Source organism: Rhodanobacter sp. sgz306013 (assembly GCF_057031145.1).
The window spans coordinates 910410-1023939 of sequence record NZ_JBXCIJ010000002.1; the positions used below are offsets into that span (position 1 = coordinate 910410).

General features: G+C 69.4%; 95 protein-coding genes and 1 pseudogene (1 of these 96 running past the window's edge). 30 read left to right on the top strand and 66 right to left on the bottom strand.

Annotated features, from left to right (window positions below; translation table 11 throughout):
• Positions 1 to 615, top strand: partial view of an AI-2E family transporter gene (locus AC2EWF_RS08975; protein ID WP_483639012.1) — the 3' portion only. The gene continues 543 nt to the left of window position 1, outside the view; 615 of the gene's 1158 nt are visible here — the last part of the coding sequence; its start codon lies off the left edge, out of view; it ends in the stop codon at positions 613 to 615.
• 40 nt (positions 616 to 655) lie between these two features.
• Here AC2EWF_RS08975 and AC2EWF_RS08980 read toward each other — a convergent pair whose 3' ends face one another.
• The 16 genes from AC2EWF_RS08980 to AC2EWF_RS09055 form a co-directional block, all read right to left on the bottom strand.
• Positions 656 to 1345, bottom strand: a complete 690-nt coding sequence (locus AC2EWF_RS08980; RefSeq protein ID WP_483639013.1) for an aquaporin — start codon at positions 1343 to 1345, stop codon at positions 656 to 658.
• Positions 1345 to 1728: an arsenate reductase ArsC gene (locus tag AC2EWF_RS08985; protein WP_483639014.1), complete on the bottom strand. Its 384-nt coding sequence runs from the start codon at positions 1726 to 1728 to the stop codon at positions 1345 to 1347. Before AC2EWF_RS08985 ends, AC2EWF_RS08980 begins: the two co-directional genes overlap by 1 nt.
• Positions 1729 to 1801: 73 nt before the next feature.
• Positions 1802 to 2290: an ArsI/CadI family heavy metal resistance metalloenzyme gene (locus tag AC2EWF_RS08990; protein WP_483639015.1), complete on the bottom strand. Its 489-nt coding sequence runs from the start codon at positions 2288 to 2290 to the stop codon at positions 1802 to 1804.
• Positions 2287 to 2628, bottom strand: coding sequence for an ArsR/SmtB family transcription factor (locus AC2EWF_RS08995; protein WP_483639016.1), 342 nt, complete (start codon positions 2626 to 2628; stop codon positions 2287 to 2289). Before AC2EWF_RS08995 ends, AC2EWF_RS08990 begins: the two co-directional genes overlap by 4 nt.
• An 81-nt stretch (positions 2629 to 2709) precedes the next feature.
• Positions 2710 to 3615 carry a TolB-like translocation protein gene (locus AC2EWF_RS09000; RefSeq protein WP_483639017.1) on the bottom strand — a complete coding sequence of 302 codons (906 nt, stop codon included), beginning with the start codon at positions 3613 to 3615 and terminating at the stop codon, positions 2710 to 2712.
• Positions 3612 to 4394, bottom strand: coding sequence for a hypothetical protein (locus AC2EWF_RS09005; RefSeq protein ID WP_483639018.1), 783 nt, complete (start codon positions 4392 to 4394; stop codon positions 3612 to 3614). Before AC2EWF_RS09005 ends, AC2EWF_RS09000 begins: the two co-directional genes overlap by 4 nt.
• 17 nt (positions 4395 to 4411) lie before the next feature.
• A complete protein-coding gene (locus tag AC2EWF_RS09010; RefSeq protein ID WP_483639019.1) occupies positions 4412 to 5389 on the bottom strand; it encodes a hypothetical protein in 978 nt (325 codons plus the stop codon).
• 37 nt (positions 5390 to 5426) lie between these two features.
• Entirely contained in the window at positions 5427 to 6386 is a 960-nt protein-coding gene (locus tag AC2EWF_RS09015; RefSeq protein ID WP_483639020.1) for a TolB family protein, read from the bottom strand.
• A 767-nt stretch (positions 6387 to 7153) separates the two neighbouring features.
• Positions 7154 to 7576, bottom strand: a complete 423-nt coding sequence (locus AC2EWF_RS09020; protein ID WP_483639021.1) for a VOC family protein — start codon at positions 7574 to 7576, stop codon at positions 7154 to 7156.
• 325 nt (positions 7577 to 7901) lie between these two features.
• Entirely contained in the window at positions 7902 to 8189 is a 288-nt protein-coding gene (locus AC2EWF_RS09025; RefSeq protein WP_483639022.1) for an NUDIX domain-containing protein, read from the bottom strand.
• 211 nt (positions 8190 to 8400) lie between these two features.
• Positions 8401 to 8808 (bottom strand): MAPEG family protein, encoded by a 408-nt coding sequence (locus AC2EWF_RS09030; protein ID WP_483639023.1) that lies wholly within the window; start codon positions 8806 to 8808, stop codon positions 8401 to 8403.
• 209 nt (positions 8809 to 9017) lie between these two features.
• The gene (locus AC2EWF_RS09035; protein ID WP_483639024.1) at positions 9018 to 9761 is read right to left on the bottom strand and encodes a LytR/AlgR family response regulator transcription factor; all 744 of its coding nucleotides are present in this window, start codon (positions 9759 to 9761) and stop codon (positions 9018 to 9020) included.
• On the bottom strand, positions 9758 to 10846 hold the full coding sequence (locus AC2EWF_RS09040) for a sensor histidine kinase (RefSeq protein WP_483639025.1): 1089 nt from the start codon (positions 10844 to 10846) through the stop codon (positions 9758 to 9760). Before AC2EWF_RS09040 ends, AC2EWF_RS09035 begins: the two co-directional genes overlap by 4 nt.
• 138 nt (positions 10847 to 10984) lie before the next feature.
• A complete protein-coding gene (locus AC2EWF_RS09045) occupies positions 10985 to 11881 on the bottom strand; it encodes a TolB family protein (RefSeq protein WP_483639026.1) in 897 nt (298 codons plus the stop codon).
• Between the two features lie 68 nt (positions 11882 to 11949).
• Complete coding sequence (locus AC2EWF_RS09050) at positions 11950 to 12894, bottom strand: TolB-like translocation protein (protein WP_483639027.1); 945 nt, start codon at positions 12892 to 12894, stop codon at positions 11950 to 11952.
• Positions 12895 to 12956: 62 nt separating this feature from the next.
• A complete protein-coding gene (locus AC2EWF_RS09055; RefSeq protein ID WP_483639028.1) occupies positions 12957 to 13469 on the bottom strand; it encodes a hypothetical protein in 513 nt (170 codons plus the stop codon).
• A 273-nt stretch (positions 13470 to 13742) separates the two neighbouring features.
• Between AC2EWF_RS09055 and AC2EWF_RS09060 the strand changes: the two genes are divergently transcribed.
• Positions 13743 to 14213, top strand: coding sequence for a nuclear transport factor 2 family protein (locus AC2EWF_RS09060; protein ID WP_483639029.1), 471 nt, complete (start codon positions 13743 to 13745; stop codon positions 14211 to 14213).
• A 54-nt stretch (positions 14214 to 14267) separates the two neighbouring features.
• Here AC2EWF_RS09060 and AC2EWF_RS09065 read toward each other — a convergent pair whose 3' ends face one another.
• The 7 genes from AC2EWF_RS09065 to AC2EWF_RS09095 all read right to left on the bottom strand — a co-directional run bounded on the left by AC2EWF_RS09065 (position 14268) and on the right by AC2EWF_RS09095 (position 23521).
• Positions 14268 to 15179, bottom strand: a complete 912-nt coding sequence (locus tag AC2EWF_RS09065; RefSeq protein WP_483639030.1) for a sigma-70 family RNA polymerase sigma factor — start codon at positions 15177 to 15179, stop codon at positions 14268 to 14270.
• Positions 15179 to 15940 carry an SDR family NAD(P)-dependent oxidoreductase gene (locus AC2EWF_RS09070; RefSeq protein WP_483639031.1) on the bottom strand — a complete coding sequence of 254 codons (762 nt, stop codon included), beginning with the start codon at positions 15938 to 15940 and terminating at the stop codon, positions 15179 to 15181. Before AC2EWF_RS09070 ends, AC2EWF_RS09065 begins: the two co-directional genes overlap by 1 nt.
• A 124-nt stretch (positions 15941 to 16064) precedes the next feature.
• Positions 16065 to 16478, bottom strand: a complete 414-nt coding sequence (locus AC2EWF_RS09075; RefSeq protein ID WP_483639032.1) for a VOC family protein — start codon at positions 16476 to 16478, stop codon at positions 16065 to 16067.
• 190 nt (positions 16479 to 16668) lie between these two features.
• Positions 16669 to 17409 (bottom strand): SDR family NAD(P)-dependent oxidoreductase, encoded by a 741-nt coding sequence (locus AC2EWF_RS09080; protein ID WP_483639033.1) that lies wholly within the window; start codon positions 17407 to 17409, stop codon positions 16669 to 16671.
• A complete protein-coding gene (locus AC2EWF_RS09085; RefSeq protein ID WP_483639034.1) occupies positions 17406 to 18854 on the bottom strand; it encodes an efflux transporter outer membrane subunit in 1449 nt (482 codons plus the stop codon). Before AC2EWF_RS09085 ends, AC2EWF_RS09080 begins: the two co-directional genes overlap by 4 nt.
• Before the next feature lies 1 nt (position 18855).
• A complete protein-coding gene (locus AC2EWF_RS09090) occupies positions 18856 to 22041 on the bottom strand; it encodes an efflux RND transporter permease subunit (protein ID WP_483639035.1) in 3186 nt (1061 codons plus the stop codon).
• Between the two features lie 238 nt (positions 22042 to 22279).
• Positions 22280 to 23521 (bottom strand): efflux RND transporter periplasmic adaptor subunit, encoded by a 1242-nt coding sequence (locus AC2EWF_RS09095; RefSeq protein WP_483639036.1) that lies wholly within the window; start codon positions 23519 to 23521, stop codon positions 22280 to 22282.
• Between the two features lie 143 nt (positions 23522 to 23664).
• On the opposite strand from AC2EWF_RS09095, the gene AC2EWF_RS09100 reads away from it, so the two are divergent.
• Positions 23665 to 24657, top strand: coding sequence for a LysR family transcriptional regulator (locus AC2EWF_RS09100; protein ID WP_483639037.1), 993 nt, complete (start codon positions 23665 to 23667; stop codon positions 24655 to 24657).
• Here AC2EWF_RS09100 and AC2EWF_RS09105 read toward each other — a convergent pair.
• Positions 24606 to 25397: an undecaprenyl-diphosphate phosphatase gene (locus tag AC2EWF_RS09105; RefSeq protein WP_483639038.1), complete on the bottom strand. Its 792-nt coding sequence runs from the start codon at positions 25395 to 25397 to the stop codon at positions 24606 to 24608. The genes AC2EWF_RS09100 and AC2EWF_RS09105 overlap by 52 nt on opposite strands.
• Before the next feature lie 673 nt (positions 25398 to 26070).
• On the opposite strand from AC2EWF_RS09105, the gene glnA reads away from it, so the two are divergent.
• Both glnA and ygiD read left to right on the top strand, forming a co-directional pair.
• The gene (gene glnA, locus AC2EWF_RS09110) at positions 26071 to 27480 is read left to right on the top strand and encodes a type I glutamate--ammonia ligase (RefSeq protein WP_483639039.1); all 1410 of its coding nucleotides are present in this window, start codon (positions 26071 to 26073) and stop codon (positions 27478 to 27480) included.
• Between the two features lie 318 nt (positions 27481 to 27798).
• On the top strand, positions 27799 to 28581 hold the full coding sequence (gene ygiD, locus AC2EWF_RS09115) for a 4,5-DOPA-extradiol-dioxygenase (protein ID WP_483639040.1): 783 nt from the start codon (positions 27799 to 27801) through the stop codon (positions 28579 to 28581).
• On the opposite strand, the gene AC2EWF_RS09120 is transcribed toward ygiD, so the two are convergent.
• The 5 genes from AC2EWF_RS09120 to AC2EWF_RS09140 all read right to left on the bottom strand — a co-directional run bounded on the left by AC2EWF_RS09120 (position 28467) and on the right by AC2EWF_RS09140 (position 31617).
• Positions 28467 to 28742, bottom strand: a complete 276-nt coding sequence (locus tag AC2EWF_RS09120; RefSeq protein ID WP_483639041.1) for a TRIC cation channel family protein — start codon at positions 28740 to 28742, stop codon at positions 28467 to 28469. The genes ygiD and AC2EWF_RS09120 overlap by 115 nt on opposite strands.
• A gap of 3 nt (positions 28743 to 28745) precedes the next feature.
• The gene (locus AC2EWF_RS09125; protein WP_483639042.1) at positions 28746 to 30020 is read right to left on the bottom strand and encodes a M20 family metallopeptidase; all 1275 of its coding nucleotides are present in this window, start codon (positions 30018 to 30020) and stop codon (positions 28746 to 28748) included.
• Between the two features lie 108 nt (positions 30021 to 30128).
• Positions 30129 to 30677, bottom strand: a complete 549-nt coding sequence (locus tag AC2EWF_RS09130) for a DsbA family protein (RefSeq protein WP_483639043.1) — start codon at positions 30675 to 30677, stop codon at positions 30129 to 30131.
• Entirely contained in the window at positions 30674 to 31192 is a 519-nt protein-coding gene (locus AC2EWF_RS09135) for a redoxin domain-containing protein (RefSeq protein WP_483639044.1), read from the bottom strand. The genes AC2EWF_RS09130 and AC2EWF_RS09135 overlap by 4 nt, the downstream gene beginning before the upstream one ends.
• A gap of 41 nt (positions 31193 to 31233) precedes the next feature.
• Complete coding sequence (locus AC2EWF_RS09140) at positions 31234 to 31617, bottom strand: TraR/DksA family transcriptional regulator (protein ID WP_483639045.1); 384 nt, start codon at positions 31615 to 31617, stop codon at positions 31234 to 31236.
• A 593-nt stretch (positions 31618 to 32210) separates the two neighbouring features.
• Here AC2EWF_RS09140 and AC2EWF_RS09145 point away from each other — a divergent pair.
• Positions 32211 to 33221, top strand: coding sequence for a two-component system sensor histidine kinase NtrB (locus tag AC2EWF_RS09145; RefSeq protein ID WP_483639046.1), 1011 nt, complete (start codon positions 32211 to 32213; stop codon positions 33219 to 33221).
• Entirely contained in the window at positions 33214 to 34593 is a 1380-nt protein-coding gene (gene ntrC, locus AC2EWF_RS09150; RefSeq protein WP_483639047.1) for a nitrogen regulation protein NR(I), read from the top strand. The genes AC2EWF_RS09145 and ntrC overlap by 8 nt, the downstream gene beginning before the upstream one ends.
• A 161-nt stretch (positions 34594 to 34754) precedes the next feature.
• Here the strand turns inward: ntrC and AC2EWF_RS09155 are convergent, their stop codons facing one another.
• From AC2EWF_RS09155 to AC2EWF_RS09170, 4 genes are all read right to left on the bottom strand, one after another.
• A complete protein-coding gene (locus tag AC2EWF_RS09155) occupies positions 34755 to 35075 on the bottom strand; it encodes a hypothetical protein (RefSeq protein ID WP_483639048.1) in 321 nt (106 codons plus the stop codon).
• Entirely contained in the window at positions 35072 to 36799 is a 1728-nt protein-coding gene (locus tag AC2EWF_RS09160) for an ArnT family glycosyltransferase (protein ID WP_483639049.1), read from the bottom strand. Before AC2EWF_RS09160 ends, AC2EWF_RS09155 begins: the two co-directional genes overlap by 4 nt.
• Before the next feature lie 123 nt (positions 36800 to 36922).
• Complete coding sequence (locus AC2EWF_RS09165; protein ID WP_483639050.1) at positions 36923 to 37957, bottom strand: CDP-glycerol glycerophosphotransferase family protein; 1035 nt, start codon at positions 37955 to 37957, stop codon at positions 36923 to 36925.
• Positions 37958 to 38072: 115 nt separating this feature from the next.
• Positions 38073 to 38888, bottom strand: coding sequence for a glycosyltransferase family 2 protein (locus AC2EWF_RS09170; RefSeq protein WP_483639051.1), 816 nt, complete (start codon positions 38886 to 38888; stop codon positions 38073 to 38075).
• A gap of 236 nt (positions 38889 to 39124) precedes the next feature.
• Here AC2EWF_RS09170 and AC2EWF_RS09175 point away from each other — a divergent pair, with 236 nt between their 5' ends.
• Genes AC2EWF_RS09175 through AC2EWF_RS09190 form a run of 4 tightly spaced genes read left to right on the top strand, consistent with a single transcriptional unit; the run spans position 39125 to position 43107 of the window.
• Positions 39125 to 40390, top strand: coding sequence for an O-antigen ligase family protein (locus AC2EWF_RS09175; protein ID WP_483639052.1), 1266 nt, complete (start codon positions 39125 to 39127; stop codon positions 40388 to 40390).
• Between the two features lie 27 nt (positions 40391 to 40417).
• Positions 40418 to 41356: a UDP-glucuronic acid decarboxylase family protein gene (locus tag AC2EWF_RS09180; protein ID WP_483639053.1), complete on the top strand. Its 939-nt coding sequence runs from the start codon at positions 40418 to 40420 to the stop codon at positions 41354 to 41356.
• 1 nt (position 41357) lies between these two features.
• Complete coding sequence (locus AC2EWF_RS09185) at positions 41358 to 42272, top strand: glycosyltransferase family 2 protein (RefSeq protein ID WP_483639054.1); 915 nt, start codon at positions 41358 to 41360, stop codon at positions 42270 to 42272.
• Between the two features lie 7 nt (positions 42273 to 42279).
• Positions 42280 to 43107 carry a glycosyltransferase family 2 protein gene (locus AC2EWF_RS09190; protein ID WP_483639055.1) on the top strand — a complete coding sequence of 276 codons (828 nt, stop codon included), beginning with the start codon at positions 42280 to 42282 and terminating at the stop codon, positions 43105 to 43107.
• Between the two features lie 7 nt (positions 43108 to 43114).
• Here AC2EWF_RS09190 and AC2EWF_RS09195 read toward each other — a convergent pair whose 3' ends face one another.
• The 5 genes from AC2EWF_RS09195 to def form a co-directional block, all read right to left on the bottom strand.
• Positions 43115 to 44101: a glycosyltransferase gene (locus AC2EWF_RS09195; RefSeq protein WP_483639056.1), complete on the bottom strand. Its 987-nt coding sequence runs from the start codon at positions 44099 to 44101 to the stop codon at positions 43115 to 43117.
• Between the two features lie 27 nt (positions 44102 to 44128).
• The gene (locus AC2EWF_RS09200) at positions 44129 to 45880 is read right to left on the bottom strand and encodes an ArnT family glycosyltransferase (protein ID WP_483639057.1); all 1752 of its coding nucleotides are present in this window, start codon (positions 45878 to 45880) and stop codon (positions 44129 to 44131) included.
• A gap of 33 nt (positions 45881 to 45913) precedes the next feature.
• Positions 45914 to 47209, bottom strand: coding sequence for a 16S rRNA (cytosine(967)-C(5))-methyltransferase RsmB (gene rsmB, locus AC2EWF_RS09205; RefSeq protein ID WP_483639058.1), 1296 nt, complete (start codon positions 47207 to 47209; stop codon positions 45914 to 45916).
• 783 nt (positions 47210 to 47992) lie between these two features.
• Positions 47993 to 48952 carry a methionyl-tRNA formyltransferase gene (gene fmt, locus AC2EWF_RS09210; RefSeq protein WP_483639059.1) on the bottom strand — a complete coding sequence of 320 codons (960 nt, stop codon included), beginning with the start codon at positions 48950 to 48952 and terminating at the stop codon, positions 47993 to 47995.
• Complete coding sequence (gene def / locus AC2EWF_RS09215; protein WP_483639060.1) at positions 48949 to 49458, bottom strand: peptide deformylase; 510 nt, start codon at positions 49456 to 49458, stop codon at positions 48949 to 48951. The genes fmt and def overlap by 4 nt, the downstream gene beginning before the upstream one ends.
• 143 nt (positions 49459 to 49601) lie before the next feature.
• On the opposite strand from def, the gene AC2EWF_RS09220 reads away from it, so the two are divergent.
• The 5 genes from AC2EWF_RS09220 (at position 49602) to AC2EWF_RS09240 (ending at position 56800) form a co-directional block, all read left to right on the top strand.
• Positions 49602 to 50726, top strand: coding sequence for a LysM peptidoglycan-binding domain-containing protein (locus AC2EWF_RS09220; RefSeq protein ID WP_483639061.1), 1125 nt, complete (start codon positions 49602 to 49604; stop codon positions 50724 to 50726).
• Between the two features lie 71 nt (positions 50727 to 50797).
• Positions 50798 to 51928 (top strand): DNA-processing protein DprA, encoded by a 1131-nt coding sequence (gene dprA, locus AC2EWF_RS09225; protein ID WP_483639062.1) that lies wholly within the window; start codon positions 50798 to 50800, stop codon positions 51926 to 51928.
• Between the two features lie 136 nt (positions 51929 to 52064).
• A complete protein-coding gene (locus AC2EWF_RS09230; RefSeq protein WP_483639063.1) occupies positions 52065 to 54554 on the top strand; it encodes a DNA topoisomerase I in 2490 nt (829 codons plus the stop codon).
• Between the two features lie 164 nt (positions 54555 to 54718).
• Positions 54719 to 55291 carry an L-threonylcarbamoyladenylate synthase type 1 TsaC gene (tsaC, locus tag AC2EWF_RS09235; RefSeq protein ID WP_483639064.1) on the top strand — a complete coding sequence of 191 codons (573 nt, stop codon included), beginning with the start codon at positions 54719 to 54721 and terminating at the stop codon, positions 55289 to 55291.
• Positions 55292 to 55435: 144 nt separating this feature from the next.
• Positions 55436 to 56800, top strand: coding sequence for an AMP-binding protein (locus AC2EWF_RS09240; protein WP_483639065.1), 1365 nt, complete (start codon positions 55436 to 55438; stop codon positions 56798 to 56800).
• A gap of 109 nt (positions 56801 to 56909) precedes the next feature.
• Here AC2EWF_RS09240 and AC2EWF_RS09245 read toward each other — a convergent pair whose 3' ends face one another.
• Both AC2EWF_RS09245 and AC2EWF_RS09250 read right to left on the bottom strand, forming a co-directional pair.
• The gene (locus AC2EWF_RS09245) at positions 56910 to 58211 is read right to left on the bottom strand and encodes an acyltransferase family protein (RefSeq protein WP_483639066.1); all 1302 of its coding nucleotides are present in this window, start codon (positions 58209 to 58211) and stop codon (positions 56910 to 56912) included.
• A gap of 114 nt (positions 58212 to 58325) precedes the next feature.
• Positions 58326 to 60893 (bottom strand): putative bifunctional diguanylate cyclase/phosphodiesterase, encoded by a 2568-nt coding sequence (locus AC2EWF_RS09250; RefSeq protein ID WP_483639067.1) that lies wholly within the window; start codon positions 60891 to 60893, stop codon positions 58326 to 58328.
• A gap of 223 nt (positions 60894 to 61116) precedes the next feature.
• Between AC2EWF_RS09250 and purD the strand changes: the two genes are divergently transcribed.
• Positions 61117 to 62397 (top strand): phosphoribosylamine--glycine ligase, encoded by a 1281-nt coding sequence (gene purD, locus AC2EWF_RS09255; RefSeq protein WP_483639068.1) that lies wholly within the window; start codon positions 61117 to 61119, stop codon positions 62395 to 62397.
• A 105-nt stretch (positions 62398 to 62502) separates the two neighbouring features.
• Here the strand turns inward: purD and pgm are convergent, their stop codons facing one another.
• From pgm to AC2EWF_RS09305, 10 genes are all read right to left on the bottom strand, one after another.
• Positions 62503 to 64155, bottom strand: a complete 1653-nt coding sequence (gene pgm, locus AC2EWF_RS09260) for a phosphoglucomutase (alpha-D-glucose-1,6-bisphosphate-dependent) (protein WP_483639069.1) — start codon at positions 64153 to 64155, stop codon at positions 62503 to 62505.
• A gap of 123 nt (positions 64156 to 64278) precedes the next feature.
• On the bottom strand, positions 64279 to 65943 hold the full coding sequence (gene pgi, locus AC2EWF_RS09265; protein ID WP_483639070.1) for a glucose-6-phosphate isomerase: 1665 nt from the start codon (positions 65941 to 65943) through the stop codon (positions 64279 to 64281).
• Positions 65940 to 67043: a transaldolase gene (tal, locus tag AC2EWF_RS09270; RefSeq protein ID WP_483639071.1), complete on the bottom strand. Its 1104-nt coding sequence runs from the start codon at positions 67041 to 67043 to the stop codon at positions 65940 to 65942. Before tal ends, pgi begins: the two co-directional genes overlap by 4 nt.
• Before the next feature lie 34 nt (positions 67044 to 67077).
• The gene (locus AC2EWF_RS09275) at positions 67078 to 67785 is read right to left on the bottom strand and encodes an HAD family hydrolase (protein ID WP_483639072.1); all 708 of its coding nucleotides are present in this window, start codon (positions 67783 to 67785) and stop codon (positions 67078 to 67080) included.
• Positions 67779 to 69182, bottom strand: coding sequence for a glucose-6-phosphate dehydrogenase (gene zwf / locus AC2EWF_RS09280; protein WP_483639073.1), 1404 nt, complete (start codon positions 69180 to 69182; stop codon positions 67779 to 67781). Before zwf ends, AC2EWF_RS09275 begins: the two co-directional genes overlap by 7 nt.
• A 195-nt stretch (positions 69183 to 69377) precedes the next feature.
• Positions 69378 to 69611 (bottom strand): hypothetical protein, encoded by a 234-nt coding sequence (locus tag AC2EWF_RS09285; RefSeq protein WP_483639074.1) that lies wholly within the window; start codon positions 69609 to 69611, stop codon positions 69378 to 69380.
• Between the two features lie 186 nt (positions 69612 to 69797).
• Positions 69798 to 70184: a DUF1304 domain-containing protein gene (locus tag AC2EWF_RS09290; RefSeq protein ID WP_483639075.1), complete on the bottom strand. Its 387-nt coding sequence runs from the start codon at positions 70182 to 70184 to the stop codon at positions 69798 to 69800.
• Positions 70185 to 70291: 107 nt separating this feature from the next.
• Positions 70292 to 70660 carry a VOC family protein gene (locus tag AC2EWF_RS09295; protein ID WP_483639076.1) on the bottom strand — a complete coding sequence of 123 codons (369 nt, stop codon included), beginning with the start codon at positions 70658 to 70660 and terminating at the stop codon, positions 70292 to 70294.
• Positions 70661 to 71722: 1062 nt separating this feature from the next.
• On the bottom strand, positions 71723 to 72106 hold the full coding sequence (locus tag AC2EWF_RS09300) for a hypothetical protein (protein ID WP_483639077.1): 384 nt from the start codon (positions 72104 to 72106) through the stop codon (positions 71723 to 71725).
• A 139-nt stretch (positions 72107 to 72245) separates the two neighbouring features.
• On the bottom strand, positions 72246 to 72551 hold the full coding sequence (locus AC2EWF_RS09305; RefSeq protein ID WP_483639078.1) for a hypothetical protein: 306 nt from the start codon (positions 72549 to 72551) through the stop codon (positions 72246 to 72248).
• A gap of 223 nt (positions 72552 to 72774) precedes the next feature.
• Between AC2EWF_RS09305 and AC2EWF_RS09310 the strand changes: the two are divergent.
• Together AC2EWF_RS09310 and AC2EWF_RS09315 are read left to right on the top strand one after the other, a co-directional pair.
• Positions 72775 to 73389 (top strand): annotated as a pseudogene (locus AC2EWF_RS09310) (integron integrase); the annotation flags it as partial.
• 82 nt (positions 73390 to 73471) lie between these two features.
• Entirely contained in the window at positions 73472 to 73726 is a 255-nt protein-coding gene (locus AC2EWF_RS09315) for a tyrosine-type recombinase/integrase (protein WP_483639136.1), read from the top strand.
• A gap of 22 nt (positions 73727 to 73748) precedes the next feature.
• On the opposite strand, the gene AC2EWF_RS09320 is transcribed toward AC2EWF_RS09315, so the two are convergent.
• Entirely contained in the window at positions 73749 to 82352 is an 8604-nt protein-coding gene (locus AC2EWF_RS09320; RefSeq protein WP_483639079.1) for a GH36-type glycosyl hydrolase domain-containing protein, read from the bottom strand.
• 164 nt (positions 82353 to 82516) lie between these two features.
• On the opposite strand from AC2EWF_RS09320, the gene AC2EWF_RS09325 reads away from it, so the two are divergent.
• Complete coding sequence (locus tag AC2EWF_RS09325) at positions 82517 to 82966, top strand: N-acetyltransferase family protein (RefSeq protein ID WP_483639080.1); 450 nt, start codon at positions 82517 to 82519, stop codon at positions 82964 to 82966.
• Between the two features lie 206 nt (positions 82967 to 83172).
• Here AC2EWF_RS09325 and AC2EWF_RS09330 read toward each other — a convergent pair whose 3' ends face one another.
• On the bottom strand, positions 83173 to 85584 hold the full coding sequence (locus AC2EWF_RS09330; RefSeq protein ID WP_483639081.1) for a sensor domain-containing protein: 2412 nt from the start codon (positions 85582 to 85584) through the stop codon (positions 83173 to 83175).
• 318 nt (positions 85585 to 85902) lie between these two features.
• A complete protein-coding gene (locus tag AC2EWF_RS09335; RefSeq protein ID WP_483639082.1) occupies positions 85903 to 87036 on the bottom strand; it encodes a hypothetical protein in 1134 nt (377 codons plus the stop codon).
• A gap of 283 nt (positions 87037 to 87319) precedes the next feature.
• On the opposite strand from AC2EWF_RS09335, the gene AC2EWF_RS09340 reads away from it, so the two are divergent.
• Together AC2EWF_RS09340 and AC2EWF_RS09345 are read left to right on the top strand one after the other, a co-directional pair.
• Positions 87320 to 88603: an acetyl-CoA C-acetyltransferase gene (locus tag AC2EWF_RS09340; RefSeq protein WP_483639083.1), complete on the top strand. Its 1284-nt coding sequence runs from the start codon at positions 87320 to 87322 to the stop codon at positions 88601 to 88603.
• A 71-nt stretch (positions 88604 to 88674) separates the two neighbouring features.
• Entirely contained in the window at positions 88675 to 89238 is a 564-nt protein-coding gene (locus AC2EWF_RS09345; protein WP_483639084.1) for an energy transducer TonB family protein, read from the top strand.
• A gap of 121 nt (positions 89239 to 89359) precedes the next feature.
• Here AC2EWF_RS09345 and AC2EWF_RS09350 read toward each other — a convergent pair whose 3' ends face one another.
• The 5 genes from AC2EWF_RS09350 to AC2EWF_RS09370 all read right to left on the bottom strand — a co-directional run bounded on the left by AC2EWF_RS09350 (position 89360) and on the right by AC2EWF_RS09370 (position 97357).
• Positions 89360 to 92428, bottom strand: a complete 3069-nt coding sequence (locus AC2EWF_RS09350; protein WP_483639085.1) for a TonB-dependent receptor — start codon at positions 92426 to 92428, stop codon at positions 89360 to 89362.
• Between the two features lie 628 nt (positions 92429 to 93056).
• A complete protein-coding gene (locus AC2EWF_RS09355) occupies positions 93057 to 94946 on the bottom strand; it encodes a phospholipase D-like domain-containing protein (protein WP_483639086.1) in 1890 nt (629 codons plus the stop codon).
• Positions 94947 to 95119: 173 nt separating this feature from the next.
• A complete protein-coding gene (locus AC2EWF_RS09360) occupies positions 95120 to 95599 on the bottom strand; it encodes a SixA phosphatase family protein (protein WP_483639087.1) in 480 nt (159 codons plus the stop codon).
• A gap of 34 nt (positions 95600 to 95633) precedes the next feature.
• On the bottom strand, positions 95634 to 96269 hold the full coding sequence (locus AC2EWF_RS09365) for a nucleotide-binding protein (RefSeq protein WP_483639088.1): 636 nt from the start codon (positions 96267 to 96269) through the stop codon (positions 95634 to 95636).
• Between the two features lie 50 nt (positions 96270 to 96319).
• Positions 96320 to 97357, bottom strand: a complete 1038-nt coding sequence (locus AC2EWF_RS09370) for a hypothetical protein (protein WP_483639089.1) — start codon at positions 97355 to 97357, stop codon at positions 96320 to 96322.
• 175 nt (positions 97358 to 97532) lie between these two features.
• Between AC2EWF_RS09370 and AC2EWF_RS09375 the strand changes: the two genes are divergently transcribed.
• Positions 97533 to 97727, top strand: a complete 195-nt coding sequence (locus tag AC2EWF_RS09375) for an antitermination protein NusB (RefSeq protein ID WP_483639090.1) — start codon at positions 97533 to 97535, stop codon at positions 97725 to 97727.
• A 101-nt stretch (positions 97728 to 97828) separates the two neighbouring features.
• Here the strand turns inward: AC2EWF_RS09375 and speE are convergent, their stop codons facing one another.
• The gene (speE, locus tag AC2EWF_RS09380) at positions 97829 to 98683 is read right to left on the bottom strand and encodes a polyamine aminopropyltransferase (RefSeq protein ID WP_483639091.1); all 855 of its coding nucleotides are present in this window, start codon (positions 98681 to 98683) and stop codon (positions 97829 to 97831) included.
• Positions 98684 to 98911: 228 nt separating this feature from the next.
• Here speE and speA point away from each other — a divergent pair, with 228 nt between their 5' ends.
• From speA to AC2EWF_RS09395, 3 genes are all read left to right on the top strand, one after another.
• Positions 98912 to 100798 carry an arginine decarboxylase gene (gene speA / locus AC2EWF_RS09385; protein WP_483639092.1) on the top strand — a complete coding sequence of 629 codons (1887 nt, stop codon included), beginning with the start codon at positions 98912 to 98914 and terminating at the stop codon, positions 100796 to 100798.
• Positions 100799 to 100974: 176 nt separating this feature from the next.
• Complete coding sequence (locus AC2EWF_RS09390; protein WP_483639093.1) at positions 100975 to 101760, top strand: 3-hydroxybutyrate dehydrogenase; 786 nt, start codon at positions 100975 to 100977, stop codon at positions 101758 to 101760.
• A gap of 4 nt (positions 101761 to 101764) precedes the next feature.
• Positions 101765 to 102937, top strand: a complete 1173-nt coding sequence (locus AC2EWF_RS09395) for a DUF3734 domain-containing protein (RefSeq protein WP_483639094.1) — start codon at positions 101765 to 101767, stop codon at positions 102935 to 102937.
• A 25-nt stretch (positions 102938 to 102962) separates the two neighbouring features.
• Here the strand turns inward: AC2EWF_RS09395 and AC2EWF_RS09400 are convergent, their stop codons facing one another.
• A complete protein-coding gene (locus AC2EWF_RS09400; protein ID WP_483639095.1) occupies positions 102963 to 103433 on the bottom strand; it encodes a group II truncated hemoglobin in 471 nt (156 codons plus the stop codon).
• Complete coding sequence (locus AC2EWF_RS09405) at positions 103430 to 103741, bottom strand: antibiotic biosynthesis monooxygenase family protein (RefSeq protein ID WP_483639096.1); 312 nt, start codon at positions 103739 to 103741, stop codon at positions 103430 to 103432. The genes AC2EWF_RS09400 and AC2EWF_RS09405 overlap by 4 nt, the downstream gene beginning before the upstream one ends.
• A gap of 104 nt (positions 103742 to 103845) precedes the next feature.
• On the opposite strand from AC2EWF_RS09405, the gene AC2EWF_RS09410 reads away from it, so the two are divergent.
• Positions 103846 to 104205 carry a winged helix-turn-helix transcriptional regulator gene (locus AC2EWF_RS09410; RefSeq protein WP_483639097.1) on the top strand — a complete coding sequence of 120 codons (360 nt, stop codon included), beginning with the start codon at positions 103846 to 103848 and terminating at the stop codon, positions 104203 to 104205.
• 18 nt (positions 104206 to 104223) lie between these two features.
• Here the strand turns inward: AC2EWF_RS09410 and AC2EWF_RS09415 are convergent, their stop codons facing one another.
• The 4 genes from AC2EWF_RS09415 to radC form a co-directional block, all read right to left on the bottom strand.
• Positions 104224 to 104976, bottom strand: coding sequence for an SDR family NAD(P)-dependent oxidoreductase (locus AC2EWF_RS09415; RefSeq protein ID WP_483639098.1), 753 nt, complete (start codon positions 104974 to 104976; stop codon positions 104224 to 104226).
• A gap of 25 nt (positions 104977 to 105001) precedes the next feature.
• Positions 105002 to 105709: an SPOR domain-containing protein gene (locus AC2EWF_RS09420; protein WP_483639099.1), complete on the bottom strand. Its 708-nt coding sequence runs from the start codon at positions 105707 to 105709 to the stop codon at positions 105002 to 105004.
• Positions 105709 to 107397, bottom strand: a complete 1689-nt coding sequence (gene argS / locus AC2EWF_RS09425; RefSeq protein WP_483639100.1) for an arginine--tRNA ligase — start codon at positions 107395 to 107397, stop codon at positions 105709 to 105711. The genes AC2EWF_RS09420 and argS overlap by 1 nt, the downstream gene beginning before the upstream one ends.
• Positions 107398 to 107937: 540 nt before the next feature.
• Positions 107938 to 108609: a RadC family protein gene (radC, locus tag AC2EWF_RS09430; protein ID WP_483639137.1), complete on the bottom strand. Its 672-nt coding sequence runs from the start codon at positions 108607 to 108609 to the stop codon at positions 107938 to 107940.
• A 97-nt stretch (positions 108610 to 108706) separates the two neighbouring features.
• Between radC and coaBC the strand changes: the two genes are divergently transcribed.
• From coaBC to AC2EWF_RS09445, 3 genes are read left to right on the top strand one after another with little or no spacing between them, the layout of a single operon-like run.
• A complete protein-coding gene (gene coaBC, locus AC2EWF_RS09435) occupies positions 108707 to 109912 on the top strand; it encodes a bifunctional phosphopantothenoylcysteine decarboxylase/phosphopantothenate--cysteine ligase CoaBC (RefSeq protein WP_483639101.1) in 1206 nt (401 codons plus the stop codon).
• 8 nt (positions 109913 to 109920) lie between these two features.
• Entirely contained in the window at positions 109921 to 110376 is a 456-nt protein-coding gene (gene dut, locus AC2EWF_RS09440) for a dUTP diphosphatase (RefSeq protein WP_483639102.1), read from the top strand.
• 53 nt (positions 110377 to 110429) lie between these two features.
• The gene (locus tag AC2EWF_RS09445) at positions 110430 to 112781 is read left to right on the top strand and encodes a phosphomannomutase/phosphoglucomutase (protein WP_483639103.1); all 2352 of its coding nucleotides are present in this window, start codon (positions 110430 to 110432) and stop codon (positions 112779 to 112781) included.
• 92 nt (positions 112782 to 112873) lie between these two features.
• Here the strand turns inward: AC2EWF_RS09445 and AC2EWF_RS09450 are convergent, their stop codons facing one another.
• Positions 112874 to 113521 (bottom strand): DUF4124 domain-containing protein, encoded by a 648-nt coding sequence (locus AC2EWF_RS09450; protein ID WP_483639104.1) that lies wholly within the window; start codon positions 113519 to 113521, stop codon positions 112874 to 112876.
• Positions 113522 to 113530: the final 9 nt, after the last annotated feature.

Consider the following 113530-nt stretch of genomic DNA (forward strand, 5'->3'; position numbering starts at 1 on the left):
ATGTCGGCGGCGCCGAAGGTGCTGGCGGCGGTGCTCACCGTGGTGTTGCTGGTGTTCTTCTTCCTGGTCTACGGCGACCTGCTGCTGCGGCGGCTGGTCGAGATCGGGCCGGACTTCCGCTACAAGCGCCAGGCGGTTTCGGTGGTGCGCGGCATCCAGCACGAGGTGTCGCGCTACATCCTCACCACCTTGCTGATCAACTTCGCGCTGGGCGCGCTCACGGCGGGCATCCTGTGGCGGCTGCGCATGCCCGATCCGCTGCTGTGGGGCGCGGTGGCCATGTTCGCGAACTTCATTCCCTACGTCGGCGCGATCTTCACCACCAGCGTGCTGCTGCTGGTGGGGCTGGCGCACTTCGACGAGGTCGGCCACGCCCTGCTGCCCGCGCTGTGCTTCGCCGGGCTCACCGTATTCGAGGGCAACCTGGTGACGCCGCTGATCCTGGGCCGGCGCATGCGCCTGTCGCCGATCGCGATCCTGGTCTGGCTGCTGGTCTGGGGCTGGCTGTGGGGCATCCCCGGCGCGCTGCTCGCGGTGCCCATGCTCACCAGCGTCAAGCTGATCGCCGAGCACGTGCGCGGCTGGGCGTGGTTCGGGCACATGGTGCAGCGCTAGCGCAATGCGGGCGGCGGCGTTCGGCCGCCGGCCTCAATCCTCAATCCCAGGGCGGCGATGTGCGGCCCGCCGCCGCGGGCCGGTCGTGCAGCAGCTGCGCCACGAGCACGGCGACCGCCGTCCCGACGAGCTGGGCCAGCACGAAGCCCGGCACGTCGACGGGCCGGATGCCGGCGAACGTACGGGTCAGCGCGCGCGCCACGGTGACCGCGGGATTCGCGAACGAGGTGCTGGCGGTGAACCAGTACGCGGCGAAGATGTAGCTCGCGACCAGCGCCGGCATCGCCGCGGGGCGGGCGCGCGCACCGAGCAGGATGGTGAGCAGCAGGCCGGCGGTGGCCACGCCCTCGCTCAGCCATTGCGCGGCGCCAGTGCGGGCGTGCGTACCGGGTTGCAGCAACGGCTGGCCGAACATGGCATGGGCCAGCAGCACGCCGCAGGTCGCGGCGATCAGCTGCACTACGACATAGGCGAGGGTTTCGCCGGTGCCGAGTTCGCCGCGCATGCGCAGCGCCAGGCTCACCGCGGGATTGAAGTGCGCGCCGGAAATCGGGCCGAGCACGGCGATCAGCACGTACAGGATGCCGGCGGTCGCCGCCGCGTTCGCCAGCAGTGCGATGCCGTCGTTGCCGCCCGACATCGCCACGCCCATGATCCCGGAGCCCACCACCGTGGCCAGCAGCGCTCCCGTACCGATGAATTCGGCGGCCAGCCTTCGCGAGAGCGACATTACAGCCCGGCCAGCAAGTGCTTCACGCGCGCGGCGATGTCGTCGCGCACCGCGCGATAGCCGGCATCGTCCATGTCCCGCGGGTCCGGCAGATTCCAGTCCTCGCGCCGTTTCGCAGGCACCCAGGGGCAGCTGTCGCCGCAGCCCATGGTGACGACGGCGTCGAACTCGCCGTCGATCTCGTCCAGCGACTTCGATGCATGCGTACCCAGGTCGTAGCCGAGCTCGGCCATGAAGCGCAGCGCCTTCGGATTGATCCGCCCCGATGGCGCCGAGCCTGCGCTCAAGGCTTCGACCCCGCTCCCGCCGTAGATGTGCGCGAAGGCCTCGGCCATCTGGCTGCGGTTGGCGTTTTCCACGCAGACGAACAGGACGCGTTTCATCGGATCGGGCTCATGGCATCGGACGTTGGAATGACAAAGCGCGCATGACTGCGCGCGATCAATAGGCAGCCGCTCAGCAGCAGCCGGAATCCGGCGCGCAGCAGGCGGTACCCTTGTCGACCTTGGGTTTGGCCGCGCGCGTACCCGGTGCGCAGGCCGCACCGTCGGCCGAACAGGCCGCGTCGGCGGCGTAGTAGGTGGTGGCCTCGCCGACGGTGTGGAAGGTTTCCCAGCGCGTGCCCTGCGGGTCTTCGGTCCACAGCTTGTCCGAGCGCGCGTAGCAGCAGGTGGCGCCGCCTTCCGGCACCACGGCACCGCCGGCGGCGTCCAGGCGCGGGCCGAGCGCGGCAAGCTCGGCCGCGGAGTCGACCTGCAGGCCGAGATGGTCGACTCCCGGCGCACGGCCGGTGCTGGAGATCGCGAAATTGACCCGCGGGTCTTCCAGCATCCATTTGGCGTAATCGTGCTTGACCACGCTGGGTTCCGCGGCGAACAGCTGCGTGTAAAAGCGGATGCTGCCGGCGAGGTCGGCGACGTTGAGGTGCACGTGGAATCGGTTCATGGCTTGGCTCCGGATTTGCGCGGTTTGCAGGCGGAGACCGGGCCGCAATCGGCGGCGCCGGCGCAGCAGTTCTCGGTGAGATAGGCCAGCAGTGCGTTCATCTGCCGGTAGTTGGCGCGGACACGGATCACCCGCCCCTCGCGCTGGTCCTCGACCAGTCCGGCGGCGCGCAGCACGTTGAGGTGCGCGCTCAGCGTGGCGGGCGGCAGGTCGAGCTGCTCGCGCAGCTCGCCGACCGGCAAGCCTTCCGGGCCAACCTGCACCAGCCGGCGGAACGCGGCGAGGCGGGAGTCGTGGCTGAGCGCGCCGAGGGCGGCGAGGGCGTCTGGCGTTTCCATGATTCTATATTTCCAGAATAATGGAATTATTGCAACAGGTGGCGGTTCCTTGTGCCGCCGGGTCCCGCGATGGTTCCTGGGCTAGCGCGCTGTCGCGAGCGTCGCGTGCTGCCGCAGCCACGGCTGCAGATCGAGCTTCCAGAGGCCGGATTGCCCGGTAAAGTAGACGCTGTGGCCATCCGGCGCGATGTGCGAGCCCCAGGGGATGTCCTTGTTCACCTGCGGGCCTAGGTCGATCGGCTTGCCCCAGTGGTCGCCTTCGCGGAAGGCGATGCACAGCCGGCCCAGGCCGCCCTTGGTCTTGCCGTAGTCGAACACGATGAAGGACTGGTCCGGCGCCACCGCGGGGTCGTGGGTGGAGACGGCGGGGTCACCCAGGTTCACACGCACGGCTGGCAGGTACTCACCGTGGCGCAGGGCCGCATGCCAGGTGTGCATGATCCGCGCCTGCTTGTCCCAGCGGATGAAGTACAGGCTGCCGTCGGCGGTGATGCTGGCGAAGTCGACGAACACGTCGTTGTTGACGATCGGCCCCAGCCAGACCGGTTTGCCCCAGCCCTTGCCCTCGCGGTCCACGCGCCAGATGTTGGAGCCGGGGCCGCTGCCGCCGACGAAGTAGTCCTGCGTCAGTGGCTTGCCGCCGGGCGTCGTCGGTCGGCTCGAATCGAACAGCAGGTAGCTGCCGTCGGGCGCCATCACCGGATCCTGGTCGAACCAGCGCCCGGAGAAGCCCGCGACCGCGGGTTGCGACCAGCGTCCATCGACCTTGTGCGAAACCATGATGGTCTTGCGCTGGCCCTCGCTGCGATCGAAGAACACCGTGTTGCCGTCGGGGGTGAAGGCCAGCGTGTCGTCGCTGTCGGGATGGAGGATGCCGCCTAGCGTGACGGGCTGCGGCGCGGCGGCCGGCGTGGTGGCGGCGTGTGTTCCGGCCGTGGCGAGCAGCAGGCCGACGCCGAACAGGAAGCAAAGGATCGTCGGTTTCATGGTGCAGCCTCCACCGGCATCGCGTTGAGCAGGATGTACTGGCGTTCGCTGGCCTCGATGCGGCCCAGCCCGGCGGCAGTCAGCGTCACCGGTCGCGTGCTGACCAGTTCGTCGCTGAGCACGATGCCGTCGCGGAAGGTGGTCCAGCCGCGCCAGTGCGTGCGGCCGGGCTGCCGCGCCACGATGTACGAACGGCCGCCGCGTGTCAGCGTGAGCTGCGGCTTTTCGTCCAGCCACGCACCGTCGCCACTGCCTTCGCGCTCCAGCGTGACGGTGTGGCTGGAGGGATCGAGCGCCACCACGGTCACTGTCTGCCGTCCCGCCGGGCCGAGTTCCCAGGGCGTGGCGATGTCCACCGTCCAGCGCTGGCCGAGCTTCAGCGTGGCCGGTGCCGGGCCCCACAGGCGCGGGTTGTAGGCCAGCCCGCTGGCGTCGGTGTTGGGCGTGCACTTGCCGTCGTAGCAGTTGGTGGCGCCGGCGTCGGGCAGTGTCACCGCACCGCTGCCGGCGGGCCGGCCGTCGTAGCGGTAATCGATGTGCAGCTGTGCCGGTGCGGCGTCGGCGTCGGTCACGCGGTAGGTCGCGGTGCCGCTGACGCGGCGCACGGCCTCGTTGAAACCAGGCGCCCGGAGCGCGATGGTGCGCGAGAACACGTTGCCGAAACTGGCGCCGGCGCGAAAGGCGGGCGTCAGCGCCGGCGCCGTGGCGGGAGCAGCGCCCGCGGAAGCGAACAACCACAGTGCGGCCGGCAGGAACGACAGCGTGCGGGCGTTGGGCATGGTGCCTCCGTGCCGGATCAGTGGTCGATGCCGTGTGCACGCAGCACGCCGGCGATGTCGAAACGCCACAGGTTGCGCGAACCGTTCAGCGGCTGCTGCAGGCGCTGCTGCAAGGTGGCGGCGCTGTCGCGCGGCTTGGGGAAAGCCACCTCGTCGCGACGGTTGCTGGAAACGTACAGCTCGCCGAAGCGCGGCCCCAGCGAGGGTGCGTTCTCCAGCGACGGGCTGTTGACGTCGCCCGGCAGGTGCAGCGGCTTGCCCCAGCGGCCGTCCGGCTGGCGGAACGCGATGTAGAGGTCGGCGCTGCCCAGCGAATCGCCCTCGTTGCCGGCGTACACCAGGTAGCGCTGCTGCGGGTCGATCGCCGGATCCATGCGGTTGCGCGCGACGTCGCCGAGGTCGACCCGCTGCGGCGCCGCGTAGCCCCGCGCGGTGCGGCGCGCCACGTAGATCTGGTAGGCGGCGCCCGAGTCCGGCCGGTGCGCGGAGAAGTAGATGTCGCCGTTGGCGGCCACCGAGGGGTTGTAGATCATCGCGCCGTCGTTGAGCGCGCCGTCCACGTGCACCGGCACGCCCCAGCGGCCGTCGGCCTGCTGCTGCACGAACCAGAGGTTGGTGCCGGCGAAGCGGTGGCCGCCCATTTCCGTTGTCAGCGGCGCGCCGCCCGGCTGCAGCGGCCGGTTGGAGACGAAGTACAGCCGCCGCCCGTCCGGCGACAGCGTTGGCTCGGAGTCGTGCCACTCCCCGGAGAAGGCGGCCACCTGCGGCGCGCCCCAGTGTCCGCCTACGCGGTGCGAGACCAGGATGGTGTCGTCGCGCTCGGCGAAGTCCGAACGCATGAAGTACAGCGTGCCGCCGTCCGGCGTGAGCGCGGCCGAGGTTTCCTGCAGGCCGGCGGAGATCGTGCCGGGGCCGACCAGTTCGCCGCGCGTTTGCGCGTGGGCGGCGAACGAGGCGAGGACGCAGGCGGCGAGGACGAAGTAGCGTGGGGACATGCTTGCTCCTGAGAGAGCCGCGAAGGCCGCGGCGAAGTCAGCTGGCGTGATGCGCCGCCAGCCACGGCGCCAGCGACAGGCGCCAGATGTGGTTGTTGCCGTTGTCCCACGCGCGCATGCGCGCCAGGTCGGCACGTGCCTGCGCGGGCGTGCGCGGGTAGTGCACCGGCCGGGCGGCGTTGCTGGTGAAATACAAGGTGCGTCCGTCCGGCCCCAGGTGCGAACCCCAGGGCTGGAAGCGGTCCACCGCGTCGCCGAGGTCCACCGGCGCACTCCAGCCGTCGCCATCGCGGAAGGCGATATACAGGTGATCGGGCTGCCCCTTGCCGGCGTAGTCGGCGTCGAACACGAGGAAGGATCCGTCCGGCGCGACCGCCGGGTCCTGCTGTTCGGCCGACGGATCGCCCAGCGCCAACCGCTGCGGTGGCTGGTAGCGGCCGTCCCGCCAGCCGCTGCGGTAGAGATGGAAGCGGTGCTCGGGCTCGTCCATCCGCTGGTAATACAGGTCGCCGTTCGCGGCCACGCTGGGCGCGTAGATCTGTGTGGCGTCGTTCACCGCATCGGGCAGCCGCACCGGCGTGCCCCAACCCTTGCCGTGGCGGTCGACCCGCCACAGATGGCCGCCATGCAGCGGCACGCCGCCGGGCGCGTCGGGGCGGTTGGAGGTGAACACCAGGTAGGAGCCGTCCGGCGCCATCGCCGGGTCGTGGTCCAGCCACTGCCCGGAGAACGGCGCGATCCGCGGCGTGGACCAGCCGCCGCCCACGCGATGCGCTTCCATGATGAAACCGCTGGCGCCCGCCTGCTGGTCGAAGTACACGGTGGCGCCGTCGGGAGTGAACGTAAGGCAGTCCACGCCCGCAGGGCCGGAGAGCGTGCCGGGCTCGAAGATCTGCGGCTGCGGCGGAGGCACTTCGGCAGCGCGCAGGCCGACGGCGGCGAACGAGGCGATCAGGGCTAGCGCACCGGCAAGCAGCGCAAGCAGGCGATGGACCACGCGGATTCCTCGGCAGCATGACGATGCCGTGGAATCTGCGCCGTGGCGGCGTCGCGCCGCCGCCGTTCTGTGACGAGCGGGGGCGGCTCGTGACCAGCGGTCGTCGAGGCGTGACGATCGGTTCGTCTTCGCGGGTGATCGGGCACTTGAGGCTGAGGCGTTGCGCGTTGCCAGCAACGCCCCGTAGGAGCGCACCCTGCGCGCGATGCCTTTGCCTGTTCTATCGATCTGGCGCGCAAATACGATGCACGCACCGTTCGCCCTGAGCGTAGCGAAGCGGAGTCGAAGGACGTGGGATGGAATTATTTTCGGCCACTGAATTGATGGTGCCTGGCACGCCAAGCTTTCAGGGCAAGGGCCTTCGTCTGCCTGCGGCAGCCGAGTTACCTATCTCTTGCGTGGCCAAGAAATAAGTAACCAACAGAGAAGGCCACCCCGCTTGGCGCTTGCCGCCCATCCGTGGGCGGCAAGTCCGTGAGCCGGGGTCGGGCTTTTCGACAGCACATCCGTGTACTGTCGAAAAGGAACCGACATCCTGTCGGTTCCCGCTGCGCGGCCTGTCGACCCCGCCTCACCGCCGCACAGGGGCCCCGGGTAGAGCAGCGGGCCATCCTGGCCCGCACTCGGTGCGCAACCGCGTAGCGGCTGCGAGGGGCAGCGGGCTTGGCGTCGGGGGCGTTGTGTGTGATGGGGTCTTCTATCGGCCAGGAGCGGACAGTCAGCGCTTGAGTTGAGCGGCGGCGCAGCCGTCCGTCTCGAATGAGATGTTAGACCGCTGCCGACGCATATGGCGTGCTGGCGTTGTATTGCAACAGATCCCAGCGGTTGCCATAGAGATCCTCGAACACTGCCACGGTGCCATAGGTTGCCTCACTTGGAGGCCGCACGAACGTGACACCTGCCGCAACCATTCGATGGTAGTCGCGCCAGAAATCGTCGGTTTGCAGAAAGAGGAATACGCGACCACCAGCCTGATTGCCAACAAATGCCTCCTGACCCGGCGCGGAAGCCCGGGCCAAAAGCAACGACGCGCCTGATGAACCCGGCGGTGAAACAACTACCCAGCGTTTGTTCTGCTCCGGTTGATACGTGTCTTCCACGACGCGAAAGCCAAGCCTGCTGACGTAGAAATCGAGTGCTTCGTCATAGTCACGGACCACGAGCGCGATGTGTGCGATTGATTGCTGCATGGAGTTGAGACTTCTTGAGGGCTTAAGATTTGGGATAAGGGGCAGCGCCAGGCTTACCAGATGACGCCTTCGCAGTTGAAGGATTAGAGGTCAGTTTCGCAATAAACCGACCCATGTGCGGATCGGTGCGCCCAAGAGGCACCTGGGCAAACGGATACCAGCGAACACCTGAAAATTCGCTTTTGTCGAACTTGAGAGGTTGCTTTTGGCTCGCGAGAACGACATACCAAAGGGAAACATCAATGTGCCCAGCAGTGAGACCGACAGTAGGTGTGCATGTGACCATGACGGGTGCTTGAACTGGATGCGGGCATGAGAAGCCAAGTTATTCTTCTAGCTCGCGCATCACTGTTGTCCGTGGGTGTTCTTGAGGTTCGACATGGCCGCCGGTTGGCAGCCAAAGTTGCGCATTCTTGTGGTCGACGAGAAGAATGGTTTGCCCATCAATTACAGCAAAGTAGGACACGAGGTGCTTGGGCGGCGTGGCTGGTTTCGCAAGCCTGAACAACTCTGCACCTGAATCGAACCGCTTGAATGCGTCAGTCTGGTGTTTACGTTCGATCTCATCGAACGGTTTTATGAGCTTAATCTCGGCGCGTATCTGATCGTGCATTTGAGGTCTAACTATTGAATATTTGGACGCGCTCGTTCGGTTATACATCCCGGGTGGCGCAACGAGATCCCTGCACAAATCATTGTTCTTGCTGAAGCTTATCTCTGCCACGTCCGGCTAACAACAGAACGCAAAGCCGGACAGAGAGGCTCGGTCTTGGAACGGCGGCTTTGGGTCGGAAGCGGCCATTTCGCGCATGCGGGTGCACGAACTATCGTGCAAGCAGAGCCCACGTCCAGTAGGCCGCGATAGCCAGCTGCACGACAAAGAAGGAAAAGCGAACGTTGATGGCGAAAACGCTCAAGGACATGAGATGAGTGATTGATTGGGTGATGCGGGCAAGTAGAAGCCACGGAGCCAGCGTATCGGTGAGCCCAGTACGGGCAGTCGCGATGGCTACAAGAAGAAGGCCGCCCATGACAGGAAGGCTCTCGATGCAGTTGGCATGCGCACGCGCCAGCCGTTGCAAAAATGGTGAGAGGTTCGCGTTGTCCGGCTTGAACTCATTGGAGTTGGCCTGTCCCGTGACGACCAGGTAAGCGCGGATGCTCTCCATGAGAACGAGCAAGAAGAGCGCCCATGCAATGAAAAGCGTCAGTACCAAGGCAGATGTGCTCATCAATAAGCTCTCCTGGGTGTTTTGCGGATGGAGATGCCTCACCAAATTGCAGAAAGGCCTCCGTTCGAATGATCAGAGAAGCATGTCCGCTATGGGTCGAAAGCGGGAATCCCCCAACTTTCGGAAACCTGATCATATTCCCCAATGTGCCCGATCAGCGTAGATCGTCTGACTGGTCCCTCCGCATCAACGAATCGGCACCTGACCCATCAAGGCAACCCCAGCACCGCTCGTGCGCCGGCCCGGAACCGCCGGCTCAAATCCAGCCGCGTCCCATCGCGCAGCACGATCTCGGCGTTGCCGTTGAACAGGGGGTGCACTTCGCGGATGCGGTCCACGTTGACGATCACGCCGCGGTGGATGCGCAGGAAGCGGGCGGGGTCGAGCGTGGCGAGCAGGTGGCTCAGGGTTTCGCGGTGCAGGTAGCGGCTGCCGTCGGCGTGGATCTGCACGTAGTTGCCGTCGGCGCGGATCCAGTCGATGGCGTCGACCGCGACCACCCGGATGTGCTCGCCCACGCGCACGCTGATGCGCTGCAGGTAGGCGGCGTGCGCTGACGTCGCCGCGGGCGACTGCAGGCCGTACCAGTGCCGGCGTACGCGCTCCAGCGCCTGGTCGAAGCGGGCCTGGTCGATGGGCTTGAGCACGTAGTCCAGCGCGCCGGCGTCGAAGGCGCGCAGCGCGTGCTGGCCGTAGGCGGTGGTGAACACCACCATCGGCAACGACTGCGGCTGGAGCTGGTGCAGCAGCTTGAAGCCATCCATGCCCGGCATGCGGATGTCGAGGAACAGCAGCTCGGGCGCCAGCGCCTGGATCGCCTGCTGCGCCTCGGCGGCGTTGCCGCATTCGCCGACGATGTCCACATCGGGGTGCGCGGCCAGCGCCTGGCGCAGCGCGAGGCGCGCCAGCACCTCGTCGTCCACCAGCAGGGCGCGGATGGATGGCGCGCTCATGCGGCGAGCTCGCGGAAGGGCAGGCGCAGTTCCACCCGCGTGCCGCCGCCGTCGCGGGGTAGCAGCTCCATGCGGGCGTCGGCGCCGAACAGCATCGCCAGCCGGGCGCGGGTGTTGGTCAGGCCGATGCCTTCGCTGGCGCCGTCGGACGGCAGGCCGAGGCCGTCGTCGTCCACGCGCAGCACCAGCTCGTCGCCGTCGCGCTGGCCGATCACCTGCAGGCTGCCGGGTTCGGCCTTGGCCAGCAGCCCGTGGCGCAGAGCGTTCTCCACCAGCGGCTGCAGGATCAGGTTCGGCACGGCGGCGCGCAGCGCGTCGTCGGCCACCTCCAGCCGCGTGCTGAGCCGGTCCTGGAAGCGCACCTGCTGGATGTCGAGGTAGCAGCGCAGGAATTCCAGCTCGCGCGCCAGCGGCACCTGCGGCGCGTGGCGTTCCTCCAGCGTGAGGCGCAGGAAGTCGCTGAGGCGGGCGATCATCAGCCGCGCCTGCAGCGGATCGGCCAGCGCCAGCGCGGAGATCGCATTGAGCGTGTTGAACAGGAAGTGCGGCTGCAGCTGCATGCGCAGCGCCTGCAGCTGCGCCTGCGCCAGCTGCGATTCCAGCAGGGCGCTGCGCAACTGCTCGTCGCGCAGCCGGCGGCGAGACTCCAGCCCGCGCAGTGCCGCCAGCACGATCCAGTAGGTGAGCACCGCCAGGTGGTAGCTGTAGGCGAATTCCATGCGCAGGTACTGGCCCAGCGTGTGCACCGGCATGCGGCCGGGGCCGCACAGGAACCAGAACAGCACGAGGTGCGCGAGCATCTGCGCCAGCCCCACTGCCAGCGAGGCCGGTATGTGCACGGCGCAGAAGCGCCGCCAGCCGCGCCCCGCGGTCCGGCGCCCCAGCCGGCCCAGCAGCGGCACCAGCGCCATCCACAGCCAGAAATTGCCGAGGTTCCAGGCCAGGTTGCGCAGCCAGTTCGGCGGATCGCCCTCGCTGATCGAGGACAGCGCCCCGCTGAGCGCATAGGACAGCGCCAGCAGCGTCCAGAACCCGAACGCCAGGGCCAGCGTCTTCAGGCGTTGGGAACGGGCTTGGTCGGTCACGCGCTCCTCCCGGTCATCGGCCGCCGATGAACCGGCGGGCCACCACCGCAGTGTGCGGTGGCGACGGAGCGCTGAACAGTGCTGGAGGACAGGTGTGCGCCGGTGCCGGACGCGGGCGGGCGACGCGTCCATGGGGCCTCAGCGTGACGCCGTGTGCTGCCGCAGCCAGGGCGCGAGCGACAGGCGGTGGACGCGGTGGTCCGGTCCGCTGAAATACAGCGTGCGCAGGTCCGGATCGAGGCGTGCTTCGATGCCTTCCGTGGCGAGCGGCACCGGCGTGCCCCAGCCGCCGCCGGCGGCGAACGCCACAAACAGGCCGCTGCTGCCCGCCGGTGTCGGCGCGCGGTCCGAACTGAACACGATGAAGGACTGGTCGGGCGCCACCGCCGGGTCGTAGTCGCCCGTCACGCCGTCGCTGAACGACAGCGGCTCGGGCGGCTGGAATCGGCCGCCAGTGCGGCGGCTGACGTAGAGCCGTGTATGACGGGTTTGCGGATCGGGGTGGGTGAAGTAGACGCTGCCGTCCGCGGCCACCGCGGGCGAATACGTCGCCGTGCTGACGTTGACGGGATCGGGCAGGCGCACCGGCACGCCCCACCTGCCGTCCTTGAAATCCACGCGCCACAGGTTGCCGCCGCGGCCCGGGTGCGGTTTCCCGCCCCAATAGCCGTCCAGCGGCTTGCCGCCTGGCGCGGCGGGGCGGTTGGAGATGAAGATCAGGTACGAGCCGTCCGGCGCCATCGTCGGTTCGAAATCCATCCATGCGCCCGAAAACGGCGCGCGCCGCGCGGTCGACCAGGCGCCATCGTGCCAATGGGCGACATAGAGGCGCCGCGTCGATCCGCTTCCGTGCGCGAACACAACGGTGCGCCGGTCGGGAGTGAACGTGGGGTCGGCGTCGCCCAGCGCACCCCATGGCGTGGCGGCGGATGCGTCCTTTGGCGGGGCCGTGGCCGCGTGGGCGGGCGTGGCGGGAGTGGTCGCCCACAGGGCGAGCGCGAGGGACAAGGCCGGCATCAGGTTTGCGGATCGCATGCGTGGCTTCCAGCGATGGAGTGAATGCGCCGCGTGGCAGGCCAACGGGCGCCGCGGGTGTTGGGCACTCAGGGGTCGATGTGCCGGTGCGCGTCCAGCCACGGCGCCAGCGACACCTGCCAGATGTGGTCGTGGCCGCTGCTCCACGACGCGCCCGCCGCCGCGCCGGCGGCACGGCGGTCGCTGTAGAAGTACAGCGTGCGATGGTCGGGGCCGAGCTGGGCACCCATGTTCTCCGTGCCGCCGTTGACCGTGTCGCCGAGATCCTGCGGTGCGCTCCAGCCGTCGGGCGTGCGGAACGCGATGGCGAGGCGGTAGGGCTGCTGCGCGGCGTGCTTGATGCTGACCACGATGAACGAGCCGTCGGGCGCGACGGCGGGATCGCGGATCGTCGCGCCCGCATCGCCCAGCGCCACCGCACGGGGCGTCGCGTAGTGGCCGTCGCGATACGTCGCATGCAGCAGGGTGAAGTCGCCCTGGGGCCCGTTGCAGCCGATGAAGTAGAGGCTGCCGTCGGCGGCGATGCTCGGGGCGCCGACCAGGGAGCAGAGGTTGACGGTATCGGGCAACCGCACAGGAGCGCTCCAATGGTCGCCCTGCCGCTCCACCCGCCACAGGTTCATGCCGTGTCCGACGTAGCGCTTGCCGGCATGCAGCCCGTCGAGTGCTGCACCGCCCGGCGTGGACGGGCGGTTGGAGGCGAACAGCAGGTAGGAACCGTCCGGCGCCATCGCCGGGTCGAGGTCGCGCCAGCGCCCGGAGAAAGGCGCCGGCGTCGGCGCCGACCAGCCGCCATCGCGGCGATGCGATTCCATCAGCGTCGAACCGTCGCGGCTGCCGCGCATGAAGTAGACGGTGTTGCCGTCCGGCGTGAAGGCGGCGGCGCCGTCGTCGGCGGCGCCGGGGATGGCCTGCGGCGCGAAGATCGCGGCGGCGGCCGCGGCAGGTGCGCCTTGGCTGCCTGCGGGGGTGGCCAAGGCCAGCCACAAGGTGAGGGTCATCGGAAAAGACATGGCGGATCACTCCTGCGTCAGGGTCGTGCAAAGGCGGGACGGGCGTGGCACGGCATCCTTCCTCAGTGGCGATGCGTCGCCCGTGTGCAGCGCGCGCTGTCGCCCAACCGCCACGCGGCGTTGCCGTTCCGGTAGGTGTAGGTCACGCGGTAGGCGTCGTCGCCGAGGCGCTGGAACGCGAACCGGTCGAGATAGCCGCTCGTTGCGATGTTCTCCAGCGTGAGCGCGTCGCCGACCCAGCCGGACGAGGTGTAGCGCCGCGCGCCGCCGAAGTTGTCGAACACGGTCACGCTGAAACGCTTTGCGGCCTTGTCGTAGCCCCACCACGAATCCGCGAGGTAGCGGTTCGGCGGGGCGTCCGCGTGCCGCATGCGCAGCCACTGGCCGCCGAGTTCGACGCTGAAGCTCTCGCGGGAGCGGACCGGCTTGCCGTTGGCGAACTGGCCGGCGCACTGCCAGTCGCCGGCGAAGTACGCCAGCGGCGCCAGCGCATCGGCGCCCGCCGTCTTTGTCGGCAGCGCGGCGATGGCCGGCGTGGCGGCGGCGAACAGCGTGAACAGCATCGGCAAGGGCATGGCGGGTTCCGGGGATGGCGGGCGGTATCCGGCATCGCATGCTCGTGCGGTTGCGATGCCGCGTCGCCGCGGCGATGACGGGCGGCGCCTGCGCGTGACGAGCGGCGGTTCCGCGAGGATGGGCGGCGCCGGCGCCATCCCGCGCATCGTCGCGACCGCTTGCCGCCGCGCGGCGACCGCCCGTCACCCGCGCGCCGCCATCCGTCATCGCGTGGCTGCGGGCCGGCGGCGCCGGGTGCAACGTGCCGGCGTCAATCCCGACCGGAGCAAGTCATGCGCAAACTGCATATCCCGCTGCTGCTGGCCGCCTGCGCGGTGGCCCTGGGCACGAACGCCGCCGACCGCGGCGTGGACGAAACCGCGCACACCGCCGCCGCGGTGAAGGCCGTGGACCAGCACTGGCTGGAGGCCGAGGAGAGCGGCGATGCCGCGTGGCTGGAAGGCATGCTGTTACCGGGCTACCGCTCGGTGGGCGTGGCCGGCACCTTCGCGACCAAGCAGGCCATCGTGGCGCATGCCGTGAAGAACCGCGGCTCGGACGAGATGAAGCGCAAGGCGGACGCGTGGCAGGCGGCGCACCCGGTGGACCAGCAGGTGACGTTGCAGGGCGACACCGCGATCCTCAGCTTCGTCAGCAGCACGCCGGCGACGAAAGGCAAGCTGTATTCCTCGGACGTGTTCGTCTATGTCGACGGTCGCTGGCGCGCGCTGTATTCGGCGCATACCGGACTCGGCAAGGACTGAGCGCCGCGCCGCCCGCCCGTCATGCGGCATCTGCCTGGCGGGCGGGCGCCCGTGTCAGGAGAGCGCGATCTCCGCCTCGTTCGCGATGTACGGCACGTAGCGGAAGTCACGGATGCGGGTGACCTGTCCGCCGCACATGTCCAGCGCGATGAAGTAACCGGGGCGGGCGTCCAGCGGGTGGCGGAATACGGCGACCACCTCCCTGCCGGCCAGCCAGGCCGGGACCAGGCGCCAGTCGGCGAACCGGTCGTAGTTGGCGAAATAGACGCCGACGTCGCGGCGCCCCTCGCGTTGCGAGCGCGTCACCAGGTCCAGCCGCACGTCGTCGCTGAGCAGGGCGCGCACGCCATCCCAGTCGCGGGCGTTGAATAGCGCCGCGTAGCGGGCGACCGCTGGCGACGGCGCGCGCGACCCTGCGGCGGGGGGCGCGTCCGCCGCGCCGCCGGCGTCGCGCAGGCGGGCACGCCCGCGATGCAGCGCGGCCTTGATCGCCGGCAGGCTCAGTTCGAGCAGGGCGGTGATCTCGTCCAGCGAGTGGCCGAGTACATCCTTGAGGATCACGCAGCTGCGCGGCACCGGCGCCAGTTGCATGAAGCGCGACACGGCATGGAACACCGCCTGCTCGCGGGCCAGGCTGTCTTCCGGATCGGGCCCGCCGTCGGGCATCTCGTCGATGGTGTCGTCGAGCGGCTCGCTCATGCGGCGGTCGTAGCGGCGCAAATGGTCGATGGCGCGGTGGTGGGCGATGCGGAACAGCCACGGGCGCAGCGCGGGCATGCGCGGCAGGTCGGGCAGCAGATAGTAGGCGCGCGCCAGCGTGTCCTGCACGATGTCCTCGCCTTCGACCACCGAGCCGGTCATGCGCGCGCAGTAGCGGTGCAGCTCCGGGCGCAGGTCGGCGACCAGCGCCAGGAACTGCCGGCGGCTTTCGTGCAGGCCGAGCAGGCCGGCGTCCTGTTCTTCCATCACGCGGCCACGTCGTCGAGCGAGGCGATGCCGTGATCGCCCTTGAGGCCGAAGGCGGTACCGGCCGCATGGCGGGGATCGGTGAGGATGGCGACCACATGCTCGCCGAACTGCCGGGGCGGCATCGGCTTGCCGAAACGGGCGAGGAAGCCCTCGGCCGAGATGCCCAGGCGCCTGGCGTACGCCTCGGCTACCTCGCGGCCGCGCGCGGTCTCGCCCACCACCTGCTGCGGCACCAGCACCTGGAAGCGGATGTCCCGGCCGAGCCGCTCGGCCGCGTCGTTCGCGTAATGGGCCATGAGCCAGAGCATGCGCTTGGCGCCCGCGTAGCCGCCACTGAGCGGCGAACCGTTCACGGCGGCGCCGCTGGAGCCCACCAGCACGCGGCTGCCGGGGGCCAGCGGCAGGCGCAGCGCGGCCTGGATCCAGTGCAGGCCCGCTTTCACATCGACGTTCCAGACATCGTCGAAGTCCTCCCACTTCTGTTCGTGAATCGGCGCCAGCGGCGGCTGGCTGCCGGCGTTCAGCACGACCACGTCGGGCCGCAGGCGTTCGAGCACGGCCAGCGGAAGCTCCGGGTCGGCGATGTCGCCGACGATCGTGTCGACGCCCAGCCGCTCGCGGGTCGCGGCCAGGTGCGCGGGGTCGCGGGCGAGTACGGTGACGCGTGCGCGGCGTTCGACCAGGGCCTCGACCAGGCCCAGGCCCAGGCCGCTGTTGCCGCCGGTGACGAGAATTTTCTGATCGGCGAGTGTCTGCATGGCGAATCGCTCCAGTGGAAAACATCGGCCCGATGGCGGGTCCGGTGCTCATGACGATTCACGCGGGCAAAAGGATGCGCGGGCGCGGCGCGGCCGGAGGCCGCATGCCGGCCCGCGGCAGCGCTCAGCCGTGCGGCGGGAGGGCGCCGGGATCCATCCACATCACTTCCCAGATGTGGCCGTCCGGGTCCTCGAAACTGCGGCCGTACATGAAGCCGTGGTCCTGTACCGGCGTGGGGTCCGCCGTGCCGCCGGCGGCGCGCGCCCGGTCGACCAGGGCGGACACCTCGTCGCGGCTGTCCGCCGACAGGCACAGCAGCACCTGCGCGTCCGCGTGCGCGTCGACGATCCGCTTGCTGGTGAACTGGCGCCACTTGTCGTGGGTGAGCAGCATCGCGTGGATGGTGTCGGAGAACACCATGCATGCCGCGGTGTCGTCGGTGAAGGCGGGGTTGTTGGCCGCGCCGACGGCCTCGTAGAACGCCATCGATCGCTTCAGGTCGGTTACCGGCAGATTGACGAAGATCAGCTTGCTCATGCTTTTTTCCTGGGTGCGCCGCGGCAGGATGGCCGCGGTGTCTTGCCGACGAACCGGCCGGCTGCAAATCGACAGTCGCCGCCAACGGCGTCTCGACGTGAGGCGGAGCGGACGGCCCGCTGGGCTGCGCGTGTCGCGCAGCGCACGGGCCCGGCGAGTTGCGGCGCGTGGCGACTGGCGGGGGCGCGCGTCACCACGCGATGCGCTGGCCGTCGCGCAGCAGCGCCCCGTTGACGCCAGGCTCGGGCAGGCAGGCGGCGGCCACGATGCCGGCGGCGCCGCGTTCCACCGGGCCGCCGCCCGGGCCGCCTAGCCCGGTGGCGACCCAGCCGGGGCAGACCGCGTTGACCAGGATGCCGCTGCCGGCCAGTTCGGCGGCGAGCGCGCGGGTGTAGGCGTTGAGCGCGGCCTTGGACACGCGGTAGGCGGGGTAGCCGATCGCGTCGGGCGCCATGCTGCCGGCGCAGCCGCTGGTGACATTGACGATGCGGCCGTAGCGGTGGCGACGCATCAGCGGCAGCAACGCGCTGCACAGTTGCCAGGCGCCGAGCAGGTTCGTCTCCAGTGCCGCGCGCACGTCGTCGGGCGTGGCGCTCTCGGTGCGCGCCTCGCGGTCGGCGTGGCCGCCGGCGTTGTTCACCAGCACGTCGAGGCGGCCATGCTCGCGTTCGATCCAGCCGGCGAGCTCGGCGATCTGCGCGGCGTCGGTGACGTCGAGCGGCACGGCGGCCGCGTCGCCACCGATCCGTTTCGCGGCCTGCCGGCCCTTGGCGAGGTCGCGCGTGCCCAGCAGCACGCTGCAGCCGCGCGCGGCGAGCTGGCGCGCCACCTCGAAACCCAGCCCGCGGTTGGCGCCGGTGACCAGGGCCACGCGATGCACGGGCGGGTCGGCCGGCGCGCCCATTGCCGCCCGCTGGCGCGCCGTGCTCATGGCACCGCGGCTACCGGGGTGGCGACCGGCGCGCAACGCGCGTCGTCGCCGCAGGCCTGCCAGCCGCCGCCCAGCGCCTTGTACAGCGCCACCGCGCGGGTATCGATCGCGGCCTGCGCCTGGGCCAGCGCGTCGTCCGCGGCGAGCTGCACGCGTTCGGCGTCGAGCAGTTCCAGATAGCCGGTGGCGCCCTGTTCGTAGCGCACCTTGGCCAGCGCGGCGGCCCGGCGGCTCTGCCGCGCCTGCGCCATCAGGTGCTCGACGCGGTCGTGCTGCAGGTTGTAGCCCACCACGGCGTTGTCGACGTCCTCGACCGCCTCCAGCACGGTGCGCTGGTAGTTCGCCTGCGCCGCGTCGGCGCGCGCCTCGGCGGCGTGCAGACTGGCGCGCACGCGCTGCACGTTGAGGCCGTTCCAGGTGATGCTGGGCGCGATCGACCACGCGCGGGTGGACGGACTGCCGAAGTCGTTGCTGCGCCCGGCGAGGAAGCCGAGGAAGCCGCCCAGCGAGAAGTGCGGGAAGAAATCCGCCTTGGCCACGCCGATGCGCGCGTTGGCGGCGGCGTATTCGCGTTCGGCGATGCGCACGTCGGGGCGGCGCGCCAGCACGTCGCCGGCGGCGCCGATCGGCAGCACCGCATCGATCGGCTTGAACGTCTTCGGCGAGACGTCGATGTCGAGCGCGCCGGGTTGTTCGCCCAGCAGCACGGCGAGGCGGTACGCGTCGGCATGCGCCTGCATGTCGAGCAGCGGCAGCTGCGCCTCCGTCGCGCTCAACTGCGCCGCGGCGCTGGCCACGTCCTGGTCCGAGGCGGTGCCCACCTCGGCGCGGGCACGGATCAGCTTCAGCGTGTCCTGCTGGTTGGCGATGTCACGGCGGGCGATGTCCTGCCGCTGCTGGATGCCGCGCAGGTCGAAGTAGTTGCGCGCCACCTCGGCGAACAGGCTCACCTGCGCATCCTGCAGGGCGGCCTCGCTGGCGCCGAGGTCGGCGTGCGCGGCTTCCACCGAACGGCGCACCCCGCCGAACACGTCGATCTCCCAGCTGGCGTCGAAGCCGGCCTGGTAGGCGGTCACCGTATTGCGCTGCGGGCCGAGGCCGGGCGTCTGCTCGCGGCTGCGGGTGTACGAGGCGCCTGCCTGGATGTCCGGCAGGTACTGCGACTTCGCGCCGCCGAGCAGGGCGCGCGATTCGGCGAGGCGCGCCACCGCGATGCGCAGGTCGAGGTTGTTCGCCGCGGCGCGCTGGATCAGCGCGTCCAGGGTGGGATCGCCGAACTGCTTCCACCACTGCGCCTGGAATTGCGCGGCGTTTTCGCGCGCCGCGTCCACGCCCTGCAGTTGCAGGGTGGGCGGGGCCGGCTTGTGGTAGTCGGGCCCCACGCTGGCGCAACCGGCCAGCGCGAGGGCGGCGAACAGGGCGGTACTACGGAGCAGGTGCTTCATCTCAATGGCCCTCCAGCGCCGGCAGTGCATTCGCCTGCGCGTGCTTGCGCGCTTCGCGACGCTCCACCAGGGCGCGGATCACGACGTAGAACAGCGGGGTGTAGAGCAGACCGAAGATCGTCACGCCGAGCATGCCGGAGAACACCGCCACGCCCATCGCGTGGCGCATCTCCGCGCCCGCGCCGTGCGAGGTCACCAGCGGCACCACGCCCATGATGAAGGCGATCGAGGTCATCAGGATCGGCCGCAACCGCAGCCGCGCCGCCTCCAGCACCGCCTCGTGGCGGCTCATGCCTTCGAGCTGGCGTTCGCGGGCGAACTCCACGATCAGGATCGCGTTCTTGCAGGCGAGGCCCACCAGCACGATCAGGCCGATCTGGGTGAAGATGTTGTTGTCGCCGCCCGACAGCCACACGCCGGCGATCGCGGACAGCAGCACCATCGGCACGATCAGGATCACCGCCAGCGGCAGCGACCAGCTCTCGTACAGCGAAGACAGCACCAGGAACACCAGCAGCACGCACAGCGGGAACACCAGCACCGCGGTGTTGCCGGCCAGGATCTGCTGGTAGGTGAGGTCGGTCCACTCGAAGCTCATGCCGTTCGGCAGCACCTGACGCGCCAGCTTCTCCATCTCCGCCTGCGCCTGGCCCGAGCTGTACCCCGGCGCTGGGCCGCCGTTGATCTCGGCGGTGGGATAGCCGTTGTAGTGCTGCACGCGGTCCGGGCCGGCGCCGTGCGCCACGGTGACGAAGGAACCCAGCGGCACCATCTCGCCCTTCGCGTTGCGCGTCTTCAGCTGGCTGATGTCCGCGAGATCACTGCGGAACTGCGGCTCGGCCGACAGGTTCACCTGGTAGGTGCGGCCGAAGCGGTTGAAGTCGTTGACGTAGAGCGAGCCCAGGTAGGCCTGCATGGTCTGGTAGACATCGCCCAGGTTCACGCCCTCGGCCTTGGCCTTGGCGCGGTCTACGTTCACTTCCACCTGCGGCACGTTGACCTGGAAGCTGGAGAACAGGCCGGCCAGCGCGGGGTCCTTGCGGCCCGCCGCGATCAGGTTCTGGGTCTGCTGGTACAGCTCGTCGAAGCCGACCTGGCCGCGGTCCTCGACCTGCAGGCGGAAGCCGCCGATCGTGCCCAGGCCCATCACCGGCGGCGGCGGGAACACCGCGATGTAGGCGTCCTGGATGGCCGCGAACTTCGCGTTCAGCGCGCCGGCGATCGCGCCCGCGGAGAGGTCCGCGCTGCGCCGCTCTTCGAACGGCTTCAGCGTGACGAACACGATGCCGGCGTTGGTCGAGTTGGTGAAGCCGTTCACCGAGAGGCCGGGGAAGGCCACCGCGCTCTGCACGCCGGGCTGCTTCAGCGCGATCGCACTCATCTGCTTGATCACGTCCTCGGTGCGGTCCAGCGAGGCGGCGTCGGGCAGCTGCGCGAACGACACCAGGTACTGCTTGTCCTGGGTCGGCACGAAGCCGGTGGGCACGTGCCAGAAGCCGAACGCGGTGAGCGCGATCAGGCCGCCGTACACCACCAGCGCGGCGCCGCCCTTGCCCTGCATGCGGCGCGTACCGGCCACGTAGCGCTCCGCGCCGCGCTGGAACAGGCGGTTGAACGGGCGGAACAGCCAGCCGAACAGGCGGTCGATGGCGCGGGTGAGGCGGTCCTTCGGCGCGCCGTGCGGCAGCAGCAGGATCGCCGCCAGCGCCGGGCTCAGGGTCAGCGAGTTGAACGCCGAGATCACCGTGGAGATCGCGATGGTCAGCGCGAACTGGCGATAGAACTCACCGGTGAGGCCGCTGATGAAGGCGGTGGGGATGAACACCGCGCACAGCACCAGCGCGGTGGCCACGATCGGCCCGGTGACCTCGTGCATCGCCTTGCGGGTAGCCTCCTTCGGCGACTGCCCCAGCTCGATGTGGCGCTCCACGTTCTCCACCACCACGATGGCGTCGTCGACCACGATGCCGATCGCCAGCACCATGCCGAACAGGCTCAGCGCATTGAGCGAGAAGCCGACCAGGTACATCACCGCGAAGGTGCCGATCAGCGATACCGGCACCGCGATCAGCGGAATCACGGACGCGCGCCAGGTCTGCAGGAACAGGATCACCACCAGCACCACCAGCAGGATCGCCTCCAGCAAGGTGTGCGCCACCGCCTCGATCGAGCCGCGCACGAACACGGTCGGGTCGTAGACGATGTGGTAGTCGATGCCCTGCGGGAACTCCTTCTTCAGCCGCGCCATGGTGGCGCGCACTTCGTCGGAGATCTGGATGGCATTGGAGCCGGGCCGCGCGAAGATCGGGATCGCCACCGCCGGCTGGTTGTCCAGCAGGCTGCGCAGCGCGTACTGGTTCGAGCCCAGCTCCACCCGCGCCACGTCGCCCAGGTGCACCGTGGCGCCGTCGGCATCGGTGCGCAGCACGATATTGCGGAAGTCGTCGACCGTGCTCAGCCGGCCCTGCGTGTTGATGTTGAGCTGGAAGTCGGCGGTGCCGCGCACCGGCGGCGCGTTCAGCGCGCCGGCCGCCACCTGCACGTTCTGTTCGCGGATCGCGTTGGCCACGTCGCCGGTGGTGAGGCCGCGCTGGGCCAGCTTGTCCGGGTTCAGCCACACGCGCATCGAATACTCGCCGGCGCCGAAGATCTGCACGTCGCCCACGCCGTTCAGGCGGCCCAGCACGTCCTTCACGTGCAGCCGCGCGAAGTTCGACAGGTACAGCATGTCGTAGCGTTTGTCGGGCGAGGTGAGGTGCACCACCATGGTGAGGTCGGGCGAGCTCTTCTGCGTGGTCACGCCGAGCCGCTGCACTTCCTCGGGCAGGCGCGGCAGCGCCTGCGCCACGCGGTTCTGCACTTCCACCTGGGCCTCGTTGAGGTTGGTGCCCAGCGCGAACGTCACGGTGAGCGTCATCACGCCGTCGCTGGTGGCCTGCGAGGAGGTGTAGAGCATGCCCTCCACGCCGTTGATCTGGGTTTCCAGCGGCGTGGCGACGGTCTCGGCGATCACCTTGGGGTTGGCGCCGGGGTAGTTGGCGCGCACCACCACGGTGGGCGGCACCACTTCGGGGTATTCGCTGATCGGCAGCTGGAACACCGCGATGCTGCCGGTGATCACGAACAGCAGCGACAGCACGGCGGCCATGATCGGCCGGTCGACGAAAAACTGGGCGATGTTTTTCATGGTTTGTCTCGATGACTCCAGGATGCCGACCCCCTCACCCCTCCGAGGAGAGGGTTGGGGTGAGGGGGCGGGGCTTGCCTACGCGCTCGGGCTTCGGCAATGCGCTTTTCGGGTTTCGATAGGTAGGGAGAGCCTTCGCAGGATTGGGCTCTGACCTCAATCCTGTTTCTCGCTCCTCAACGCAGGGCCATCCATGGTCCTTCTCCGCGTCCCGGCGGGGAGAAGAAGAAGGACGGGCTCAGCCTTGCGGCTTGCGCTTGGGCGGTGAGGTCATCGCGGTGCGCGAATCGTCAGGGCCACCCGCCTCGACCACCGCCTTGTCCCGCGCGTCCAGGCGGTAGTCCATCGCCACCTGCTGCGGGTTCACCTCGGCGCCGGGGCGCACGCGCTGCAGGCCGTTCACCACGACGACGTCCCCGGGTGCGAGGCCGCTGTCGATCACGCGCAGGCCGTGGAACAGCGCGCCGGTGCTGACCTTGCGGTACTGCACCTTGTGCTGGGCGTCGACCACGTAGACGAACTGGTTGCCCAGGTCGGTGCCCACCGCGCGGTCGTCGATCAGCAGGCGCGGCTGCGGCCGGCCGCTCTGCAGGCGGATGCGCGCGTACAGGCCAGGGGTGAACAGGCCGTCCTTGTTGTCGAAGACCGCGCGCAGCCGCATCGTGCCGGAGTCGGTGTTCAGCTGGTTGTCGACGAAATCGATGCGGCCGGCGTGCGGATAGCCGCTCTCGTCGGACAGCTCCATCGACGCCGCGATGCGCGGACTGCGGCCGTCCTGCGTCGCGCCGGCGCGCAGGTGGTCGAGCTTGAGCCAGGTGTGCTCGTCCACGTCGAAGTACACGTAGACCGGGTTCATCGACACCACGCTGGTCAGCACGTCGCTGCTGCCGACCAGGTTGCCGGGGGTGATGTGCACGTTGCTCACGCGGCCGTCGATCGGCGCGCGCACCTCGGTGAAGCCGAGGTTGAGCTTGGCGGTGGCCAGCGCGGCATCGGCGGCGGCCAGCGTGGCGCGCGCGCTCTGCGCCGCGGTGTCGAGTCGGTCGGCCTCCTCCTGCGCGATTGCATGCTGGTCAAGCAGGCGATGGCCGCGCTGGGCGTTGGCCTGGGCCAGGCCCAGCTCGGCCAGCGCCTGGGTGCGGTTGGCGGCCAGCCTGTCCACCTCGGCCTGGAACGGGCGCGGGTCGATGCGGAACAGCACGTCGCCTTTGTGCACCAGGGCGCCTTCCTTGAACGCCACCGAGTCCACGTAGCCGCCCACGCGTGGGCGTACCTGCACGCTGTCCACGGCCCGCACCCGGCCGGTGAAGTCGGCGCTGTTGCTCACCGGGCGCAGCAGGGCGCGGGCCACGGTCACTTCCGGCAGGGCGCCGCCGGCGCCGGCGGCTTGGGCGTGGCTGCTGCCGTGGCCGCCCACGAGGGCCCAGCTGCCGGCGATCGCCACCACGACGAGGCCGGCCAGGATCAGTTTCTTCTTCATTTTTGCGCTCCCTGGGTGGGGTCGTGCGGCGTTGCAGCACGATGGGGGAGGCGAATAATAGGTATACCAATGGGTACAGAAAAGCCCTAATTTGTGAACTCCACTAGTGACATCCAGTCACGAATGACGACACAATGACGGGCATGGAAGATTTCTCGGCAATATCGAGCTTCGTCCGCGTGGTGGAAGCCCGCAGCTTCGCGGCAGCCGCCGTGCAGCTGGGCATGACGCCGTCGGGCGTCAGCCGCGCGGTGTCGCGGCTGGAGGAACAGATCGGCGTGCGCCTGCTGTTCCGCAGCACGCGGGCGCTGCGACTCACCGACGACGGCGAGTCATTCTACCAGCGCTGCAAGGCGATCCTGGCCGACCTGGGCGAAGCGGTGGATGCGCTGAACTATGCGCGCACCAAGCCCAGCGGCAAGCTGCGCGTGGCGGTGAACGTGTCGGTGGGGCGCGCCGCGCTGATCCCCAACCTCGCCGATTTCGAGGCGAAATACCCGGACATCCGGCTCGAACTGTCGATGAGCGACCGCAACATCGGCCTGATCGAGGAAGGCATCGACTGCGCGATCCGCATGGGCGAGTTGGAGGATTCCAACCTGATCGCGCGCAAGCTGGGCTACTTCAGCAATGTGCTGTGCGCCGCGCCGGCCTACCTGGAGCGCCACGGCACGCCGGTCAGCATCGAGGACCTGAAGCAGCATCGCTGCATCAACTACGTCTACCCCACCAGCGGTCGCGCCTACCAGTGGCAGTTCGACACCCCGGACGGCCGCGTTGCGCTGGACGTGGACGCCCACCTGCTGATCAACGACGGCGAGTCGGTGATCCAGGCGGCCATGGCGGGCCTGGGCATCATCCAGATCCCGCACTGGCTGGCCGCCAGCGCGATCGGTTACGGCAAGCTCAAGGTGATCATGGAGGACACCATCTCCACCGGCTCGCCGGTATGGCTGGTCTACCCGCAGAAGAAACACCTGTCCGCGCGCGTGCAGGCCTTCCTGGAATGGGTGCACGCGCTGTTCGAGCGCACCAACCTGCCGGCCTGCCGGATGCTGTCCTGCGGGAAGGCGCCGGACGGCGCTCAGGCGCCCGGCATCAGCAGCAGCAAGGCCGCGCCCAGCGCGATGCGGTAGACCGCGAAGACGGTATAGCGGTGCGTGCGGATGTAGCCGAGCAGCCACTTCACCGCGATGAAGGCGACGATCAGCGAGACCACGAAGCCGACGATCAGCGCGTTCCAGTCCTCGTGCGCGGCGCCGCCGCCCCTCCATACCTTCAGCAGCTCGTAGCCGGTGGCCGCGTACATGGTGGGGATGCCCACCAGGAACGCGAACTCCGTGGCCGCCGCGCGGTTGCTGGTACCGAACAGCATCGCGGCGAAGATCGTCGCGCCGGAACGCGAAGTGCCAGGGAACACGCCCGCCACCATCTGCGCGATGCCCACCAGGATCGCCACCCGCCACGTCACTTCAGTGTGGTCCGCCTGCTTCGCCGCCAGCGCCTCCGCGCCTATCATCCAGAAGCCGCCGATCACCAGCGCCCAGGCGATCGGCGTCACCGTCTCCGGCAGCTTGAAGCCGTAGTGCGTGACGACCAGGCCCAGCACGCAGGTGATCAGGAAAGCCACCGTCAGCTTGGCCAGGTAGTCGCGCGTGGCCGGCTCACGCCACTGTGTCAGCAGCTGCCAGATGCGCTTCCAGTACACCAGGGTGATCGCCAGGATCGCGCCGGCCTGGATGCCCACGTTGAACAGGTCCGAGCGTGCGCCCAGCCAGTGCTCGGCGATCAGCAGGTGGCCGGTGGAGGAAATCGGCAGGAACTCGGTGATGCCCTCGATGATGCCAAGCAGGATGACGTGGAGGAGATCGGTCACGTGTGCACTCGTCGGTACGGGGCGAGCGCCACCATGGCGACCGCGCAGCGGCACAGCTTAGAGCCTGTTCCATGTCGCCACATAGCCCGCGTTGCCTTGCCGTGGCCGTCAGGTGACAGCGAGTGGTGCAGCGCCTGCCTGACTGGCAGGTCAAGCCGCGCTGCCGCACGGCGGCCACGGCAAGGCAACCCCTGCACCTATAAATTTCGGGGCCGGGTCTGTTTGCCCGCATGCCCGCGTCATCACTCAGGCGTGGACCCACGTCCACTCCTCGCTCCTCCACGCGGAAAGAGCACATGGATGTGCTTGGCTTTAGGGAGCGAGGAAGGCCGAGTCCATCCATGGACTCTCCCCGCGTGCTTTCGTTCTTCCTTGGCTTGTCGGCAAACAGCTCCCGGCGCGGGCCATGCGGAGACATGGAATAGGCTCTTGAGCATTCCGAATGGCGATTCGAAGGCGAATCCCTTGCGCAAGTACAAGGATGGCCGCGTGTTTCATGTTGGTGCAAAAAAAGGGGGTGAATGCACCATGGTGGCGTGTATCATGCGATCGGCAAGGCGCGCCGGCTCGCCAAGTCCATGAATTCACGCGGAATGCACGGCTTGGCATCGACCTTGCTCAGTCCAGCGCATCCATTCCCTCCGTTCCCGCCCACCCTCGCCGAGGTTCCGCCATGACCGCCCAGAAAGTGCTCGACCTGATCGTTGAACACGAGGTCGAGTTCGTCGACTTCCGTTTTGCCGACATGCTCGGCAAGCACCACCACGTCACTTTCCCGGCGCACGCCATCGACGAGTCGACCTTCGAGGACGGCAAGATGTTCGACGGCTCCTCGATCACCGGCTGGAAGGGCATCAACGAGTCGGACATGATCCTGATGCCCGATCCGGACACCGCCTACCTCGACCCGTTCAGTCAGCACACCCAGCTGGTGGTGCATTGCGACGTGCTGGAGCCCAGCACCATGCAGGCCTATGGCCGCGATCCGCGTTCGATCGCCAAGCGCGCCGAGGCCTATCTGAAGTCCACCGGCGTCGCCGACACTGCCTTCTTCGGGCCGGAGCCGGAGTTCTTCATTTTCGACTCGATCCGCTGGCAGAACGACATGGGCCGCGTGTTCTACGAGATCGAATCCAACGAGGCCGCCTGGAGCACCCGCTTCAAGTACGAAGACGGCAACATGGGGCACCGTCCGGCGGTGAAGGGCGGCTACTTCCCGGTGTCGCCGGTGGACACGCTGGGCGACCTGCGCGCCGACATGTGCAAGGTGCTGGAGTCGCTGGGCCAGACGGTCGAAGTGCACCACCACGAGGTGGCGAACGCCGGCCAGTGCGAGATCGGCGTCAAGTTCAACACCCTGGTGAAGAAGGCCGACGAGCTGATCACCATGAAGTACGTGGTGAAGAACGTGGCGCACCAGAACGGCAAGACCGTCACCTTCATGCCCAAGCCCATCGTGGGCGACAACGGCAGCGGCATGCACGTGCACCAGTCGCTCTCGAAGAACGGCGAGAACCTGTTCGCCGGCGACCTGTACGGCGGCCTCAGCCAGACCGCGCTGTGGTACATCGGCGGCATCTTCAAGCACGCCAAGGCGATCAACGCGTTCGCCAACTCCACCACCAACAGCTACAAGCGCCTGGTGCCGGGCTTCGAGGCGCCGGTGATGCTGGCCTACTCGGCGCGCAACCGCTCGGCGAGCTGCCGCATCCCGTACGTGGCCAGCCCGAAGGGCCGCCGCATCGAGGTGCGCTTCCCCGACCCGATGCAGTCGGGCTACCTCACCTTCACCGCGCTGATGATGGCCGGCCTGGACGGCATCATGAACAAGATCGACCCGGGCGCGCCGTCGGACAAGGACCTGTACGACCTGCCGCCGGAAGAAGAGAAGAACATCCCGCAGGTCTGCTCCAGCCTCGACCAGGCGCTGGAAGCGCTGGACAAGGACCGCGACTTCCTCAAGGCCGGCGGCGTGTTCACCGACGACTTCATCGACGCCTACATCGAGGTGAAGATGCAGGAAGTCACCCGCTACCGCGCCAGCACGCACCCGCTGGAATTCCAGATGTACTACGCGCTGTAATTCGCGGCCTGAGGCAGCAAGGCAACGGGCGCCACGGCGCCCGTTGCCGTTTCCGCAACCGCAGGCACGGGTTCAGGAGGCCGCCTGCGTGCACCGGCCGATCACGAAGGCATCGGGGATCCGGCCGGTGCCGCCGGGACGGGTGACGTGCCGCAGGGTGAGTCAGGGCGTGATCCTCGCGCCGTGGTCGATTTCGGTGACGCTTTCTAAGATCTGGCGGGATGGATCTCCCCGACGCCTGTGCCAGGCTGGTGCCGGCGACGCCATCACGACGTGGATGCGGGCGGCCGCGTAGCGTCGCCGCCACGGAGGCAGCCCATGACTACCCCGATGCCGACAATCTTCTTCGGCCACGGCAACCCGATGAACGCGCTGCACGACAATGCCTGGAGCCGGGGCTGGGCGGCGATCGGCCAGCGCTTGCCGCGACGGCCGCGCGCGGTGCTGTCGGTGTCCGCGCACTGGTACCTGCCGGGCACCGCGCTCACCGCGATGGCGACGCCGCGTGCCATCCACGATTTCGGCGGTTTCCCGCGCGAGTTGTTCGAGGTGCAATACCCCGCCCCGGGCGACCTCGACCTGGTGCGCCGCGTGCGCGAACTGCTGGAGCCGCTGGAGGTGCGCGCGGACCTGTCGTGGGGACTGGACCACGGCACCTGGTCGGTGTTGCGCCACGTGTTCCCGGCCGCCGACGTGCCGGTGGTGCAACTGTCCATCGACGAGACGCAACCGCCGGCCTTCCACTACGGGCTGGGCCGCCGGCTGCGCCCGCTGCGCAATGAGGACGTGCTCGTGATCGGCAGCGGCGACGTGGTGCACAACCTGCACAGCTACGCCTGGGGGCGGCACCCGGCCGAGCCGCTCGACTGGGCGCAGCGCTTCGAGGCGCAGGCGCGTGAGCTGATCGTGCGGGGCGACCACGCGGCGCTGACCGATTACGCCGCGCTCGGCCGCGACGCCGAGCTTTCCATCCCCACGCCGGAACACTACCTGCCGCTGCTGTACGTGCTCGGCGCCAGCGACGCGGGCGAGGCGGTGAGCTTCCCGGTCGAGGGCATGGACGGCGGCTCGATCTCGATGCTGAGCGTGCAGTTCGGTTGAACGCCGCCAGCGGCGGCCCGGACCAGCACGCCGAAGACGTCGAGCCGGTGCCTGACCGCGACCATCGCACCGCTGACGGCGAACACGAAGGTGCCGCCAAGATCCAGCACGAGCAGCAGGACGTGAAGCATCGCCTGGCTGGCCATGGCCTGGTGTTCCATGGTTCAGGGCGCCGCCGCCAGCCATGCCCGCGCGGCCACCGTCAGCGCTTCCACGCCCGTCTCCAGGGTCGGGTGGAGCACCGGCAGGAAGCGCGGGTTGTGGTTGGTCGGGATCTCGTTGAGCCGGTTTTCGGTCTTTGCCTTCGCATAGGTATCGGGGTCGGTGCCGCCGACAAACCAGAACACCGACGGTACCCGCCACTCGGCGCCGAACGCACCGAAGTCCTCGCTGGCCGAGGTCGGCCCGGTTTCGCGGATGCGCTCGGCGGGGAAGTGGCGGCGGAAGGCCTCGACTACCTTCGTGGTCGCCACGTCGTCGTTGGTCACCAGTGAATAGTTGTCCAGCGGCGTGATCTCCGGCGGCTTTGGCGCGCCCGAAGCTGCCGCCTCGGCATTGACGATGCGGGTGATCGCGGCGAGCACGCGCGCACGCACGCCCTCGTCGAAGCTGCGCACGTTGAGCTTGATGACGGCCTCGTCGGGTATCACGTTTTCCTTGGTGCCGGCCTGCAGCGAGCCGATCGTGAGCACCGCCGCCTCGGTCGGGGCCAGCTCGCGGGCGACAATGGTCTGCAGGCGAAGCACCGTCGCCGCCGCCATCACCACCGGGTCGACGCTGGCCTGCGGCATCGAGCCGTGCGCGCCGCGCCCGAACAGGCGGATCTGCAGGCTGTCGGCCGCCGAGGTGATCACGCCCTTGCGCCCTCCCACGGCGCCCGCCGGGCCCACCATGACATGCTGCCCGAGCACCACGTCGGGTTTGGGGAAGCGGCTGAACAGGCCGTCGGCAATCATCGCCCGGGCGCCTTCGGCCGTCTCTTCCGCCGGCTGGAACAGCGCCATCAGCGTGCCCCGCCAGCTGTCGCGCGTTTGCGCCATCAGCGTGGCGGCGCCGACCAGCCAGGTGACGTGCATGTCGTGGCCGCAGGCGTGCATCACCGGCACGGTGTTGCCTTCGCGGTCGACCGCCGTGGTCTTGCTCGCGTACGGCGCGCCAGTCGCTTCCTGCACCGGCAGCGCATCCATGTCGGCGCGCAGCATCACGACAGGCCCGTCGCCGTTGCGCAGCAGGCCAACGACCCCGGTCTTGCCGATGCCGGTGGTGACGTCGTAGCCGGCGGCGCGCAGGTGGTCCGCCGCCAGCCCAGCGGTGCGGGTTTCCTGCATGGAAAGTTCTGGGTGCGCGTGGATGTCGGTGTACAAGGCTTCCAGTCCCGGCAGCAGGTCGCGCAGATTGCCCGGCAGCGGCGCGCCGGAGGTGGTCGGTTGCTCGCTCATGGTCGTGGGTGTCTCCGGGTTTCGAACGTGGGGGAGCGCTGCTTCGCGGCAGTGGACGATCCGCCCATGACCGTCACGATTGCGGCGTGATGAGCGGCCGCCGTGGCATCACGTCTGCCGCGCGATCGCGCGGCCGATGCGATGCGTCAGGCCGTCGAAGTCGCCCTGGTACAGGTAGCCATCGACGTAGAAGCTGGGCGTGCCGTTGACCCCGCTGCGCACGCCACCCATGAAGTCGCGGCGGATGTGCGTGTCGATGCCGGGATTGCGCAGCGTGGCGGCCAGCGCGGATGCGTCCAGGTCCAGCGCGCGCGCGCCGGCTTCCAGGCCGGCGGCGCCGTACGGAACCCAATCCTGCTGGTGCTCGTACAGCCAGTCGTGCATGTCCCAGAACCTGCCGGTGACCGCGGCGGCCTCGGCCAGTTCGGCGGCGAGGGTCGCGTACGGGTGTGCCTGGGACAGCGGGAAGTGGCGGAACACGAAGCGCAGATTGCCAGCGTAGCGGTGCTGCAACTGCTTCACCTGCGGGAAGGCCGCGCCGCAGGCGGGGCACTGGAAATCGCCGTATTCCACCAAGGTCACCACCGCATGCGCGTTGCCCTGCTGGTGGTCGTGCGCGGAAACCGGCGCGGCCAGCATGGCTTCCTCGTACGTCATAGGGTCCCCCGTGCGCCGGTCGTCGGCGCGTCGAGCGTCTTCTGGATGTTGTTCGAGGGCAGCCCCTCCAGCGCGTTGACGATGCCGGCCGCGCCCGGGTTGACCGCCATCGGCGACAGGTAGCTCCAGCGGATCACGCCGTCGCCGTCGATGACGAACAGTGCGCGCTGTGCCAGGCCGTGCTCTGCATCGTATGCGCCATACGCGCGTGCCACCGCGCCCTTGGGCTCGAAGTCGGACAGCAGCGGGAAGCGGTACCTGCGCTCGCGCGCCAGCGCGGCGTGGCTCCACACGCCGTCCACCGAGATTGCCAGCAGTTGCGCGTTGAGCCGGGCGAACTCGTCCAGCAATTCGTTGTACAGCGCCAGCTGGTCGCTGCACACCGGGCTCCAGTCGGCCAGATAGAACGCGAGGATCACATTGCGGCCGCGGAACTCCTTCAGCGCGACGCGCTGATCGGGGGTGGCGTGCAGGGAGAAGTCCGGCGCGGCGGTGCCGGCGGCAAGCAGGTTCATGGCGGGTCGTTCCCAGGGTTGGCCGGATGCAGGGACGGGCGTCACGCGCCGGCTTCGCGGCTTCGCTCCTCCGCCACGGTGAGGATGGCTTCCGGGGTGGCTTCAAGGCGGGCCCTCGGGATCGGCGCACCGCTCAGGTCGGACAGTCCGTAGCTGCCCTCGGCGATTTTCTGCAGCGCGCGCTCGACGTCCGCGATGCGGCGGTCGTCCACGTCGTGGAGGGCCTGCCCGACCTCGAGCTGCGCCATGGACTGCGCGGTTTCCGCGTCCTCGTGCGCCTCGTTGCCATGCTGCCGGCGGAACGCGCGCTCCGCCGACAGCTGCGCCAGCTCGCCGCCCAGCAGTTGCCGACGCAAGGCCAGCAGGCGCTGGCGCTGGTGTTCGATGAAATCGCGATCCGGGCCGACCGGCGCTTGCGGAGACATGGCAGGCTCCTGCCCGCGGCATCGGTGCGGGCGAGCCCGCCAACGTTGGACCCGCGCCGGTGAATGCACCGTATAAATCCGGCTGCCGTGCCGCCGCGGGATTTGCGGCAGCGCCCTGCAGGAATCGCCATCCGTGCGCCGCGGTTGCAGCAGGAATTCGAGTACCTCGCTGGTGCCGCGGCGATGCCGGTAGAGGAAGACGGGCCCGGCCGATTCATGCGCTTGCGTCTCTGTCCGCAGGTTGGTCCCGCCGGGCGTGTCACCGAATGGCTCCGTCGCTCGACGCTGCTGCCGTTACCCGCCAACGGCGTGCCGGACCTGCGCAATAATGGCCGCCTCGGTGCGGTCGGGCTGCTCCCGTTGCACACGCGGTACCGCCAGCGCCACGAAAAAGCTGCAGCCGGCCGGTGGCCGACGGGCACGGCTGACCGCGACGCCGCGCCTGGGTGCCGATCGCCACGCCGGCATCGAGCAGGATTGCGGCCACGCGCGCATGGGCTATCGCGCCGCGGCCCAGGTCCTGCCGCTGGCGCCTTGGCGCAGGCTGTGCGAAACCAGTTGCACCAAAGGTGCACATTGCCCATGATGGTGCAATGTGTGGCGATGCAGCAAAAGCCTGGGCGGAGCAGCTGGCGACCGGCGTGGCCCAGGTCGACGCGGGCTTGCGCGTGCGCTGGCTCAATCCCGCGCTGGCGGAACTGCTGGGCAGCGGCATGCGCAGCGCGGTGGGCCAGCCGCTGTCCTTGTGGTTGCGGGCGCCGGACGACCTGGCGCAGGCGCGCCGTGCCCTGGACGAGTCCCGCTTCGTGCAGCTGCGCGAGGCCACGCTGCTCGCGTTCGACGAGCGCACGCACGAAGCAGACGTCGGCCTGCAGCCCGACGGCGAGGGCGGCCTGCTGCTGGAAGTGCACGCCCTGGCGGAGCGCTCGCAGGCGGCCTCGCCGCTGTCCGCCACGTTGCGCGGCTTCGCCCACGAGGTGAAGAACCCGCTGGCCGGCCTGCGCGGCGCGGCGCAACTGCTGCAGCGCCGCGTCGACGGCGCCGAGCTGCAGGCGCTGGCGGGCCTGATCATCGACGAGGCCGACCGCCTCGCCGCGCTGGCGAACCGGCTGCTGCATCGCGACCGCGCCGCGCAGATCGGCGCGGTAAACGTCCACGAGCTGCTGGACCGCCTCAGCGAGTTGCTGCGGGCCGAACCCAGGCCACCGCGGCTGCGCCACGATTTCGATCCCAGCCTGCCCGACGTGCACGGCGACGCGGATCGCCTGCAGCAGGTACTGCTGAACCTCGCACGCAACGCGGTGGAAGCCGGCGCCGGCACGCTCGTCCTGCGCACGCGCGCCGAACACGGCGTGCGCGTCGGCACGCGCGTGCTGCGCAGCGCCCTGCGCGTGGACGTGATCGACGACGGTCCCGGCGTGCCCGCAGAACTGCGCGACACGCTGTTCGAGCCGCTGGTGTCCGGCCGCGCCGACGGCACCGGCCTCGGCCTGGCGCTGTCGCGCGAGATCGCCCACGAACACGGCGGCGAACTGCGTTGCACGAGTCGCCCGGGCGAGACGGTGTTCTCGCTGTACCTGCCGCTGGAGCCCCCGCATGAGTGACGAAATCTGGATCGTCGACGACGACCGCGGCGTGCGCTTCGTGCTGGCCGCCGCGTTGCGCGATGCCGGCCTCGCCGTGCGCGAATTCGACGCGGCCGATGCGGTGCGCGCGGCGCTGCGCACCCGGCGCCCGACGCTGCTGCTCACCGACGTGCGCATGCCGGGCGAGAACGGGCTGGCGCTGCTGGAGGATCTGCAGCGGCAGGGCATCGCCCCGGTGATCGTGATGAGCGCGTACACCGACGTGGCGACCACCGCCGCGGCCTATCGCGCGGGCGCGGCGGACTACCTCGCCAAGCCGTTCGACCTCGACCAGGCCGTGGCCACGGTGCGGCGCGCGCTGGCCGACCGCCTGCCGGCCGAGGCGCCTGCCGTCGCCGCACCGGCTCCCGCGCACGCACTGCTGGGCGGAAGCGCGGCGATGCGCGAGGTGTTCCGCCTGATCGGCCGCGTGGCCGCCAGCGACCTCAACGTGCTGGTGACCGGTGAAACCGGCACCGGCAAGGAGCTGGTGGCGCGCGCGCTGCACGAGGAGAGCGCACGGCGTGCGCAGCCCTTCGTGGCGCTCAACACCGCGGCGATTCCCAGCGAGCTGCTGGAAAGCGAGCTGTTCGGCCACGAGGCCGGCGCCTTCACCGGCGCGCAGCGGCGCGTGGCCGGGCGCTTCGAGCAGGCCGAGGGCGGCACGCTGTTCCTCGACGAGATCGGCGACATGCCGCTGGCGCTGCAGACGCGCCTGCTGCGCGTGCTCGCCGGTGGCGAGTTCTACCGCGTGGGCGGACGCGAGCTGATCCGCTGCGACGTGCGCATCGTCGCCGCCACCCACCAGGACCTCGACGCGCGCGTGGCGGCCGGGCAGTTCCGCGCCGACCTCAAGCACCGCCTCGACGTGGTGCGCATTGCCTTGCCCGCGCTGCGCGAGCGCAGCGAGGACATCCCGCTGCTGGCCACGCACTTCCTCGCTGCCGCGGCGCGGGAGCTGAAGCTGTCGCCCAAGCGTTTCGCCAGGGCCACACTGAAGGTACTGGCCCAGCGCGATTTCCCGGGCAACGTGCGCGAACTGGAAAACCTCTGCCGCCGCCTCGCGGTCATCGCGCCGGGCGCGGAAATCCTGCCCGCCGACCTGGGCGCGTCGCCGCCCTCGGGTGTCGCGGACGACTGGACCGACGCCTTGCGCGCCTGGGCTGCGCGCGCGCTTGCCGACGACGAGGCCGATATCCATGCCCGTGCGCGCGAGGCGCTGGACCGTGTGCTGCTGGAGGCGGCGCTGGCCGCGCACGGCGGGCATCGCCAGCATGCGGCGGCGGCGCTGGGCGTGGGGCGGAACACGCTGACGCGCAAGCTGGGAGCGTCGCGGGCCCGGCGCCGCTGATTCCGCCGTCCTGCCGCGGGGGATTTCCCCGCTTGCCGCCCTTGTCCGAATTGCCCGCGGGAAATTAGGTGCGGGCCGCGCCGCGCCGCATCACGCATGCCGGGCCGAAGCCCGGTCCACCCTCGTACCCGCAGGTTGGGATTCCCCCGGCCTGTCACCTGTCAGCGTTCCAGCCGCCGCAAAAACACCGCCATCTCCTTCTCCGCCTGCTTGTCGCCGCGCCCCTGCGCAACGGCGATGCCCTGCCGCCAGGCGTCGGCGGCACCGGCGCGGTCGTCCAGGGCGAGACAGGCCTTGCCCAGCAGCTTCCACGCCGCGGAGTAGTGCGGGTCGAAGCGCAGGGCGTGGCGGAACTCCATCGCTGCCGCGGCGGCATCGCCCGCCTCCAGCAGCGCGTTGCCCAGTGCGTAGCGCAACAGGGCGCCGTCGCGAGCGCCGCCGCACTGGTTGCGCAGGCTGGCGATCAGCGCGTCCTTGCTCACGGCGGCATGCGAGCGCGCCCGCCGTCGGCCGTGTAGACCTGCGGCGGCTGCTCCGGCTCGGGCGGCGCGGTGCCGTTGCGCAGGTCGGCCAGCGTGGCGGCGGGCCACACCACCAGCCAGGTCGAACGGAACGGCTGCACCAGCAGCGCGTAGCGCATCGCCTGCGGATCGACCTTCGAGGGATGCTCCACCACCAGGCCGTCCGGATACGCCTTGGCGAACGCGGCCAGCTGCGCGTCGCTGTACAGCTCCACGATCGGCCGGGTCAGCCGCGCCTGGAAATGGAACTGGCCCTCGTAGTTGCCGAGGCAGCCGATCGCGTGCCCGGCCTGTTCCGCCGCGCCGAGCAACTGCGAGGTGGGGCGCAGTTCGTAGCGCGGCCACATGGTGAGGGTGAACAAGGTGTTGAGCGCCAGCGTGCCGACCAGCCCCGCCACCGCCAGCCGGCGCAGCTCGCCGCGGCCGCGCAGCAGCAGCAACAGGCCCAGCAGCAGGAACACCACGGCGAAGTAGCGGCTGTACGGCGCGCAGGCATCGGGCCAGTCGCCGTGCAGGTGGTTGCCGGCCACCAGGTTGGGCAGCACGAACAGCAGCAGGGCGAAGGCGAGGCTGCCCACGCCGAGCGGCCAGGTGCCCAGCCAGCCGGTGTTGGCGAGCTGTGGCCGGCGTTCGCGCAGCAGCGCGATCGCGCCGCACAGCAGCAGCATCGTGCCGGCCAGTTCCGGCAGCAGGTAGTAGAGCTGCTTGCCGCGCACCAGCGAGAACACGAGGAAGGTCGGTACCACCCAGCACAGCGCGAAGCGCAGGCCCGGTTCCAGCGGCCGGCGCAGCGCGGCCAGCGCCGCCCATGCGCGTGGCCAGCCGACGAACGGGAACAGCAGCGCCGGCAGCATCAGCACGTACCACAGCACGGGGCGGGCATGGCTCTGCAGCGGCTCGGCGGTCTCCACGCCATGGATCACCCGCGCCGCGGTCTGGCTGAAGAACAGGCGGTGCATGTAGGCCTCGCCGCCGGCGAAACCCGCGGGCAGCGCCCAGGCCAGCAGCATCGCCAGGCCCAGCAGCACGGCCAGCACGCCGCAGCCGTACCAGCGCGCGCGACGGGTGCGCGCGGCCTCGCTCCACAGCGGGCCGAGCAGCCACGGGAAGACCACGTGCAGCAGCATCACCGGCCCCTTGGTGAGCAGGCCGAAGCCGATGCACAGGCCGAACAGCCACCAGCGCGGCTCGCTGCGTCGCGCCGTGGGCACGAGGCACAGCAGCGCGGCCAGCGCCCACACCGCCAGCAGCACGTCGTACATGATCTGCAGGCCGAACAGGAAGGCGTAGGACAGCGCCAGCAGGGTCCATGGCGCGGCCTTGGCCATCCACGGGCGGCCCGGAAACATGCGTCGTGCCAGCAGCGAGATCAGCACCAGCTCGGTGCCGCCGAAGCCCACCTCCAGCACGCGCGGCCACACGTCGCTCACGCCGAACACGAACCAGCCGGCATGGATCAGCCAGAACAGTAGCGGCGCCTTCTCGCTGTAGGGCTGGCCGTTGATGTGGGGCACCAGCCAGTGGTGCTGGTTCCACATCTCCCACGCCACCGCGAGCGTGCGGGTGGAATACAGCGGCATCGGGCCATGCGCGAAGATCGCCAGCAAGGCGACCACCGTCCACAGCGGCAGCCACGGCCAGAGCGAGCGCAGGTGTTCGGAGCGGCTGTAGGAAGAGAGGGGCACGGGGCAGCTCGGGCGGAAGGTGGATGCGATTCTAGCGGCGCTGGCGCGAGCCTGCCCTGGGGCCGAGGGACGGGATTCATCCCGCCGTCGGGCACCTGCCGCCCCGAGGTCCGACCCGCCGGATCAGCGCCGGCCGGCGGGGCCCCAGTAGCCGATGCGACGGCGGATCTTCAGCTTGCGCCACAGGTTCCACGGCTTGGCGCGAAGGTTGCGGCCGCCGCGGGCGATGAAGGTATCGATGGCGTCCAGCACGCGTTCGCTGGAGCGGCCGTCGCGGTAGGGGTGGATGGCGTCGGCATAGGTCCGGATCGCCGCCATCAGCTCCGGTGGACGGCTCAGCGCGCGCGCTATCGCCGGCTCGAAGTCCTTCACGTCGTGGATGTCGATCAGTTGCGGACCGGGGCGGCGGTTGTCGAACGTCACTACCGGCTTGCCGGTCAGCAGGAACTCGTTGAGCGCGGAGCTGGTGTCCGAGCACATCATGTCCACCTGGCCGAACAGCTCCAGGATGTTGTCGTTCTCGGCGAACGTCAGGTACTCGTTCTGCAGCGCCTTGAACTTCGCCACCGTTTCCGGGTTCATCTTCGGGTGGAAGCTGACGATCCAGCGCCAGCGGCCGTCGCGAGACAGCCGTTTCACCTCTTCGTACAGCGTTTCCGCCGCACTCCACGAGGGCGAGAAGGTGGAGTGGTAGAGGATCACCGGCGGCGTGCGCACCGGCGGAACGGCGCCGCCGAGTTCGCGCATGAAGGGGTCGATCTTGGGAAAGCCCGTCTCGATCACGCTGAAGTGGCCGAGCTTGTCGGCAATGGCCTGGAACTGCGCGGTGTCCCGCGGGCCGGTGGTGCAGTACAGGTCGAAGAAGCCGCGCACGTAGATATGCCTCGGCTTGCCCGCGTCGAAGCCGTGGAAGGTCTCCACCTTCACGCCGGGGAAGAAATGCGGCACCGCATTCGACGAGGTGATCACCGCCAGCGGCTTCCATGCACGCACCTCGGCCACCGTCAGCAGGCGCTCGTCGGCGTGCAGGTCCTCGGCGCCCGGGCCGTCGAAGAACCAGGCTGCCTCGTCGCCGCGCGCGCGGATCGCCGCCTGGATCGGCCGCAGGATGGCCAGCGCATAGCGCTCGGAGCCGTAGAGGAGGTAGTGCTTGGGCATGGGCTGGATATTCGGACGAGGCGGATAGCTTAGCTTTTCTCCCTCTCCCCTTTGGGGACGGGAGGCGAGCGCGCCGTGCGGGTCCGCAAGCTCCCGCCTCGCGGTCGCATCGGAATCAGGGCTCGATGTGATGCCTGTTCAATGCATCGGTCGCTTCGGCGACCGATGCGGGGTTGCTCACCATCTCGTAGTAGCGCATGCGCTTGTACAGCGCGTAGCTGGCTGCGGTCTGTGCGATCACGAAACCGCGCCAGCCGTCGAACATGGCCAGCCGGAATACATAGTCCTTGAGAAAGGCCAGCAGGTACACGAAGGGTGCCTGCCACATCCGCGCCGGCTTGCCCTTGTCGCGCCAGTCGCGGCATTTCAGCTCGGCGTAGCGCAGCACCTTGAGCTGCTTGTGCACCAGGGTGGGATTGTTGGCGTGGTCGAACGGCGCGTCGAAGGTGGGCGCGCTGCCCTCGAAGCGCAGCGACTCATGCACCCGCGCATCGCTCCAGCGGGCGCGGCCGCGGTGGTAGAGCCGTGCCAGCTTCTCGCCCACGTTGGGCCGGTACCAGCGCATCGGCCGGCCCATGTAGAGGGTGCGCCGGCGCAGCCACGCGGCCGGGGCCGCGCCCGCCATCAGCGCGGGCAGATTGCGCTCCAGCTCGGCGGCGAGCTCGGGCGACAGCGACTCGTCGGCATCCAGCACCAGGATCCAGTCGTGGCTGCACTGGGTGGTGGCGAAGTTGCGCTGGGGACCGAAACCGAGCCAGTCCTGGTGCACCACGCGGGCGCCGTGCGCCTGCGCGATCGCTACCGTACCGTCGTCGCTGCCCGAATCCACCACCAGCTTCTCGGCCGCGAACGGCACGCTGTCCAGGCAGCGCGCGATGCAGGCTGCCTCGTTGCGGGTGATGACTGCGAGGGTGAGGGGAAGGGTGGGCATGGCGGGATTCTACCGGGCCGGCGGCGCATCCCGCCGGGAGGGCCCGTTGCCGCCCTCTGCGCGCCGCCGCCGGCCGGTGGGCTGGGTTTCAGCCGGCGGCAGGCATGATGCGGTCATCGCTACGCCGGGCTGGCGCGTTTACCGGTCTGTTGGCCCTGTAGAGCGCGCCATTGGTTATGCTGCGCGCTGCGCAAGGGAGTGCGGTGGCGATCGCACGTGCCACGTCCGAAGGTTCCATGGGTCACGAGAAACACGACATTCCGCTGATGCAGGCCGTGCCGGCCGCCCCCGGGCCGCTGGCCGGAGCTGCCGACGCGCCGTTGTTCCTGCGCCGCCGCGGGTTCTGGCGTGGCGTGCTTGGCGCGGGCCTGGTGTGGATGATGCTTGGTCTGGTGGCGATGCCTTCGGGAGTGTCGTTCAACCCGGGCAGGCTGTACCAGACCAGCCTGATCGTGCTGCTGTACCTGCCGGCCTGGTGCCTCGCGCTCACCTCGCGGGCGGCGACCTGGAGGGAGTTGCTGCCGCTGCCGGCGTTCCGGCTTTTCCTGGCGCTGCTGGCCTGGGCGGCGCTGTCCCTGCTGTGGGCGCATGCGCGGCACCTGGGCGACGAGTTCGGCCGCCTGCTGAGCGTGCTGGCCTTCGTGCTGGCGTGGCCGGTCTGGCTGGGCGAGGACGAACGCCGTGGCCACCGCCTGCTGCTGTTGGCGGGCCTGGGCATCGCGCTGTTCGCAGGCTACTACTGCCTGCACTACCTGTACCGTCCGCCGCAGGACGGCCGCATCGTCGGCGAAGGCGTAATCGCCACGGCGAACTACGCGGCCGCGGCGATGGGGGCGGCCTGCCTGTGGCTGGCCTTGCTGCCGATGGCCGACAGGCGCGTCTCGGCGTTGCGCTGGCTGGCCGTGCCGGTGCTGCTGGCCTTCATCGCGCTGACCGACTCGCGCAGCATCTGGCTGGCGCTGGCCCTGTGCGCGGTGTGCGCCCCGTTGTGGCAGGCGGGGCGCGCCGCGCGCTGGCTGGCAGGGGTGGTGCTGGCCCTGATGCTGGCCTGCTTCGTCTGGCCCCTGCCGGCGCTGGTGGAGCGCGGCGCGTCGCTGCGCCCGCAGCTGTTCGAGCAGTCCATGCACCTGATCGCGCAGCGTCCGTGGCTCGGCCTGGGCCAGGGTGCGCCGTTCGCGCTGAAGGTGGCCGGGGCAGAGTACACGCACAGCCACAACGTGCTCACCCAGACCATGATCGAACTGGGCCTGCCCGGCCTGTTGCTGCTGGTCGGGCTGTGGCTGGCGACGGCCTGGATGGGCTGGCGGCATCGGCACCGGCCGACCGGCAGGCTGGTGCTGGCGCTGTGGCTGTATGCCAGCGTGGTGCTGCAGTTCGACATGCCGCAGCTGCTGGACAGCCCGCGCCCCGGCTGGCTGCTGGTGTGGCTGCCGCTCGCGCTGGCGCTGTGGCTGGAAGTCGACGCGCGTCGCCGTGCCGCTGCCGCGGCTCGCTTACACTAGCCGCCTCGCGTTCCGGAACGACGACTGATGCGCAAGGTACTGGTGACCGGCGGCGCCGGCTTCCTCGGCTCGCACCTGTGCGACCGCCTGCTGGCCGATGGCCACGACGTGTTGTGCGTGGACAACTTCTTCACCGGCAGCAAGCGCAACGTGGCGCACCTGCTGAACCACCCGTACTTCGAGCTGATGCGCCATGACGTCACCTTCCCGCTGTACGTGGAGGTGGAGCGCATCTTCAACCTGGCGTGCCCCGCCTCGCCGGTGCACTACCAGCACGATCCGGTACAGACCACCAAGACCAGCGTGCATGGCGCGATCAACATGCTGGGCCTGGCCAAGCGCGTGAAGGCGCGCATCCTGCAGGCCTCCACCAGCGAGGTATACGGCGATCCCGAAGTGCACCCGCAGCGCGAGGAGTACTGGGGCCGGGTCAACCCGATCGGCTTCCGTTCCTGCTACGACGAGGGCAAGCGCTGCGCCGAGACGCTGTTCTTCGATTACCACCGCCAGCACGACCTGGACATCAAGGTGGTGCGCATCTTCAACACCTACGGTCCGCGCATGCACCCCAACGACGGCCGCGTGGTGAGCAACTTCATCGTGCAGGCGCTGAAGGGCGAGGACATCACCGTCTATGGCGACGGCAACCAGACCCGCAGCTTCTGCTACGTGGACGACCTGGTCGAGGCCTTCGTGCGCATGATGGAATCCGAGCGCGGTTTCACCGGCCCGGTGAACATCGGCAACCCCGGCGAGTTCACCATGCTGGCGCTGGCGGAGAAGGTGCTTTCGCTGGTCGGCGGCAAGTCCAAGCTGGTGTTCCGTCCGCTGCCCGCCGACGATCCGCGCCAGCGCCAGCCCGACATCGCGCTGGCGCGGGACAGGCTGGGCTGGCAGCCGGAGGTGGCGCTGGAGGATGGCCTCAGGGAGACCATCGCCTACTTCCGCCGGCTGCTGGAGGCCTGAGGTGGACGCCGCGCCCGCGTTTTCGGTCGTCCTCACCAATTACAACTACCGCGACTTCGTGGCCGAGGCGGTGGACGGCGCGCTGGCCCAGGCCTGCCCGCCGCTGGAAGTGATCGTGGTGGACGACGGCTCCACCGACGGTTCGCCCGACTACCTGCGCGAGCGCTACGGCCGCGATGTGCGGGTGAAGCTGCTGTGCGGCGAGAACGGCGGCCAGCTCGCCGCCTTCCAGCGCGGCCTCGCCGCCGCCCGCGGCGACGTGGTGTGTTTCCTCGACGCCGACGACCGCTGGGGACCGGACTACCTGCGCCAGCTCGCCGAGGTGTTCGCCGCGCGCAGGGACGTCGACTTCGTGTTCTCCGACGTGCGCCTGGTGGGCAACGAGTCGGGTGTGCAGGCCTACGCGGAGGAGGCCATGGATCTGGGCTACACCGTGCTCGGCACCTGGGTGCGCGCACGGTGGTACGGCGCGCCCACGTCGGCGCTGGCGCTGCGTCGCAGGCTGGCCGAACGCGTGCTCGACCTGCCGCCGGAGTTCGCGGCGAACTGGCGCATCAGCGCCGACAACTGCCTGGTGTTCGGCGCCAGCGTGCTGGGTGCGCGCAAGTACTACCTGCCCACCGGCAACGTCGACTACCGCATCCACGGCCGCAACGGCTGGTGGCACGAGCAGGCGCGCATGCGCGAGTTCGCGCCGCAGTTCCGCTCGCGCTGCCTGATCAACCATTACGCCGCGCGCATGCACCTGGATGCCCATGCGCTGGACCTGGCCAAGGCCGAATTCAAGACCCGCGAACGCCCCACCTGGGTGGAGGCCCGCCTGTACGCCGGCATCGCCATGCGCGGCCCATCGTCGTGGTGGAAGCGGGCCGAGCGCGCGCTGGCGATCCTGCGTCGTGGCCTGCGCGGACGCTGAGCACGCCATGCAGGTCAGCGCCATCGTACTCACCTACAACTGGCCGGCCGCGCTCGCGCGCGTGCTGGCCAGCCTGACCGCACAGACGCGCCTGCCCGACGAGGTGATCGTGGCCGACGACGGTTCGGGTGCAGAAACGCGAGAGCTCATCGAGCGCATGGAGCGCGATTTCCCGGTGCCGCTGCGCCACGTATGGCAGGAGGACCGCGGCTTCCGCGCCGCGCGGGCGCGCAACCGCGGCATCGCCGCCAGCCGCGGCGACTATGTGATCCTGATCGACGGCGACATGGTGCTGCACCCCGCTTTCGTGGCCGACCACCTGATGTTGGCCGAGCGCGGTTTCTTCCTACAGGGCGGGCGAATCAAGGCCACGCGCGAGGAAACCGCGAAGTTGCTGGCGGGCGGCAGGCCGGTATTCGCACCGTGGTCGCTGGCGGACTTCCGCGCCTTCGATGCTACGCGTCGCCACTATGCCTTCCACGCGCCCATGCTGGCGCGTTGGAAGGCACGTCAGCGGCGTGGCGGCCGCGTGATGAGCTGCAACATGAGCTTCTGGCGCGACGACCTGCTGCGCGTGAACGGCTTCGACGAGCGCATGGAAGGCTATGGCGCGGAGGATCGCGAGCTGGCGGCGCGGCTGGAAAACGCGGGCGTGCGCCGACGCCAGCTGAAGTGGGCGGCACTCGCGGTGCATCTGGAACATGCCTCGCGTGCGCAGCCCGATGTGGACGACATGAGCCTGCCTAATAATCGTATTTTTCGCGACACGGTCGAAAGCGCAGTGGTGCGCTGCGATCACGGCATTGCCGATCATCTGGCTGAATTTGCCGACTGATTATCAGTTACGAGCTGACGAGGTGTTCGGCAATAGCCTTCAAGCGTTGGGGATAGGCTTGGCTGTTAACGACGAACCAGTCGCGCGCTGCCTGGCCGAGCACCTCGGCCTGTGATTCGCTCATAGCGATGCACCGCTGGATGACTTCGCGCATGGCCACTTCGGTAAAGCCGTAAAGAGTGGAAAGGCGTTGCATTCCGGTCGGAATTGCCGGCACAAGCACACCGCGCTCAGGTGTCACCATTTCATTCATGGGCTCGGCATCGAGCGTCACGACCACGGCGCCGCAGCTCATTGCCTCGACTAGGTAATGGCCATAGCCTTCGGTCTGTGAGGGGCACAGATGGAAGCGATGCGAGTTCTGTAAGCGCCGATATTCGTTGTCGTCAATGAAGTCGCGAATCCAGTTTACATTGGCTGGTACCTCCCTCATGTTCATGCGCTTGCGGCGCCAGATGAGGGTCAACGTAGGCCAATGTGGGTTTTCAGCCCAGATCTTGAGTAAGGCTTCTGTGCCTTTGTTGCCACTGCGTCCAGGTCCGTGGAAGAAAGCATGCTTGCGAGGCTCGTTCGGTAGCATTCGGTCGAAGCTGGTGCCGCCAATGAACCGGGTTCGTGTTCCCAATGCCTCAAAAAGCGGGGTGGCGTGATGAGTCTTGGTCCAGACCTCGTCGATCCGTTGCAGGTGAGGGCGATCCTCATCGCGAAACCATTCGGGAAAAGGAATGAGCACATTGTGCCGTGCGCCGCGCATGAATTCGGGGCGGACACGCTCGAAGAACACGTTGATATCGTAATCGGAGGGAGCAATACGTATTTTCAATCGCGTCAGCCATTCAGCTATTCGCCCCCGGTGTGGTAAACCAGAAATAGTGGGGTCCAAGCCGGCTGCGCTGAGTGTGTCGGCGGTCAGATGCAATTCGCGTGTCAGGCCTGCGCCGTTGTCGCGCCCTATCAGACGCAAGCGAACAACGGAGGGGGTTTGGTTGATCATGGCGTGCCCGGAAAAAGCATCATTTGATCATTCGGGATCGGCTGGAAGGTCGGATTTTTCGTCATTGGCCGGTGTGCAACCGGCAATGACTGAGTCGGCCTTGAACATCCACCAGTCGCGCTGGTTGGCGTGGCCGAGGTAGATCGCCTTGGCGCGATCCACGCAAGTGCCCAGCGCCGGTTGCTGCACGAAAAGCCAGCGAGTGGCCGGTGCCTGCGCCTGCCACTGCACCGCACGGGCGAACTGCAGGTGGTAGGGCTGCTTGAAGCCGAAGTCGGTGGCGGGCCGGTTGAGCATCAGCAGGTTCTGCTCGGTCCACGCCACCAGGCCGAGCTGGTCGCCGGGAGCGAGGTGGCTGCGCACCGCGGCCATCAACGCGGACGAGGAACTGGAGGGATTGAGCAGCGGCACCGCCCAGAAACCCCAGGCCAGCCACAGCGCCGCCATGCCGCCGCACACCGCCCACGGCGCGCGGCGCACGCGCAGCGCGGCGACCAGGGCCAGCTGCACCGCGCCCAGCGCCACGCACATCCACCACAGCGCGGCGCCGCCGTCGGCGAGATCGCGCTCGGCTGCGAACGTCGCCACCTTCGGCGCATGCGCGAACAGGGCGTAGCCGCCCAGCGCCAGCATCGCCGCGCCCATCGCGGCGATGAACGCGAGGCCCGCCACGCGCAGCCAGCGCCTGGTCAGCAGCTCGTCCGCGAACGGTGCGCAGGCCAGCGCCAGCATCGGCAGCGCGGGCAGAATGTACACGTCGCGCTTGCCGGGCGAGGCGCTGAAGAACAGCAGCACCAGCACCACCCAGCCCAGCGGCAGCAGCACGCGTGCGTCGCGTGCCTTCAGCCGCTGCCACCAGCGCGGCAGGCAGCCGGGATAGAGCAGGGACAGCGGCAACCAGCTGAACAGCAGGATCGGGATGTAGTACCACCACGCGTGGATGTGGTGCCAGGCGTCGGCATAGCGCTTCGCGGTCTGCTTGAACAGGATGTCGCGCACGTAGGCCGCGTAGGCCGGGTTGCCGTCGCGTGCGTGGGCGGCGAGCAGCATCGGCACCAGCCACAGCGCGATCGCCGCCAGCGCCGCGGCCAGCCCCAGCAGCCAGCGCCACCAGGCGCCGCGGCCCGGCCGCACGATGCCGTCCCAGCCGCGCCATGCGGCCCAGGCGTAGGGGATCAGCATCAGCAGTGCGAGGAAACCCACGCCCTTGGTGATCACGCCCAGCCCCGCGCAGAAACAGCCCAGCCAGTACAGCGGCCAGTGCGCCGTGCGCGTTCCGTCCGCATCGGGGGGCGCCAGCAGGTGCCGCAGCAGGCCCCAGTTCGCCGCGGTGATGAAGAACACCACCAGCGGATCGATCTGCGCGCGCTGGTTCTGGTACACGAACTGGAACGCCAGCAGCAGGCCGCCCGCGGCGTACAGGCCGGTGCGCCGGTCCCACAGCCGGCGGCCGAGGTCGTAGACTAGCAGCAGGGTGCCCAGCCCGGCCAGCAGCGAGGGCAGCATGAAGGCGAGCCGCCACCAGCGGACCAGCTCGAAGCTGGAGGCCTCGGCCCACATCAGCATCGGCGGCTTGTCCGCGTACAGCTCGCTGCCGCGGTGCGGGAACAGCCAGTCGCCGCTCTCCACCATCTGTTTCGCGGCCAGCGTGAAGCGCGGCTCGTCGGAGGGCCACGGGTCGCGCAGGCCGATGCCGGCGCCGAGGATCACCAGCGCGATCAGCAACAGCAGCCAGAAACGGCGGCGCTCCTCGGGGCTGGCCTTGGAAAAAGCGGACATGGAACGTTCCTGCGCGAGCGTGATGCGGGCGGATCAGCGCTTTTCGAGCACCGCATAGTACATGCCGTCGAGATCGCCATCGCCGGGCAGGACCTGCCAGCCAACGGCGGCGGCCTGGCCGACGGGCAGGCTGAACGGCACGGCCCGCGCATCCGGGTGCGTGGTGAGGAAGGGTGCCACCACGTCCTCGTTTTCCGCGCGCAGCAGTGAGCAGGTGATGTAGACCAGCCGACCGCCCGGCGCCAGCAATGGCCACAACGCTTCGAGGATGCGCCGTTGCTGGCTCGCCAGCGCGGGAATGTCGTCCGCGCGACGGTGCAGGCGTACGTCCGGGCGGCGGCGCAGCACGCCGGTAGCCGAGCACGGCGCGTCGAGCAGGATGCGCTGGTAGGGCTTGCCGTCCCACCACGTGGAAGGATCGCCGGCATCGCCCACCACCACGTCGGCCTGGAGGTGCAGGCGGGCGAGGTTTTCGCGGATCCGCCCCGCGCGCCTGGCTTCGAATTCCAGCGCGGTCAGCGCAACGTCGGCGCGTTCCAGCAGGTGGCAGGCCTTGCCGCCGGGCGCGGCGCAGGCATCCAGCACGCGCTGGCCGTCGTGCGCGTCGGCGAGGTCGGCGGCGACCTGCGCCGCGCCGTCCTGCACCGCGAACAACCCCTCCGCGAAACCGGGCAGGCGGGTCACGTCGGTGCTGTGCGGCAGCACGATGCCGTCGGCCAGCCATGCGTGCGGTTCGGCCGTCTGGCCGTCCGCGCGCAGGCGCTCGATCAAGGCATCGCGACCGGTGCGGCGACGGTTGGCGCGCAGCATCAGTGGCGGTTCGCGGTTGTCCGCCGTCATCACCGCCTCGGCCTGCGCCGGCCAGTCGCGGGCGATGGCTTCGGCCAGCCAGTGCGGATGTGCGTGGCGGGTTTCGGGGCGGGCATCGAGCGCGGCAAGGTGCGTGATGCGCTCGCGCTGCCAGCGGCGCAGCACTGCGTTGACCAGGCCCGCCAGCTGCGGCTGCTTCAGCGCGCGCACCGCCTCCACCGTGGCCGCCACCGCGGCGTACTCGGCCAGCTCCAGTATCTCCAGCTGCACCAGCCCGAGCACCAGCAGCGCGTGCACCGCGGGTTCCTTCCGGCGCAGCGGGCGGTCCAGCAGGCGGTCCAGCGCAGCGTCGTAGCGCGGCCACCAGCGCGCGCCGTCGCTGACCAGCGCCATCAGCAGGGCGCGGTCGCGCGGATCGGGGAGCTTGGGCGCATGGCGCTCCATCGCTTCGCGCAGGGAGGCGCCGCGGAGGGCGATGTCGGCGAGGGCGCGGGCGGCTTCGGCGCGGGTGTCGGTCATGGGGCGGGTTTGACTTCCCTGCTTGCAGGGGAGGGTTGCGGTGGAGTGGGCTTTGCGGCTTGTCGCTGGCCACGGAGCGGTTTCGAGCGCCCTTTGGGCCCCCGAGTTACTTCTCCTTTGCTTGTCCACGCACGTGCAGGAGCACGTGCGAACGGCGAAGCCGGCCCGCAAGGGCGGAGGGCGGGATGCCCGGAGTCAAGGAGAAGTAACCAAGAGGAAACGACACCCCGGGGCGGCGCTTGCCGGGCGTCCTGCCCGGCATGTACGCGAGGCGGGGCCGGGCTTTTCGAGCGGGCTCCTGCCCGCGCGAAAAGGCGAATCCATCCATGGATTCGCCCGCTACGCGGCCTTTTCGTCCCCACCTCACCGCCGCCCAGGGGCCCCGGAAAAGCAGGCGCGCCTCCTGCGCGCCAGAAGCTGAAGCGCGGCGTACTTGCAGCGCTTTGGCTTGTTCTGGCCGTTGCTTCTGCGCGCTGGGAGCGCGCTGTTTTACCCGGGGCCCCTATGGCGCGGCGGGTGGGTGGAGGAACAGTCCGCAGGATGGCGGGCAGGGATGCCGTCCAGTTTTTCGCCGGCACAGGAGGTGCCGTCGAAAAACCCCGTAACCCACTCGCGCACCCGCAGGGCAGGATGCCCGGAGGGCGCGCCATCGGGGTGGCCTCTCTTTGGGTTACTTTTCTCTGGCCACGCAGAGAAAAGTGACTCGGGCGCCGGTAGGCGCTCGAAACCGCTCTATCGATACGATGAAAAACAGGTCGACTCGAGTTCACCGCAAGCACGGCCTCAACCCGGCGGGGAGGGCGCAAAGGCCTGCCGCAACTCCGGACGTGCATTGAGGTAGTCGGCGGCGGTGATGCGCCGTCCGCCCGCCCGCTGCAGCGCGGTGATGCGCAGCGCGCCGTTGCCGCAGGCGACGTCGATGCCGTCGCGGCCAGCGCCGAGCACCTTGCCAGGCGTTGCGGCATGGGCGAGTTCGAGCGCGCGGGCGGCCCAGATGCGCAGCGGTTCGCCGGCAAGCTCGGCGTCGCTGCCGGGCCAGGGATCGAAGGCGCGCACCTGGCGCTCCAGCTCGATCGCGGGGCGGGTGAAGTCGAGGCGTGCCTCGGCCTTGTCCAGCTTGTGCGCGTAGACGATGCCTTCGGCAGCCTGCGGCGTGGCGGCCAGCGCCTCGCCGGCCGAGGTGCGCGCGAGGCCTTCGGCCAGCGCCTCGGCGCCCAGCGCGGCGAGCCGGTCGTGCAGCGAGCCGGCGGTGTCCTCGCGGGTGATGGGCGTGCGTTTTTCCAGCAGCACGGGGCCGGTGTCGAGGCCGGCCTCCATCCGCATGAGATCCACGCCGGTCTCAGCATCGCCGGCAAGGATGGCGCGCTGAATCGGCGCTGCGCCGCGCCAGCGCGGCAGCAGGCTGGCGTGCACGTTCCAGCAGCCTAAGCGCGGGATCGCCAGCACCTTGCGCGGCAGGATCAGGCCATAGGCCACCACCACCATCAGGTCCGGGCGGTACGCGGCGAGCGCGGCCTGCGCCTGGGCGCCTTTCAGCGATTCGGGTTGTTCCACCGCGATGCCGGCGGCGAGCGCGGCCTGTTTCACGGGGCTGGGCGCGAGCTTGCGTCCACGGCCGGCGGGACGGTCGGGCTGCGTGTAGACGGCAACCAGCTCGGCGCCGCTGGCGCGGCACGCGTCGAGGCAGGGAACGGAGAACTCCGGGGTGCCGGCGAAGACGATCCGCAACGGCCGTGCACTCAAGCGCTGGCCGCCTGCTTGCGCTGCTTTTCCAGGCGCTTGAGCAGCAGCGAACGCTTCAACGGCGACAGATAGTCCACGAACACCTTGCCGGCGAGGTGGTCCATTTCGTGCTGAACGGCCACGGCCAGGGGGCCTTCGGCCTCGTAGGTGAATTCCTTGCCGTCCACATCGTGGGCCTTCACCTTCACCTTCAGCGCGCGGGTCACGTCGGCATAGACGCCCGGGAAGGACAGGCAGCCCTCCTGGTACACCTGGGCGCCGTCCGTCGCGACGATCTCGGCATTGATGAGCACCAGCGGCTGGTTGCGCTCGTCGCTCATGTCGATCACCAGCACCTGCTGGTGCACGTTGACCTGCGTGGCGGCCAGACCGACGCCATTGGCGGCGTACATGGTCTCGAACATGTCGGCGACGAACTGCTTGAGTTCCGCGTCGAACACGGTGACCGGCGCGGCCTTGGTGCGCAGGCGGGGATCGGGGAATTCGAGGATGGTGAGCAGGGACATGCCGTCATTGTAGTACGCCACCGCCGCGGGAGAGCCGACGGCCGCGCCCCATGGCGGCCGCGGATTCTGCGACCCGGTGCCGATTGCACCGCTTAATGCTTCGGTTACACTCGCTCTCACCGCGGGGAGGGGGATTCCCACCAATGTTCAAGAAAGCCTTCACGGTGCTGGCTGGCACCATGGTCGCGGCAGCGGTGTGTGCCGCCGGCGCCGCGCAATTGCGCAGCAACCACCCTGATTCGTACACCGTGCGCCGCGGCGACACACTGTGGGGAATCTCGGCGAAATTCCTGGTCAAGCCATGGCTGTGGCCGGAGATCTGGCAGGCGAATCCGCAGGTACGCAACCCGCACCTGATCTACCCCGGTGACGTGCTCAACCTGTCTTTCATCAATGGTGCGGCGCTGAAGCTGCAGCCGGCCGTGCACCGCGAGGGCGAGGCGGTGCCTGCGATCCCGCTGGATGCGCTCAAGACCTTCCTGAAAGACCTGCGCGTGATGGATTCCAGCGTGGTCAGCAAGGCCCCCTACGTGGTGGGCGTGGAAGAGAACCAGCTGCGCGCCACCTCGGGCCAGAACATCTACGTGCGCGGCCTCGACAGCCAGCCGGGCCAGCGCTGGGCGATCGTGCGGCCCGAGCACGTGTTCCGCGGTTTCGACGACGGTTCCGGCGGCAACGCGGAGTTCGGCGACGAGCTGTATGCGAACGCGGCGATGGTGAGGTCGCCGTGGGAGGAGGACTTCAACAACGGCTCCGGCCACTTCCTCCGCGGCCGTGACATGGGTGTCGAGGTGAAGGTGATCGGCACCGCCGAGACGCTGCGCACCGGCGACCCGTCCACCCTGCTGCTGCTCGATTCCACCCAGGAAGTGCGCAGCGGCGACCGCATCATGCCGGTGGACGACAACCCGTACGACCCGTATTTCTACCCGCATGCGCCGAAGCAGCAGCCCAAGGACGGCCGCGTGATCGCTTTCACCGACGCGATGGACGCGGTGGGGCCGCACCAGGTGGTGGCGCTTTCGGTGGGCTCGAAGGACGGCGTGGACAACGGCACTACCTTCGCGATCTGGCAGCCCGGCGACAACATCCACGACGACGTGGCCAGCAACAGCTGGGACCGCGGCGTGGGCAAGCGGGTGACCCTGCCGGAGGAATACATCGGCCACGTGATGGTGTTCCGCACCTTCGACAACGTCAGCTATGGCCTGGTGATGGACGGCCTGCGCCCGGTGAAGAAGGGTGACAGGCTGCGCCTGCCGGAATAGGGTCGGCGTAGGCATCAACCCACACGACGGCGCGGCTCACGCCGCGCCGTTTTCGTTCGTACACTGCCGGCATGGACGAGACGCACGAACTGCGCGCCTGGCTGATCGCCCTGCGCACGCCGGGACTGGGGCCGGGTGGCCTGCGCGAGGCACTGGCCGCGGCCGGCGACTGCATCGAGGCCGTGCCGGCGCGGCTGCGCCGGCAGGCCGCCAGCCTGGGCGAGGGCGCTGCAGCATGGCTGGACGCGCCCGACCCGGCGCGCCTCGCCGCCGACCTCGCCTGGCTGGCCGAACCCGGCCATCGCCTGCTGCGCTGCACCGACGCGGATTTCCCGCCGTTGCTGGAAACCATCCCGCAGCCGCCGGCCGCGCTGTTCGTGGCCGGCGACGCCAGCCTGCTGCTGCATCCGCAGGTGGCCGTCGTGGGCGCGCGCGGCGCCAGCCCGGCGGGGCTGGAGCACGCGCGCCGCTTCGCCCGTGCGCTGGCGCTGGCCGGTTTCACAGTGACCAGCGGCATGGCCGAGGGCATCGACGGCGCCGCGCACGAGGCCGTGCTGGACGCGGGTGCCGCCGCCGTCGCGGTGGTCGGCACCGGGCCGGACCGGGTCTATCCGCGCAAGCACCATGCCCTGGCCCGGCGCATCGCGGCGCAGGGTGCGCTGGTCAGCGAGTTCCCGCCAGGCACGGCGGCGCGCGCCGACCACTTCCCGCGTCGCAATCGCCTCATCTCGGGCCTGGCACTGGGCACGGTGGTGGTGGAGGCGGGCCTGCAGTCCGGCTCGCTGATCACGGCGCGGCTGGCCGGCGAGCAGGGTCGCGAGGTGTTTGCGCTGCCGGGCTCCATCGCCAACCCGCTGGCGCGGGGCTGCCATCGGCTGATCCGCGACGGCGCCCGCCTGGTCGAGGAGCCGGCCGAGGTGATCGAGGCGCTGGCGCCGGCCGCGCAGGCGCTGGGGGTGGAGCTGGCCGAGCGGCTGGGCCGGCCCGATACCCGGGCGTCCGCCCGCCAAGGCGGCTGGCGCGACGACCCGGACTACCGCTGCCTGCTCGACGCACTGGGGCACGACCCGGCCACGCTGGACGAGCTGGCGCAGCGCAGCGGGCTCGCCGCGGCCGCCCTGTCTTCCATGCTGCTGATGCTGGAGCTGGAGGGGTGCGTGGCGGGCCTTCCGGGCAACCGCTACCAGCGCATGCCCGGCTAGATGCAGCCCCGGAACCCGCGCCACGGCGCGGTTTCACGCCGCCCGGCTTGACAGTCGTCGCGCCGTCTGTCCTCACTAATATATAGCCATGTCGCACTGCGGCATGAATTTGCCACGCCCACCTGCATCGAGATTCATGGCCAAGAACCTGCTTATCGTCGAGTCGCCCGCCAAGGCCAAGACGATCAACAAATACCTCGGCAAGGACTTCCAGGTCCTCGCTTCCTACGGCCATGTGCGCGACCTGAAACCCAAGGAGGGCGCGGTCGATCCCGACCACGGCTTCGCGATGAAGTACGAGGTGATCGAGCGCAACGAGAAGCACGTCGACGCGATCGCCAAGGCGGCCAAGGCGGCCGACGACATCTATCTCGCCACCGACTTGGACCGCGAGGGCGAGGCGATCAGCTGGCACATCAGCGAGATCCTCAAGGACCGCGGCCTCACCAAGGGCAAGGCGCTGCACCGGGTGGTGTTCTCCGAGATCACGCCGAAGGCGATCAAGGCCGCGGTGGCCGCGCCGCGCGCGTTGTCGCACGACCTGGTGGACGCCCAGCAGGCGCGCCGCGCGCTGGACTACCTGGTCGGCTTCAACCTCTCGCCGGTGCTGTGGCGCAAGGTGCAGCGGGGCCTGTCCGCCGGCCGCGTGCAGTCGCCCGCGCTGCGCATGATCGTGGAGCGCGAAGAGGAGATCGAGGCGTTCAAGGCGCGGGAGTACTGGACGGTGGAGGCGCAGCTGCGCCACGCCGAGGGCGAGTTCGCCGCGCGCCTGGTCAAGCTGCATGGCAAGAAGTTCGAACAGTTCGACCTCACCAACGAGGCCGATGCCATGGCTGCGCGGGCCGCGCTGAAGGAGGCCGCGCACGGCCGCCTGACGGTGAACGAGGTGGGCAGCAAGGAGCGCAAGCGCCGCCCGGCTCCGCCGTTCACCACCTCCACCCTGCAGCAAGAGGCCGCGCGCAAGCTCGGTTTCACCACCAGCCGCACCATGAAGGTGGCGCAGGGCCTGTACGAAGGCGTGAGCCTCGGCAGCGAAGGCAACGTGGGCCTGATCAGCTACATGCGTACCGATTCGGTGGCGCTGGCCGACGACGCGCTGGCCGAGTTGCGCGCGTTGATCGCGCGCGACTACGGCCACAAGGCGCTGCCCGACGGGCCGCAGTTCTACAAGGCCAAGAGCAAGAACGCGCAGGAGGCGCACGAGGCGATCCGCCCCACCTCCGCCATGCGCACGCCGCGCGACGTGGCCGCCTACCTCAACGACGAGCAGCGCAAGCTGTACGAGCTGATCTGGAAGCGCACCGTGGCCTGCCAGATGATCCACGCCACGCTGAACACCGTGTCGGTGGATTTCGAGTTGCCGCATGCCGCCGGCGGTCCCGCCGCGTTCCGCGCCACCGGCACCACCGTGGTTGATCCCGGCTTCCTCGCCGTGTACGAGGAAGGCCGCGACCAGAAGAACGCGGACGACGACGATGAAGGCCGCCGCCTGCCGCGGCTGGAAAAGGGCGAGCAGGTGCCGCTGCACGACATCGTCGCCGACCAGCATTTCACCGAGCCGCCGCCGCGCTATTCCGAAGCCTCGCTGGTGAAGGCGCTGGAGGAATACGGCATCGGCCGCCCCTCCACCTACGCCAGCATCATCCAGGTGCTGCTCAACCGCGAGTACGTGCTGCTCGACAGCCGCCGCTTCAAGCCCACCGACATCGGCCGCGCGGTCGGCAAGTTCCTCACCCAGCACTTCAGCCGCTACGTGGACTACGACTTCACCGCGAAGCTCGAGGACGAGCTGGATGCCGTGAGCCGCGGCGAGGAAGCCTGGGTGCCCCTGATGCAGCGCTTCTGGCAGCCGTTCAAGCAGCAGGTGGAGGAGAAGACCGAATCGGTGGACCGCAGCGAGGCCACCGGCGCGCGCGAGCTGGGCACCGACCCCAAGAGCGGCAAGCCGGTGTTCGTGCGCCTCGGCCGCTTCGGGCCGTACGCGGCGATTGGCGACAAGGACAGCGACGAGAAGCTGCAGTTCGCCAGCCTGCGTCCGGGCCAGAGCATGCACACCATCACGCTGGCCGAGGCGCTGGAGCTGTTCAAGCTGCCGCGCCAGCTGGGCGCCGCGCCGAACGGCGACGAGGTCAGCGTGGGCATTGGCCGCTTCGGCCCGTTCGTGAAACAGGGCAGCACCTACGCTTCGCTCAAGCCGGAGGACGATCCCTACACCATCGAACTGCCGCGTGCGCTGCAGCTGGTGGAAGAGAAGCTCACCCTGCTCGCGAACCGCGTGATCGCGGACTTCGGCAACGGCGTGCAGGTGCTCAATGGCCGCTACGGCCCCTACATCACCGACGGCGAGAAGAACGCGCGCATTCCCAAGGACACCGAGCCGAAGGAGCTTACCGAGGCGCAGTGCCTGGAACTGCTCGCTGCCGCGCCGGTGAAGAAGGGCGGCCGCTTCGGCAAGAAGACCGCCGCCGCGAAGAAGACCGCGGCGAAGAAGGAACCGGCGGTGAAGAAGGCTGCCGCCAAGAAGGCGCCTGCGAAGAAAGCCGCCGCCAGCAAGACGGCCGCCAAGAAAACCGCGACCAGGAAGGCAGCGACGAAGAAGGCCGCCGCGAAGAAGTCCCCTGCCTGATGCCTGTCATGCAGCGCGCAACGCGGTTGCCCGCCGCCCGGGTGCCCGCAGGTCGGGGTTCAGGCCGGCACGCCGGGCAAGGCCAGCCGAAGCCACGCCTGCGCCAGCCCCGCGCCTACGGCCGCCGCACTCCCTTGGGCATGGCCCATGCGGAACCCTGACCCATGTTGCAGACCTTCACCCCTGCCGGGATCGATGCCGCTGCAGCGCTGCTGCGTGCAGGCGGCGTGCTGGCTTACCCGACCGAGGCGGTCTACGGCCTGGGCTGCGATCCCCACGACCGCGCCGCTTTCGAGAAGATCTTCGCCCTGAAGCAGCGCCCCGCCACCCAGGGCGTGCTGCTGATCGCCGCCGACTTTGCCCAGGTCGAGCGCTACATCGATCTCGCACAGGTGCCCGATGAAGTGATGGCCCAGGTGCGCGCCAGCTGGCCCGGCCCGCATACCTGGATTTTTCCGCGCAGCAAGGACGTGCCCGACTGGGTGGCTGGTGCGCATGCCGGCATCGCGTTGCGCGTCACCGCCCACCCGCCGGCGGCGGCGCTGTGCCGCGCGTACGGCGGCGCGCTGGTCTCCACCAGCGCGAACCCGCACGGCGAACCGCCGGCGAAGAGCGCGCAGACCGTGCGCGACTACTTCGGCGACACGCTGGACGGCCTGCTTGACGCCCCGCTGGGCGCGCAGGACCGCCCCACCACCATACGCGACGCGCTCACCGGCGCTATCATCCGCGCCTGACTCGGCGGTGAATCGCGACTGCAAAGGCCGGATGCGATTCAGCGGCGCGCACAAGGGGAATCCCTAGCATCGTCGGCGCCGCCCGTGCGTGGGCGGGGCGCAGTGCGGCCGCTCGCGGCCGCGAACCTCGGAGTACAGCAGCACTTGGCCATCGTCCTAGACAGCCTGGAGCGCGAATCGGCGCAAGCCGTGCTGCCCCTGCTCGCCGCAGGCGACCCGCGCCGCGTCGTGGCCTGGCGCCACGGTGCGGCGGTGAGCGCGGCGCAGTTCCTCGCCCACGTCGAGCAGGTCGCCGCGCTGCTGCCCGAGGCCGCCGCCGCGGTGAACCTGTGCGAGGACCGCTACGCCTTCCTGGTCGCGTTCTGCGCCATCGCGCGGCGCGGCCAGGCCAACCTGCTGCCGCCCTCGCGCGCGCCGCAGGCGGTGGAAGAGGTGATGGCGGCGCACCCGGGCAGTTATGCGCTGGGCGAGCTGGCGCTGGCGCCGGCGCCGCACGGCTACCGCAAGCTGCCCACGCTGGACGTCGATCCCGATGCCGCGCCGATGCCGGCGCCCGCGATTCCCGCCGAACAGGTCGTGGCGATCGGCTATACCTCCGGCTCCACCGGCGCGCCGCGCGCCAACGCCAAGAGCTGGCGCAACCTCACCGCCAGCAGCGCCGGCACGCGGGCGATGCTGGCCGCCGTGGCCGGCGAACGCTTCCACGTGGTCGCCACCGTGCCGCCGCAGCACATCTACGGCATCGAGATGAGCGTGCTGTTGCCGCTGCTCGGCGAGGTGGGCGTGCACGCGGGACGGCCGTTCTTCCCCGCCGACGTGGCCGCCGCGCTGGCCGAGGTACCCGCGCCGCGCGTGCTGGTGACTACGCCGGTACACCTGCGCGCCCTGGTCGCCGCCGGTACCCGGCTGCCGCCGCTGGCGGCGATGCTCTCCGCCACCGCGCCGATGCCGCCCGAGCTGGCGCAGGCTGCCGAGCAGGCCTTTGGCGCGCCGCTGCTCGAGGTGTTCGGTTCCACCGAAACCTGCGCCTTCGCCGGCCGCCGCGTCACGATCGATGCGGACTGGACGCTGTACGAAAGCGTGCGCCTGCACCCGCAACCCGACGGCACCCTGATCGAGGCGCCCCAGCTCGACACGCCGGTGGTGCTGGCCGACCTCGTCAGCCTGCACGACGCCGGCCGCCGCTTCCGCCTCTGTGGCCGCAACACCGACCTGCTGGAAATCGCCGGCAAGCGCGCCTCGCTGGGCGACCTCACCCGCCGCCTGCTGGGGATACCGGGCGTACAGGACGGGGTAGTGTTCCAGCTCGACGAGGCCGACGCCGCCGGCGTGCGCCGCATCGCCGCGTTGGCGGTGGCGCCTGCGCTCACCGAGGCGGCGATCCTCGATGCACTGCGCCGTGCGGTCGACCCGGTGTTCCTGCCGCGTCGCCTGCGCCTGGTGGATGCGCTGCCGCGCAACGAGACGGGCAAGCTGCCGCGCGGGGCTTTGCTGGATCTGCTGGGCTGACCCGACGGGGCCTGTATGCCCGGGATCTGGCTTCGGCGACGGCTTCGCCTGCCGTCGCCCGGTCGCGAAGCCGGCTTCTTTCACCGCGGTCCGCGAGCCCGCGGCGGTGCTAGACCTTGAGGAAGATGCGTTTCCTGCAAAGCATCCAGGTCGGCAGCCAGCAAACCGCGAGGTAAGCCAGGGAGTAGGCGGTGGCCGCCAGGGTACCGTCGGGAATGATGCGGCCGAAGCCGTTCGCGATCCCCTGCTGCAGGCTGATGCCGTCGCCGGCGGGGATGGCCCACAGCAGCGACGCGAGCAGCTCGGACAGCATGTAGGCGAAGATGGTGTTGGTGCCAAAGACCAACAGCAGCCTCTGCCAGAGGGGACGGGCGCCGGTGGCGGAGTTGCGTGCGTCCGTGAGCCGGAGCATTGCGGCCAGCAAAAGCAGGCTCCAGCCACCCGCGAAGAGCGCGTAGGAGCTGGTCCACAGCCGTTTGTTGATGGGGAAGCTGAAGTTCCAGAGCGCGCCCAGCACCACGCAAACAGCGCCGGCGAGCACCATGCGGCGGATTTTGGCGTCCAGCGGCGCGGCGCCGCCCAGCCACAGACCGGCCAGGACGCCGAGCGCGGTGGTTGCCAGCGCGGGCACCGTGCTCAGCAGGCCTTCCGGGTCACGCGTCTGCTCGAACAGGTGCGGGGCGGAAAAAATTCGCCGGTCGATCCATGCGGCAAGGTTGCGGACGGGGTCGAGCAGCGGCACGTCGCGTACCGGCAGGCCGGAGCCCGGCACGGGCACGAAGCGCATCAGCAGCCAGTAGCCGACCAGCGAGCCCGCGGCGAGGGCCAGCGCGCCGCGCCAGCGCAGGCCGCACACGTAGGCTGCGGCGAGGACCAGATAGCACAGGGCGATGCGTTGCAGCACGCCGTAGACGCGCAGCGTGTCGAGGTGGAACAGCGGGAAATTGTTCACGGCGATGCCGAACAGGAACAGGGCCACGCTGCGGGAAGCGACGTGCCGGAGCAGCGTTCCGCGATCGTCGCCGCGCGCGCGGCGTGCATCGGTCGAATACGGGATGGCGACGCCGACGACGAACAGGAAGGTGGGGAAGACCAGGTCGGTCGGCGTGAAGCCGTTCCACGCGGCATGCTGGAGGAACCAGAATGCGTCCGGGCCGCCGTTGTTGTTGGCGAGAATCATGAATGCGACGGTGAGTCCGCGCAGCAGGTCGACGGCGACGAGGCGCCGGGTCGGGCGGGAAGCGTCTGCGGGCGGTTGCATCAGCGCGTGGTCTCCTCGCATGGCCGCTCGCCCTGAAGGCGGCGAGGCAGCGTCAAACGGGCTTGCGTGGCTTCCCGCGCACTCGGCCGATGGCTGGCCGTGCGGGCGGACGATCCGACGGGCGCCGCTTCGCGGGCCCGCGCCGACCATACCTTGCGGGCAGCATCCCGCGGAGCCTTTTGCGTCAAGATTCCAGCCGTCGGGGCGGCGATACAACCCAGCGTGGAAATTCGAGCGGTCGTCGTCGCATCGACAGGCACGACGTCACTCCCGCAGCGCCGGATGGTCCGCCTGCGGCTTGTCCAGGTGGTGGCCTTGCACCATGTCCACGCCGAATTCCCGCAGCAGGCGCAGGGTTTCCCCGTCTTCCACGAATTCGGCCACGGTGTGCTTGCCCATGCCGCGGGCCACTTCGATGATGGAGCGCACGAACACCTGGTTGTCGCGGTCGTGCGGCAGGTTGCGGATGAACAGGCCGTCGATCTTGAGCATGTCCACCTTGAGGTGCTTGAGGTAGGCGAACGAGGCGAAGCCGTTGCCGAAATCGTCCAGGCACAGGGTGCAGCCGGCGTGCCGCAGCGCATCGATGAAGCGTTCGGCGTCGCGCAGGTCGGAAATGGCCGCCGTCTCGGTCAGCTCCACCAGCAGCCGCTTCGGCGCCACGCCGTGCCTGGCCAGCTCGGCGGTGATGAAGCCGGGCAGGTCGGGATCGTCGAACGAGCGCCCCGAGATGTTGATGGCCAGGGCCGGCAGGCGGGGATGCGCGGCCAGCAAGGCGATGCTCTCGCGCACCACCCAGCGGTCGATGTCGAGGATCTTGCCGCTTTTCTCCGCGTGGCCGATGAACTGGTCCGGCAGGATGCACTGCGCGGGATCGGCCTCGTCCAGCATGCGTACCAGCGCTTCCAGGTGCGTCATCCCACCGTCGCTGGTGCGGTACACGCCCTGGAAATGCAGCCGCAGCAGGTCGCGTTCGAGTGCCTGCTCGATGCGCTCGTTCCAGGCCAGGCGCGTGGCCATGGCCTGCATGGCGTCGCGGTCGGAACGGTAGACGTTCCAGCGGTTCTTGCCCAGGTGCTTGGCCTGGTACATCGCCATGTCGGCGTGCGACACGAGTTCTTCCGCGCCCTGGCCATGGTCGGGGTAGTGCGCCACGCCCAGGCTGGCGGTCAGCCGCACGGGCCGTCCTTCGATTTCCAGCGCCATCCGCCCCACGGTGCGCACGATGCGCTCCGCCAGCGCCAGGGCGCCGTCCAGCGTGGCATGGGGCATGAACACGGCGAACTCGTCGCCGCCCAGCCGGCACAGGCTGTCCGTCCCGCGCACCAGTGCCCTGCTTTCGCTGGCCACCCGCAGCAGCATCGCATCGCCTGCGAAGTGGCCGAAGGTGTCGTTGACGTACTTGAACTCGTCCAGGTCGAAAAGCAGCACGGCGCCCTGGTGGCCGGTACGCGGACCGCCTTGGAAGAAGCGCGCCAGCTCGGCCTCGAAGTAGTGGCGGTTGTGCAGCCCGGTCAGGGCGTCGCATTCGGCCAGCGCGGTGAGCCGCTCCCGCTGTTGCGCCAGCTCGGCCACCATGGTGTCGAAGGCGTTGGCCAGCCGCCCCAGCTCGTCCGGGCTGCCCAGTGCGATGGGCCGGGGTATGCGCCCGTGACCCAGCTCGTCCACGGCATGGGTCAGGCGCAGCAACGGGCGCGTCACCAGCGCATCGACGCGGCGGCGCAGCAGCCAGAGACCGGGCGCCAGGATCAGCAGGCCGATGGCGCACATCGCCAGCCAGCACAGCGTGACCCACTGGTCCACGCGTTTTTGCGGGAGCACATTCACCTGGAACCAGCCCGGCCCGCGAATGCGCGACCAGGCCACCCACTGGCTGCCGTCGGGCGTGCGGCCCGTGCCGGCGTCAGTGCGGGCGGCCAGCACCATGCGCAGCACCTGTTCGAGCGCGGGATCCTGCAGCGCGGCGAGCCCCAGCTGGCCGTGCGCGGCGGCGATGCGCTCGCGCAGCTGCGGGTGGGCGATCAGGTCGCCCCGGCCGTCCATGACGAATTGCTCCACGGCTGCCTGGGGGCGCGGGGGCGCCACGGAGTCGATCAGCGTCTGTATCGCCACGTCGTGCCCCACCGTGCCCACCCAGCGGTCGTGCCAGTCCAGCGGCGCGATGACGGACACCATCCAGGTGTGGGCCTGGTGGTCCAGGTACACCGGCGTCCAGAACACCCGGCGCTCCGGATTGCGGCGCGGGTCGGCGCCCAGCATGGTGGGATAGTCGGCGTTGCTCGCCCGTGCGTCGGCATTGCCGCCCCAGTTGATGCCGCGGGCGTACACCATCAGCCCGTTTTCCACGAAGTCCATGTAGGCCGAGAAGAACGGCGGCACCAGCGCCGGGCCTTGCTCGCGCAGCAGCTCGTAGCTGACCACGGCGCGCAGGCGCACCGAGTCGGAGAGGCCATGCGGCCCCTCGTGCAGGTACAGCGTGGGGGCATTCACGGTGTCCACCAGCCCGGGACGCACGCGCCACAGCCCGTCGGCGCCGCGCGCGAACAGGTCGTCGAAGCGCCCGGCCGTGCCGGGCGGAGCCTGGTCCAGCCGCTGCACCAGCGTCTGGCGCAGCCGGCGCACGCTGGCATCGGCCTGCACGAACAGGCTCTCGTTGGTCTGCGCCTTGAGCTGTACCCACTGCCGGATGGCCAGCGGCACCACGCGATCCGCCGCCAGCCGCAGGGCGACGTAGCCCAGCAGCGACAGCAACAGCAACAGCGCCAGGAACAGCCCCCAGAGGGTCAGGGACAGCCGATGGATCAGCGAGGTGCCGGGCGAGGCAGGCGGCAAGGAATCACCCTCTGGTTTCGGTCAGGAGACACGGCTTGCACGGTTGACGATCCGCCACGGTTCGGAAATGCGCCACCCTCTCGGCCGGTGTGGGGCCAAACGGCTTGCGGACTTTACCGTAGGGTCGCGGCGCCGTCCCGCAGGGCGGCTTTCCGGAACCGCCGCAGCCGCTGCCGCTACAATGGCCGACCCTTTCCACGCGGCGCCCCTTGGAGTCATCGGCATGAAAGTCCTGGTCATCGGCAACGGCGGGCGTGAGCACGCGCTGGCGTGGAAGCTCAAGCAGTCGCCGCGGGTGGACGAGGTGATCGTGGCGCCGGGCAACGCGGGCACCGCGCGCGAGCGCGGCGTGCGCAACGCCGAGGTGGCGGTGACCGATCTCGATGGCCTGCTGAAGCTCGCCAGGGCCGAGAAAGTGGAGCTCACGGTGGTCGGTCCCGAGGTGCCGCTGGTGGCGGGCGTGGTGGACAAGTTCCGCAACGCCGGGCTGCGCATCTTCGGGCCGCGCGCGATCGCCGCGCAGCTGGAAGGCTCCAAGGCGTTCGCCAAGAACTTCCTCTTGCGCCACAACATCCCCACCGCGCGCTATGCAGTGTTCACCGAGTTGAACCCCGCGCTGGCCTACGTGCGCGCCCACGGCGCGCCCATCGTGATCAAGGCCGACGGCCTCGCCGCCGGCAAGGGCGTGGTGGTGGCGCTCACCCAGGCCGACGCCGAGCTGGCGCTGCACGACATGCTGGGCGCACATGCCTTCGGCGACGCGTCTGCGCGTGTGGTGATAGAGGAGTTCCTCGATGGCGAGGAAGCCAGCTACATCGTGATGAGCGACGGCCAGCATGCGCTGCCGATGGCGTCCAGCCAGGACCACAAGCGGCGCGACGAGGGCGACCTCGGGCCCAACACCGGCGGCATGGGCGCGTATTCGCCCGCGCCGGTGGTCACGCCGGCGGTGGAGCAGCGCATCCTCAGGGAAGTGATCGAGCCCACCCTGCGCGGCATGGCCGCCGAGGGTGCGCCGTTCATCGGCTTCCTCTACGCTGGCCTGATGATCGACAAGGGCGGCAACCCGAAGGTGATCGAGTTCAACGTGCGCTTCGGCGACCCGGAGACGCAGCCGATCATGCTGCGCCTCAAGTCCGACCTGGTCGAGCTGATCGAAGCCGCGCTGGACGGCGAGCTGCACCACACCCGCGCACAATGGGACGCGCGTCCCTCGCTGGGCGTGGTGATGGCCGCGGCCGGCTACCCCGGCAAGGTGAAGAGCGGCGACCCGATCCGCGGCCTGGACGCGGACTTCGGCGCCGACGCCAAGGTGTTCCACGCCGGCACCAGGCTGGACGCGGAAGGCCGCGTGCTCACCGCCGGCGGCCGCGTGCTCACCGTCTGCGCGCTGGGCAAGGACATCGCCGAGGCGCGGGCGCATGCCTACGAAGCGGTGGCGAAAGTCCATTTCGACGGCGCGTTCTGCCGGCGCGACATCGCGCACCGGGCGCTGCATCGCTGAGCCGCAACGGGGCTCGCCCGTAGGGGCGAGCCCTGTGCGCGAACGCCCTTGGCTTCGACCAAGCGCCAGAGCCTTCGCGCACAGGGTGCGCTCCTGCCGCCGCGCTTAGGCACCCGCCAACGCGGCGTCCACCACCGACTGCGCCTCTCCCAGCAGGCTCTTGAGGTGCGCCTCGTCCTTGAAGCTCTCGGCGTAGATCTTGTAGATCGCCTCGGTGCCGGAAGGGCGGGCGGCGAACCAGCCGCTGTCGGTGACCACCTTGATGCCGCCGATGGCGGCGCCGTTGCCGGGTGCCTTGTCCAGCACCTGCGTGACTTTTTCGCCGGCGAGCGTGTCGGCCTTGAACTCGGCCGGCGAGAGTTTCGCCAGCTTCGCCTTCTGCGCCGGCGTGGCGGCGGCCTCGACGCGGTTCGCGTACGGCCGGCCCAGCTCGCGGGTGAGCTGCTCGAACAGCTCGCCGGGGTCTTTGCCCATGCGCGCGGTGATCTCGGCGGAGAGCAGGGCGGGCACCAGGCCGTCCTTGTCCGTCGTCCACACCGAGCCGTCGTGGCGCAGCAGCGAGGCGCCGGCGCTTTCCTCGCAGCCGAAGCCGAGCTGGCCGTCGAACAGGCCCTCGGCGAACCACTTGAAGCCCACCGGCACCTCGTAGAGCGAGCGACCCAGGCGTTTCACCACGCGGTCGATCAGCGCGGTGGTGACCACGGTCTTGCCCACCGCGGCCCTGGCGTTCCATCGCGGGCGGTGACGGTACAGGTAATCCACCAGCACCGAGAGGTAATGGTTCGGTTCCATCAGGCCGGCCGAGCGCGACACCACGCCGTGGCGGTCGTGGTCGGTGTCGCAGGCGAAGGCCACGTCGTACTGGTCCTTGAGGCCGATCAGCCGCTGCATCGCGTACTTCGAGGACGGGTCCATGCGGATCTTGCCGTCCCAGTCCACGGTCATGAAGGCGAACTGCGGGTCCACCTCCTGGCTCACCACGCTGAGGTCCAGCTTGTAGCGCTCGGCGATCGGCGCCCAGTAGTGCACGCCCGCGCCGCCCAGCGGGTCCACCCCCATGCGCACGCCCGCGGCGCGGATCGCGTCGAAATCGACGATGTTGGCGAGGTCCGCGACGTAGGCGCCGAGGTAGTCGTGCTCGCGCGTGGTGGCGGCCTGGCGTGCCTGCGCGAACGGCACCCGCTTCACCTCCTTCAGGCCGGCTTCGAGGATCGCGTTGGCGCGGTTCTCCACCCACTTGGTGATGTCGGTGTCGGCGGGTCCACCGTTGGTCGGGTTGTACTTGAAGCCGCCGTTGTCGGGCGGGTTGTGCGACGGCGTGATCACGATGCCGTCGGCGAGGCCGCTCGTGCGCCCCTTGTTGTGGACCAGGATCGCGTGCGACACCGCGGGCGTGGGCGTGAACTCGCCGCCGGAGGAAACCATCGTCGCCACCCCGTTCGCGGCCAGCACTTCCAGCGCGGTCTCGAACGCGGGCTGCGACAGCGCGTGGGTGTCGGCGCCGATGAACAGCGGGCCATCCACGCGTTTCGACTGGCGGTAGTCGCAGATCGCCTGGCTGATCGCGAGGATGTGGTGCTCGTTGAAGCTGCCGTCGAGCGATGAGCCGCGATGGCCCGAGGTGCCGAAGGCCACGCGCTGCGCGGGTGCCGACGGATCCGGTTTCACCGCCGTGTAGGCGGCGAGCAACTTGCCGATGTCGACGAGGATGGATGTCGGCGCCGGCTTGCCGGCGAGCGGGCTGATTTGCTGGGTCATTGGGAATCTCGAATGGCTGCCTTGTTGTTCCCATACCCCTGCATGCAGGGGTATGCCGGGAGGGGCTTGCGCGAGGTCAAGAGCACCTCGTCCCAGCCCTCCCCCGGGAGCAGGGGAGGGCGTTCACGCGTTCCCGCGCAGCTGGCGGTAGCGGCGGATCAGCGCATTGGTCGAGCTGTCGTGGGCGAGCTTCGGCTCGGTCGCCGCGGTGAGCTCGGCGATGGTGGTTTTGGCCAGCTGCTTGCCCAGCTCCACGCCCCACTGGTCGAAGGAGTCGATGTCCCAGATCGCGCCTTGGACGAACACGCTGTGTTCGTACAGCGCCACCAGGGTGCCCAGCGCGTAGGGCGTGAGCCGCTCGGCGAGGATGGTGGTGCTGGGGCGGTTGCCTTCGAAGGTGCGGTGCGGTGCCAGCGCGGCATCCGTGCCTTCGGCGCGCACTTCCTCGGTGGTCTTGCCGAAGGCCAGCGCCTCGCCCTGCGCGATCAGGTTCGCGATCAGCAGGTCGTGCTGGTCGCCGCCCGGCTTTCCATCGGCACGCTGCGCGGGCACCGGGTTCAGCGTCTGGCCGAAGCCGATGAAGTCGCAGGGCACCAGGCGCGTGCCCTGGTGGATCAGCTGGTAGAACGAGTGCTGGCCGTTGGTGCCCGGCTCGCCCCAGTAGATCGGGCCGGTCGCATAGTCCACGTGCGCGCCGCCCAGCGTGACGTGCTTGCCGTTCGACTCCATGGTGAGCTGCTGCAGATAGGCGGGGAAGCGCTTCAGGTACTGCTCGTAGGGCAGCACCGCCACCGTGGCGGCATCGAGGAAGTTGGCGTTCCAGAGACCGATCAGGCCCATCAGCACGGGAAGGTTCTGCTCGAACGGAGCGCTGCGGAAATGCCCGTCCATGGCGTGGAAGCCGGCGAGCATGTCGCGGAAGTGGTCCGGGCCGATCGCGATCATGGTGGACAGGCCGATCGCCGAGTCCATCGAGTAGCGGCCGCCGACCCAGTCCCAGAAGCCGAACATCTGCTTCGTGTCGATGCCGAACTTTTCCACCTCCGCGGCGGCGGTGGACACCGCCACGAAATGCTTCGCCACGGCGCTTTCGTCGCCCAGCGCCTTCAGACACCACGCCCGCGCCGCATGCGCGTTGCTGAGCGTCTCCAGCGTGGTGAAGGTCTTGGAGCAGACGATGAACAGCGTCTCGGCGGCGTCGAGGTCGCGCACCGCCTCGGCGAAATCGGTGCCGTCCACGTTGGACACGAAGCGGAAGGTCATGTCGCGCCGGCTGTAGTGGCGCAGCGCTTCGTAGGCCATCACCGGGCCGAGGTCGGAGCCGCCGATGCCGATGCTCACCACGTTGCGCATCGGCTTGCCGCTGTGGCCCTTCCAGTTGCCGCTGCGCACCGCGTCGGCGAACGCGGTCATGCGGTCCAGCACTTCGTGCACGTCCGGCACCACGTCATGGCCGTCCACCAGGATCTTCTCGCCGCGCGGCGCGCGCAGCGCCACGTGCAGCACGGCGCGGTTCTCGGTGGCGTTGATGCGGTCGCCGCGGAACATCGCCGCGATGCGGCCCTTGAGGTCGCGCGCCGCGGCCAGGGCGCGCAGCAGGCGCAGCGCCTCGTCGTCCACGCGCTGCTTGGAGTAGTCGAAGTACAGGCCCGCCGCTTCGGCGACGAGCCGCTCGCCGCGTTGTGGATCGGCGGCGAACAGTTCGCGCAGGTGGCGCGTCTCCAGCTGGTTGCAGTGCTGCTGCAGGGCCTGCCACTCGGGCAGCAAAGTGAGGTCGGCGCGGCTCATCGGGCGATGGGCTCCCGGCCCTTGGCCGCCAGCGCGGCCTGCTTGTCGGCGATGCGCTGCAGCAGCTGCTTCCACGACTTCACGAAGGCCTCCGCGCCGTCCTGCTGCAGCTTCAGCGCCAGCGCGTCGAGATCCACGCCGGCCTTGGCGATCTTCGCCAGCACGGCCTCGGCATCACCGCCGTCCACCGGTAGCACTGCGCCCGGCTTGCCGTGGTCGGCGACCGCGTGCAGGGTCTTTTCCGGGATGGTGTCCACGGTGTCGGGGGCGGCCAGCGCGTCGACGTAGAGCGTGTCGGGCGCGTTCGGGTCCTTGGTGCCGGTGCTGGCCCACAGCAGGCGCTGCGGACGCGCGCCGGCGGCGGCCAGCGTCAGCCAGCGCGGCGAGGCCAGCAGCTGGCGGTAGGCGCGGTAGCTCTGCTTGCCCACTGCGATGCCGAGCTGGTTGTGCAGGTCCGCCGGCAACTGCGGGTTGGCGGCCACGTCCCAGCGGCTGATGAACAGCGACGCCACCGAGGCGACGTGCGGATCGAGCCCTGCGGCCACGCGGCGCTCGATGCCGCGCAGGTAGGCGCCGGCGGCGGCCAGGTACTGCTCGCAGGAGAACAGCAGGGTCACGTTGATCGGGATGCCGCGGAAGATCGCCTCCTCGATCGCGGGAATGCCCTCGGGGGTGCCGGGGATCTTCACGTACAGGTTCGGCCGCTGCGCCTGCGCGTGGATCGCGGCGGCGGCCGCGATGGTGCCGTCGGTGTCGGCGGCGAGCAGGGGCGACACTTCCATCGACACCCAGCCATCGACCTGGCGGGTGGCGTCGAACACCGGCTTGAACAAGTCGGCGGCGCGGCGCAGGTCTTCCAGCGCCAGCTCCATGAACAGGTCCTCGCCTTCGAGACCGGCCAGCGACTTGGCGTGGATGCCGGCGTCGTAGGCGTCGCCACCGCCGATCGCGGCGTCGAAGATGCTGGGGTTGGAGGTGAGGCCGGTGACCGAATACTCGGCGATGTAGCGCGCCAGCGTGCCGTCGTCGAGCAGGGTGCGGGTGATGTTGTCCAGCCACAGGCTCTGGCCGAGATCATGCAACTGCTGGGTGGCTTTCATGCGGGCTCCGGGGGCGCTTGGTCGTGGGTTTGGGTCAGGCCGTCGCGACATGGGCCGCGTTCGGCAGGAAGTCTTCAAGCTTACGCTGTTGCAGTGCGCAAATGTGCGGGATGACGAGGTCGGGCGCGGGTTCGACGTGGCGGTCCGCCGCGGCCTCGGCGTAGTGGCCCTGGCGCACCCACACGGTGGTGAGGCGGGCGCCGAGCTGGTGCTTCATCGCGGCGAGGATGTCCGGCTTGTCGTCCACCATCACGTAGTGCGCGGCGGGATAGCGCTGCTGCATGGCTTCCAGCATGTGCTGCTTGTGCAGGTAGATCAGCACGTCGCCATCGAGCGCCTGCCACAGCCCGGCGCGGCGGACCTTGCGCGGCTGGAACACCACGTCGCCGTCGGAGAGGATCACCGGCCGCCCCAGCGTGCGCAGGTGGGCGACGGTTTCCAGTGCCTCGGGAAACAGCCGCAGTTCGAACGGGTAGTCCAGCACGTAGCCCGACATGGCGAGCAGGGCGGGGTGGTTGTCCAGGCCGCTGCGGAAGCGCTGCAGGGCGTCGAGGTAGTCGGCGTAGCCCAGCTCGTCGCGCAGCTGCGCGTAGATCGCCCAGTAGCGCTCGCGCTCGGCGGTGCCGAAGTTGCGCTCCAGTTCGGCGCCGAGGTCGGCGGCGAAGCGGTCGTTGTCGAGCAAGGTGTCGTCCACATCCAGCAGGAACACCAGCGGCTCGGGCGCGGCGGTGTCGATCAGCATGGCGGCGGGGCCTCCGGCTGCGGATCGTGCCAGCCCTCGTCGCCGGCCAGCGCGGCCGCCTCGGGTGGGCCCCAGCTGCCGGGTTCGTACGGGCGCACCGCGTCCTGGTGGCCGAGCACGCCGTCCACCACGCGCCACGCCGCCTCCACGCACGCGTCGCTGGTGAACAGCGAGTTGTCGCCGCGCAATGCATCGCCCAGCAGGCGCTCGTAGGGCTCCATCTCCACGCCGCTGTGGTGGTGGACGATCAACTCCACCGGTTCGCCCTGCATCGCCTCGCCGGGACGCTTCACCCGCATGCCCTCGGCGATCACCACCTGCGGGCTGAGCCGGAAGCGGAAGTAGTTCGACTGCGGCGCGCCGATTGCGTCGAATACCGACAGCGGCGGCGCCTTCATGTCCACCATCACCTGGGTGGTCGTGAGCGGCAGCTTCTTGCCGGCGCGGATCAGGAACGGCACGCCCGACCAGCGCCAGGTGTCGATGGCGAGGCGCAGCGCCACGAAGGTCTCCACGTCGGAGTCCGCCGCCACGCCGTGCACTTCGCGGTAGCCACGGAACTGGCCGCGCACCACGTCCGCCGGCGCAAGCGGACGCATCGCGCGGAACAGCCGCAGCTTCTCGGCGTTGAGCGCGGCCGGATCGCTGCCGATCGGCGCGTCCATCGCCAGCAGCGAGGTCACCTGCAGGAGATGGTTCTGCAGCACGTCGCGGATCGCGCCGACGCCCTCGTAGAAACCACCGCGGCCGTCCACGCCGAACTCTTCGGCCATGGTGATCTGCACGCGGTCTACGTAGCGGTTGTTCCACACCGGCTCCAGCACGCTGTTCGCGAAGCGGAAGTACAGCAGGTTCTGCACCGCCTCCTTGCCGAGGTAGTGGTCGATGCGGAAGATCGAGTGCTCCGGGAACACCGCATGCAGCGTACGGTTCAGCGCCTGCGCCGAGGCGAGGTCGCGGCCGAAGGGCTTCTCCACCACCACGCGCGCATCGTCCGCGCAGCCGGCCGCCTTGAGGCTGGTCACCACCGTGCCGAACAGCGAGGGCGGGATCGCCAGGTAGTGCAGCGGCGCCTTCGCATCGCCCAGCGCCTGCTTCAGCCGGGTGAAGGTGGCTGCATCGTTGTAGTCGCCGTCGACGTAGCGCAGCCGCGCGGACAGCTTCGCAAGCGCAGTCTCGTCCACGCTCTTGCCGGCCTTCTTCGCGGCGTCCGCCACGCTGTCGCGCGCGCGCTGGCGCAACTGCTCCAGCGACCAGCCGGCGTGCGCCACGCCGATCACCGGCACGTCCAGCCCGTCGCGCGCCACCATCGCCAGCAGGGCTGGGAAGATCTGCTTGTAGGCCAGGTCGCCGGTGGCGCCGAAAAAAACCAGGGCATCGGAAGCGGGGTTCGTCATGAGCCGGGGTGTGCTCCAGGTTGGTGGGGTGCGCCGAGGGGGGAATGCGCAGCGACGGCCGGCGCCCATACGATGCTGCGTGCGCGAACCATGTCACCGCCCAGCTTGCCGGGCGCGGGGTGAAGCTCGCGCATAAAACATGCTAGGGGAGCGGAGTCGATGGCGCGAGCCGGCTGTCGATGCCGCTTCGCGCTGCTAGCTGCCGAGCCAGTACGAGCCGAGCAGCACCGCCACGCAAAGCAGCAGCAAGCCGGAGAGGCGGCGCAGCCAGCGCCAGTACGCGGCGGGCTCGAGCGAGCGCCGGATGCTGCCCTGGTTCGTCGGCAGTACACCGGTGAGCAATGCAGCGGCAACGAGGACGGCCAGCACGCATGCCGCCGCTGCGAGCGGCCAGTTGTGGCGCAGGTGGAGCAGGAAGGTGTTGGGCATGACGATGGGCTTCCGTGGATTCAATGCCTGCCGCCGCCGGCGCGACAGCGGTCCGGGCCCGGTGCACGCAATGCCACCAGATATCCGGCGGCAGTCTTCGCGGTCTGGGCGCCGGCGAACGCTGGACCGGAGATGGGATCAATGCGTTCGAGTCGGGCGATCACGCGTTGCCGTCGGAATGAAGATTCAAGACACCAGCCAAAAAAACCAGGCGAGCAGCGGAAGCAACCCCTGGATGCAGCCGGCGCGCCACATGCGGCGGCCGGCCGAACCAACCAGCACCAGGCTGGCGGCCACCATGCAGGTGCAGCAGAACAGCACCAGGGTCTGGCCGACCACGGCGTTGCCGCCCAGGTGGAGCATGGCGACGCCCGCGACGATGCCGACCGCCAGGAACAGATTGTAGAAACCCTGGTTGAAAGCGAACGCACGGCATGCCGCCGCGTCCGCCACGGTGGCGGCGCCGAAACGCCGGTGCACCCTGGGCTGCATGAACCAGAGGCTCTCCATGCAGAAAAACAGCACGTGCAGCGCGGCGGCCAGCACGGCGAAGAGTTGACTGGCAAGGTTCATGCGGCTCTCCTCATGGGTGCGGCTACCTCGGGTTCCCCGGAAATCCCGCCGCTGGCATCGAGCGACGTGAAACCGCGCAGCGGGCGGATGCCCGCCAGGACGGATGCTCAATCCTCGGGCTCGTGGCAGACCACCTCGATGTTGTGCCCGTCCGGCCCGATCACGAAGGCCGCATAGTATTTCCCGCTGTAGTCCGGGCGCAGCCCGGGCGCGCCATGATCCGTGCCGCCCGCCTCCAGCGCCGCGCGATGGAAGGCCTCGACCTGCTCGCGGCTTTCGGCCACGAACGCCAGGTGCAGGTGCGCCGGCTTTTCCGCAGTGGGAAACAGGCACAGCGAAACCTTGCCGTCCGCGCTGAGCTCGACGCCGAGCGGCCCCTCCGCAACCACAGCCATGCCGATCGGCGCCAGCGCCTTGAGGAAGAACGCCTTGCTGGCGGCGTAGTCGCTGACGCCAAAGACCACGTGGTCGAACATGGCTGCTCCTGAAATGGGTGAGTCCGGGCTGGTCCCGGCACCGGTCAGGCTCCTGCTTCCGCATGATCCCTGATCTCCACGGCAAGGGTGTGCAGGACGGTGCTGCCTACGTTCTCCCCAAAAGTGCGGGGCGATCGGACCGCCCCACAGCGCCGAGCCCGCTGCCGGCGTGGACGCAAGGTTCCGCGAGTCCAGTAGCACATTGCCCTACGGATCGTAGCGGGCGAAGTCGCTCCGGCCCAGTGCGTATAGCGCGGCCGGCCATTCGTGGGCATGCACGCTGGAGTTAAGCGGCGCGCGGTGCACGCGGCTTGGACGATTTGTTGGGCCGGGGCGGGCGTCGACGCGTTAGCGCGAGCAGCAACGCCGCCTGTGCCAGACCGCAGAACGTGATCCAGCCAGTCTTAGCGAAAGGCTTGGAAAAGAAGCCCGGCCACGTGTCGTACACGGCGATGAGAGATAGGGACGAAGGTAGGGCCACGACGAAAGAAGGAAGATCAGGAAACACGTCGCCGCGCGCCGAGTGGAGCAACGACAAGTCGAGGTATAGCGCTATGCCAGCTGAAAGAATGACGGCCGACGAGTAGATGATCGCTAGGTGGCGAAGAGTCGACATTGGGCCTGACGCCTGAATTAAGCGGCGACGAAGCCGCCCGCCTTGGATGAGTTGTTAGATCTGTCACCCGCCATTGTGATGATTAAGGCGTTGCCTAAACCTAATGACGGCGCATACTACGAAAGGAACAAATAGGACGAAGCTCACCACGCGGAAGCCAAGGAAGGAAAATGTGAGATATGCACCTAAGAGTAAATAGAACAGCGCCTGTGTAGTGGCAGCAATCCCGTCTTCCGGGATGTCGCCCCACAGTCGAGGATGAAGTAACACTTGCTTCTTTAGTGATGGAGCAAACCAGATGGCTACGAGAAGTGCGCCTCCGTATGCCACGAACAAGCCGCCGACGATGGAAAATATAATATCGATTAATATCAGGTGCATATCGATGGCCTAGCGCTGGATTTGAGCGGCGGCGTAGCCGTCCGCCTCGAATGAGATGTTAGACCTCACGCTTTGAACCATGACGCCTTGCGCCACGCCGCCAGCCTCCACATGCCGGCGGACCCAAGGATGGAGAGGCCAGCCTGTAGCTGCTGAAGCAACGACCATGAAGCATCGCGGCCGGTAACAATGAGAAATATTGGCATGGCTGCCATGTACACCGCGACAAAACGAAGTAGCAACGGAGAAAGCAAGCCGCCGTAGTTTGGGCGATTAGCGATCAGACGAAATCCGAGCGACAAGACCCACATGCACACCAAGACCATCACGATGCCGAAGCACCTAGCAAGCGGCGGGTTTTTGGGCGGTGGTGCAAAGATGAGGACGCTTGAGAATGCGCCACAAGCAAGAGCGCAGAAGGCGAGCAGGAGGCCGACCAGTAAACGCACGAGCCAAAACCATTCACGCGCTTTTCGAGTGACTATCGGAGCTAAGACCGAAGCCCTTTGTCTGAGTCCCACAAATCTCCCCCGTGAGGCCTAACGCCGGAGTTAAGCGGCGGCGCAGCCGTCCGCTTTGAACGAGTTGTTAGCCGCGTGCAGTGGGTGCGGCGAGAAGCCAAGCAAGGGAACCTATGACGAGCAGCGGCGGCCCTATGAGTGCTCCGATTGCGTAGCCGCGAGCGATGCCTTTGACAGAACTCCAGTTGCGGTACAGGTCGATGCGGAGCATGGCATACGAACTCGTGATTGGGATGAGGACGGCTATGCGCAAAAAGTTTGGTAAATCATTGAAGCGTGGAAACGACCAGAGCACCAGAGCCCCGCCCAGAAGAAAGAGCGCAATGCCGGCACGAAAGACAATATCTCTGGTTCTTTGAGTGATGGGGATCATGACCGGCTAACGCTTAGTAGTCCCCGAATCCGGGGGATAAGCGCGGATGCTCCATCATCGACAGGTACCGGTCAAGCCGGGGAATCCTACGCCAAATCAGATGCTTGGCTGACTTCCGCAGAGCGCGTGGCCGGTGCAGGCTCCCGTGCATATCGCGCAAAACGAGGTCGTTATGGGTTATCGACCCGAAATGTGGGATATGCACAAAGCCGGTCCGGCTCGTATGCCGCGCCTGCTGGACGAGGTGCGGCGGGTGTTGCGCACGCGGCATTACAGCTTACGCACCGAGCATGTTTACGTGGGCTGGATCCGCCGCTTCATTCTGGCCAACGGCAAGCGGCACCCGTGCGACATGGGAGCGGCGGGAGTGGAGCAGTTCCTGTCGCGACTGGCAGTGCAGTGCCAAGTGGCCGCAAGCACGCAGAACCAGGCCTTGTCCGCCCTGCTGTTCCTGTACCGCGAGGTGCTTGGGGTTGAGCTGCCGTGGCTGGATGGCGTGACGCGCGCCAAGCGGCCGCGACGAGTGCCCACGGTGCTGTCCGTCGACGAGGTCCACTGCCTGCTGGCGGCGATGGATGGACGATCGTGGCTAATCGCCAGCCTGCTTTACGGCACTGGCATGCGGCTGATGGAATGCTTGCGCTTGCGGGTGAAGGACGTGGATTTCGAGCGCGGCGAGATCACCGTGCGCGAGGGCAAGGGCGACAAGGATCGGCACACGATGCTGCCGCGTTCGCTGGTGGAACCGTTGCGGCGCGAGATCGAGCGGGCGCGCCTGCTGCACTTCGGCGATCTGGCTGCCGGCCTGGGCGAAACCCGGCTGCCACACGCGCTGTCGCGCAAGTACCCGCAGGCGGGGCGAGATTTCGGTTGGCAGTTCGTGTTTCCTTCGGCAAGCGCTCCGCCGATCCGCTGGACGGCTGCGGGCGGCGTCACCACTCGGCGATGCGATCCTGGCGCGTGCGTTGAAACAGGCGCGGCTGGCGGCGGTTATCGCCAAGCCGCTGTCCGCGCACACGCTGCGCCACAGCTTCGCCACGCACCTGCTGGAAGCGGGCCACGACCTGCGCACCATCCAGGAATTGCTGGGCCACAAGGACGTGTCCACCACGCAGATCTACACCCACGTGCTGAACCGCGGCGGGCATGGCGTGCTGAGCCCGCTCGATCGCTGAGTCGCCAGGAGCGGGCGGCGGCTCAACCCGCGCGCGGATGCTCGATCTCGACCTGGTGCTCGGCGCCGTCGTCGGCCAGCGCGATGCGGCCGTCGGGCTGCGGCACGCCGTCCAGCTGCACGCTGCCCGGCATGCCCGCTTCGCACTGGCGCACGCGGATGCGGTACGTCGTGCCGCGGCGGCGGTAGTCCAGTTCGAAGCCGTTCCACTCCGGCGGCAGCAGCGGGGCGAGGCGCAGCCTGCCGGCCTCGAGACGCAGGCCGAGCAGGGATTCGACCAGGAGCCGGTACAGCCAGCCGGCGGAGCCGGTGTACCAGCTCCAGCCGCCGCGGCCGGTGTGCGGCGGCACGGCGTAGACGTCGGCACAGACCACGTAGGGTTCCACCTTGTAGGTGTCCACTTGTACGGCGTCCTCGCCGTGGCGGACGGGGGCGATCATCCGCGCGAGTTCCCAGGCGCGCGCGGCGTCGCCGAGCCGGGCGAAGGCCATCGCGGCCCAGATCGCGGCGTGGGTGTACTGGCCGCCGTTCTCGCGCACGCCGGGCAGGTAGCCCTTGATGTAGCCGGGGTCGAGGCTGGATTTGTCGAACGGGGGATCGAGCAGCTGCACCAGGCCGGCGTCGCGGCGCACCAGGTGGCGGTCCAGCGCCTCCATCGCCTGGCGCTGGCGTTCGGGCTCGCCGGCGCCGGAGAGCACCGACCAGCTCTGCGCGATGGAGTCGATACGGCATTCCTCGTTGCGGCTGGAACCCAGCGGCGTGCCATCGTCGAACCAGGCGCGGCGGTACCAGGCGCCATCCCAGGCGTGGCGTTCCAGCGCCTCGCGCAGCAGGGCGATCGCGTCGCGGCAGCGTTGCGCAAACGCGCCGTCGCCGCACAGCGCGGCGACTTCGGCGAAGTCGGCCAGCAGCGCGCACTCGAACCAGCCCAGCCACACGCTCTCGCCGATGCCGCGCTCGCCCACGCGGTTCATGCCGTCGTTCCAGTCGCCGCTGCCGATCAGCGGCAGGCCGTGCGGACCGCGCTGGGCGAGGCCCAGCTCGATCGCGCGCACGCAGTGGCGGTACAGCGGCTCGGCCAGCGACGAGTGCTGCGGCAGGTCGTAATACGACTCCTCGTCGGCGTGCAGCGGGCGGCCCTCGATGTAGCCGACGGTTTCGTCGAGTACGCCCTGGTCCCCGCTGGCCAGCACGTAGCGCGCCGCGGCCAGCGGCAGCCAGAGGTAGTCGTCGGAGCAGCGCGTGCGCACGCCGCGGTCCAGCGGCGGGTGCCACCAGTGCAGCACGTCGCCCTCGGGGAACTGGTGCGCGGCGCATAGCAACAGCTGGCTACGCGCGAGCTCCGGCGCGGCGTGCAGCAAGGCCATCGAATCCTGCAGCTGGTCGCGGAAGCCGAACGCGCCGCCCGACTGGTAGTAGCCGCTGCGCGCCCACACGCGGCAGGCCAGCGCCTGGTAGGGCAGCCAGCCGTTGGCGAGCACGTCGAGCTGCGGCTCGGGGGTGCGCACCTGCACCGCGCCGAGCAGGCGCCGCCATTGCGCATGCACCTGCTCCAGCGCCTCCGCAGCGGCAGAGGCGCCGCGCCAGCGCTGCGCGAGCGCGGCGGCATCGGCGGCATCGCGGCCAACGCCGAGGCGGATCGTCACGCTGCGCTCTTCGCCGTCGTCCAGTGCGAGCCGGCCCTGCATCGCGCCGCAGGGGTCCAGCCCCGCGCCGAGCCGGCCGGAGAGCTGCGCGCGGCCCAGCGCGGCGGGCGCGGCGAGGCTGCCGTTGCGGCCGATGAACTCGCCGCGGTCGCCGGTGACGCTGCGCTCGGCGGCGTCCATGTCGAGGAAGGCCACGCGCCCGGGGAACTCGGTGTTGTAGGCGTTGCGCGCCAGCAGCGCGCCGCTGCGCGGCTCCGGCTCGGTGACCACGTGCATCGCGCATTTCTCGCGCAGGTCGCCGAGCAGCCATTCCACGCAGGCGGTGACGGACAGCCGGCGCGCGCGGCCGGAATCGTTGCGCAGCTTCAGCGTGCAGAACTTCAGCGGCGCGTCGGCTGCGACGTACACCGTGAGCTCGCTGCGGATGCCGTCCTCGACATGCTCGAACACGCTGTAGCCGAAGCCGTGGCGGGTCACGTAGCGACCGCTGCCGCGGCAGGGCAGCGGCGTGGGCGACCAGACCTGGCCGCTGTCCTCGTCGCGCAGGTACAGCGCCTCGCCGCCGCCGTCGCCCACCGGATCGTTGTGCCACGGCGTGAGGCGGAACTCGTGCGCGTTCTCGCTCCAGGTGTAGGCGTTGCCGCTTTCGGAGAGCACCGTACCGAAGCCGGGGTTCGCCAGCACGTTTGCCCAGGGCGCGGGTGTGGGCCGGCCGGGATCGAGCACGATCACGTACTCGCGTCCGTCCGCGGTGAAGTGGCCCGGCGGCAGCTGCGGCAGCGCGGCGTTCGCGGGCGGCGCGGCCGGTGCGCCGCGCCGCGCCCATTCCGGCACGGCGGGCGGCAGGGTGGCTTCCACGCGACGGCGCTGCACTTGCTCCGCGAGGCTGCCGCGGTGGTCGGCCAGCACGATGCGCGCGGCGGCCAGCATCACCAGCCGGTCCTCGCCTGAGAGCGGTTGGGCGGAGCGCACGAAGATGCCGCCGGGGCGGTCGAGCAGGGCTGCCTCGCTGCCGGAGGAAACCAGGCCGAGGATGGCGTCCTGCAGTTCCTGGCGGTAGCCGGCGCGGTCCTCGTTCCAGATCACCAGGTCCACCGCCAGCCCCTTCAGCCGCCAGTACGCATGCGCCTGCAGCAGCTGGCGCACCAGCTCGATGCGTGCGGGGTCGGCGATGCTGAGCAGCACGATCGGCAGGTCGCCGGATACGCCCTGGCCCCACAGTCCGTTCTGGCCACGGCGGTTCGCCGCCAGCACGCCGCTGTCCGCGCGCAGCATGGCGTTGGGGTAGAGGATCGCGGTGGCCATGTGCTCGTACAGCTGCGCTTCGGGCAGGCTGGCGTTGAGCTGGCGCAGCAGCACCTGGCTGTGTGTCCAGGCGAGGTCGAACACGCGGTCGGCGAGGTGGCGATCGCGGTACTTGCCGATCAGCCGCAGGCAGGCCGCGCGGCTGTCGGCGATGCCGGTGACCACGTCCAGCGTGGCCGACTGCTCCGGCTCCAGCGCGATGCGCACGCGGATCGCCACCACCGGATCAAGCACCGCGCCCGCGCTGCCGGACAGCGCCTCCTGGTCCATCGCGCGCGGCCGCGCCGGTTCGCGGCCGCGGCCGAGGAAGCGCGCACGGTCCGTCTCGTAGGAGATCGCCGCCACGTCGGCGCCGTGCACCGCGAGCAGGTGGCAGAGCCACGGCACCGCCTCGCCGGCGGCCCGGGGGCGGCGGCTGCAGACGATGGCCTGCAGCTCGGGCAGCAGCTCGGTCTGCACGAACAGCTTGCTGAAGGCCGGATGCAGCGCGTCGGCCAGCGGCGGCGCCAGCACCACCTCGGCATAGGTGGTCAGCTCGATGGTGCGGCGGCTGCGGCCGCGGTTGGTGAGGCGGGTGCGCCGCAGCTCGATGTCGTCCTCCGGCGACACCACGATCTCGGTGTGCGCGTCGAAATCGCGCTCGCGCACGCGGAACTCGGCGCGGGCGTCGGAGAAGATCGCCTCGTACAGCTCGGTCTTGCGGCATACCGGCTGGTGCGCCACCGACCAGTAGGCGCCGCTGGCCACGTCGCGCAGGTAGCCGAACATGCCCCAGTGGTCGCGCACGACATCCTCGTGCCAGCGCGTCACCGCCAGCTCGCGGCAGCGGCTGCTGCCGCCGCCGGCGCTGGACACCATCACGTGGTAGCGGCCGTTGGACAGCAGCTGCACCGCGGGGCGCGCCCGGTTCGGGTCGATGAACACGCGTAGCCGCGCCTCGGCGGTACGCAGGCCTTCGGCCAGTTCGGGGAAGCCGGTGGCGTGCAGGTATTCCGCCGCGGTGCGCGGCACGCGTTCCTGCAGCAGCAGGCTGGTGGCGCGGAACTGGGGGTCGGCGGCGAAGCGCCGCTGCATCGGCTGGTCGAGCAGGGCGTGGTCCAGCGCCAGCAGGCCCATGCCCTGGTGGTGCGACATGAACGAGCGCACCACCACGCTGTCCTGGCCGCGCGGCGCGCGCGCCGGCGTGCAGTCCAGCGCCTCGTACATGCCGTAGCGGCCGGCCAGTCCGCGCGCGGCGAGTTGCTGCAGGTTCCGCGCGGCGGCCGCGGGCGCCACCATCGCGGCGAGCATGCTGGCGTAGGGCGCGATCACCACGTCGTCGCCCAGCCCGCGCTTCAGCCCCAGCCCCGGCACACCGAACGCGCGGTACTGGTAGTTCAGGTGGGCGTCGAACGCGTTGTAGCCGGACTCGGACACGCCCCACGGCAGGTCGAGCCGGCGCCCGTAGTCGATCTGGCGCGCCACCGCGGCGCGGCAGCTCTGGTCGAGCAGGCTGCCCTCGTAGCCGGGCATCACCAGTGCCGGCATCAGGTACTCGAACATCGAGCCGGTCCACGACAGCAGCACCGGCTCGCCGTCGCTGGTGGCGAGCAGGCGGCCGAGCGTGAACCAGTTGTCCTGTGGCAGCTGGCCTTGCGCGATCGCCACGAAGCTGGCCAGCCGCGCCTCGGAGGCGAGCAGGTCGTAGTAGCCCGCATCGAGCCGGCGCTCGTCCACGTTGTAGCCGATCGCGAGGAGGTCGCGCGTGCCGTCGTAGAGGAAGCGCCAGTCCATCTGCGCCAGTGCGGCGGCCTGCTGCGCGAGCTGCTCGATGCGCGCGATGCGCTCGCGCGCCCGCTCGCGGCGCTGCTCGGCCTGCGCCGTGCCCGGCCAGCATAGCGGCTCGATGCGGGCGAGCTGGCGCAGGCTGGGTATGCCGTGGAAGCCGCCGTCGTCGTCCGCGGGCGGATCGAGGTGGAAAGCCTGCGTTTCCTCCAGCAGCTCGCGGCATTGCGCCTGCAGCGCAGCGCGCCAGAACGCAGCCTCGTCCTCGTCCGGCGCCGGCAGCGCCTGTGCGTGGTCGCGCTGCCGTTCGAGCAACGCCAGCGCGGCGCCGGTGCTGGCCGGCGGCGCGGCCAGCGCGGCGTCGAGTTCGCGCAGCGGTGCGCTGGCAATGTCACCCTGCGGCCACGCGGCCTGCAGCACTTGCCAGCCGTCGCGCAGGCCGCGCAGCGTAGCGCAGCGGAACACCGGTTCGTTGACGAGTTCCAGCAGGCCGGGGCGCAGGGTGAACAGGTGGCCGGCGAGGTTGCCGCTGTCCACCGTCGACACGTACAGCGGCGGCAGTGGCTGCAAGGTCTGCGTGTCGTACCAGTTGTACCAGTGGCCGCGGTGGCGCGGCAGCGCCTGCAGCGTGTCCAGCGTGTGCGCGCTGCGCTCCAGCAGGCGGCCCGTACCCAGCCAGCCGAAGTCGTGCGCGGCGAGGTTCGCCAGCAGCGACAGCCCGATGTTGGTGGGCGAGGTGCGGTGGGCGACGGCCGCCACCGGCTGTTCCTGGATGTTGTCCGGCGGCAGCCAGTGGTGCGCTTCGTTCACCTCGGTGTCGAAGAAGGCCCAGGTCTTGCGCGCGAGCTGGCGCAGGAACTGCCGCTGCGCGGCGCTCGGCACGGCCGTGCGCGAGCGTCGGGGCAGGCCGATCCACCACGCCAGCGTGGGTGCGAGCAGCCACAGCACCAGCAGCGGCGCGGCCACCGGCAGCGCGGCCGGGCGTAGGGCGCCCAGCAGCACGCCCAGCACCAGCGCCAGGCATGGCGCGATCCACAGCAGCCGCCACGCCGCGGCCAGGGTGTGGCGGCTGGCGCGCGCCACTTCCGCGGAGCTGCGCCACTGCAGCAGGTGGCGGTGGCTCAGCAGCATGCGCCACAGCGTGCGGACTACCGCGTCGAAGCTGTACAGCGCCTCGTGCGGCAGCCAGGCGAGATGCAGCCCGATACGGCCGAGGTGCTGGCCGGCGGCGGCAAACGCGGCGCGCAGGTGCTGGTCCAGCTGCACGTCGTGCGGCTTCTGCACCAGTTCCAGCAGCGCCGACAGCAGCGGCGGCACCAGCACCATCGCCAGCACCGCGAGCGTCCACGACAGCACCGGCACCACCGCCAGCCAGCCCAGCGCGAGCAGCACGAGCAAGGCGGCGGGCACCAGGCTGCGGCGCAGGTTGTCGAGGATCTTCCAGCGCGACAGCGCGCCCAGCGCGTTGCGCCGCCAGCGCCCGTTCGCCGCCGGCGCCCAGGGCAGCAGCCACGGCAGCAGCTGCCAGTCGCCGCGGATCCAGCGGTGCCGGCGCTGCACGTCGTCCTGGTAGCGCGCGGGATGCTCCTCGTACAGCTGCACGTCGCTGAGCAGGGCGGCGCGCGCGTGGCAGCCCTCGATCAGGTCGTGGCTGAGGATGCGGTTGTCGGGGAAGCGGCCGTCCAGCGAGGCCTCGAATGCGTCGATGTCGTAGATGCCCTTGCCGATGAACGAGCCCTCGCCGAACACGTCCTGGTACACGTCCGAGACCATCCGCGTGTACGGGTCGATGCCGGCGTCGCTGCCGAACAGCCGCGCGTAGCGCGAGCGCGCGGTGCTGGGCAGGCTGATGCCCACGCGCGGCTGCAGGATGCCGTGCCCGGTCGTGACGCGGCCCTTGCGCGGGTCGTAGTGCGGGCGGTTGAGCGGGTGGTCCAGCGTGCCCACGAACTGCGCGGCGGCGTCGCGCGGCAGCTGGGTGTCGGTGTCCAGCGTGATCACGTAGCGCACCGGCGGCAGCGCGGCGAGGTCGCCGGCGACCAGCTGGAAACGCCCCGCGCCCTGGCCGCGCAGGATCGCGTTGAGGTCGGCCAGCTTGCCGCGCTTGCGCTCGCGGCCCATCCAGCAGCGCTCGCCGGCGTTCCAGCGCCGAGGTCGGTGCAGCAGGAAGAAGCGGTCGAGGCCGCCGTCGGCGTGGCGCTCGTTGAGCGCCTCGATGCGCAGCCGGGCGAGCCGCAGCAGCACGTCGTCGGCGGGTAGGTTCTCCGCGTCGGCGTCCTTGAAATCGGTGAGCAGGGCAAAGTGCAGGCGCTCGTCGCGGTTGCCGAGGAAGCGCACCTCCAGCGCCTCGACGAGCGAGTCGATGTCGTGCGCATCGCCGATCAGGCAGGGCACCACCACCAGGGTGCGCGCCTCGGCGGGCATGCCGTCGGCGTAGTCCATGCGCGGCAGCCGCTGCGGCCGCAGGCTCAGCGTGGCGAGCCAGTTGAGCAGGCTGAGCGCGAGCTGGCTGGCCACCAGCACCGCCGGCAGCGTGACGGCGAGCAGCGCCCACAACGGAAAGGCGTCGCGCGCCACGGTGGCCAGGAGCGGCTGCGCGAACGCGAACGTGAGCACGGCGAGCAGGCCGAGGTAGATCGGCAGCGGCGCGCGGTCGAAGCCCCGGCGCAGCCGCTCGCCCAGTGGCGCGCGCACGCCCAGCGCCCGTTCCAGGGCCGGCCGCCCCGCGGCGATCAGCCAGTGGCCGGCGTGGCGCTGCAGCGGCGGCGCGTCCTCGTCGACGGCGTCGCGGCACAGCGTGATCGCGGCCTCGGCCACCGCGCGTTCGTCCAGCCGGTGCCGGCGCGCCAGCCGTTCCACCGCGTGGCGGTAGTCGTCGCGGGTGGCGAAATCCATCGCCGCGTAGACGCCGGCGGGATCCTGCCGCAGCGCCCGCTCGACCAGGCTGGTGTGCTCGACGAAGGCGCGCCAGTCGATCGCCGACAGCGCACGCAGGCTGCCGATGCTGTTGCCGATCGACACCTGGTCCGCCGCCTGCTGCTGCGCTTCAAGCTGCACCAGCTGCTCGACGCTGAGACCCGATTGGGCGAGGCGCTGTTCGATCCAGCCCAGCGGCAGCGCCAGCGCCGGGCCCTGGCCGTGCAGGCGGCGCGACAGCTCGGCCACGAACGGCCCGCTCATCGGCGGTTTGGCGCGCGCCATGTCGGCCACCTCCAGCACCACTCCGGCGGGATCGCGCTCGGCGGCGGCGGTGAGGCGTTCGGCCCAGCGCGCGGCGTTGCCGCGGTCGCGCCAGTCGGCGATCACCCGTGCGGCGACGCGGCGCAGGTTCTCGATCAGCGCGAGTCGCAGCATGATCGGGATCGCCCACAGCTCGCCCAGCTTCAGCGGCGCCGCCGTCTGGTAGGCGTTGACGAAGCGGCGCAGGCCGGCGATGTCGACGCGGCCGTCGCCGTGCGCGATCACCTCCTGCGCGATGTCGTACACCCGCGGCAGCCCGGCCGACGGCCCGTGCGCGAGGCGCGGCAGTTCGCGGCTATAGCCCTTGGGCAGGTGGCGGCGGGCGATCCGCACCTGCTCCTCGACCAGGTAGAAATTGTCCAGCAGCCATTCGCCCGCGGGCGTGATGCGGCGGCCCTGCCGCGTGGCCGGAGTGAGCCGTTCGCAGGCGTCGATGAGCACGGTCTCGTTGTCGGCCAGTCGCGCCAGCAGCAGGTCGGCATGGCGGCCACGGCTCAACCGGTGCTGCGCGGCCAGCGCACGCCCGTGGCGCTCCATCTGCTCGGTGCTGAATAGCTCCGCGCGCAGCGCCGGCTCCGGTTCGCGTCGCGAGCGCTGTGCGGCGGCACGGCGACGGCGGAACGCACGCAAGCGGCGCAGCCGCAACAGGTCGGGGAGTTTGCCGATGTTCAAGGACGGTTTCCTGCACAGATCAGCGCGATCGGATCGTCGCGAACGGATCGCCGGGGACGCATCGACACTGGCGTGAGCGCGTTGCCCGATCGACCTTACGCGGCCGGACGTGAAGGCTGTGCGCGCTACGATGTGCGCTCCGACCCTTGCTGGAAACACCGAAGATGACGCTGTCGATCCGTGCCGCCGCCGTCGCCGACATCCCCGCGCTGTGCGCCTGGAACGCGGCGATGGCGCGCGAGACCGAAGGCCTGGAACTCGATCCGGCGGTGCTGGAGCGCGGCGTGCGCGGTGTGTTCGAGCAGCCGCAGCGCGGCTTCTACCTCGTCGCCGAGCGCGACGGCGCGGCGGTGGGCGGCCTGCTGGTCACCTTCGAATGGAGCGACTGGCGCAACGGCGACTACTGGTGGGTCCAGAGTGTGTACGTGGCGCCAGAAGCGCGCCGCGACGGCGTGTTCCGCGCGCTCTACGCCGAGGTCGAACGCCGCGCCCGTGCCGCCGGCGCGGCCAGTCTGCGCCTGTACGTGGAGACGGAGAACCGCCGTGCGCAGTCCACCTACGAGCGGCTGGGCATGCGCCTTTGCCATTACGCGATGTACGAGCAGGTGCTCTGAATGATTCGGGCGCCGATGGCGCAGGGCCGGAGACTTCGCCCGCGCTGAGCGCGGCTTGCGACGGCGAGCGCAGTCGCGGCGTCCCTCACCGGCGCGGCCCTTCGACTTCCTCGCTCCTCAAGACACGGCCCTCCACGGCCATTCCCCGCGTCTGCGCTGCGAGCCTGTGCCGGGGGCGAACGGCATGTCGGGCGGAGTTCGCCCGCTCACGCCGCCGACGCGGCCATCCAGCGTTCCAGTTCGGCGGCTGGCATCGGCGCGCCGTAGTGGAAGCCTTGCAGCAGGGTGCAGCCGGCGTCGCGCAGGAAATCCGCCTGTGCCGCGGTTTCCACGCCTTCGGCAATCACCGTCTTGCCGAGGCTGCGCGCCATCGCGACGATCGCGCCGGTAATCGCGGCGGTGTCGGCGTCGCCGGTCACGTCATGTACGAAGCTGCGGTCGATCTTCAGCGCGTCGACCGGGAAGTGCTTGAGGTAGGACAGGCTGCAGTAGCCGGTGCCGAAGTCGTCCAGCGAAAGCCGCACGCCGTGCTGGCGGATGCGTTGCAGCACCCGGGTGGTTGCGTCGCCGCCGGCCATCATGGTGCGCTCGGTCAGCTCCAGCTCCAGTTGGCCGGGGCCGATGCCGTAGGCATTCAGCAGCGCGTCGAGATGCGGCTGGAAGCGCTCGTGGCGGAACTGCAGCGGCGACACGTTCACCGAGATCGGCAGCACGCGTCCGCGATGCCGCCACTGCCTCGACTGCATGCAGGCCTGCTGCAGCACCCATTCGCCGAGTTCGGCGATCAGGCCGCTGTCCTCGGCAACCGGGATGAACTGGTCGGGAACGTAGACGTCGCGGCCGTCGACCTGCCAGCGCAGCAGCGCCTCGGCGCCGACGATGCGGCCACTGCGCGCGTCCACCATCGGCTGGTAGTGCAGCGCCAACGCATCGTGCGCCAGCGCGTCGCGCAGCGCGCCCTCGATGGTGCGCAGCGTGGTGGCGCGCTCGCTCATCGCGGCGGTGTAGCGGCGCCAGCCGCCGCGGCCGGCCACCTTCATTTCGTACATCGCGGTGCCCGCGTGGCGCAGCAGGGCGTCGGCGTCGTCCGCGTCGTCGGGGAACACGCTGATGCCGATGCTGGCGCCGACCTGCAGCGACGAGACGCCCGGCAGCGCGACGCGCGCGCACTGGCGCAGCAGCCGCTCGGCCAGCACGGTGGCTTCGCAGGCCTCGTCCACGCGCGGCAGCAGCAGCACGAACTCGTCGCCGTTGTAGCGGTACAGCGTCTCGTCCTCGCGCAGCGTTTCGCGTAGGCCCTGCGCCACCGCCTGCATCACCTGGTCGCCGCCTTCGTAGCCGAGCGCCTCGTTGACGCGGCGGAAGTGGTCCATGTCCAGGTATAGCAGCGCGCAGCGGCGGTCGTGCAGCGCGGCGCGTTGCACCGCCTGCTCGATGCGCACCGGCAGCAGGCTGCGGTTGGGCAGGCCGGTGAGCGTATCGTGCTGGGTGAGGTGGATCATCTTCAGCGCCAGCGCGCGGTTTTCGCTGACGTCGTGGCAGACCAGCACGCCGCCGATCACGTTGCCGGCGTGGTCGTGGATCGGCGCGGCGGAGTCCTCGATCGGCGTCTCGAAGCCGTTGCGGTGGGCGAGCACCGCCTTGCCGGACAGGTTGACGATCGCGTTGCGGCGGATCGCCTCGCGCAGCGGGTTGGCTAGCTCCGCGCCGCTGTCCGCGTCGCGCAGCCGGAACACCTCGTCCATGCGCCTGCCCTTGGCCTCGCTGGCGCTCCAGCCGGTCATCGCCTCGGCGATCGGGTTGAGCGAGGTCACGTGCAGGCCGGGGTCGGTGGTGAGCACCGCGTCGCCGATCGAGTTCAGCGTGGCCTCGGCCAGCTGGCGTTCGCGAAACAAGGTGTCCTCGAAGTGGCGACGCTGGCTGACGTCCTGCACCTGGGTGACCACGTAGCGCAGCCGGCCGGCGTCGTCACGCACCTGCGACACGCTGAGCTGCACGTGCACGGTGTGGCCGTCGCGGTGTAGGTAGCGTTTCTCGGTGCGATAGGCCTCGCGGCCGCCGTCGAGCAGCTGGCGCGCCAAAGCCTCGCTGCCGGCCAGGTCGTCCGGATGGGTGATGTCGCGCCAGTTGTGCGCGAGCAGTTCCGTGTCGGCGTAGCCGAGCATTGCGCAAAGCGCGGCGTTGACGCGCATGAACTGGCCGTCCGGATGGATCAGGGCCATGCCGATCGCGGCGTGCTGGAAGGCCTGGAAGAAGCGCTGCTCGCTCTCGCGCAGCTGCAGCTCCAGCGCGTGCCGCTCGGTGATGTCGGTGAACACGGTGGTAACGCCGCGCACGCGGCCCGCGGCGTCGAGGTCCGGCTGGAAATGCCCGTGCACGTAGCGGCGCGCAGGGCCGCTGGCCAGCTCGCCCTCGTAGTGCGACGGCTGGCCGCCAAGCGCCTGCAGCAGCGCGGCGCGGGCGGCGAGGTAGCTCTGCTGGTCCAGCGCCTCGCTGACGCGGCGGCCGACCAGTTGCGCGGGATCGACGTCGAACCAGCGGCGATACGCCTCGCTGACGTAGCGGAAGCGCAAGTCCGTGTCGATGTAGGCGAGCAGCGCCGGTGCGTTCCGCAGCACGTGTTCGGCCGGCTCCGGCGCAAATGCGGAAGCAGGCCCATCACCGCCGGTGGACTGCACTGCCGTGGACACTTTCGCTGCCTGCAACGATCGGTCGCCGACCCTGTAGCGTGGTTTCGAAAACCGCCTCCCTGCCGGTTCTCGAGTCGGCGGGCCGGCCATTGGCCGGACCCGCTTCCGCCGCCAGGGCCCCGCGTGCCTGGCGCACGGTTCATCATGCGCCCGCCGGCCACCGGTTTGCACCCGCCGATGTGTGAACGGTTCGTGCAGGCGGTTATCGCCCCGCGTGCCGCCCGCAACGTACCACCCGGAAGCGGCTCAGTGCAGTGGCATCGCCGGTGCGGCGAGCCGGCCGTGCCCGTCCAGCACGATGCGGCCCGGCGCCTGCAGCTCGGCGGCGCAGCCGCAGCGGTCGGCCAGCGCGGCCAGCAGCGGCCCCAGCGCCTGCGGCTGCAGCGGGTAGCCGTGGGCGAGCACCTGCGGCCGGCCGCCCGCGCCATGTTGCGCCGCGGTGACCGCCACCACGCCGAGGCCGGGCGCCTCGTGGGCATACAGCCGCGGCGTGTCGCAGGCCGGATCGGCGGCCGCCAGGGTTTCCAGCAGCCAGCCAGGTCCACCATCGCCCTCCGGCGCCGACTGCAGGCGCAACGGCAGGGCGTGCGCGTCCAGCAGGGCGGCGTACTGGCGCAGTTCGAACACGATGCCGGCAAAGTCGTGCGCGCGTTCCGTGGCGTCGCCGCCCTGCGCGGCCAGCCACGCGGCGGGCGATTGCGCCAGTACGCGACCGCCTTCGTAGCGCAGCATGAGGCCGCGGGCGCTGAGCACGTCCTCGGCGCGGTATGGCGTGAGCAGGGCGGCTTCCAGCAGGATCCACAGCGGCGCGAGGTTGACGTGTTCGTACTGCACGCAGGTGAGCGCCATAAGGTCGTTGCGGCTGAGGTAGCGCGCGTGCTCCAGCCGCACGTCCAGCGTGCGCATCAGCCAGTCGGCGGTGCGCGTGCCAGCCTCGCCGCGGCCCACCAGCTGCAGCTCGACCTGCCCGGCCAGCTCCTCGGCCAAGGTTTCCGGGGCCAGCAGCGCCAGCGGCAGCAGCCGCATAGGGCCATCCGCGAATTGCGGCGACGGCTCCAGCGGTTGCGCCGGCATGTGGCCTTCGTGGCTGCCGAACGCCACCACTTGCGCCACGCCGGCGCGCGGAACGCGGCGGCCCAGCTCGTCCAGGGTGGCCCACACCGGGAAGCCGGGGCGCAGCAGTTCGACGGGGTCGAACAGTGCGCCGGCCAGCACCAGCCGCGCCTGCGCCACCTGCGGCAGCAGCGCGTGCAGGTCCGTGGCGACCAGCGCGGCCAGTTCGTCCGCCTCGTCGCGGCTCAGGCTGGCGCGGGGCCTGGCACCGGCCTGCGTCTCCAGTGCGAGCACGATGGGCAGGGCGATCAGCTGGGAAGCTTCCACGGCGGGGCGGTCCGGGAGAGGGAAACCGCCATTCTAACAAGCGGCTCGCCCGTGCCTATTTCGTGAACGGATCACCGCCGCGCCCGGCGCCACGCTTTCGCCATACGGCGGGGCAGGTTAGCCTTGCAGACAGTGCAAGCGGCTCAGGGACGTGCTGCACGCGACCAGGCGGTAGCGCGCCGGGTCGACGGAAGCAGGGCCGGACATGTGCCGGATTCGCTGATTCGGGGAGCCGCCAGGATGGCGGTGCCTCGAGGTTCCTCCATTTTGGATCGTCGCGGACATGGAACAGATGCAACGGCGCGTGGGCGTGATCGGCGGTGTGCGGATTCCGTTCTGTCGCAACAACACCGCCTACGCGGACGTGGGCAATTTCGGCATGTCGGTGAAGGTGCTGGGTAGCCTGGTCGAGCGCTACGGCCTGCACGGCGTGGAGCTGGGCGAGGTGGCGCTGGGGGCGGTGATCAAGCACGCCTCGGATTGGAACCTCGCGCGGGAGGCGCTGCTCTCCTCCGGGCTTGCGCCCACCACGCCGGGCATCACTACGGCGCGCGCCTGCGGTACCTCGCTGGACAATGCGATCATCGTGGCGAACAAGATCGCGGCGGGGCAGATCGAGGCCGGCATCGCCGCGGGGTCGGACACCACCAGCGACGTGCCGATCGTCTACGGCACCCGCCTGCGCAAGCGCCTGCTGGCGATCAACCGCGCGAAGACCCTGCAGGACAAGCTGAAGATCGCGCTGCACCGTTTCTCGCTGAAGGAGCTCAGGCCCTCCTTCCCCGGCGTGGCCGAGCCGCGCACTGGCAAGTCGATGGGCGATCACTGCGAGCAGATGGCGAAGCAGTGGCACATCGGACGCCAGGCCCAGGACGAACTGGCGTTGTCCAGCCACCGCAAGCTCGCCGCCGCCTATGACACCGGCTTCTTCAAGGACTTGATCGTGCCGTTCCGCGGCGTCCAGCGCGACGGCTTCCTGCGCCCCGACACCACGCTGGAGAAACTCGCCGCGCTGAAACCGGCGTTCGACAAGACTTCGGGCCAGGGCACGCTTACCGCCGGCAACTCCACCGGCCTCTCCGACGGCGCCGCCGCGGTGCTGCTCGCCAGCGAAGGCTGGGCCGCGCAGCGCGGGCTCAAGGTGCAGGCCTGGTTCCGCGATGCCGAGGTGGCCGCAGTGGACTTCGTGCACGGCGAGGGCCTGCTGATGGCGCCCACCGTGGCGGTGCCGCGCCTGCTGAAGCGCAACGGCCTCGCGCTGCAGGACTTCGACTACTACGAGATCCATGAAGCCTTCGCCGCCCAGGTGCTGTGCACGCTGCGCGCGTGGGAGTCGGCCGACTACTGCCGGAACCGGCTGGGCCTGGATGCGCCGCTGGGCGCGATCGACCCGGCGAAGCTCAACGTGCATGGCTCCAGCCTCGCCGTGGGCCATCCTTTCGCCGCCACCGGTGCGCGCATCATCGCCACGCTGGCGAAGCTGCTGGAACAGAAGGGTTCGGGCCGCGGCCTGATCTCGATCTGCACCGCCGGCGGCATGGGCGTCACCGCCATCCTGGAGCGCTAGCTTCAGCCCCTTCCCGCGGGCGGGGGGGCGCTTCAGCCGCGATTCGCCCACGCCAAGGCATAAAGAGCGCCATGTTGCGCCTGCGTACCACCACCTCCCTGAGCCTGCTCGCGCTGGCTGTCGGCATCGCCGGCACGCACTGGCTGAGCGGCGTGGGCACCGGCTGGGCTGGCCCCAGCGAGCGCGTGGCGGGCTACCTTCCCGCGGCGCACCGCGCCGGAATGCGCACAGCACCGCGCGCGGCGCAGCGCCATGCGGCGCGCCAGCCGCGTGACACCATGGCGGTGGCGCATCGCGCCGTGCTGCCGCCGGTGGTGGCCAGCGCGCAGGCCGAAGCCGCCGCTCCGCCGCCGGAACTGGTGCCGGTTTCGATGCCGGCAACACCGGTGTCGTGGCCGCAGATGGAAGGCCACCTGCATGGCCGCGTGCTGCTGCATGTCAGCATCGACGGCAGCGGCCGCGTCACCGACGCGTCGCTGGCCGCGAGCAGCGGCGACGCCGTGCTCGATGCCCGCGCCCTGGCCACCGTGCGCGGCTGGCGCTTCGCGGTGCCGGCCGATCACCCGGACGGCTTCAGTGGCGACCTGCCGATGCGCTTCACCAGCGGTGACCGCCAGGTCGCGCAGACGCCGTAGCCGTCCTCCCGCACTTGCGGGGCGTGCGGTGCGCTGGCCCGGACCGCACAAAAAAAGACCGCCGGGTTGTCCCCGGCGGTCTCCCTGCCGCTCCCGCTGACGGGGGCGTGGCTTCAGCACATCAGTAGTCGTACGACACGCCGAAGCGGACGTAACGCGGCGTCATCGAGCTGTACGGACGCAGGTAGCTGCTGCTCGTCGAGACCGCGTAGGTCTGCGTGGTGGTCTGCTTGTCGAACACGTTGTAGACCATCACGTTGAAGGCCAGCTTCTTGCCCGCCCACTCCGGCCGGTACTCGGCGCTCAGGTCGAGACGGTAGGTCCACGGCTGGCGCTGGTCGCCAGGCCGCGAGGGCTTGCCGTTGCAGAAGTGGTAGTACGGACCGTAGCCCAGGCCCGGGTAGGTGCCATTCGGACCATAGGCACCAAGGCAGGTCTTCGGGCCGCCGGAGGCGATGGAGAGGTTGCCGGACAGCATCCACTCGGGAGCGACCTGGTACGAACCGTAGGCCTTGATCTGGTGGCGGCGATCGTTGGCCAGCGCGCCGTTGGCGTAGTCCATGAGCGAAGCGTAGTCCCAGTCCATCGTCGCCGACACGTCTTCCTGGCCGACGTCCGAGCGCACCTGGCCTTCGCTGTTGCCGTAGCTGCGCGAGTACAGGTAGTCGAGCTTGCCGAACCACTTGCCGTCGAACGGGTGCTCCAGGTACAGGTTCAGGCCGTAGTACTTGCGCTTCATCGTGGTGTTGAAGCCGAAGTCCTGCTTCCAGTCCATCGGCACGGTGTAGTAGCCGCCGCCCAGCTTCGGAATGTCGAAGTAGGAGGTATGGCCCGGATTGATCAGGATGCTGCCCGGGATCTGGCTGACGTCGTAGGTGGCCGGGTCGATGCCCATCCTGTTCATCTTGGCCACGATCGAGGGGCTGTCCGCGATGTCGTCGATCGCATTGCGCAGGTTGCGGTAGGTGGCCTTGGCGCCGTACACCCATGCGTCGCCCAGCTTCTTGTCGAAACCGAGGATGTACTCGTCCTGGTATTCCGACTTGAGGTTGGTCGAGGCCGAGGTCTTCGGGTCGCGCGGCTGGCCGTACTCGCCATTGGCCGAGACCGGCGCGCCGTAGCCCAGGTACGTGTCGATCGGGTGCAGGCCGGTCGGGATGCCATTGGCGTCGATGCCGGTGTAGGTGTAGTACTCGCGGGTGTACAGCGAGGAACCGGCGGAACGCAGCGCCACGCTGGTCGGCATGGCGAGGTAGTAGCGGCCGGCGTTGCCGTAGACCTTGAAGCTGGAGTCGCCGTTGACGTCCCAGCTGAAGCCCACGCGCGGCGCCCACTGCGGCGAGGTCAGGCGGACATAGGGTTTGCCGGCGGCGCCGTAGTTGGTGAACTGGTCGTTGCGCAGGCCGAGCTTGAGCAGCCAGCGGTCGTTGACCTGCCAGCTGTCCTCGACGTACTGCGCACGCTGCTTCACGCGCACTGTGGCGTTGTCGTGGTAACGGTAGCGGGCCACGTAGTAGCCGGTATCGCCACCCGGCTGCGAGCCGGTGTTGGCCACCCACGGCGAATTGTGCCAGTCGGCGCCCGGCTGCGCGGTGCCCGGGCCACCGATGATGTAGGCATCGGGGTCATCGTCCATGGTGTTGTATTCCCAGGCGTAGCCGAGACCGGCATCCGGGAACTTGGTGCCGCCGTCGATGTTCTTCACGTCCTGGTTGTCGATGCCGCCGGTGAGGGTGTGGTCGCCCAGCCGGTAGCTCAGGTCGAGGCGCAGGTTGGTGTTGGTGGAACGATGGCCCGGCAGGTTGATCGTCGAGACGGTCTGGCTGTTGGTGATCGGCCGGCCGCCGTTCAGATCCGGGTTCTGGTCGGCCGCGGCGAAGATGTACGGGTAGGTGGGATCGTAGCCCGGCGTGTTGCTGTACCAGGTGCCTTTCATCTTGCCGTACATCACGCTGGCGGTCAGGTCGTCCGTGATGTAGCTGGTGAACTTCGCCGAATAGACCTCCGCACCGTTCTTGGTGTGCGTGTCGTAGCTGTTGAAGCCGCCCTCGGTCAGGGTGGCGTAGTCGAACTCGTTGAAGGTGCCCTGGTACGACGACTTGTTCGACGCCGCGGTCACCTCGAGGATGTTGCTGTCGGTGATGTTCCAGTCCAGCTTGCCGTACCACTTCGGGTTGTCGTAGCGGTAGTGGTCGACGAACGGCGCCACGTTCGAACCGGTGGACTCGCCCTGCCGGCGCTCCGCCTCGAGGGCCGCGAACAGGAACAGCTTGTCCTGGATCAGCGGGCCACCGACGTAGGCGCTCGCCGTGGTGGTCCACGACTTGTTGTTCTTGCGGTACTGGCGCAGCTTGCCCTGGGAGCCGTCCTTGTTGACGTAGTACCAGTTCTTCGGGTCAGCGTTCAGGTCCTTCGGGGTCCACTGCAGCTGCCCGCCGAAGTGCCACTCGTTGGTGCCGCGCTTGCCGACCTGGCTGATCACGCCGCCGTCGGAACGGCCGTAGGCGGCGCCGTAGCCGCCGCTGAGGATTTCCTGCTGGTCGATCGCGCCATACGGCAGGGTGATGCCGCCGAAGCCGCTCAGCGGATCAGTGGTATTGAATCCGTTGAGGTAGTACGCGTTCTCGGTCACCGAGGCGCCACTGAACGAGACCACCGAGCCGCCCAGGGCGTTGACGAAGAGCGAGCTGCCCGAGACCACGCCGGGCGCCAGCAGGGCGATCGCCTCGGCGTTGCGCGCCAGCGGCAGCCGGGCCAGCTGCTGGGAGGTGATGACGGTGCGCGAGTCCACGCCGCTCACGTCGATGCTCGGCAGGCCGTTGGCCGTCACCGTCACGGCCGACAGGTTCTGGACATTGTTCGCACCGAAGGAAACCTCGGTACCGGAACCCACGCGCATGGTCACGTCCGCACGCGAATCGACGGTCTGGCCGCCGCGCTGCAGGGTCACGGTGTAGTTGCCCAGCGGCAGCGAATCGAACACATAGCGCCCGGCCGCATCCACGGTCACCTGGCGGGTGACGCCGGTATCGCTCTTGACCAGCACGGTATCGCCCGCCTGCGCCTGGCCATAGATGCTGCCCGTGGTCGACTGCGCCATCGCGCCCGCGCCGAACAGGCACAGGGCCAGGCCTATGGCCAGCGAAGTGCGGCGCAGCGGTCCCGTCTGGTGGTTTTCACGTTGGTTCATCTCACAACTCCCCGGGGATTGGGGCCCGGACTTCCCGGGCATTGACAAAAACTTGCGAAACTCCGCTGGTTCGAACAGCCGCGGATGATTCGCTCAAAACCCTGATTTTTCTCTGATTACGTCGAATTTAGAGAGAATCGACGCATGAACGTATCGCAAAGATCTTGCGAATGTCAAACATTCGTAAATTATTTTGCCGTCAACTTACGGGGTGGGCCCCGTCACCACCCGCACCGGGCCGCGGGGCGTCGGGCCGCCACCTCGGGGTGGGGAGGCCGGCAAGTCGGTGCGGAATCTGCCCTTTCTCCCCCGGGCGCGGACGGTCACGAAGGACGGTGCCGGACGGCGCCGGCGCGAGGGAGCGCATTGATCGACGGGCCTCTCGCGAGTTCCGCGCAGAGTCGCAACCGCCGGGCAGGGGCGGTCTTGGCGTGTCTTGCCCAACCGCGTCGCCGGTCGCGAAACGGGTGTCCGTGTCCTTCCGGGCAGCGGGGCCAGTGTTGCAGGCAGCGGAGGCGCGGAGCGCAAGCCTCGGGGTCACCGCAGGCGCGGGCCGGGCGACCTCCCGGGTCCTGTCGGCCGAGCGAGTGGCGGACCAAGGCGGCTGCTGTGTGCTACACGGGCTGCCTCACAGGATCCCCTTCACTCCCGCTCCGAACGCCGTGATCAGGCGCGTGTAGATCAGCTTGGGCGAGATCGCCACGTCGGGGAAGTCGCCGACCGGGGTGTAGCACTCGCGGAACTTCGGGTTGTCGGGAGCGAGCGGGGTGCAGCCGGGCTTGATCTCGTAGCTGGTGGCGTAACGGAACGGCCACAGGTCGAACAGCGGCAGGCGCGAGGAGAGGTTGCCGATGGCCTGGCTGATGTTGCCGAGCACCGGGATCGTGGGTTCCCGCTTGGCGATGGTCCAGGCATTCTGCGGCAGGGTGTCTTCGAGGATGGAGGCGCGCACCTCGCTGGCGAAGCGGGGGTCGTAGACGACCACGCCGGCCTCGGTGTTGTAGTGGTCGGAGCGCGGGTCGAAGTTGTGCGAGCCGACCATTGCGAAGCTGTCGTCCACCACCATCGACTTGGCGTGCAGGCTGTAGCGGCGGCCATTGCTGCGCAGGGGAGCAGGGCGGTTGCGCGCGCCGTGGCTGCCGAACAGGCCGGGGCGACGCTCGTTGCCCGGGAAGCGTTTGCGCGGCTTGCCGGTGGTTGCGATGGGTTGCCCGCTGGGGCCGTCGGCCTGGTCCTCGTTCGCTTCCTCCCAGGCCTCGGCGGCGCTGTCGGCGTGCGGCTTCAGCTCGTGGATCTGGAAGCCGTATTCGGTGAGGTAGCGGCGGCGATGCTTGTAGGACAGCCCGTACACCGCGAATGCGTCGGTGGCGGCCAGCGAGTTGGTGGAAATGATGACGTCGGGCGGCGGGTTTTCCTTGTGCAGGCGCTTGAAGATGTCCTGCGCGCGCTTGCTGAGGACCAGGTAGGGCGTCTGCAGCACCACCTCGTGCCTGGCGTCGGCGACCATGCGCATCAGGCGGCCGGTGAGTTCGCGCGCGCTGCGTTTGGTCGGCTCGTCGGTCTTGGCCGGCAGGTCGCTGAAGTAGTTCACCTGGCTCACGCGCAGGGTATCGTCGCCGATCCAGGCGGCGAGCCAGTCGGGATCTTCCGCCTCGGCCTGGGCGCGCGCCACCCGCGCCGGGTCGGTGTAACGCGGCGCGGGCCAGCCGGGTGCCGCGCGGTCGTCGCGGATGCGCCGGTTCACGTCGCGTAGGCGGATCAGCGGCACCGAGCGCCGATGGTTCCAGAACAGCGCGAAACTGTCGGCCATTTCCCTGCCCACCGGGCCGCCGGCCATCACGTCGCGGTCGAGATAGTCGAAGTCCGGGTCCCAGTTGAAGTAGCGGTTCTGGTAGTTGCGCCCACCGGTAATGCCGATGGCATCGTCCACCAGCAGCAGCTTGTTGTGCATGCGTTGGTTGAACTTGATGAAGCAGCATGCGATGCCGGCGGCGAATTCCAGCGGCGGCGTCTGCGCGTCGTGGAAGGTCGGGTTGTACAGCTTCACCTCGAGGTTGGGGCTGACCCGCGCGAGCCGGTCGAGCAGGCCGAGGTCGTTGAAGGAGAACAGCTGGTCGGCCAGGATGCGCACCTTCACCCCGCGCTGCGCGGCTCGCACCAGCTCATTGAGCACCAGCTGGCCGATGTCGTCCTCGTCCCAGATATAGGTCTGCACGTCGATGCTGTGCCGGGCGGCGCGGATCAGGCTGAGGCGTGCCACCAGCGCGGCCTCGCTGTCATCGAGCAGGGTGACGGCGTTGACCGGATGGCTGGGCGTGGACTCGGCGATCGCCTGCTGCGCGGCCTCCAGCAGGGGCGAGGGCGCGGCGCAACGATCGGCCTGGTGGCAGGTGTCCGCGCGGCCGGGGCTGGCGGCGACGATGGCGCCAGCCTCGCGGATCTGGGCGCGGCTCAGCGTGCAGCCTTGCAGCAGCGTGACGAGCAGCAGGACGGGAAGCAGCAGCCAGCGAGACGACATGAACGATGGACAATGCGAGGCGTCACGCCCCGGGAGGATTGTCGAAGTTATCCCAAACGTTTGCACCCCGCAGGGCGCGGGAAGGGCGAAGCGCCGCGGGTCTGGAGTCCACGCGTTCCAGTTTTGCGCAACCGGATTCCGCCATGTTCGGCACGAACCATCTATCGGGCGATTCAGCGTGGTGACCAGAACGCATCCAGCCGCGCACTGGCCGGCTCCAGCGGGCCGCTGCTGAGGTGCAGCACGGCCAGGCCGGCCGGCGGCATGCCGCGGAATTCGTCCGAACGGCCTTCCACCAGCAGCGCCACCAGCCGCTCGATGCCCGGGTTGTGGCCCACCAGCAGCACGGTGCCCGCGTCGGCGTGCTGGTCGAGCAGGGCCAGCAGCTCGCCTGGGGTGGCGTCGTAGATCTCGCCGGCCTGTTGCAGCGGCGGCGGATCGGCCAGCGCTGCGAGCGCCAGCTGCGCGGTTTCCTCGGCGCGCCGTGCGGGCGAGCAGAGCGCACGCAATGGCCGCGCGCCGTGCCGTGCCAGCCAGGCGCCGGCGTCCTGTGCCTCGCGCCGGCCGTGCTCGCTCAGCGGCCGCTGGCGGTCGTCGCCGCCGCCCTCGGCGGGCATGGCTTCGGCGTGGCGCAGCAGGATCAGTTCGTGCATGGAGGACTCCGGTAGGGTTGGTGGCGCAGCGTGCTCAGGCGGTCTGGCGCCTGATCCAGCGCAACAGCGGCTTCCAGTCCTGCTGGTGGCTGCGCACCTGCTCGGACTGATAGTCGAAGATGCCCTTGCCCAGCGCGGCGAGCAGCACATACGCCTGGCTGTCGCGCAACTGGGCGACGACGGGGAACGGCGATGCGGCGGCGAGCTGTTCCACCGCATCCTGGCTGGCACGGGTCCAGGGCTTGAGGCGGTTCGCCACCAGCGCCACCGGCAGCTTGCCGCTCTTGATGCGCTTGATCGCCTGCAATTCGCCGAGAAAGTGCATCGTGGCGTCGAGGTCGAAGCTGGACGGCAGCACCGGCACCAGCAGCACGTCGGCCCGCTCGATGAAGGCTTCGAGTTCGCGCTCGCCCGAGCCGGCCGCGGTGTCGATCAGCAGCTGCTGCGTGTCCGGCGGCACGCGCTGCAGCGCCTTGCGGCCGCCCTCCAGCCCCAGTACCCCGGGCACGTGGTCGGGCCGGCGCGTGGCCCAGCGGTAGCTGGAACCCTGGTGATCGGCGTCCGCGATGGCGGTGTGCTGCCCGGCCTGGGCCCAGTGCGACGCCAGCTGTGTCGCCAGCGTGCTCTTGCCGCATCCCCCCTTGCTGCTCGCCACCAGCGTCGTGACCATGGGTACGCCCTTGTCGCGAAAGGTGGACCAAGCCTAACCGCTGCGGCCCGTCATGGGGAGTGCGCCGCGGCCGGGGCGTCTGGCACCGGCGGTTGCCAGCTCCCGGGCGCGGTAACGGAGACGCCGCTGGCGCGCAGCACGGTGATCAGCTGGCTCATCTCGGTGCCACCCTGCTTCGCGGTCGCCAGCAGCTGCCGTGCCAGAGCGGGATCGTCCTGCGCGCGCAGCGCCAGCTGCGAGTAGTTCTGCACCTGCCAGACCAGGTCGCGGCGCTGCTGCCGCGCCTCTGCCTGCGCGGCCGGGTCGCCGAGCACCTCGCGCAGGTGCAGGCCCAGCGAGCGCGCCAGCGGGCTGGAACCCCATTGGAGCAGCTTGCCGAGCTGGAGACAGTCGGCCTTGATCGCGGCATCGTCGCCCGCGTTCTCGCACAGCTTGGCCACCACCGGCAGCATGGGCCGCGGCTGCAGCCTGGCGTTGCCCTGCACGATCAGCGCCTGCACGCCGACGGGGCCGCCTGCGCCCTGCGCGGCCGGCGGTGGGGGCAGTGCGTCCACCACGCCGGCCAGCGCGGTGAGGCTGCCGCCGGTGTAGTCGTCGTAGAGCTTGGCGGCGGCCGCCTTGGCGAGGTCTTCGCGCGCGGCACCGGCTTTCATGTCGCGGGTGTCGAGGCCCAGCTTGAGCAGCCACACCGCGGCGTTGTCCGGCGCCTGCTCCACCAGCTTGCGCAGCGCGCTGGCGTTCGGGCAGGCGTCGGCCTTCGCGTCGCAGTCGGCGAGGCGCGCCCACTGCACGCCGGGGCCGGCATCGGGGGCCGCGGCGGCGCGGCTGATCAGTGCGTGGAAGCTGCTGGTCTTCGGCTGGTCCGGCAGCGGGCGGGCCAGCAGCGCCGCGCCCAGCAGCGGTTGCGCGGTGGCGCGCAACGCCAGCACGCTGACCAGGTCGTGCTGGAACGCCTGCAGCGCCTGCCCGCGAGCGCTGTCGCCGGCGGCCGGTGGCGCATCCGGAGCGGCTGGCTTCACGGCCGCCGCCGCAGGGGCTGCGAGCAGCGAAAGGGCGCCGGCAACGGCGAGGCAGTGCCATCCACGCATGGGGTGCTCCAGCAATCACGGGGCCGCCAGCTTAGCGGCCGGGTGTTGAGGATGCTCTGAACGATGTCTGAGCCAGGGGATGCCGTGGCGGGCCTGTCCGAGGGCGAGTTGTTAGGATGCCGGTTCGATCAGCGCGCCCGGCGCGCTCCACAACACAGGGGCCGGAGGACATGCCGTGAATCATTTTTCCAGTTTCGCCGACGGCGCACCATGGTTCGCCGGCTGGGGCACGCTGGCGCTGATCAACGCGGGCCTCGCACAGGGCAAGAACCGCAGCGGCCTGATCTGGTTCCTGCTCTCGCTGCCGTTCGGCCCGCTGGCGACGCTGGCGCTGCTGCTGCTGCCGAAGGTGCGCGGCAAGCTGTTTTGAAGGCAGGTCCGGAGCGGGGATCCGGGATCTGAATGAGCAGCGGTGCCGCGAGGTTCGGCTTTGCCGGATCCCCGGTCCCGCCGCCTCTCCAGTCCCGGCTCTTATTCCCCCAGCGCCTCGCGCATGAATTCCGGCTGGGCCAGTGCGGCCTTGTGGATCTCGGCGTTGTAGTACTTCGTGGGGAAGTTCTTGCTGAGCGCGCCGCGCTCGCGAAAGCCGCTGAGGTCGCCGCCCTTGCGCGCCATGGTGCAGCTCCACCAGCCGGTGGGGTAGCAGGGCTGCGGGAACGGCAGGGTCTTCACGGCGCTGAAGCCGGCGGTGCGCATCGCGGCGCGCATCGACTTGATGAGTTCGAGGTGGGCCAGCGGCGATTCGCTCTGCTGCACCAGCAGGCCGCCGTGGCGGAGCGCCTTGTGGCAGCTGGCGTAGAACGCGGCGTTGAACAGGCCTTCGGCGGGGCCCACCGGGTCGGTGGAGTCCACGATGATGAGGTCCAGCGATTCGGGCTCGGCCTCGGCCATGTACTTGATGCCGTCGATGAACAGCAGTTCGGCGCGCGGGTCGTTGTTCGACTCGCACAGCTCGGGGAAGTACTGCTCGGCCAGCCGCGTCACACGCTCGTCGATTTCCACCTGCACGGCGTGCTCGACTTCCTCGTGCTTGAGCACCTCGCGCAGCGTGCCGCAGTCGCCGCCGCCGATGATCACCACGCGCTTGGCGCGCGCATGGGTGAACAGCGCCGGATGGGTCATCATCTCGTGGTAGAGAAAGTTGTCGCGCGTGGTCAGCATCACGCAACCGTCGATCACCATCAGCTTGCCCCAGTCGGTGGTCTGGTGGATCTCGATGGTCTGGAACGGAGTCTTCTCCGCGTGCAGCAGTTGCTCGGTGCGGAAGCCGATGGAGGAGCCGGAGGCCTGGTGCGCCTCGGTGAACCAGCTGATCTGCTGCGACATGGATGTTCCTGGGGGGTTCGAGCGGAATGTTTGGCCGCCCATTGTAGCCGACCGCCGCCCCGGGGTTTGGGCTGGCGGCCGGGGCCGCTACAATGGCGGCTCCGGTGCGCCATGCGTGCGCCGGCTGGCGCGATCGGCCCCGCGGCGTGCGAGGCTTCCGGCCCATCGCGCTCCTTTCCGTCAAGGCTCGCCGCTGCGACGACAGGCTTTCCGAAAAGGAGATGCTTCATGTCGAAGCACTGGACCGTGGCGGATGCGCGCCACACCTACGCCGTGGCCCACTGGGGCGACGGTTACGTCGATGTGGGTGGGGCCGGCGAGATCGTGATGCGGCCGCACGGCGCGCACGGCCCCGCGCTGTCGTTGCCGGCGATCGTCGAGCGAGCCCGCAGCGAGGGCCTGCGCCTGCCGCTGCTGGTGCGCTTCCCGGACATACTCGCCGACCGCCTCGCACGCCTGCAGGCTGCGTTCGCCAAGGCGATCGGCGAGTGGCACTACGCAGGCGGCTATACCGCCGTGTACCCGATCAAGGTGAACCAGCAGCGCGGCGTGGCTGGCGAGCTGGTGGCCGCCGGCGCCGAGGGTTTCGGCCTGGAAGCCGGCTCGAAGCCGGAATTGATGGCGGTGCTGGCGATGGCGCGGCCCGGCTCCATCGTGATCTGCAACGGCTACAAGGATCGCGAATACATCCGCCTCGCGCTGATCGGCCGCAGGCTCGGCCTGCGCGTGCATATCGTGATCGAGAAGCTGTCCGAGCTGGACCACGTGTTCGCCGAGGCGAAGGCTCTTGGCGTGGAGCCGTTGCTTGGCGTGCGCGTGCGCCTCGCCTCGATCGGCGCCGGCAAGTGGCAGAACACCGGCGGCGACAAGGGCAAGTTCGGGCTGTCGCCTGCGCAGGTGCTCACCCTGATCGATCGGCTGGAACAGGCCGGGCTCAAGCACGCGCTGAAGCTGCAGCATTTCCACATGGGCTCGCAGATATCCAATGTGCGCGACATCGCCAACGGCATGCGCGAGGCCACGCGTTATTTCGTCGAGCTCACCCGCATGGGCGTGCCGCTGGAGATCGTCGACGTCGGCGGCGGCCTGGGCGTGGATTACGAGGGCTCCCGCTCGCGCAGCCACAACTCGATCAACTATTCGATCGAGCAGTACGCCGCCACCATCGTGCAGTCGCTGGCCGAGGCGGTGGAGGCGGAAGGCCTCGGGGCGCCGCACATCCTCACCGAGGCAGGCCGTGCGATGACCGCGCACCATGCCGTGCTGGTGGTCAACGTGAGCGAGGTGGAGGAAGTGCCGGCCGGCACTATCCCGCCGGTGGTGCAGGACGAGCCCGCGGTGCTGCGCCGCCTGCGCGAGGTGCATGGCGAACTCGACCAGCGCCCCGCGCTGGAGCTGTTCCACGAGGCCCAGCATCACCTGAGCGAAGGCCAGGCGCTGTATGCGCTGGGCCAACTCGCACTGGCCGATCGCGCACGGCTGGACGAGATGTACTACGCCATCGCCAATGCGGTGCGCGCGCGCCTGCTGCCAGGCGAGCGTTCGCACCGCGCCGCGCTGGACGAGCTGGACGAGAAGCTGGTCGACAAATACTTCGTCAACTTCTCGGTGTTCGAGTCGGTGCCCGATATCTGGGCCATCGACCAGATCTTCCCGATCGCGCCCATCGCGCGGCTCGGCGAGCAGCCCACCCGCCGCGGCGTGATCGTCGACCTCACCTGCGATTCCGATGGCCGCATCGACGACTATGTCGATGCCGAGGGCGTGGATGTCTCGCTGCCGCTGCACGCGCTGCGGGAGGGCGAAAGCTACCGGCTCGGCATCTTCATGGTAGGCGCCTACCAGGAGACCCTGGGCGACATCCACAACCTGTTCGGCGATACCGACGCGGTGAACGTGCGCGTGGCCGGCGACGGCTACGTGTTCGCACACAAGCGCCGTGGCGACACCACCGACCTGATGCTGGACTACGTGGGCTACGACCTCGCCGCGTTACGCGCCAGCTACCGTGAGCGCATCGCCGCCGCGGGCATTGCCGGCGAGGCGGCCGAGCAGCTGTACCGCACGCTGGATGGCGGCCTCACCGCCTACACCTACCTGGCCGAAGAAGGCTGACGCCCGTTGCTTCCTCTCCCTTCGGGGAGAGGACTGAGTGGAGGGCGGGGTTGTCGAAAGCGTCTGGTGGCCGGTGCTGTCGCAAGCGTGCCCTTGCCCCGGTCCCCTGCACCAAAGCCTGATGGTGCCGTCACATCTGCCGCCTACAATGGGCCTCCCCCTCACGGAGTACCCCCATGGGCAGTCTCGACGGCAAGGTGGCCCTGATCACTGGCGCGGCCAGCGGCATCGGCAAGGCGATAGCGGAGCTGTATGCGAAACAGGGTGCGAAAGTCGCCATCTGCGACATCAACCAGCAGGCCGCCGATGCGGCTGCGGCGGAGATCGACGTGGCCGGCGGCAAGGCCATCGGCGTGGCGATGGACGTCACCGACGAGGCCGCGGTGGATGCCGGCACCGACAAGGTGGTCGCCGCCTTCGGCGCGCTGGACATCCTGATCTCCAACGCCGGCGTGCAGATCATCAACCCGATCGACCAGTTCAGCTACGCCGACTGGAAAAAGATGCTGGCGATCCATCTCGACGGCGGCTTCCTCACCACGCGCGCCGCGCTGCGTCACATGTACAAGGGCGACCGCGGCGGCATCGTGATCTACATGGGTTCGGTGCATTCGCATGAGGCCTCCAAGCTCAAGGCGCCGTACGTGGCGGCCAAGCACGGCCTGCTGGGCCTTGCGCGCACGCTGGCGAAGGAGGGCGCGCCGCACAACGTGCGCTCGCACGTGATCTGCCCCGGCTTCGTGCGCACGCCGCTGGTGGAGAAGCAGATCCCCGAGCAGGCCAAGGAGCTGGGCATCAGCGAGGCCGAGGTGATCAAGAGCGTGATGCTGAAGGACACCGTGGACGGCGTGTTCACTACCGTGGAGGACATCGCGCAGACGGCGCTGTACCTCGCCACCTTCCCGTCCGCTGCGCTGACCGGCCAGAGCTTTGTGGTCAGCCACGGCTGGTACATGCAGTAAGCCGATGGCCGAACCGATGCAGGAGTCGTCGCTGGCCGAGGCGGTAGCGCGCGACTACCGCAGCGTGGCCCTGGTGCTGCAGGGTGGCGGCGCTCTGGGTGCGTACCAGGCCGGCGTGGTGGAGGCCTTGGCCGGGGCCGGGCTATGGCCGGGCTGGGTGGCCGGCATCTCGATCGGCGCGCTCAACGCGGCGATCATCGCGGGCAACCCGCCGGAGCGGCGGGTGGAGCGCTTGCGCGCGTTCTGGCGCACCATCTGCCAGTCGCCGCTGTGGCCGTCCGTGCCCACGCCGCCCTGGTTCGACGAGGCGGCGTGGCCGCTGGCGGTGCGCAGCGGCCTCAGCGGGCTGGCCGCGTGGCGCGCGCTGGTCGAGGGGCAGGCGGGCTTCTTCCGCCCGCGCCTGCCGGCGCCGGTGCTGCAGGCGCATGCCGGACCCGCCAGCACCAGCTGGTACGACACCGCACCGCTGCGCGCCACGCTGGAGCGGCTGGCGGATTTCGACCGCATCAACGATCCGCGCGGCATGCGCGTGTCGGTGGGTGCGGTGAATGTGCGCACCGGCAATTTCGCCTATTTCGACAACACCCGGGAGCGCCTGCGGCCCGAGCACTTCATGGCCTCCGGCGCCTTGCCTCCCGGTTTTCCTGCGGTGGAGATCGACGGCGAGTTCTACTGGGACGGCGGCATGGTTTCCAACACGCCGCTGTATCAGGTGCTGACCGAGCGGCCGCACCGCGACATGCTGGTGCTGCAGGTCGATCTGTGGAGTGCCCGCGGCGAGCTGCCGCGCGACATGGCGGGCGTGGCCGAGCGGGTGAAGGATATCCAGTACTCCAGCCGTACCCGGCTGGTGACCGAATACATGTGCCAGAGCCGCGAACAGCAGCGCCTTCTGCATGCACTGATGGCGCTGGTGCCGCCGGATCGGCGCAATGGGCCGGCCTGGCGCTGCGCTGAGGCGGCGGCCAACGGCTCGCGCACCAACCTGATCCACCTGATCTACCGGGACAAGCCCTACGAAGGGCACTTCAAGGACTACGAGTTCAGCGTGTCCAGTATGAAGAGCCACTGGCGCAGCGGCCTGGACGACATGCGGCATACCCTGGCGCATCCGCAATGGTTCGCCGCTCCACCGGCCGAACAGCCATTCGTCACCCACGACGTGCACCGGGAGTGAGGGAGGCCTCCCCGGTCGCCCGGCTTCAGCCCCGATAGGGCCCGCCGGTCTCGCCCCAACCCCAGGCAGGCATGGCCGCCTGTTCGTCGGGCAGCTGTTCGAGCCGCGAGTTCAGTACGGCCAGCCGGGTGCCCCATTCCACGTAACCGACAAAGGCGGAACGGAATTCCGGATCGTCCGGCAGGCCGGCGGCGTCGGCGCACTCAAGCAGCAGCGCCATCCAGCGTGCGCGCTGCGCTTCGTTGAGATGCCTTCCCACGTGCTTCGCCAGCATGGCGTGGTGGCCGCCGCGTTGCTGGCTGTAATGGGTAGGGCCGCCGAACACTTCGGCGAGGAACAGCGCGACGAAGTGGGGGTGGCGGGCGTCCATGTGCGCAAACAGGGGCGCCAGCAGCGGATCGTCCGGCATGCGCCGGTAGAAGATTTCGGTGAGGCGTTCGAACGCGGGCAGGCCGCCGGCCCATCCGTATAGGCTGGGAATCCCGTCATCGCTCATGGCGACTTGGTCCGTTGCACCGTCGTTGTCCGGTAGTGGCGCATTTCCTCGATCATCTCCACGTAGGGCTTGATCGCAGCGAAGAAGGCGCGAAACTCCGCGCTGCCGCGGAAGCCTTGCATGTGGCCCTCCACCGAATCCCATTCGATACGCAGGATGTAGCTGCCCGGCTCGTCAAGACAACAGGCCAGCTCGTAGCCGAGGCAGTGCGCGGAGGCATCCAGGCTGAGCGCGGCTTCGACGTAATCCTGTTCGAACCGGGCCGCCTCTGCCGGCGGAATCTTGTAGCGGATGTACTCGACGATCATGCTCGGTCCTCATGGAGGCGTTGCGGTGGCCTGCCGATTCTGCATCTGCCGCCGCGCAGAAAGATACGCACCGAAAAGTTACCTGCCTCGCCTTGGGCCATCGTATGAACCATTCCCTGCGCAAGACCTTCGTCTGTCCCGTCGACGTGACGCTGAGCCTGATCCACGGCAAGTGGAAGCCCATGATCCTGTGGCTGCTGTCGACCCGCCACCGGCGCTTCAGCGACTTCCAGGCCGCCATGCCGCAGGTGGCGCACAAGGTGCTCAGCCAGCAGCTGCGCCAACTGGAGGCGGACGGATTGATTTGCCGGGTGACGCGCGATACGCGCGGACAGCGCATGGACTACCGGCTGACCGGGTTCGGCCGCAGCCTGCGGCCCGCGCTGAACGCGTTGGCGAACTGGGGCAAGACCCACCATCGCGCGCTGGGCGTGGAGTACGGCGGTTCCGGCGGAGATGGTTGAGCGACGTGCGCGATCGCCTCAGTCGCGGTGGACCTGCAGGCCGGCCGCCGACTGGCTGGTCGGCATGATCTCGAGGCGGTTGATGTTGAGGTGCGGCGGCAGGTTGGCGATCCACCAGATCGTGTCGGCGATGTCGGCCGCGGTGATCGGGCGGGCGCCGGCGTAGAGCTGGTCGGAGGCGGCCTGGTTGCCGCCGGTGCGCACCAGGGTGAACTCGGTCTCGGCCATGCCCGGCTCTATCGAGGTCACGCGCACGCCGGTGCCGTGCAGGTCCACGCGCAGGTTCTGCGAGAACTGGGTGACGAAGGCCTTGGTGCCGCCGTAGACATTGCCCCCGCGGTAGGGATAGCTGGCCGAGATCGAGCTGATGTTCACGATCGCGCCGCGGCTTTCGATCAGGCGGGGCAGCAGGGCATGGGTCATCGTCGCCAGGGCGGTGACGTTGGTATCGATCATCTGCCTCCACTGCGCGAGATCGGCCTGCTGCGCCGGCTCGGTGCCAAGCGCCAGCCCTGCGTTGTTCACCAGCAAGTCGATGCCGGCGAACGCCGCCGGGAGGCCGGTAACGGCCGCGCGCAGGGCAGCTTCGTCGCGGATGTCGAACGCGGTCGCATGCACCTGGTCGCCACCGTGTGCATTCACCAGCTGTTGCAGTCGCTCGGCACGACGGCCGCTGGCGATCACGCGCCAGCCTCCGGCCACAAAGCGCTCCACGGTGGCGGCGCCGAACCCGGAGGTGGCGCCGGTGATCCAGGCGGTCTTGGTGCTCATGGGGGTGCGGCCTCGGCGAGGTGGATTACTTGCCTTCCTTCAGCGCGATCGAGCTGATGCCCGCGTTGGCGAGGCGCTGCTTGGTCGCCTCCAGCGCACTGGCGGTGGGGAAAGGCCCCAGCCGCACGCGATGGAAGGTCTGGCCATTGACGCTGACGGACTGCACGTTCGCCACGAAGCCCTGCATGGCGAGCTTCGCTTTCATGGTCTCCGCGTCGGCGGGGTTGGGGAAGGCGCCGACCTGCAGCAGGTAGCCGCTGCCGGCCGCCGGTTTCGGCACGGCGGCAGCGGGTGCGGCCTCGATGTTCTGGGTGGCTACCGGCGCGTTGCCGGGCGCCGATGGCGCCACTGGCGTGGCGGCCGGCGTGGCGTTCGTGGGCGTGCTCGCGGCGGCCTGCTGCTTCTGCTCGGCCTTGGCCTGCGCGCTGATTTCTGCATCCGGGATACGCACCTCCTTCTCCGACAGCACGGAGTAGAAGTCGAACTGCGGCTTCTTCGGCGCGCTCTCGGCGTTGCCCGGTGCCACCGCGCCGGTCTCGCCGGGGGCCTCGGCGGTGGCCTGCGGATTCGCCTGTGGGCCGGTTTTCGCCGTCATCGGCATCAGCGAGTGGCGCATCAGCACAACCACCGCCACCGCGCCGATCAGCACGCCGACCAGCGCCCAGACCCAGCCGGGAATGCCGCCGCCACCGTTGCGTACCGCCTGCCGGCCCTTGCCTTTGCGTGCTGCCATCACATGCTCTCCGGGGCGCCGAGGCCCAGCAAGTCGAGACCGTTGCGCAGTACCTGCCGGGTCGCCACCACGAGGGCTAGGCGGGCGTCGCGCAGGTCCTTGTCGTCAACGAGGAACTGGTGCGAGTTGTAGTAGGTGTGAAACGCGTTCGCCAGTTCGCGCAGCCACACGGCGAGCAGGTGCGGCTCCAGGTTCGCCGCCGCGGCCTCTACCACTTCGGGGTAGCGCGACAGTTCTGTGAGCAGCGCCTGCTCGTGTTCGTTATCCAGCCGTGCGAGCTGCGCCAGCCCATTGTCCTGGTCGAACGTGAACCCTTTCTCGCCGGCCTGCCGCAGCACCGAGCAGACGCGGGCGTGGGCATATTGGATGTAGTACACCGGATTGTCGTTGGTCTGCGAGCGGGCCAGGTCGATGTCGAACACCAGCTGCGAGTCGCCCCTGCGCGAGATCAGGAAGTAGCGCGTGGCGTCGCGACCCACCTCGTCGATCAGATCGCGCAAAGTGACGTAGCTGCCGGCGCGCTTGGAGATCTTCACTTCCTCACCGCCGCGCATCACGGTGACCATCTGGTGCAGCACGTAGTCGGGATAGCCCTTGGGGATGCCGCAGTCCAGCGCCTGCAGGCCGGCCTTCACGCGCGCCAGCGAGCCGTGGTGGTCGGAGCCCAGCTCGGTGATCGCCTTCTCGTAGCCGCGTTGCCACTTGCTGAGGTGGTAGGCCACGTCCGGCACGAAATAGGTGTAGGTGCCGTCGGACTTGCGCATCACGCGGTCCTTGTCGTCGCCGAAGTCGGTGGTCTTCAGCCAGAGGGCGCCCCCTTCCTCGTAGGTGTGGCCGTGGGCGACCAGCTCGCGCACGGTCTCCTCCACCTTGCCGTCGGCGTACAGCGACGATTCCAGGAAGTACACGTCGAAAGCCACGCCGAATGCCTTGAGGTCCAGGTCCTGCTCGCGGCGCAGCGCAGCCACGGCGAACGCGCGGATCGCGGCCAGATCCTCAACGTCCTTCGCGCCGGTGACGGTGTGGCCCTCCACGGTGACGCTGTCGCCGGCCAGATAGGCCTTCGCCACGTCGGCGATGTAGTCGCCGCGGTAGCCGTCTTCCGGCCAGCCGGCGTCGCCAGGGGCGAGGCCGCGCGCCCGCGCTTGCACCGAAGTGGTGAGATTGGCGATCTGCACACCGGCGTCGTTGTAGTAGAACTCGCGCTTCACGTTCCAGCCGCTGGCCTCCAGCAGGCGACTCAGGCAGTCGCCGATCGCCGCGCCGCGGCCGTGGCCCACGTGGAGTGGGCCGGTGGGATTGGCCGAGACGAACTCCACGCCCACGGTGCGGCCCGCGCCCAGCGCGTTGCGGCCATAGGCGGCGCCCTGCTCGAGAATGCGGTGCACCTGCGCTTGGCTGGCATCGGCAGCCAGGAAGAAGTTGATGAAGCCGGGCCCGGCGATCTCCACCCTGGCGACCAGGGGGTTCGTCGGCAGCACGGCCACCAGCTTCTCGGCCAGGTCGCGTGGCTTGGCCCGCGCGGCTTTCGCCAGCAGCATCGCCGCGTTGCAGGCGAAGTCGCCATGCTCGCGGCTGCGCGTGCGCTCGATCACGAAGCCGGGCAACGCCAGGTCGGCGGGCAGGGTGGACTGGGTTTGCAGTACGTGGATGGCCTCGAGGACCAGTTCGTGCAGCTGGGCTTTCACGGGCGCGGCGGTTCCGGGATGGAACCGGCAATCCTAGCAGACCGGCCGGATCGGACGGCCGTCGCGCGCAGCTACGGCGGCCGGCATGGTGCGGCGCGATGCGCTGCTTGTGGATAAGTCTGTGGGGAAAGCGGCACCTGCCGTGGCTGGTGAATCGCCACGTGCGCGGCCGCCGCAGTCTTCTTGAAAAGAATGATTTTAAATCAATTGGTTGCAACGCATGCTTGAAGTCATGGCTGCGCTGAGGGCCGCAAGTGCCCATGTCTGCCCTTTGTGCATAAGTAACGGCCATTTGGCCGTCATCGCTGCAGTGCCGGATCGTCATCGCCTTGTCATGCGGCACCGCCACACTGGCTGCGTGCCGGTGACGACTCCCCTCCATCCTTGGCACACGGAGACGCCGCTCTCTCCGCTCCCCGAATCGGCAACCACGGCGCGGCTCATCCCCGCGCCGTTTTTTTGTCCGAAGATCGTCCGAAGAGCGCGGCCTGGCCGCCCGTTTGATTCAGGCGATCAGGGGCGATCGCCAAAATGTCCCGTTCAGATCAGGCCGCGCGCGGCCATCGACACCGGCTTGCCCTGGCCGATCACCAGATGGTCGAGCACACGCACCCCGACCAGTTGCAGGGCCCTGCGCAGTTCGCGGGTGATGGCGCGGTCGGCCGCGCTGGGTTCGGCCACGCCACTGGGGTGGTTGTGGGCGAAGATCACCGCGCAGGCGTTGTGCCGCAGGCAGGCACGCACCACCTCGCGCGGATGGATGCTGGCGCCATCCACGGTGCCGCGGAAAAGCTCCTCGAAGGCAAGCACGCGATGGCGATTGTCCAGGAAGAGGCAGCCGAACACCTCGTAGGGCAGGTGGCGCAATCGGGCGCTGAGATAGTCGCCGCTGTCGCGCGGATTGCCCAGCGTGGGCTGCTCGCGCAACTGCTCGGCGAGGCTGCGCCGGGCCAGTTCCAGCGCGGCGGCGATGCGTGCGCGCTTGGCCGGACCGAGGCCCGCCGCGCGCGCCGAGTGGTCGGGGCGGCCAAGCAGCGCGCCTAGGCTGCCCGCGCCGGCCAGCAGCTCGCGGCCCAGCGCGATCGCATCCTTGCCCGGCGCACCACTGCCCAGCAGCACGGCCAGCAGCTCGGCGTCGGACAGTGCGCCGCTGCCGTGCGCCAGCAGCTTCTCGCGGGGACGTTCGCCTTCGGGCCAGTCGCGGATGCTCATGTCCTCCAGCGTGCCGGCGGGGATGCGATGCGGGCAGCAGTTGCGCAGCATGATTCCGGTAAGCTAACCATCTGCCCGCACGTCAGGCCCTGCCTACATGAGTCTTGCCCAACGCCGCATCCTCCTGGGAGTGTCCGGCGGCATCGCCGCCTACAAGTCCTGCGAACTGGTTCGCCGACTGCGAGAGCAAGGTGCCGAGGTGCGCGTGGTGATGACGGCGGGTGCCGGGCATTTCGTGGGTGCCGCCACCTTCCAGGCACTGTCCGGCCAGCCGGTGCGTACATCGCTGTGGGATGAAAGCGCCGAGGCGGCGATGGGTCATATCGAGCTGGCGCGCTGGGCCGAGCGCATCCTGATCGCGCCGGCCAGCGCCGACATTGCCGCGAAGCTGGCCCACGGTCATGCCGACGACCTGCTCACCACGCTATGTCTCGCCAGTGCCGCGCCGCTTTATGTGGCGCCGGCGATGAACCGGCAGATGTGGGCGAACCCGGCGGTGCAGGCGAACCTGGCCCTGCTGCGCCAGCGCGGTGTGCACGTGCTCGGCCCGGCGGAGGGCGAACAGGCCTGCGGCGACGTGGGTTCCGGCCGCATGCTTGAGCCGCACGAGTTGCGCGACGCCCTGGCGGCCTCGTTCGGCAGCGGCGTGCTGGCGGGATTGGACGTGGTGGTCAGTGCCGGTCCGACGTTCGAGGACATCGATCCAGTGCGTTTCATCGGCAACCGCAGCTCCGGCAAGATGGGCTTCGCGGTGGCGCAGGCTGCGGCCGAGGCGGCCGCCCGGGTGACCTTGGTGGCCGGTCCGGTGGGCCTGGCCACCCCGCCCGGGGTGGCGCGCCGGATCGACGTCCGCAGCGCGGCGCAGATGCAGGCGGCGGTGCTCGACGCCTCGGCGCAGGCGCAGATCTACATTGGCGCCGCCGCGGTGGGCGATTACCGGCCGGCCAAGGTGGCCGACCGCAAGCTAAAGAAGCAAGCCGGCGCCGACCTGGTGCTCCAATTGGCCGAGAACCCCGACATCCTCGGCAGCCTCGCGGCGCGCCCCGCACATCCTTTCCTGGTCGGCTTCGCCGCCGAAACGCATGACGTGGCGCACTATGCGCAGGACAAGCTGCAACGCAAGGGCCTGGACATGATCGCCGCCAACCGCGTCGGCGACGGACTGGGTTTCGAGACCGCCGACAACGCGCTGGACGTGTACTGGGCTGACGGCATGCTCGCCCTGGCGCGCGCCGGCAAGGACGAACTGGCGCGCCAGCTCGTCGCCTGCGTGGCCGAGCGCTATCGCGCGGTGCGCGGATGAGCGCGGCAATGCTGGACGTCGAACTGAAGATCCTCGACCCGCGTCTGGGCGACTCGATTCCGCTGCCCGAGCCCGCCACCACCGGCAGTGCTGGCATGGACCTGCGCGCCGCGCTCGACGCGCCGCTCACATTGGGACCCGGCGACAGTGCGCTGGTGCCCAGCGGCATCGCCATCCACATCGGCGACCCTGGCTGGTGCGCGCTGATCGTTCCGCGCTCCGGGCTGGGCCACAGGCAGGGCCTGGTGATGGGCAATCTGGTCGGCGTGATCGACGCCGACTACCAGGGCGCGCTGATGATTTCCTGCTGGAACCGCGGCCGCGAGCCGGTCACCATCGGCGTGGGCGACCGCATCGCGCAACTGCTGCTGGTGCCGGTGGCGCAGGCGCGGCTGCGCCTCGTGGAGGATTTCGCGCCCAGCATGCGCGGGGCGGGCGGCTTCGGTTCGACGGGCATCAAGTGATTCCGGCTGCCTAGGGGCGGGCCGGGCGTGGCGGATACCTGCGGGGACAGGGCATGGCGATAAGTAACGCAAATGGAGCGCGCCGGCGGGCGCAGCCGGACTGGCGGCGGCTGTGGCCGCTGGCGCTGGGCACGCTGCTGCTGCTGCTCGGTGCGTTCTGTGCCTGGCAGACCTGGCTGATCGCGGACGAGGGCAGCGCGGCGGCGCGCGTGCAGCAGGCACGCGACGCGACCGTAGGGCGGCTGACACAGGCGGTCGCCGCGGAGCGCGCCCAGGTGGAGAAGGCGGTGGCTGCGCTGGATCCGTCCCTGCTGCAGGGTGATCGCGCCGCGCTGGTGGCTGCGCTGCACGCGAAGTTGCCGCAGGCGCTCCAGCTGGACGTCTACAGCGGCAGCCTCGACGAGGTGGTGCACGCGAATTTCCGTGAATTCGGCTACGCCAAGGCGGCACAGCTGATGGCCGCGCAGACGGCCGACGGCCTGCCGCCCGTGCAGAGCGCGTCGCACGGCGCGGGCGATCGCCGGCTGAGTCTGGTGCTGCCCCTGGGTCCGCCGCAGCAGGCGCAGGCCTGGCTGTGGGTTGAGCTGCCCTTCGAGCCGGTGCGGCAGGCCTTCGAGGCGGTCTCGCCCGCGGGCGGCCGGCTGGACCTGCGCCAGGGCGACGCCAGCGCCGACATGCGCATCCTTTCGCACGGCGGCGCCGGCGCCGAAGTGGAACCCGTTGCGAAGATGGTGCCGGGAAGCACATTCAGCGTGGCAGCGGCGCTGCCGATGGCTTTCATCGTGCTGCCCCGCTCGTGGCCGTTGACCGCGCTGCTGGCGCTGGCGGGCATCGGCGCGGGGCTGTACCTGCTGTGGTGGCGATTGCGGCGGCGCGAGCTGCCGGTTGCCGAGCAAGACATCGACATCGAGGAGTTCAAGTTGTCCCAGGAAGCCGCCCGCCAGTCCGCACCGCCCACGCCGGTACTCGCCAAGCTCGCCGCTGCGCCGGCGCCTGCGCCCGCGGCGAAGCCCGCAGCGAAGATCGCGCTCGACCCGTCGATCTTCCGCGCCTACGACGTCCGCGGCGTGGTGGGCAAGACGCTGGACGCCAACGTGGCGCACCTGCTCGGCCAGTCCATCGGCACGCTGATGCGTGAGCAGGCTCTCACCGAGATCGTGGTGGGCCGCGACGGCCGCCTGTCCGGTCCGGAGCTGGCCGGCGCGCTGGCGGGGGGGCTGCGCGCGGCCGGCGTCGACGTGATCGACCTCGGCGCGGTGCCCACGCCAGTGGTGTACTTCGCCACCTGGCACTACAACACCGGCTGTGGCGTGGCGGTCACCGGCAGTCACAACCCGCCCGACTACAACGGTTTCAAGATCGTGATCGGTGGCCAGACGCTGTCCGAAGGCGCGATCCAGGATCTCTACCGGCGTATCGCCGAGAACGCGCTGGAGCACGGCGGCGAAGGCAGCCTGCGCCAGGTCGAGGTGCTGCCGGACTACCTGGAGCGCATCGTTTCTGACGTGCAGGCCGAGCGCCGGCTCAAGGTGGTGGTGGACTGCGGCAACGGCATTCCCGGTGCAGTCGCGCCGCAGGTGCTCACCGGCATCGGTTGCGAGGTGGTGCCCCTGTACTGCGAGGTGGATGGCACGTTCCCGAACCATCATCCCGATCCTTCCGATCCGCACAACCTGGAGGACTTGATCCTCGCGGTGAAGCAGACCGGAGCCGATCTCGGCGTGGCGTTCGACGGCGATGGCGATCGCCTCGGCGTGGTAACCAAGGCGGGCGAGATCATCTTCCCGGATCGGCTGCTCATGCTGTTCGCGCGCGACGTACTGGCGCGCCAGCCGGGCGCCACCATCATCTACGACGTGAAGTGCACCGGGCACCTCAAGGGCCAGATCCTCGAGGCCGGCGGCAGCCCGCTGATGTGGCGTACCGGCCACTCGCTGATCAAGGGCAAGATGCGCGAGACCGGCGCGGAACTGGCCGGCGAGATGAGCGGCCACTTCTTCTTCAAGGAGCGCTGGTACGGCTTCGACGACGGTATCTATGCCGGCGCGCGGCTGATGGAGATCCTCGCCGGCGACCTGGAAGAGCGCACGCCGGAGGAGATCTTCGCCACCTTGCCCAAGGGCGTCTCCACGCCGGAGCTGAAGATCGAACTGGCCGAGGGGGAGCACTACCGCTTCATGGAGCGGTTCCGCGCCAAGGCGAACTTCGGCGATGCCACCCTGATCACCATCGACGGCGTGCGCGCCGACTGGCCGGACGGCTGGGGCCTGGTGCGCGCGTCGAACACTACGCCGGTGCTGGTGCTGCGCTTCGACGCGGACGACCCGCCGGCGCTCCAGCGCATCCAGCAGGTGTTCCGTGGGCAGCTGCTGGCGGTTGATCCGGGATTGAAGTTGCCGTTCTGATTCCGTCATCGGGCACGCCCGTGCCCGATGACGTCAGGCATGTCTACGCGCAGCCAGCGGCTATGCCCAAATCGACGGGGGTGCAGGGAGATTCAGGGCTGGTTGTCCTGCGCGGCGCGCAGGGCGCGATAGTGAGCCAGCTGCTGTGCCTGCTCCTGCGCGGCCTGCGCACGTTGCGCCTGCTGGCGCTGCAGGAGTGCCTGCAGCTCGCTCACCACGCTGCGCTGCTTGGCGATGCCGTCCTGCAGGAACTTCGGCAGCGGCTGCTTGTTGTGCTCGAACTCGGCAGCACGGCCCAGCAGTTCGGTCAACGCCTGCTCCTGGCTGCGCAGGTTGAGTTTGCTGGTGTGGAGTTGCTGGTCCAGGTTCGCCAGCGCCTGCTGCAGGGCATCCTTGTACGCGGCCTCGTCGGGGTAGGCGGACAACATCTGCTCGTCGGCGCGGGCGCGGTCCTGGGCCGCCCGCTGCGCAGCGGCCTGCTGCGTGGCCAGCTTCTGAGCGGCAGCGCGCTCCTCCGGGCTGAGCTGGCGCTGCACGTGCTGCACCACCATACCCTGGTCGTTGACCACGTCGTAGCCGTACTTTATCGCGTCCTGGCTCAGGCTGTCGCTGAAGTGCGGCAGTCCCTTGCCGTCCACCCACTTGTAACGCATGCCGTTGCCGTGCACCTGTTGCTGGGCGCAGACCATCGTGCTGGCGAGCAGTGCGACGATGGTCAGGATGGACAGTGTTTTGTGCATGAGTACCCC

Bases quoted from the DNA above. Each gene is read 5' to 3' on its own strand.
- AC2EWF_RS08980 (WP_483639013.1), bottom strand. From the start codon at position 1,345: ATGTCGCTCTCGCGAAGGCTGGCCGCCGAATTCATCGGTACGGGAGCG.
- AC2EWF_RS08985 (WP_483639014.1), bottom strand. From the start codon at position 1,728: ATGAAACGCGTCCTGTTCGTCTGCGTGGAAAACGCCAACCGCAGCCAG.
- AC2EWF_RS08990 (WP_483639015.1), bottom strand. From the start codon at position 2,290: ATGAACCGATTCCACGTGCACCTCAACGTCGCCGACCTCGCCGGCAGC.
- AC2EWF_RS08995 (WP_483639016.1), bottom strand. From the start codon at position 2,628: ATGGAAACGCCAGACGCCCTCGCCGCCCTCGGCGCGCTCAGCCACGAC.
- AC2EWF_RS09000 (WP_483639017.1), bottom strand. From the start codon at position 3,615: ATGAAACCGACGATCCTTTGCTTCCTGTTCGGCGTCGGCCTGCTGCTC.
- AC2EWF_RS09005 (WP_483639018.1), bottom strand. From the start codon at position 4,394: ATGCCCAACGCCCGCACGCTGTCGTTCCTGCCGGCCGCACTGTGGTTG.
- AC2EWF_RS09010 (WP_483639019.1), bottom strand. From the start codon at position 5,389: ATGTCCCCACGCTACTTCGTCCTCGCCGCCTGCGTCCTCGCCTCGTTC.
- AC2EWF_RS09020 (WP_483639021.1), bottom strand. From the start codon at position 7,576: ATGCAGCAATCAATCGCACACATCGCGCTCGTGGTCCGTGACTATGAC.
- AC2EWF_RS09025 (WP_483639022.1), bottom strand. From the start codon at position 8,189: ATGCACGATCAGATACGCGCCGAGATTAAGCTCATAAAACCGTTCGAT.
- AC2EWF_RS09030 (WP_483639023.1), bottom strand. From the start codon at position 8,808: ATGAGCACATCTGCCTTGGTACTGACGCTTTTCATTGCATGGGCGCTC.
- AC2EWF_RS09035 (WP_483639024.1), bottom strand. From the start codon at position 9,761: ATGAGCGCGCCATCCATCCGCGCCCTGCTGGTGGACGACGAGGTGCTG.
- AC2EWF_RS09045 (WP_483639026.1), bottom strand. From the start codon at position 11,881: ATGCGATCCGCAAACCTGATGCCGGCCTTGTCCCTCGCGCTCGCCCTG.
- AC2EWF_RS09050 (WP_483639027.1), bottom strand. From the start codon at position 12,894: ATGTCTTTTCCGATGACCCTCACCTTGTGGCTGGCCTTGGCCACCCCC.
- AC2EWF_RS09055 (WP_483639028.1), bottom strand. From the start codon at position 13,469: ATGCCCTTGCCGATGCTGTTCACGCTGTTCGCCGCCGCCACGCCGGCC.
- AC2EWF_RS09060 (WP_483639029.1), top strand. From the start codon at position 13,743: ATGCGCAAACTGCATATCCCGCTGCTGCTGGCCGCCTGCGCGGTGGCC.
- AC2EWF_RS09065 (WP_483639030.1), bottom strand. From the start codon at position 15,179: ATGGAAGAACAGGACGCCGGCCTGCTCGGCCTGCACGAAAGCCGCCGG.
- AC2EWF_RS09070 (WP_483639031.1), bottom strand. From the start codon at position 15,940: ATGCAGACACTCGCCGATCAGAAAATTCTCGTCACCGGCGGCAACAGC.
- AC2EWF_RS09075 (WP_483639032.1), bottom strand. From the start codon at position 16,478: ATGAGCAAGCTGATCTTCGTCAATCTGCCGGTAACCGACCTGAAGCGA.
- AC2EWF_RS09080 (WP_483639033.1), bottom strand. From the start codon at position 17,409: ATGAGCACGGCGCGCCAGCGGGCGGCAATGGGCGCGCCGGCCGACCCG.
- AC2EWF_RS09085 (WP_483639034.1), bottom strand. From the start codon at position 18,854: ATGAAGCACCTGCTCCGTAGTACCGCCCTGTTCGCCGCCCTCGCGCTG.
- AC2EWF_RS09090 (WP_483639035.1), bottom strand. From the start codon at position 22,041: ATGAAAAACATCGCCCAGTTTTTCGTCGACCGGCCGATCATGGCCGCC.
- AC2EWF_RS09095 (WP_483639036.1), bottom strand. From the start codon at position 23,521: ATGAAGAAGAAACTGATCCTGGCCGGCCTCGTCGTGGTGGCGATCGCC.
- AC2EWF_RS09100 (WP_483639037.1), top strand. From the start codon at position 23,665: ATGGAAGATTTCTCGGCAATATCGAGCTTCGTCCGCGTGGTGGAAGCC.
- glnA (WP_483639039.1), top strand. From the start codon at position 26,071: ATGACCGCCCAGAAAGTGCTCGACCTGATCGTTGAACACGAGGTCGAG.
- ygiD (WP_483639040.1), top strand. From the start codon at position 27,799: ATGACTACCCCGATGCCGACAATCTTCTTCGGCCACGGCAACCCGATG.
- AC2EWF_RS09120 (WP_483639041.1), bottom strand. From the start codon at position 28,742: ATGGAACACCAGGCCATGGCCAGCCAGGCGATGCTTCACGTCCTGCTG.
- AC2EWF_RS09125 (WP_483639042.1), bottom strand. From the start codon at position 30,020: ATGAGCGAGCAACCGACCACCTCCGGCGCGCCGCTGCCGGGCAATCTG.
- AC2EWF_RS09130 (WP_483639043.1), bottom strand. From the start codon at position 30,677: ATGACGTACGAGGAAGCCATGCTGGCCGCGCCGGTTTCCGCGCACGAC.
- AC2EWF_RS09135 (WP_483639044.1), bottom strand. From the start codon at position 31,192: ATGAACCTGCTTGCCGCCGGCACCGCCGCGCCGGACTTCTCCCTGCAC.
- AC2EWF_RS09140 (WP_483639045.1), bottom strand. From the start codon at position 31,617: ATGTCTCCGCAAGCGCCGGTCGGCCCGGATCGCGATTTCATCGAACAC.
- AC2EWF_RS09145 (WP_483639046.1), top strand. From the start codon at position 32,211: ATGTGTGGCGATGCAGCAAAAGCCTGGGCGGAGCAGCTGGCGACCGGC.
- ntrC (WP_483639047.1), top strand. From the start codon at position 33,214: ATGAGTGACGAAATCTGGATCGTCGACGACGACCGCGGCGTGCGCTTC.
- AC2EWF_RS09165 (WP_483639050.1), bottom strand. From the start codon at position 37,957: ATGCCCAAGCACTACCTCCTCTACGGCTCCGAGCGCTATGCGCTGGCC.
- AC2EWF_RS09170 (WP_483639051.1), bottom strand. From the start codon at position 38,888: ATGCCCACCCTTCCCCTCACCCTCGCAGTCATCACCCGCAACGAGGCA.
- AC2EWF_RS09175 (WP_483639052.1), top strand. From the start codon at position 39,125: ATGGGTCACGAGAAACACGACATTCCGCTGATGCAGGCCGTGCCGGCC.
- AC2EWF_RS09180 (WP_483639053.1), top strand. From the start codon at position 40,418: ATGCGCAAGGTACTGGTGACCGGCGGCGCCGGCTTCCTCGGCTCGCAC.
- AC2EWF_RS09190 (WP_483639055.1), top strand. From the start codon at position 42,280: ATGCAGGTCAGCGCCATCGTACTCACCTACAACTGGCCGGCCGCGCTC.
- AC2EWF_RS09195 (WP_483639056.1), bottom strand. From the start codon at position 44,101: ATGATCAACCAAACCCCCTCCGTTGTTCGCTTGCGTCTGATAGGGCGC.
- AC2EWF_RS09200 (WP_483639057.1), bottom strand. From the start codon at position 45,880: ATGTCCGCTTTTTCCAAGGCCAGCCCCGAGGAGCGCCGCCGTTTCTGG.
- rsmB (WP_483639058.1), bottom strand. From the start codon at position 47,209: ATGACCGACACCCGCGCCGAAGCCGCCCGCGCCCTCGCCGACATCGCC.
- def (WP_483639060.1), bottom strand. From the start codon at position 49,458: ATGTCCCTGCTCACCATCCTCGAATTCCCCGATCCCCGCCTGCGCACC.
- AC2EWF_RS09220 (WP_483639061.1), top strand. From the start codon at position 49,602: ATGTTCAAGAAAGCCTTCACGGTGCTGGCTGGCACCATGGTCGCGGCA.
- dprA (WP_483639062.1), top strand. From the start codon at position 50,798: ATGGACGAGACGCACGAACTGCGCGCCTGGCTGATCGCCCTGCGCACG.
- AC2EWF_RS09230 (WP_483639063.1), top strand. From the start codon at position 52,065: ATGGCCAAGAACCTGCTTATCGTCGAGTCGCCCGCCAAGGCCAAGACG.
- tsaC (WP_483639064.1), top strand. From the start codon at position 54,719: ATGTTGCAGACCTTCACCCCTGCCGGGATCGATGCCGCTGCAGCGCTG.
- AC2EWF_RS09245 (WP_483639066.1), bottom strand. From the start codon at position 58,211: ATGGTCGGCGCGGGCCCGCGAAGCGGCGCCCGTCGGATCGTCCGCCCG.
- purD (WP_483639068.1), top strand. From the start codon at position 61,117: ATGAAAGTCCTGGTCATCGGCAACGGCGGGCGTGAGCACGCGCTGGCG.
- pgm (WP_483639069.1), bottom strand. From the start codon at position 64,155: ATGACCCAGCAAATCAGCCCGCTCGCCGGCAAGCCGGCGCCGACATCC.
- pgi (WP_483639070.1), bottom strand. From the start codon at position 65,943: ATGAGCCGCGCCGACCTCACTTTGCTGCCCGAGTGGCAGGCCCTGCAG.
- tal (WP_483639071.1), bottom strand. From the start codon at position 67,043: ATGAAAGCCACCCAGCAGTTGCATGATCTCGGCCAGAGCCTGTGGCTG.
- AC2EWF_RS09275 (WP_483639072.1), bottom strand. From the start codon at position 67,785: ATGCTGATCGACACCGCCGCGCCCGAGCCGCTGGTGTTCCTGCTGGAT.
- zwf (WP_483639073.1), bottom strand. From the start codon at position 69,182: ATGACGAACCCCGCTTCCGATGCCCTGGTTTTTTTCGGCGCCACCGGC.
- AC2EWF_RS09285 (WP_483639074.1), bottom strand. From the start codon at position 69,611: ATGCCCAACACCTTCCTGCTCCACCTGCGCCACAACTGGCCGCTCGCA.
- AC2EWF_RS09290 (WP_483639075.1), bottom strand. From the start codon at position 70,184: ATGAACCTTGCCAGTCAACTCTTCGCCGTGCTGGCCGCCGCGCTGCAC.
- AC2EWF_RS09295 (WP_483639076.1), bottom strand. From the start codon at position 70,660: ATGTTCGACCACGTGGTCTTTGGCGTCAGCGACTACGCCGCCAGCAAG.
- AC2EWF_RS09305 (WP_483639078.1), bottom strand. From the start codon at position 72,551: ATGATCCCCATCACTCAAAGAACCAGAGATATTGTCTTTCGTGCCGGC.
- AC2EWF_RS09325 (WP_483639080.1), top strand. From the start codon at position 82,517: ATGACGCTGTCGATCCGTGCCGCCGCCGTCGCCGACATCCCCGCGCTG.
- AC2EWF_RS09340 (WP_483639083.1), top strand. From the start codon at position 87,320: ATGGAACAGATGCAACGGCGCGTGGGCGTGATCGGCGGTGTGCGGATT.
- AC2EWF_RS09345 (WP_483639084.1), top strand. From the start codon at position 88,675: ATGTTGCGCCTGCGTACCACCACCTCCCTGAGCCTGCTCGCGCTGGCT.
- AC2EWF_RS09350 (WP_483639085.1), bottom strand. From the start codon at position 92,428: ATGAACCAACGTGAAAACCACCAGACGGGACCGCTGCGCCGCACTTCG.
- AC2EWF_RS09355 (WP_483639086.1), bottom strand. From the start codon at position 94,946: ATGTCGTCTCGCTGGCTGCTGCTTCCCGTCCTGCTGCTCGTCACGCTG.
- AC2EWF_RS09360 (WP_483639087.1), bottom strand. From the start codon at position 95,599: ATGCACGAACTGATCCTGCTGCGCCACGCCGAAGCCATGCCCGCCGAG.
- AC2EWF_RS09365 (WP_483639088.1), bottom strand. From the start codon at position 96,269: ATGGTCACGACGCTGGTGGCGAGCAGCAAGGGGGGATGCGGCAAGAGC.
- AC2EWF_RS09370 (WP_483639089.1), bottom strand. From the start codon at position 97,357: ATGCGTGGATGGCACTGCCTCGCCGTTGCCGGCGCCCTTTCGCTGCTC.
- speE (WP_483639091.1), bottom strand. From the start codon at position 98,683: ATGTCGCAGCAGATCAGCTGGTTCACCGAGGCGCACCAGGCCTCCGGC.
- speA (WP_483639092.1), top strand. From the start codon at position 98,912: ATGTCGAAGCACTGGACCGTGGCGGATGCGCGCCACACCTACGCCGTG.
- AC2EWF_RS09390 (WP_483639093.1), top strand. From the start codon at position 100,975: ATGGGCAGTCTCGACGGCAAGGTGGCCCTGATCACTGGCGCGGCCAGC.
- AC2EWF_RS09395 (WP_483639094.1), top strand. From the start codon at position 101,765: ATGGCCGAACCGATGCAGGAGTCGTCGCTGGCCGAGGCGGTAGCGCGC.
- AC2EWF_RS09400 (WP_483639095.1), bottom strand. From the start codon at position 103,433: ATGAGCGATGACGGGATTCCCAGCCTATACGGATGGGCCGGCGGCCTG.
- AC2EWF_RS09405 (WP_483639096.1), bottom strand. From the start codon at position 103,741: ATGATCGTCGAGTACATCCGCTACAAGATTCCGCCGGCAGAGGCGGCC.
- AC2EWF_RS09410 (WP_483639097.1), top strand. From the start codon at position 103,846: ATGAACCATTCCCTGCGCAAGACCTTCGTCTGTCCCGTCGACGTGACG.
- AC2EWF_RS09415 (WP_483639098.1), bottom strand. From the start codon at position 104,976: ATGAGCACCAAGACCGCCTGGATCACCGGCGCCACCTCCGGGTTCGGC.
- AC2EWF_RS09420 (WP_483639099.1), bottom strand. From the start codon at position 105,709: ATGGCAGCACGCAAAGGCAAGGGCCGGCAGGCGGTACGCAACGGTGGC.
- radC (WP_483639137.1), bottom strand. From the start codon at position 108,609: ATGAGCATCCGCGACTGGCCCGAAGGCGAACGTCCCCGCGAGAAGCTG.
- coaBC (WP_483639101.1), top strand. From the start codon at position 108,707: ATGAGTCTTGCCCAACGCCGCATCCTCCTGGGAGTGTCCGGCGGCATC.
- dut (WP_483639102.1), top strand. From the start codon at position 109,921: ATGCTGGACGTCGAACTGAAGATCCTCGACCCGCGTCTGGGCGACTCG.
- AC2EWF_RS09445 (WP_483639103.1), top strand. From the start codon at position 110,430: ATGGCGATAAGTAACGCAAATGGAGCGCGCCGGCGGGCGCAGCCGGAC.
- AC2EWF_RS09450 (WP_483639104.1), bottom strand. From the start codon at position 113,521: ATGCACAAAACACTGTCCATCCTGACCATCGTCGCACTGCTCGCCAGC.